Annotated in this window: 113 protein-coding genes (2 of these 113 only partly in view); 82 read left to right on the plus strand and 31 right to left on the minus strand. The window is 50.8% G+C overall.

Annotated elements, in window-relative coordinates; genetic code table 11:
• Positions 1-812 carry the 5' portion of a TIGR01777 family oxidoreductase gene (locus H70357_RS06400; protein ID WP_038587064.1) on the minus strand. It extends 91 nt beyond the left edge of the window, so 812 of the gene's 903 nt are visible here — the first part of the coding sequence; its start codon is at positions 810-812; the stop codon falls past the left edge of the window.
• 72 nt (positions 813-884) lie between these two features.
• On the minus strand, positions 885-1,349 hold the full coding sequence (locus H70357_RS06405) for a DUF2621 domain-containing protein (RefSeq protein ID WP_038598797.1): 465 nt from the start codon (positions 1,347-1,349) through the stop codon (positions 885-887).
• 170 nt (positions 1,350-1,519) lie between these two features.
• Between H70357_RS06405 and H70357_RS06410 the strand changes: the two genes are divergently transcribed.
• From H70357_RS06410 to H70357_RS06475, 14 genes are all read left to right on the plus strand, one after another.
• Positions 1,520-2,647: a deoxyribonuclease IV gene (locus tag H70357_RS06410; RefSeq protein ID WP_038587067.1), complete on the plus strand. Its 1,128-nt coding sequence runs from the start codon at positions 1,520-1,522 to the stop codon at positions 2,645-2,647.
• 47 nt (positions 2,648-2,694) lie between these two features.
• Entirely contained in the window at positions 2,695-3,591 is an 897-nt protein-coding gene (gene purU / locus H70357_RS06415; RefSeq protein ID WP_038587070.1) for a formyltetrahydrofolate deformylase, read from the plus strand.
• Between the two features lie 299 nt (positions 3,592-3,890).
• Positions 3,891-4,682 carry a hypothetical protein gene (locus H70357_RS06420; RefSeq protein ID WP_038587073.1) on the plus strand — a complete coding sequence of 264 codons (792 nt, stop codon included), beginning with the start codon at positions 3,891-3,893 and terminating at the stop codon, positions 4,680-4,682.
• 17 nt (positions 4,683-4,699) lie between these two features.
• Positions 4,700-5,764: a CpaE/TadZ family protein gene (locus H70357_RS06425; RefSeq protein ID WP_038587076.1), complete on the plus strand. Its 1,065-nt coding sequence runs from the start codon at positions 4,700-4,702 to the stop codon at positions 5,762-5,764.
• Entirely contained in the window at positions 5,761-7,344 is a 1,584-nt protein-coding gene (locus H70357_RS06430; RefSeq protein ID WP_038587079.1) for a P-loop NTPase family protein, read from the plus strand. The genes H70357_RS06425 and H70357_RS06430 overlap by 4 nt, the downstream gene beginning before the upstream one ends.
• Positions 7,345-7,357: 13 nt before the next feature.
• Positions 7,358-8,407 carry a hypothetical protein gene (locus H70357_RS06435; RefSeq protein WP_038587082.1) on the plus strand — a complete coding sequence of 350 codons (1,050 nt, stop codon included), beginning with the start codon at positions 7,358-7,360 and terminating at the stop codon, positions 8,405-8,407.
• A gap of 11 nt (positions 8,408-8,418) precedes the next feature.
• Entirely contained in the window at positions 8,419-9,288 is an 870-nt protein-coding gene (locus H70357_RS06440; protein WP_038587084.1) for a hypothetical protein, read from the plus strand.
• 59 nt (positions 9,289-9,347) lie between these two features.
• On the plus strand, positions 9,348-9,557 hold the full coding sequence (locus H70357_RS06445; RefSeq protein WP_038587086.1) for a hypothetical protein: 210 nt from the start codon (positions 9,348-9,350) through the stop codon (positions 9,555-9,557).
• 6 nt (positions 9,558-9,563) lie between these two features.
• Complete coding sequence (locus H70357_RS35710) at positions 9,564-9,707, plus strand: hypothetical protein (RefSeq protein ID WP_156130821.1); 144 nt, start codon at positions 9,564-9,566, stop codon at positions 9,705-9,707.
• Positions 9,708-9,722: 15 nt separating this feature from the next.
• Positions 9,723-10,103, plus strand: a complete 381-nt coding sequence (locus tag H70357_RS06450) for a hypothetical protein (RefSeq protein WP_038587089.1) — start codon at positions 9,723-9,725, stop codon at positions 10,101-10,103.
• Between the two features lie 20 nt (positions 10,104-10,123).
• Positions 10,124-10,621 (plus strand): hypothetical protein, encoded by a 498-nt coding sequence (locus H70357_RS06455; RefSeq protein WP_038587090.1) that lies wholly within the window; start codon positions 10,124-10,126, stop codon positions 10,619-10,621.
• A gap of 529 nt (positions 10,622-11,150) precedes the next feature.
• Positions 11,151-11,750 (plus strand): hypothetical protein, encoded by a 600-nt coding sequence (locus tag H70357_RS06465; RefSeq protein WP_038587094.1) that lies wholly within the window; start codon positions 11,151-11,153, stop codon positions 11,748-11,750.
• 1 nt (position 11,751) lies between these two features.
• Positions 11,752-14,022 carry a hypothetical protein gene (locus H70357_RS06470; protein ID WP_038587097.1) on the plus strand — a complete coding sequence of 757 codons (2,271 nt, stop codon included), beginning with the start codon at positions 11,752-11,754 and terminating at the stop codon, positions 14,020-14,022.
• Positions 14,016-17,822, plus strand: coding sequence for a glycoside hydrolase family 78 protein (locus tag H70357_RS06475; protein WP_038587100.1), 3,807 nt, complete (start codon positions 14,016-14,018; stop codon positions 17,820-17,822). Before H70357_RS06470 ends, H70357_RS06475 begins: the two co-directional genes overlap by 7 nt.
• 31 nt (positions 17,823-17,853) lie before the next feature.
• Here the strand turns inward: H70357_RS06475 and H70357_RS06480 are convergent, their stop codons facing one another.
• A complete protein-coding gene (locus tag H70357_RS06480) occupies positions 17,854-18,498 on the minus strand; it encodes a hypothetical protein (protein ID WP_179091761.1) in 645 nt (214 codons plus the stop codon).
• A gap of 402 nt (positions 18,499-18,900) precedes the next feature.
• Here H70357_RS06480 and tkt point away from each other — a divergent pair, with 402 nt between their 5' ends.
• Together tkt and ppnP are read left to right on the plus strand one after the other, a co-directional pair.
• Complete coding sequence (gene tkt / locus H70357_RS06485; protein ID WP_038587103.1) at positions 18,901-20,949, plus strand: transketolase; 2,049 nt, start codon at positions 18,901-18,903, stop codon at positions 20,947-20,949.
• Between the two features lie 33 nt (positions 20,950-20,982).
• Positions 20,983-21,300 carry a pyrimidine/purine nucleoside phosphorylase gene (gene ppnP, locus H70357_RS06490; protein WP_038587105.1) on the plus strand — a complete coding sequence of 106 codons (318 nt, stop codon included), beginning with the start codon at positions 20,983-20,985 and terminating at the stop codon, positions 21,298-21,300.
• A gap of 121 nt (positions 21,301-21,421) precedes the next feature.
• Here the strand turns inward: ppnP and H70357_RS06495 are convergent, their stop codons facing one another.
• The gene (locus H70357_RS06495; RefSeq protein WP_038587108.1) at positions 21,422-21,907 is read right to left on the minus strand and encodes a GNAT family N-acetyltransferase; all 486 of its coding nucleotides are present in this window, start codon (positions 21,905-21,907) and stop codon (positions 21,422-21,424) included.
• Between the two features lie 199 nt (positions 21,908-22,106).
• Entirely contained in the window at positions 22,107-23,009 is a 903-nt protein-coding gene (locus tag H70357_RS06500; protein ID WP_038587110.1) for an NAD(P)-dependent oxidoreductase, read from the minus strand.
• Between the two features lie 293 nt (positions 23,010-23,302).
• On the opposite strand from H70357_RS06500, the gene H70357_RS06505 reads away from it, so the two are divergent.
• The 3 genes from H70357_RS06505 to H70357_RS06515 all read left to right on the plus strand — a co-directional run bounded on the left by H70357_RS06505 (position 23,303) and on the right by H70357_RS06515 (position 26,001).
• On the plus strand, positions 23,303-24,658 hold the full coding sequence (locus H70357_RS06505; protein WP_038587113.1) for a glucose-6-phosphate isomerase: 1,356 nt from the start codon (positions 23,303-23,305) through the stop codon (positions 24,656-24,658).
• 125 nt (positions 24,659-24,783) lie between these two features.
• Positions 24,784-25,416: a YigZ family protein gene (locus H70357_RS06510; RefSeq protein WP_038587115.1), complete on the plus strand. Its 633-nt coding sequence runs from the start codon at positions 24,784-24,786 to the stop codon at positions 25,414-25,416.
• Positions 25,417-25,419: 3 nt separating this feature from the next.
• A complete protein-coding gene (locus H70357_RS06515; protein WP_038587118.1) occupies positions 25,420-26,001 on the plus strand; it encodes a TetR/AcrR family transcriptional regulator in 582 nt (193 codons plus the stop codon).
• A gap of 160 nt (positions 26,002-26,161) precedes the next feature.
• Here the strand turns inward: H70357_RS06515 and H70357_RS06520 are convergent, their stop codons facing one another.
• Positions 26,162-26,563 (minus strand): secondary thiamine-phosphate synthase enzyme YjbQ, encoded by a 402-nt coding sequence (locus tag H70357_RS06520; protein WP_038587121.1) that lies wholly within the window; start codon positions 26,561-26,563, stop codon positions 26,162-26,164.
• 198 nt (positions 26,564-26,761) lie between these two features.
• Between H70357_RS06520 and cysT the strand changes: the two genes are divergently transcribed.
• The 4 genes from cysT (at position 26,762) to H70357_RS06540 (ending at position 30,877) form a co-directional block, all read left to right on the plus strand.
• Positions 26,762-27,577, plus strand: coding sequence for a sulfate ABC transporter permease subunit CysT (cysT, locus tag H70357_RS06525; protein WP_038587124.1), 816 nt, complete (start codon positions 26,762-26,764; stop codon positions 27,575-27,577).
• On the plus strand, positions 27,574-28,371 hold the full coding sequence (locus tag H70357_RS06530) for a sulfate ABC transporter permease subunit (RefSeq protein ID WP_038587126.1): 798 nt from the start codon (positions 27,574-27,576) through the stop codon (positions 28,369-28,371). The genes cysT and H70357_RS06530 overlap by 4 nt, the downstream gene beginning before the upstream one ends.
• Before the next feature lie 2 nt (positions 28,372-28,373).
• Positions 28,374-29,438 carry a sulfate/molybdate ABC transporter ATP-binding protein gene (locus H70357_RS06535; RefSeq protein WP_038587129.1) on the plus strand — a complete coding sequence of 355 codons (1,065 nt, stop codon included), beginning with the start codon at positions 28,374-28,376 and terminating at the stop codon, positions 29,436-29,438.
• Positions 29,439-29,809: 371 nt separating this feature from the next.
• Positions 29,810-30,877 carry a sulfate ABC transporter substrate-binding protein gene (locus tag H70357_RS06540; RefSeq protein ID WP_038587132.1) on the plus strand — a complete coding sequence of 356 codons (1,068 nt, stop codon included), beginning with the start codon at positions 29,810-29,812 and terminating at the stop codon, positions 30,875-30,877.
• A gap of 114 nt (positions 30,878-30,991) precedes the next feature.
• Here the strand turns inward: H70357_RS06540 and H70357_RS06545 are convergent, their stop codons facing one another.
• Positions 30,992-31,438, minus strand: a complete 447-nt coding sequence (locus H70357_RS06545; protein ID WP_038587134.1) for an HIT family protein — start codon at positions 31,436-31,438, stop codon at positions 30,992-30,994.
• A 183-nt stretch (positions 31,439-31,621) separates the two neighbouring features.
• On the opposite strand from H70357_RS06545, the gene H70357_RS06550 reads away from it, so the two are divergent.
• The 3 genes from H70357_RS06550 (at position 31,622) to H70357_RS35720 (ending at position 32,727) form a co-directional block, all read left to right on the plus strand.
• Positions 31,622-32,401, plus strand: a complete 780-nt coding sequence (locus H70357_RS06550) for an MBL fold metallo-hydrolase (protein WP_038587137.1) — start codon at positions 31,622-31,624, stop codon at positions 32,399-32,401.
• A 76-nt stretch (positions 32,402-32,477) separates the two neighbouring features.
• Complete coding sequence (locus H70357_RS35715) at positions 32,478-32,615, plus strand: hypothetical protein (RefSeq protein ID WP_156130822.1); 138 nt, start codon at positions 32,478-32,480, stop codon at positions 32,613-32,615.
• Positions 32,584-32,727, plus strand: coding sequence for a hypothetical protein (locus tag H70357_RS35720; RefSeq protein WP_156130823.1), 144 nt, complete (start codon positions 32,584-32,586; stop codon positions 32,725-32,727). The genes H70357_RS35715 and H70357_RS35720 overlap by 32 nt, the downstream gene beginning before the upstream one ends.
• Before the next feature lie 615 nt (positions 32,728-33,342).
• Here H70357_RS35720 and H70357_RS06555 read toward each other — a convergent pair.
• Positions 33,343-34,149, minus strand: coding sequence for a Cof-type HAD-IIB family hydrolase (locus tag H70357_RS06555; RefSeq protein ID WP_038587139.1), 807 nt, complete (start codon positions 34,147-34,149; stop codon positions 33,343-33,345).
• A 91-nt stretch (positions 34,150-34,240) separates the two neighbouring features.
• Entirely contained in the window at positions 34,241-35,164 is a 924-nt protein-coding gene (locus H70357_RS06560; protein ID WP_038587142.1) for a DMT family transporter, read from the minus strand.
• A gap of 241 nt (positions 35,165-35,405) precedes the next feature.
• Between H70357_RS06560 and H70357_RS06565 the strand changes: the two genes are divergently transcribed.
• From H70357_RS06565 to H70357_RS06580, 4 genes are all read left to right on the plus strand, one after another.
• Positions 35,406-36,119 carry a metal-dependent hydrolase gene (locus H70357_RS06565; RefSeq protein ID WP_038587143.1) on the plus strand — a complete coding sequence of 238 codons (714 nt, stop codon included), beginning with the start codon at positions 35,406-35,408 and terminating at the stop codon, positions 36,117-36,119.
• Between the two features lie 160 nt (positions 36,120-36,279).
• Positions 36,280-36,855: a TetR/AcrR family transcriptional regulator gene (locus tag H70357_RS06570; protein ID WP_038587146.1), complete on the plus strand. Its 576-nt coding sequence runs from the start codon at positions 36,280-36,282 to the stop codon at positions 36,853-36,855.
• A gap of 21 nt (positions 36,856-36,876) precedes the next feature.
• The gene (locus H70357_RS06575) at positions 36,877-37,824 is read left to right on the plus strand and encodes an ABC transporter ATP-binding protein (RefSeq protein WP_038587149.1); all 948 of its coding nucleotides are present in this window, start codon (positions 36,877-36,879) and stop codon (positions 37,822-37,824) included.
• Positions 37,821-38,963: an ABC transporter permease gene (locus H70357_RS06580; RefSeq protein ID WP_038587152.1), complete on the plus strand. Its 1,143-nt coding sequence runs from the start codon at positions 37,821-37,823 to the stop codon at positions 38,961-38,963. The genes H70357_RS06575 and H70357_RS06580 overlap by 4 nt, the downstream gene beginning before the upstream one ends.
• Before the next feature lie 202 nt (positions 38,964-39,165).
• On the opposite strand, the gene H70357_RS06585 is transcribed toward H70357_RS06580, so the two are convergent.
• On the minus strand, positions 39,166-40,167 hold the full coding sequence (locus H70357_RS06585; RefSeq protein ID WP_038587155.1) for a lipoate--protein ligase: 1,002 nt from the start codon (positions 40,165-40,167) through the stop codon (positions 39,166-39,168).
• A gap of 224 nt (positions 40,168-40,391) precedes the next feature.
• On the opposite strand from H70357_RS06585, the gene cobD reads away from it, so the two are divergent.
• The 13 genes from cobD (at position 40,392) to H70357_RS06650 (ending at position 54,246) form a co-directional block, all read left to right on the plus strand.
• Positions 40,392-41,486, plus strand: coding sequence for a threonine-phosphate decarboxylase CobD (gene cobD / locus H70357_RS06590; protein ID WP_038587157.1), 1,095 nt, complete (start codon positions 40,392-40,394; stop codon positions 41,484-41,486).
• Positions 41,487-42,510: 1,024 nt separating this feature from the next.
• Positions 42,511-43,467 carry an adenosylcobinamide amidohydrolase gene (locus tag H70357_RS06595; protein WP_231578384.1) on the plus strand — a complete coding sequence of 319 codons (957 nt, stop codon included), beginning with the start codon at positions 42,511-42,513 and terminating at the stop codon, positions 43,465-43,467.
• 37 nt (positions 43,468-43,504) lie between these two features.
• A complete protein-coding gene (gene cbiB, locus H70357_RS06600; RefSeq protein WP_038587159.1) occupies positions 43,505-44,464 on the plus strand; it encodes an adenosylcobinamide-phosphate synthase CbiB in 960 nt (319 codons plus the stop codon).
• Between the two features lie 25 nt (positions 44,465-44,489).
• On the plus strand, positions 44,490-44,780 hold the full coding sequence (locus H70357_RS35725) for a hypothetical protein (RefSeq protein WP_063848020.1): 291 nt from the start codon (positions 44,490-44,492) through the stop codon (positions 44,778-44,780).
• 59 nt (positions 44,781-44,839) lie between these two features.
• Positions 44,840-45,550 (plus strand): histidine phosphatase family protein, encoded by a 711-nt coding sequence (locus H70357_RS06610; RefSeq protein WP_052091867.1) that lies wholly within the window; start codon positions 44,840-44,842, stop codon positions 45,548-45,550.
• 285 nt (positions 45,551-45,835) lie between these two features.
• Positions 45,836-47,290 carry an aminotransferase-like domain-containing protein gene (locus tag H70357_RS06615; RefSeq protein ID WP_038587161.1) on the plus strand — a complete coding sequence of 485 codons (1,455 nt, stop codon included), beginning with the start codon at positions 45,836-45,838 and terminating at the stop codon, positions 47,288-47,290.
• A gap of 15 nt (positions 47,291-47,305) precedes the next feature.
• Complete coding sequence (locus H70357_RS06620) at positions 47,306-48,295, plus strand: D-alanine--D-alanine ligase (RefSeq protein WP_063848021.1); 990 nt, start codon at positions 47,306-47,308, stop codon at positions 48,293-48,295.
• Positions 48,288-49,472, plus strand: a complete 1,185-nt coding sequence (locus H70357_RS06625) for an aminotransferase class I/II-fold pyridoxal phosphate-dependent enzyme (RefSeq protein ID WP_038587163.1) — start codon at positions 48,288-48,290, stop codon at positions 49,470-49,472. Before H70357_RS06620 ends, H70357_RS06625 begins: the two co-directional genes overlap by 8 nt.
• A gap of 324 nt (positions 49,473-49,796) precedes the next feature.
• Entirely contained in the window at positions 49,797-50,858 is a 1,062-nt protein-coding gene (cobT, locus tag H70357_RS06630; protein WP_038587165.1) for a nicotinate-nucleotide--dimethylbenzimidazole phosphoribosyltransferase, read from the plus strand.
• Positions 50,855-51,403 carry a bifunctional adenosylcobinamide kinase/adenosylcobinamide-phosphate guanylyltransferase gene (gene cobU, locus H70357_RS06635; protein ID WP_038587167.1) on the plus strand — a complete coding sequence of 183 codons (549 nt, stop codon included), beginning with the start codon at positions 50,855-50,857 and terminating at the stop codon, positions 51,401-51,403. The genes cobT and cobU overlap by 4 nt, the downstream gene beginning before the upstream one ends.
• Complete coding sequence (cobS, locus tag H70357_RS06640) at positions 51,400-52,212, plus strand: adenosylcobinamide-GDP ribazoletransferase (RefSeq protein ID WP_038587170.1); 813 nt, start codon at positions 51,400-51,402, stop codon at positions 52,210-52,212. Before cobU ends, cobS begins: the two co-directional genes overlap by 4 nt.
• Before the next feature lie 100 nt (positions 52,213-52,312).
• Positions 52,313-53,917 carry a cobyric acid synthase gene (locus H70357_RS06645; RefSeq protein ID WP_038587172.1) on the plus strand — a complete coding sequence of 535 codons (1,605 nt, stop codon included), beginning with the start codon at positions 52,313-52,315 and terminating at the stop codon, positions 53,915-53,917.
• A gap of 2 nt (positions 53,918-53,919) precedes the next feature.
• Positions 53,920-54,246, plus strand: coding sequence for a YnfA family protein (locus H70357_RS06650; RefSeq protein ID WP_038587174.1), 327 nt, complete (start codon positions 53,920-53,922; stop codon positions 54,244-54,246).
• Positions 54,247-54,358: 112 nt separating this feature from the next.
• Here the strand turns inward: H70357_RS06650 and H70357_RS06655 are convergent, their stop codons facing one another.
• Positions 54,359-56,047, minus strand: a complete 1,689-nt coding sequence (locus H70357_RS06655; RefSeq protein WP_038587176.1) for a methyl-accepting chemotaxis protein — start codon at positions 56,045-56,047, stop codon at positions 54,359-54,361.
• A 388-nt stretch (positions 56,048-56,435) separates the two neighbouring features.
• On the opposite strand from H70357_RS06655, the gene H70357_RS06660 reads away from it, so the two are divergent.
• Entirely contained in the window at positions 56,436-57,161 is a 726-nt protein-coding gene (locus H70357_RS06660) for a queuosine precursor transporter (RefSeq protein ID WP_038587178.1), read from the plus strand.
• An 88-nt stretch (positions 57,162-57,249) separates the two neighbouring features.
• Here the strand turns inward: H70357_RS06660 and H70357_RS06665 are convergent, their stop codons facing one another.
• The gene (locus H70357_RS06665) at positions 57,250-58,344 is read right to left on the minus strand and encodes a M24 family metallopeptidase (protein ID WP_038587179.1); all 1,095 of its coding nucleotides are present in this window, start codon (positions 58,342-58,344) and stop codon (positions 57,250-57,252) included.
• Positions 58,345-58,554: 210 nt separating this feature from the next.
• On the opposite strand from H70357_RS06665, the gene H70357_RS06670 reads away from it, so the two are divergent.
• A complete protein-coding gene (locus tag H70357_RS06670; RefSeq protein WP_231578385.1) occupies positions 58,555-59,904 on the plus strand; it encodes a PQQ-dependent sugar dehydrogenase in 1,350 nt (449 codons plus the stop codon).
• A gap of 114 nt (positions 59,905-60,018) precedes the next feature.
• Here the strand turns inward: H70357_RS06670 and H70357_RS06675 are convergent, their stop codons facing one another.
• Positions 60,019-60,747 carry an MBL fold metallo-hydrolase gene (locus tag H70357_RS06675; RefSeq protein ID WP_038587181.1) on the minus strand — a complete coding sequence of 243 codons (729 nt, stop codon included), beginning with the start codon at positions 60,745-60,747 and terminating at the stop codon, positions 60,019-60,021.
• Between the two features lie 625 nt (positions 60,748-61,372).
• Between H70357_RS06675 and H70357_RS06680 the strand changes: the two genes are divergently transcribed.
• Both H70357_RS06680 and H70357_RS06685 read left to right on the plus strand, forming a co-directional pair.
• Entirely contained in the window at positions 61,373-62,233 is an 861-nt protein-coding gene (locus H70357_RS06680; protein ID WP_038587183.1) for an SDR family oxidoreductase, read from the plus strand.
• 13 nt (positions 62,234-62,246) lie between these two features.
• On the plus strand, positions 62,247-62,750 hold the full coding sequence (locus tag H70357_RS06685) for a GNAT family N-acetyltransferase (RefSeq protein WP_038587185.1): 504 nt from the start codon (positions 62,247-62,249) through the stop codon (positions 62,748-62,750).
• Between the two features lie 43 nt (positions 62,751-62,793).
• Here H70357_RS06685 and H70357_RS06690 read toward each other — a convergent pair whose 3' ends face one another.
• Positions 62,794-63,138, minus strand: a complete 345-nt coding sequence (locus H70357_RS06690; protein WP_038587187.1) for a winged helix-turn-helix transcriptional regulator — start codon at positions 63,136-63,138, stop codon at positions 62,794-62,796.
• A gap of 90 nt (positions 63,139-63,228) precedes the next feature.
• On the opposite strand from H70357_RS06690, the gene H70357_RS06695 reads away from it, so the two are divergent.
• The 8 genes from H70357_RS06695 (at position 63,229) to H70357_RS06730 (ending at position 70,732) form a co-directional block, all read left to right on the plus strand.
• The gene (locus H70357_RS06695) at positions 63,229-63,489 is read left to right on the plus strand and encodes a YqkE family protein (RefSeq protein ID WP_038587188.1); all 261 of its coding nucleotides are present in this window, start codon (positions 63,229-63,231) and stop codon (positions 63,487-63,489) included.
• 531 nt (positions 63,490-64,020) lie between these two features.
• The gene (locus tag H70357_RS06700) at positions 64,021-65,472 is read left to right on the plus strand and encodes an RtcB family protein (RefSeq protein WP_038587190.1); all 1,452 of its coding nucleotides are present in this window, start codon (positions 64,021-64,023) and stop codon (positions 65,470-65,472) included.
• Position 65,473: 1 nt separating this feature from the next.
• Positions 65,474-66,760, plus strand: a complete 1,287-nt coding sequence (locus tag H70357_RS06705; RefSeq protein WP_038587192.1) for an AAA family ATPase — start codon at positions 65,474-65,476, stop codon at positions 66,758-66,760.
• A 269-nt stretch (positions 66,761-67,029) separates the two neighbouring features.
• Positions 67,030-67,533, plus strand: coding sequence for a sigma-70 family RNA polymerase sigma factor (locus H70357_RS06710; RefSeq protein ID WP_038587195.1), 504 nt, complete (start codon positions 67,030-67,032; stop codon positions 67,531-67,533).
• A complete protein-coding gene (locus H70357_RS06715) occupies positions 67,526-68,734 on the plus strand; it encodes an anti-sigma factor (protein ID WP_038587198.1) in 1,209 nt (402 codons plus the stop codon). Before H70357_RS06710 ends, H70357_RS06715 begins: the two co-directional genes overlap by 8 nt.
• A 167-nt stretch (positions 68,735-68,901) precedes the next feature.
• Entirely contained in the window at positions 68,902-69,408 is a 507-nt protein-coding gene (locus tag H70357_RS06720) for a metallophosphoesterase family protein (protein WP_038587201.1), read from the plus strand.
• 116 nt (positions 69,409-69,524) lie between these two features.
• Positions 69,525-70,007 carry a GNAT family N-acetyltransferase gene (locus H70357_RS06725; RefSeq protein ID WP_231578386.1) on the plus strand — a complete coding sequence of 161 codons (483 nt, stop codon included), beginning with the start codon at positions 69,525-69,527 and terminating at the stop codon, positions 70,005-70,007.
• Between the two features lie 14 nt (positions 70,008-70,021).
• On the plus strand, positions 70,022-70,732 hold the full coding sequence (locus tag H70357_RS06730) for an HAD family hydrolase (RefSeq protein ID WP_038587204.1): 711 nt from the start codon (positions 70,022-70,024) through the stop codon (positions 70,730-70,732).
• 129 nt (positions 70,733-70,861) lie between these two features.
• Here H70357_RS06730 and H70357_RS06735 read toward each other — a convergent pair whose 3' ends face one another.
• Entirely contained in the window at positions 70,862-71,980 is a 1,119-nt protein-coding gene (locus H70357_RS06735; RefSeq protein WP_038587207.1) for an FAD:protein FMN transferase, read from the minus strand.
• A gap of 205 nt (positions 71,981-72,185) precedes the next feature.
• On the minus strand, positions 72,186-73,118 hold the full coding sequence (locus tag H70357_RS06740; RefSeq protein WP_038587210.1) for a glycosyltransferase family 2 protein: 933 nt from the start codon (positions 73,116-73,118) through the stop codon (positions 72,186-72,188).
• Positions 73,119-73,355: 237 nt separating this feature from the next.
• Here H70357_RS06740 and H70357_RS06745 point away from each other — a divergent pair, with 237 nt between their 5' ends.
• A complete protein-coding gene (locus H70357_RS06745; protein ID WP_038587213.1) occupies positions 73,356-74,078 on the plus strand; it encodes a DsbA family oxidoreductase in 723 nt (240 codons plus the stop codon).
• A gap of 103 nt (positions 74,079-74,181) precedes the next feature.
• Here H70357_RS06745 and H70357_RS06750 read toward each other — a convergent pair whose 3' ends face one another.
• Positions 74,182-75,762 (minus strand): oleate hydratase, encoded by a 1,581-nt coding sequence (locus H70357_RS06750; RefSeq protein WP_038587216.1) that lies wholly within the window; start codon positions 75,760-75,762, stop codon positions 74,182-74,184.
• Between the two features lie 142 nt (positions 75,763-75,904).
• Positions 75,905-76,261: an HIT domain-containing protein gene (locus H70357_RS06755; RefSeq protein WP_038587218.1), complete on the minus strand. Its 357-nt coding sequence runs from the start codon at positions 76,259-76,261 to the stop codon at positions 75,905-75,907.
• A 306-nt stretch (positions 76,262-76,567) separates the two neighbouring features.
• Between H70357_RS06755 and H70357_RS06760 the strand changes: the two genes are divergently transcribed.
• Positions 76,568-77,941, plus strand: a complete 1,374-nt coding sequence (locus H70357_RS06760; RefSeq protein WP_038584560.1) for an IS110 family RNA-guided transposase — start codon at positions 76,568-76,570, stop codon at positions 77,939-77,941.
• A gap of 335 nt (positions 77,942-78,276) precedes the next feature.
• On the opposite strand, the gene dhaS is transcribed toward H70357_RS06760, so the two are convergent.
• The 3 genes from dhaS to H70357_RS06775 form a co-directional block, all read right to left on the minus strand.
• Positions 78,277-78,852, minus strand: coding sequence for a dihydroxyacetone kinase transcriptional activator DhaS (dhaS, locus tag H70357_RS06765; RefSeq protein ID WP_038587220.1), 576 nt, complete (start codon positions 78,850-78,852; stop codon positions 78,277-78,279).
• 62 nt (positions 78,853-78,914) lie between these two features.
• Complete coding sequence (locus H70357_RS06770; protein WP_038587222.1) at positions 78,915-79,313, minus strand: hypothetical protein; 399 nt, start codon at positions 79,311-79,313, stop codon at positions 78,915-78,917.
• Between the two features lie 20 nt (positions 79,314-79,333).
• A complete protein-coding gene (locus H70357_RS06775) occupies positions 79,334-79,849 on the minus strand; it encodes a hypothetical protein (RefSeq protein ID WP_038587224.1) in 516 nt (171 codons plus the stop codon).
• A 284-nt stretch (positions 79,850-80,133) separates the two neighbouring features.
• Here H70357_RS06775 and H70357_RS06780 point away from each other — a divergent pair, with 284 nt between their 5' ends.
• From H70357_RS06780 to H70357_RS06795, 4 genes are read left to right on the plus strand one after another with little or no spacing between them, the layout of a single operon-like run.
• On the plus strand, positions 80,134-80,799 hold the full coding sequence (locus H70357_RS06780; RefSeq protein WP_038587225.1) for an amino acid ABC transporter permease: 666 nt from the start codon (positions 80,134-80,136) through the stop codon (positions 80,797-80,799).
• Positions 80,780-81,457, plus strand: coding sequence for an amino acid ABC transporter permease (locus tag H70357_RS06785; RefSeq protein ID WP_038587228.1), 678 nt, complete (start codon positions 80,780-80,782; stop codon positions 81,455-81,457). The genes H70357_RS06780 and H70357_RS06785 overlap by 20 nt, the downstream gene beginning before the upstream one ends.
• A gap of 22 nt (positions 81,458-81,479) precedes the next feature.
• Positions 81,480-82,226: an amino acid ABC transporter ATP-binding protein gene (locus H70357_RS06790; RefSeq protein WP_038587230.1), complete on the plus strand. Its 747-nt coding sequence runs from the start codon at positions 81,480-81,482 to the stop codon at positions 82,224-82,226.
• Positions 82,227-82,257: 31 nt separating this feature from the next.
• Positions 82,258-83,130, plus strand: a complete 873-nt coding sequence (locus H70357_RS06795) for a cysteine ABC transporter substrate-binding protein (RefSeq protein ID WP_038587232.1) — start codon at positions 82,258-82,260, stop codon at positions 83,128-83,130.
• 104 nt (positions 83,131-83,234) lie between these two features.
• Here H70357_RS06795 and H70357_RS06800 read toward each other — a convergent pair whose 3' ends face one another.
• Positions 83,235-84,260, minus strand: coding sequence for an RluA family pseudouridine synthase (locus tag H70357_RS06800; RefSeq protein WP_081965708.1), 1,026 nt, complete (start codon positions 84,258-84,260; stop codon positions 83,235-83,237).
• 315 nt (positions 84,261-84,575) lie between these two features.
• Between H70357_RS06800 and recQ the strand changes: the two genes are divergently transcribed.
• Genes recQ through H70357_RS06815 form a run of 3 tightly spaced genes read left to right on the plus strand, consistent with a single transcriptional unit; the run spans position 84,576 to position 88,896 of the window.
• Positions 84,576-86,411: a DNA helicase RecQ gene (gene recQ / locus H70357_RS06805; RefSeq protein WP_038587234.1), complete on the plus strand. Its 1,836-nt coding sequence runs from the start codon at positions 84,576-84,578 to the stop codon at positions 86,409-86,411.
• A gap of 15 nt (positions 86,412-86,426) precedes the next feature.
• On the plus strand, positions 86,427-88,328 hold the full coding sequence (locus H70357_RS06810) for a B12-binding domain-containing radical SAM protein (protein ID WP_038587236.1): 1,902 nt from the start codon (positions 86,427-86,429) through the stop codon (positions 88,326-88,328).
• A gap of 19 nt (positions 88,329-88,347) precedes the next feature.
• Positions 88,348-88,896 carry a GNAT family N-acetyltransferase gene (locus tag H70357_RS06815; protein ID WP_063848022.1) on the plus strand — a complete coding sequence of 183 codons (549 nt, stop codon included), beginning with the start codon at positions 88,348-88,350 and terminating at the stop codon, positions 88,894-88,896.
• Positions 88,897-89,056: 160 nt separating this feature from the next.
• On the opposite strand, the gene H70357_RS06820 is transcribed toward H70357_RS06815, so the two are convergent.
• The 4 genes from H70357_RS06820 to H70357_RS06835 all read right to left on the minus strand — a co-directional run bounded on the left by H70357_RS06820 (position 89,057) and on the right by H70357_RS06835 (position 92,938).
• Positions 89,057-90,016: a serine aminopeptidase domain-containing protein gene (locus H70357_RS06820; protein WP_038587238.1), complete on the minus strand. Its 960-nt coding sequence runs from the start codon at positions 90,014-90,016 to the stop codon at positions 89,057-89,059.
• 289 nt (positions 90,017-90,305) lie between these two features.
• Positions 90,306-91,274: a type I phosphomannose isomerase catalytic subunit gene (locus H70357_RS06825; RefSeq protein ID WP_038587240.1), complete on the minus strand. Its 969-nt coding sequence runs from the start codon at positions 91,272-91,274 to the stop codon at positions 90,306-90,308.
• 105 nt (positions 91,275-91,379) lie between these two features.
• Entirely contained in the window at positions 91,380-91,985 is a 606-nt protein-coding gene (locus tag H70357_RS06830) for a tRNA 5-(aminomethyl)-2-thiouridylate-methyltransferase MnmM (protein WP_038587242.1), read from the minus strand.
• Complete coding sequence (locus H70357_RS06835; protein WP_038587243.1) at positions 91,985-92,938, minus strand: tRNA modification radical SAM protein MnmL/YtqA; 954 nt, start codon at positions 92,936-92,938, stop codon at positions 91,985-91,987. Before H70357_RS06835 ends, H70357_RS06830 begins: the two co-directional genes overlap by 1 nt.
• A 353-nt stretch (positions 92,939-93,291) precedes the next feature.
• On the opposite strand from H70357_RS06835, the gene H70357_RS06840 reads away from it, so the two are divergent.
• Both H70357_RS06840 and trmB read left to right on the plus strand, forming a co-directional pair.
• Positions 93,292-93,474 (plus strand): hypothetical protein, encoded by a 183-nt coding sequence (locus H70357_RS06840; RefSeq protein WP_038587245.1) that lies wholly within the window; start codon positions 93,292-93,294, stop codon positions 93,472-93,474.
• 229 nt (positions 93,475-93,703) lie between these two features.
• Positions 93,704-94,420 (plus strand): tRNA (guanosine(46)-N7)-methyltransferase TrmB, encoded by a 717-nt coding sequence (trmB, locus tag H70357_RS06845; protein WP_038587248.1) that lies wholly within the window; start codon positions 93,704-93,706, stop codon positions 94,418-94,420.
• A 111-nt stretch (positions 94,421-94,531) separates the two neighbouring features.
• Here trmB and H70357_RS06850 read toward each other — a convergent pair whose 3' ends face one another.
• Positions 94,532-95,647, minus strand: coding sequence for a UDP-N-acetylglucosamine--LPS N-acetylglucosamine transferase (locus H70357_RS06850; protein WP_038598825.1), 1,116 nt, complete (start codon positions 95,645-95,647; stop codon positions 94,532-94,534).
• Between the two features lie 56 nt (positions 95,648-95,703).
• Positions 95,704-96,231: a phosphatase PAP2 family protein gene (locus H70357_RS06855; protein ID WP_038587250.1), complete on the minus strand. Its 528-nt coding sequence runs from the start codon at positions 96,229-96,231 to the stop codon at positions 95,704-95,706.
• 415 nt (positions 96,232-96,646) lie between these two features.
• Here H70357_RS06855 and H70357_RS06860 point away from each other — a divergent pair, with 415 nt between their 5' ends.
• The 4 genes from H70357_RS06860 to rplT all read left to right on the plus strand — a co-directional run bounded on the left by H70357_RS06860 (position 96,647) and on the right by rplT (position 99,313).
• Entirely contained in the window at positions 96,647-97,885 is a 1,239-nt protein-coding gene (locus tag H70357_RS06860) for a glycosyltransferase family 2 protein (RefSeq protein ID WP_038587252.1), read from the plus strand.
• A 281-nt stretch (positions 97,886-98,166) separates the two neighbouring features.
• Complete coding sequence (gene infC / locus H70357_RS06865; protein WP_038587254.1) at positions 98,167-98,664, plus strand: translation initiation factor IF-3; 498 nt, start codon at positions 98,167-98,169, stop codon at positions 98,662-98,664.
• Positions 98,665-98,720: 56 nt separating this feature from the next.
• Positions 98,721-98,921 (plus strand): 50S ribosomal protein L35, encoded by a 201-nt coding sequence (rpmI, locus tag H70357_RS06870; RefSeq protein WP_036696104.1) that lies wholly within the window; start codon positions 98,721-98,723, stop codon positions 98,919-98,921.
• 32 nt (positions 98,922-98,953) lie between these two features.
• Entirely contained in the window at positions 98,954-99,313 is a 360-nt protein-coding gene (gene rplT, locus H70357_RS06875) for a 50S ribosomal protein L20 (RefSeq protein WP_038587257.1), read from the plus strand.
• Positions 99,314-99,430: 117 nt separating this feature from the next.
• Here rplT and H70357_RS06880 read toward each other — a convergent pair whose 3' ends face one another.
• Positions 99,431-99,973 carry an acyl-CoA thioesterase gene (locus H70357_RS06880; protein WP_038587259.1) on the minus strand — a complete coding sequence of 181 codons (543 nt, stop codon included), beginning with the start codon at positions 99,971-99,973 and terminating at the stop codon, positions 99,431-99,433.
• Positions 99,974-100,282: 309 nt separating this feature from the next.
• On the opposite strand from H70357_RS06880, the gene H70357_RS06885 reads away from it, so the two are divergent.
• The 5 genes from H70357_RS06885 (at position 100,283) to H70357_RS06905 (ending at position 105,715) form a co-directional block, all read left to right on the plus strand.
• On the plus strand, positions 100,283-101,284 hold the full coding sequence (locus H70357_RS06885; protein WP_038587261.1) for a BMP family lipoprotein: 1,002 nt from the start codon (positions 100,283-100,285) through the stop codon (positions 101,282-101,284).
• Between the two features lie 172 nt (positions 101,285-101,456).
• Entirely contained in the window at positions 101,457-102,995 is a 1,539-nt protein-coding gene (locus H70357_RS06890) for an ABC transporter ATP-binding protein (protein WP_038587263.1), read from the plus strand.
• Positions 102,988-104,061 (plus strand): ABC transporter permease, encoded by a 1,074-nt coding sequence (locus H70357_RS06895; RefSeq protein WP_038587265.1) that lies wholly within the window; start codon positions 102,988-102,990, stop codon positions 104,059-104,061. Before H70357_RS06890 ends, H70357_RS06895 begins: the two co-directional genes overlap by 8 nt.
• Complete coding sequence (locus H70357_RS06900) at positions 104,062-105,018, plus strand: ABC transporter permease (protein ID WP_038587267.1); 957 nt, start codon at positions 104,062-104,064, stop codon at positions 105,016-105,018.
• A 346-nt stretch (positions 105,019-105,364) separates the two neighbouring features.
• A complete protein-coding gene (locus H70357_RS06905; protein WP_038587269.1) occupies positions 105,365-105,715 on the plus strand; it encodes a hypothetical protein in 351 nt (116 codons plus the stop codon).
• 20 nt (positions 105,716-105,735) lie between these two features.
• Here the strand turns inward: H70357_RS06905 and H70357_RS06910 are convergent, their stop codons facing one another.
• The gene (locus H70357_RS06910; RefSeq protein ID WP_038587271.1) at positions 105,736-106,182 is read right to left on the minus strand and encodes a GNAT family N-acetyltransferase; all 447 of its coding nucleotides are present in this window, start codon (positions 106,180-106,182) and stop codon (positions 105,736-105,738) included.
• Between the two features lie 645 nt (positions 106,183-106,827).
• On the opposite strand from H70357_RS06910, the gene ilvB reads away from it, so the two are divergent.
• The 4 genes from ilvB (at position 106,828) to H70357_RS06930 (ending at position 111,896) form a co-directional block, all read left to right on the plus strand.
• A complete protein-coding gene (gene ilvB / locus H70357_RS06915) occupies positions 106,828-108,576 on the plus strand; it encodes a biosynthetic-type acetolactate synthase large subunit (protein ID WP_038587272.1) in 1,749 nt (582 codons plus the stop codon).
• Positions 108,573-109,061: an acetolactate synthase small subunit gene (gene ilvN / locus H70357_RS06920; protein WP_038587274.1), complete on the plus strand. Its 489-nt coding sequence runs from the start codon at positions 108,573-108,575 to the stop codon at positions 109,059-109,061. Before ilvB ends, ilvN begins: the two co-directional genes overlap by 4 nt.
• Before the next feature lie 192 nt (positions 109,062-109,253).
• Positions 109,254-110,246, plus strand: coding sequence for a ketol-acid reductoisomerase (gene ilvC, locus H70357_RS06925; RefSeq protein ID WP_038587276.1), 993 nt, complete (start codon positions 109,254-109,256; stop codon positions 110,244-110,246).
• A 108-nt stretch (positions 110,247-110,354) separates the two neighbouring features.
• On the plus strand, positions 110,355-111,896 hold the full coding sequence (locus H70357_RS06930) for a 2-isopropylmalate synthase (protein ID WP_038587278.1): 1,542 nt from the start codon (positions 110,355-110,357) through the stop codon (positions 111,894-111,896).
• Between the two features lie 113 nt (positions 111,897-112,009).
• On the opposite strand, the gene H70357_RS06935 is transcribed toward H70357_RS06930, so the two are convergent.
• Positions 112,010-113,143, minus strand: a complete 1,134-nt coding sequence (locus H70357_RS06935; protein WP_081965709.1) for a response regulator — start codon at positions 113,141-113,143, stop codon at positions 112,010-112,012.
• Between the two features lie 225 nt (positions 113,144-113,368).
• On the opposite strand from H70357_RS06935, the gene H70357_RS06940 reads away from it, so the two are divergent.
• The 3 genes in view from H70357_RS06940 to H70357_RS06950 are tightly spaced (at most 28 nt apart) and all read left to right on the plus strand, a layout consistent with a single transcriptional unit that may run on beyond the window.
• Complete coding sequence (locus H70357_RS06940) at positions 113,369-113,935, plus strand: RNA polymerase sigma factor (RefSeq protein ID WP_052091868.1); 567 nt, start codon at positions 113,369-113,371, stop codon at positions 113,933-113,935.
• Positions 113,932-114,387 (plus strand): anti-sigma factor family protein, encoded by a 456-nt coding sequence (locus tag H70357_RS06945; protein ID WP_038587280.1) that lies wholly within the window; start codon positions 113,932-113,934, stop codon positions 114,385-114,387. The genes H70357_RS06940 and H70357_RS06945 overlap by 4 nt, the downstream gene beginning before the upstream one ends.
• A 28-nt stretch (positions 114,388-114,415) precedes the next feature.
• Positions 114,416-114,856, plus strand: partial view of a hypothetical protein gene (locus H70357_RS06950; protein ID WP_038587282.1) — the 5' portion only. It continues 57 nt past the right edge of the window; the window shows 441 of its 498 coding nt (coding positions 1-441); the start codon lies at positions 114,416-114,418; its stop codon lies off the right edge, out of view.

Consider the following 114,856-nt stretch of genomic DNA (forward strand, 5'->3'; position numbering starts at 1 on the left):
TGGCCTTCCAGCAAAATTTCCGACAGTTCACCTACTGCTGCTTTTAATAGAAACGCGGGAAGCGGGAACCAATGCGGACGATGATATACTTTGCCGATCATTTTGCCGAAAGCCTCATTTGTAACGGGATTCGGGGCAGTCGCGTTGACAGGGCCTTCTATTCCGGGAGTCTGGATGCAGAAATCGATCAGCCGGGACATATCGGCAAGGTGAATCCAGGACAGCCACTGCTTGCCGCTGCCCATTCTGCCGCCGAAGCCCAGAGCATAGGGCAGCTTCATTTTGGGAAATGCTCCGCTCTTGTTGCCGAGCACAACCCCGGTCCGCAGTTTCACCAGCCTAACCCCTGTATAAGCTTCATCTGCTGCTGCTTCCCAGGTCTTGACAACCTCAGACGGAAAGTCCATTACATGGGCCGGTGAGGCTTCGTTAAAAGTATCGGCCAGCGATGTTCCGTAAATGGCAACAGCGGAGGACTGGATCACTACCGGGGGCTTATGCTGCAGCATATTCAGCAGCTTGGCGGCTGCGGCAACGGTTTCAAGACGGGACTCCATAATAACTTTCTTTCCGCTTGGACTCCAGCGCTGGCTGAGCGAAGCTCCGGCCAGATTGACCAGTGCATCTGCACCTTCAGCAGAACCCGGATTCTCTGAAAGGCTGTCCCAGGTAAGGTAACTGAGTCCCGGATGTATCATTTGGGTTTTGGGCAGCTTGCGTCCGACGATGATGATTTGATGTCCGGCCTGCAGCCAGTATTCTGTAAGCTCTCTTCCGATAAAGCCGCTGCCGCCGCAAATTACGTATTTCATATGGCAATCTCCGTTTCAGGACGTCCTGAAGAGACGTTAGTGGTATATCTACAGCAGGAGATAAGCGGATTGTTACTTGATTAAATGCCGGTAAGGTGAGTAGTCGATGCCGTTCTTTTCAAGGAAGGTGATAAGAAACCGGTTATCACGCCGCGGGGTGGCGACAATGTAGCCTTTGATGCAGTGCTCGCGGGTGACTGCCGGAGCATTGCTCTCTACTGCGATTTTACCGATCTCTGCAGCTATGGAATGTTTGGCAATATCGCGGAAAGGTCCGGGCACCGGCTGCACAAGCTGATCCAGGAAAGCCTTCGTCTCGTCGCTCCATAGCGGACGGCTGCGCTCCACCCAGTAATTCTGCCAGTCCAGCTTGGACTTGCCGTCGGCTTTGGGCAGCACCTTCAAAAACTTGCGGAACATGAAATAGCCGCCGATGCACATGCAGCCCAGCAGCAGAAAAGTCCAGAATGCGATGGAGTTCATAAACCAATTGCTTGGTATTGCGGATAATAAGCTCAAGTCTGATTTAAAAGACATGTATACACCGCCTTTGACAATGATGATTGTCACAATCCTTAATCTCTTCTAAAGTATAGCGTATTTCCACAGTTTTGCGAAGCGAAAGACATCCGCGGGAGCTTGCCTAGATTTATTTTCCCGATCACGGTAGAATAAGGGTTAATTCGTGAAGGAAAGAGGGAAAAGGCATGCTGAAAATAGGTTCACATGTGTCCTGCGCGGACAAGGGTCTCCTGAGCGCGGCCAATGAAGCAAATGAGTACGGTTCAAGCTCGTTTATGATATATACGGGAGCTCCGCAGAATACACGCCGTAAGCCGATCGAAGCGATGTACCCTGCTGAAGGGAAGCTCGCTATGCAGACTAACGGAGTCGAGGAAATCGTCGTTCACGCTCCATATATTATTAATTTGGGCTCCTACAAGGAAAACACCTATCAATTGGCGGTTGATTTCCTGCAGGAAGAAATCCGCCGTACCCATGCACTTGAGGTCAAGCACATTGTATTACATCCCGGAGCGTATACCGACAAGGATGCCGAGTACGGAATTCAGCGTATTGCCGATGGCCTGAACGAGGTGCTTGGCGGTACGAACGAGACAGAAGTACACATTGCTCTTGAGACGATGGCCGGCAAAGGAACAGAGATCGGCCGCAGCTTCGAGGAGATTGCCTCGATCATTGACAAGGTCGTACATAATGAGCGGCTGTCCATTTGTCTGGATACCTGTCACATTCATGATGCCGGATACGATATCGTTGGCGATCTTGATGGTGTACTGCGGAAGTTCGATGAGGTGATTGGCCTGAAACGGCTTGGCGTAGTCCACATTAACGACAGCAAAAATCCGCGCGGAGCGGGAAAAGACCGCCATACCCCGATTGGGTCTGGCTGGATTGGCTTCGAAACGATCAACAATGTGGTTCACCATGAAGCTCTGGCAGGTTTGCCGTTCATTCTGGAGACCCCTTGGATCGGGAAGGACGCCAAGACACTTCGCCCGATGTACGAGGTGGAGATTGCTCTGCTGCGCGGCAATGTGGCTGAACGGTTCGGAGCAGAATTCCTGCAGGAGGTAGAAGAGCTGCATGCTTTCTTTGCCAAGCAGGAGCTGGATTCCCGCAAGTATGTGCTTGATGTGTGGGAGCTGCTGAAGAATGATGCCAAAGCCAAAAAGGCTGATCCGCGTGAACCGCTGGAACGTTTATATGATAATATCGCTTCTGCCGGATTGTTCCCGCAGCTTAGCGAGGAAGCCATCAATCAGCGTTTGATCGCCTGGCTGGCCGGCAGACAAGTTCTCGTGAACGCTTAAGCTAAACTACAGATTGCGCAAGTAGATGAGAGGATGGACAGGGGATTATGGAATTACATGTGAAAAGAGATCATTCATCAGGCGGACAATACCCGAACCGGGCGCGCATGCTCATTTCTTGTCCCGACGGACCTGGGATTGTTGCGGCTGTATCGCATTTTCTATACCAGCACGGAGCTAATATCGTGCAATCCGATCAATATACAATGGACCCTGATGGCGGAATGTTCTTTATGAGAGTGGAGTTTGACTTGCCAAAGCTGGAAGAACGTCTGGAAGAGGTACGGTCCATCTTCGGAGGGGTCGCCGAGCGGTTCAAGATGGACTGGCAAATTTTCAATGTAAGCCATAAGAAGAAACTGGCGATTTTCGTCTCCAAAGAAGATCATTGTCTGGTAGAGCTGCTCTGGCAGTGGCAGGCAGGCGATCTGGATGCCGATATTGCGCTTGTTGTCAGCAACCATACCGATATGCAGTCGTACGTTGAATCTTTCGGTATTCCGTTCCATCATATTCCGGTTACGGCGGATACCAAGATGCAAGCAGAGAAACGCCAGCTGGAAGTCATCGGTGATGATATTGACGTCATCATTCTGGCCCGCTACATGCAGATTATCTCTCCTTCATTTATTGAGCATTACCGGCACCGGATCATCAATATCCACCATTCCTTCCTGCCGGCATTTGTGGGTGGCAAACCCTATGCCCAGGCTTATCAGCGTGGGGTGAAGATCATCGGCGCTACTGCCCACTATGTGACCGAAGAGCTTGACGGAGGTCCGATTATCGAGCAGGATGTGCAGCGGGTCAGCCATAGCGATGATGTGAATGAACTGAAACGTATTGGACGCACCATTGAGCGGGTTGTTCTGGCCCGTGCGGTCAAATGGCATATTGAGGATAGAATCCTTGTTCATCACAATAAGACAGTAGTATTTAACTAATTGAATTCATCCGGTGAAAGCCAGAGTGTAATATCGCTGCCAAGCCTGTCCCAATGGGAATACCAACTGTATTGCTAGTGTCATTGACGGCAGTATTGGCCTGGCTTTTACCGGAATCCTTTCTCCAGCCGGGATACTTTATCCCGCAGTTGCCTCTAGATTTGCTACCTCATATGTATAATCTAATAATCTTCTTATTCTCAATCAGGTAAAAAAGCATTTTACCAGCATTTTGGCTACGTATGCCAAAGTGCATTTTGTCATGCGCAAATAACCGTATTTCAAAGGAGGTAAATCGCTTGGGATCACAGCGGGGGCATCTGTTAAAACGAAATTATTTCTTCGCCTTTCTTATACTGATCATTGGCTTAGGCGGTCTGCTTGGCTATGATCTCTATTTTAAGCCGTATGTGCTGTCGCAGACAGTAGTTAAGGTGAAGGTGGCTGAGGGCGGTTTTTTACCTAAAAATTATGAGCTGAAAGTGGGAGATCTCTACCTGGATTCTGTCCAGACCAAGGATATTCCCTCAGGGGTCATTACGGAAGTCAGCCAGGTGGAACACAAGATAACTAATGTGAATTTGATGGACGGCAGTATCCTGACGGAATCGCTGGTCGATGTCAGTGATTTGGAGCCGCAGCAGGATGAGGGGATTTTCCCTATTCCGAAGGAAGCCATCTTTGCAATCAACGGATCGCTCCGCAGCAGAGACAAGGTGGATATCTATTTGGTGGAAGGGGATCCGCCGGATAAATCCGAAGCCGCCCCTCCTACTGCTGCCAATGCATCCAGAACTCCGGCGTCCACCACAGGAGTCAAGCCTGATCCATCGGCAAGCAACTCAGCAAATGAGGCCGCCCAGCCGGCTGAGCCTGCCCGTCAGGTTTTCCTCAGCGGTGTCACCGTAAACTATGTCCGTACAGAGGATAACAATGATGTGCTGGATACAGAGAACGGCAACATTAACAACCGCTTTACTTCCACGGGCAAGGTTGCAGCGCCGGAACTGAAGCTGAAGAAAAGCGACGGTGAGCTGCTGGGACAATATTTGGAGCAAGGCAAGAAGCTATGGATTGTACGAGTTGAGTAGAAAGGAGGAAGGCAGTCTTGAAAATTTTCAGTCTCGGTATGGATCAGCTAACCATTAACGAAATCAAGCTTGCCGGGTTCACCGTCATCACACAAAGTGTATTGCCCGAAGTCCAACATGCCGAAGGGCACATGCTGATGGTAACAAGCGAGCAGGTACCTGTTGCAGCCTTAAGCGGACTTCGCCAAGGATACCCGGGTTCAACTATTTTATATATGTATCTGCAAAAGGGAGTCCGCGGCTATCAGTCTATACATATGCTGTGTGAGAGCCTTGGCATATTCTTCATTCCGCCCCGCTCAACATCATCGGCGGTGGTAGAGAAGCTGCGGTACATTCTGGAGGAGGAACACGAGGAGCGTGGAAATCTGGTCGGCTTTTTTGGATCCGGTCCGGGCATTGGCTGTACAAGTGTAGCCAAGCTGTTCGCCAGGAGGATTGCGGCAGCAGGACTGCGTGTGATTTTGCTCGGTTTGGATTTGTATGATCCAGGCTATGATCCCAAAACGGCCGTAAGTCTGGACAGGCTGCGTCCGCGCATTACCGGCAAGATGCTCCACCCCGAGGATTTCGCAGGGTTGGTTAAGCAGGATGGATATAGTTATTTGCCGGGCAACTTCGATTACTTAAGCGCACAGGATTATCAGGAGGAGGAGATTGAATATTTGCTCACGGAAGCTAGGGCGAACGCAGACCTGGTGGTTGCCGATTTTGGCTCCATTCCTGAAAGTGCCGCGTGGTACGCAGGAATGCAGAAATCAGTGCTCCGGATGATCGTAACCCATCCCAAACACGAATATCGCCTTCAGCCCCTGATGGAACTGGCCGGACACATGGATCTCTATCCGCAGGACTTCCAGTGGATTATAAACCGCAGCAATGTCGAAGAGCTGACCTCGCCTAAGAATCTGGCGCTGCGGTTCGGCAGTGAGATTTTGCTTGAGCTGCCGTATTATCAGCCTTTTCTGGAATCACTGCCGCTTGGCAAAAAGGAGCTTCAGCAGGTAGACGACAAGGTCCACTCCCTGTTGGTTAGTCTTGGACTGGCGCAGGAAGCCCGAAAGAGAGGGATTTTTCAATGATCGAATACCGGGAAGAGATGTGGCAAGCAGAACAGAAGCCGGGCCAGAAGCAAGATCACAGGAAGCAGCAAGGTAGCCTGTACCCTCGTCCGTATACGGGGGGCAATAGTCCGTCTGGTCTTCAGCCGAATAACCGGCACAGTTATCTGGACTCCCATCGGCCCTTCTCGCTAAAGCAGAGTTTGCTTCGCACCAGCAAGCCGGGCAAGGAGGACTTTTATAGCTTCCTGCAAAAGATGAAAAACGATATGAACGCCGGACTGGAGCGGGAGGATGACAGCTATTTTGAGCTGAATGGAAAGGCGCTGATCGGTGATCCGCAGGCGGTTAGCTTTTTTATGAACGGGATTGAGAAATACTTGCGCAAAACACCGTTCACCGGCAAGCTGCCGGAGGCATACCGGACGGCGGCAGAGGCGCTTTTTCACGAATGGAAGGGCTTTGGGCCAGCCTACCGCTGGTTCACGGACCGGGCTTACAGCGAATCTACCGGGCTGCAGATGATCGGGAAGCAAATTTTTTATAACCATCGCGGGAAATTTGTGCCTTATCCGTATGAAATGCCTTCACTTGACCGGGTCGAGCAACTGAAGCGCTCCCTGCTGAAAAGTGATCCCAACAAAAAGCTGAACAAGGACAATCCTTCGGTAGAGTTCAAAATGGATGATCCGCTCTGGCCCGGACGGTTCATCCGGCTCGCGATCTGGGTGTCGCCAAGGGTGTGGGACGGCTTTACGACCATCTCGCTGCGCCGCCAGGTTGTGGAGTTTCTGGATCTGGAGGATCAGGCCGGTACGGAATGTATTCCTGCCGAAGCAATTGAACTGATCCGGGCGTTAGCGGGCACGTTCCGCAACACGATTATTGCCGGGGCAGTGGGTTCGGGCAAAACCACTTTTGCCAACACGATTGTCGGGGAGCAGCTGCTCGGTTCCACCTCCTGCATGGGAGTGGTGATGATCGAGAAACATCCGGAGTCGATTTTGCCGTACCAGATTAAAGGTCACCGGATCATTCCGATCCAGGCTGCCAACGAAGAGCTGATGGAAGTCGGGGTGGAGTCGCTGCGGCATGATCCCAATATCCTCTATATGACGGAGATGCGCTATAACGAATGGGAGTTTTACCTATGGAGCGGAGAAAAGGGCTATGACGGCATCACGGGAACTTTTCATACGGTGGATTCGGAGGATATTCCTTATCAGGGCGCTTTTGCCGTGTCCACACGGATCGGAGGCAGTCTGAAGGGACATTTAATCTCTGCGCTGAAGTCCTGTGAGCTGGTGTTTATTCTGGAAAGCGTTCCGGACGGGAAAAAGCGGCTGGCGCGGATTTCCGAGGTTTTTTATGAAGAAGGCAGCAATTCGGTGTTTGCCAATGATCTGATGCGCTGGGAGGATGAGAAATCCGCCTGGAGTTATAATGACAAGCTGACAACAGGCCTGATGACCAAGATGAAAAAGAAAAATCCGCAGGCAACACGTCTGCTTCTCCATGAACTGGGGCATCTGGCCGCTATGAAACCGATGGAAGGGCCGCTGAAGGAAAGCCTGAAATCGAGGATTGTGTTAAACGAATGAGGGGGCGGAGAGTGTGGAGCTAATCTTTTATATAATCCGCTTTGCTCTTCATGTGCTGGTTGTCTGGGGCATCTGGCTATTGGTGAAGCCGCTTGTGGATCGGCATTTGCGGGAGTTCGGACAAAAAATAGACTATCGGATGAACCTGAGGGTCAGTCTTTTCGGCAAAAAGGTCAGCGGGATCAAAAAAAGAATGTGGCTGTACCGGCATCTGGATGATCTGCTGTATTTCTCACACCGGAAATATGAGCCTGGCCTCAGTGTCATGCGTTTCTCCATGCGGACGGTCTTTCTGTTCACAGCGGTTTTCTTGTCCGGTTTGTTGACGTTAAAAGAGCTGCCGGGACAGATGAGCTTCAGCAATCCTTTTTTGGAGGGGATCAGCTTCAATGAACGGCTGCCGGTTAAAGGTGCTTGGCGCCTTCCGTTATTTGTGGCAGCAATCTCAGCGAGCGTTCCCTATTTGCGGATGAGATACACCTATGCCCAGAGAAAAGTGCGCGGAAGCTACGATTTGCTCGATGTTATCAAAATTGCTACCAAATTCACGCATTTATCGGTAGATGCTATTTTGTCCAGAACGTCTGATTTCCTGACTGAAGATAATGTGCTGAAGACTCCCCTACGGTTACTGGGTGCGGCGTTCGCTAATTACAGCAATGAAAGTGAGCTGAATGAGGAAGCGGCCAGATTCTCCGGGGCGATCGGGACAACCTTCGCTGTAGAATACGTGTCGGACCTGCTGTATTGCGAGAAGGAAGGCACCCGTTATTTAAAAAGCTCGCTCATGATGCTGAATCGGTCCATGGAGCAGCAGCGGGAGACGATTCTGACGGTAAAAGCCGGGAGCAGGGATGCAATCAGCCTGGGGCTGTACGGCAACCTGATAGTGCTCGTATCCTCTGTCGGAACTTTTATTTACATGCTGAAGCCTGATGTTTATTTTAAGCTGCAGTTTGAAACTTCAGTCGGCATTATTTTTCTGACGATCATTATCTCCGGGCTTTTTATTTCTTTCATCATTAGTACCATTCTCGCCAGACCCAAACTGGACTACCACTAAGGTGATGAACTATGGATAGATTATTGCTATTAATCTCAATACTTGGTGTCGTATATCTCTCGCTGTTGGTCTTTGTGAGCAGCAGCAGCAGGCAGGAACGATATGTTCACCGGTTAGGCGTGAAGTGGAAGGAGCTGGGGGAACGTGTGCAAAATGAGCGGCTGCAGCAATTACTGCATGGTAGCGGCCTCTCGATATCTGCAAGCAAAATCACACTGTTTCGTTATTCGGCGGCATTGATTTATTTAGCAGTTCAGGTGACGGGTGATTTCATCCGCTCAGTTCCCTTTTCCATCTATGATTTGCTGGTTGCTTTACTGATTCTGCTCATCACCAGTCCGCTGCGTTATCTGCCGTTTGGCTGGCTGCTCGCTTGGCTGCATCAGAAAGCGCTGATTCAAAAAGACGGTGAACTGATCTCCTTCATCCGCCTCTACGAGAACAACCGGCTGCGTAAGCGGGGGTACATGCAGTTTGGTGCCTTCTGTGCAGGAACGGCCAGCCATTTCCAATACATCCGCCAGGATTTATATGAGCTGTCCGAACGGGCAGTCGATGAGGGGAACGAGCGGGCAATCGAATGGTTCTGCGGTAAATTCCCAGACGGTCATGCTTTTATCAACGATATCCGCTCAATCCTGCTGGCCACGGAGGGGATGGATGATGACACGGAAGCGGCGAACTATTTGCGGGAACAAGGCAAGATCATCACTAAAATCTCCAGCGATCAATATCTCAAAAAATGGTCGTTTATCGGCGACGTTTCCACCATTATCAACGTGATCCCGTCGCTTGCCACTTTCCTGATGATCGTCTCGCTGGCCATGCAGTACATCATGCTGATTAAGGGCAATTTTAACGGTGTGGGGATGTTTCAGTGAGGTTTTTGTTATATTCAAGCATCACTATAAAATATACAATTAAAAGGGAGATATTAACAATGAAAAAAGACGCTATTTCTACTGGACTGTTCATCGCTATCGGATTTCTCTGTGTTGCCATTGTAATTGCCATTTTGGTTCCTTTGGTACGTGATGTGGTCTCTAAGGCGGATGATAACAGACCCGATATCCCCGGTGTAACTATGCTTCAACCTGCCCAGCCGGGGCAAATGGCTCTGGGTGATATTTCACTCCATCAAGTGGGTTAAGACGAAATGAAAAAAGACTCCATTTCAGTCGCTATGTTTCTGGCTATCGGTTTTGTGATTGCGGGGATCTTTATTGCGGCAGCAACAGACATCATTGGCGGAAGCCAGGACGATATCATTACACATACCAAGCAAGTGGAGCAGTATTAAAAGGGGGCGTAAAGTTTGAAGGCAACCGTCCTCCGCGCTTTGTTTATGTGGCTTGTCTTGTTCATCATCCTGCAGCCGATCTTTACGTACATCGATTATTTGCTGGATTTGCAGGTCAAAGCCAACACCTCCTATATTACGCAAAAAGCGGCAACAGAAGGCATGGTTACGGCTTCGTTGCGAAGTGAGGTCATTGCGAATCTGAAGGCAGTTGGATTTCCTGAAGCTTCAATTGCAATCACAAGCAGCACGACGAGTGTGCAGGAGCGCAAACAGCGGCTTGATGTGTATGTGACCGCACCTCGGATGAACCTGTTTCCCTATAATTTCTCAGGCATGTCTCAACCGACACGTTATTATGGCCATGGATCGATCATGAGTGAGTATCTTGACTGATTAAGGGATGAATCTAATTTATGGATTATATTATTAAGCTGGCCTTTGTTCTGCTGATTTTTATTTATTCCTGGTTTTTTCAGATCCAGAATCAGGAGTGGGACATGCTGCGCAGTATGCTGAAGGATGCCAACAATATGGCTGTCCACGATGCATCACAGGAACTGAATGAAGCCGCACGGGCACAAGGCCGTCTGATCATCGACCCGGCTGAAGCATACGCCACCTTCCGGCAGTCGCTTCAGATTAATCTGGGCCTGGATGGCGGCCTCTCCCCCCTGGCAGGCAGCAGGCTCCAGACGCAGGTGAGAATTGTAAAGTTCGACATTGTGGATGAATCCACCGGAGTGAATTTTCCGTTCCTTTACGAAGACAGCGCTCATGGCATCGCCAAATACATACAAGGCCCCTCGGTCATCGCTGTTATCGAGACCAAACATCCGGTGCTGGTCACCAGAGCTAAAGTTCAGGAGGCCATTATTGTACCGGCGGTGCAGGAGTATAAGCTGAATGAGTGATTTTGTCAGATACAAGATATCTGCTATATCAGTTGAACTAAAGGACTGGCTAGAGACTAAAGCAGTGGGAGAGTGGAACTGTAAGAGCGATAGCGACCGCCTTTGTCTCCGGATTTCAACCGCAAAAAGCGGTATAAATCAAGAAATCCGGAGACAACAGCGTAATCGGTAAGTAACAAGATCAACGAACAGGCTGAGGAGAAACTAACCAAGTTCAATTAGAGGAGACGGTAATCTTGAAAAAAGATCCTATCTCAACAGGATTGTTTATCGCGATCGTTTTCTGTGAGGGATCGTAATCTTTATCCTTCTTCCCGTCGTTCGTGACGTTATTAATGATGCGGATTATAACAGACCCACAATACCCGCTGCTATGCATTTTGAGATGATAGATTCGTTTGATAGGGAAGGCCATTTGATAGCTTAACTGAATAAGACTATTGATGTCTTATCCAGGTCTCTCACAGGTATGATTATCGATCCTGTTAATGGATGCATTACTAAATATGAATATAAGGGGAAATTCAAAATGAAAAAGACAATGATTAAAGCAGCTTTAGCAGGATCGATGTTGTTTAGTTTGGTGTTGGGGCAGGTTGCGGTTACAAACGCAGCAGCACCAAAACCGGCAGCTACAGCTGCTCCAGTTGTAAGGGACAACCTTTCAAGTTATGGTTTGAAAAAGGATATTGAGTTGCCGGTGACTGTCACGGCCGGGGGTTTTAGTTATACGCTGGAGAAGATCATGATCATGGAAACAAAGTCTGCTGCGGCTCAGGCGTTGATTAAAAAATACGGTTATTGGGTTGATGGGAAATACTTTATCTGGACAAAGATTACCATAGCAAATAAAAGTGGGAATATCGTTGAGCAAAATGCTAATAACCTAAGTGACAAGTGGAGAATATCCTTTGGTGACTCTAGTCATTTAATGTTACCTATAACACCAGTGAATACTCTTGGTATTTCTAATAGCAAAGAGGCTCTTGCGGACTGGGGTTTAAAATCGGGTGAAAAACTTAGTACTTATCAAGGATTCTCTTATGATGGTGAATTAAAATATCTATATATAGGAGCTAAATATAAAAATTTCAGTGAATATAAAGATATCGTTCTTAAGGTGAAGTGAAATGAGGAAAATTATTATTACAATTCTTTGTATTATGATATTATCACCGTTTGCAACATTTACTGCACAGGCTGCTGACACGAAGTCCACATCAATTGCAATTCCAATAACAACTGGGTTGACGGGAGCAGCTAATAGCACGAAGTCTTTCACTCTGGATCTTCCCAGTGGAGTAGCCAGCACCTCTATTAAAACAGGAACCTTGAAATACAATGGAAATAATGCTGTGGTCGGAAATATTTCCGTTGTGAACGGAAAATTACACCTCACGCTAAAGGGGAATGAAAGAACAGAATCATTCCCTGTATATGGGTATGAAGATAGATGGGAGAATAATTTTATTTCTAATGTAGGTAATTCAATTTGGCGTTATTCGGACGGTAAGAGATGGCAAATAAATAATTATATACCTGAAAGTAGAACTCAACACACCTTTAATGTAAATGCTGCTGATTCAGCGGTTCCGTCTAATTTCCCCCCAACAACACCTGTAAAAACTTTCTCTGAGCCTGTAAATCCGAATACAGCAACTTGGTTTAGTGCAAGCGAAGAAAAGGTTTCGTTCAGTAGCGTATTACAGTCAAGTATTCAAATTAAACATTTAGATCTACAGGGTGGCTCAGGTACAATCTCTCCGTTAGGCGATAGATATATTGTAGCTTATACAGTACCGACAGCTTTCATTAAGGAAGAGAAGGTTTCAGATGATTTTGATAAAGGCGCATGGGTAGTAGGACGCTTATATCATCTTAAGTTACCATATTATTTCAAAGGAGAAGTCAAACAAACCACATACAGCTACGCCGGTAACGTTTCCTTTGATTATGCTCTTCAAGAGGGACCATCCCTTACCGGGTTAGTCGTCGTTAACAAACCCGATCCCAATCCGTTCAAATATGCTAATGCGGATGTGCCGGTCAATTTGACTCTAAAAGGGATACTTTCGGGATATGAAAATTCCTCTAACATCGCAGAATGGGTGTTTTATGCGCAGGAAAAAGAAAGCCCCAGTACGTTAGACACCAAGAAAAGTTTTGAGAAAAGTAAAACAAGCAGCCAGGCATTTAGTAAATTTAAGATCCCAAAGATGAAAGTTGAAAACAGTAAAGATAATTATCAGCAGGTTTATGAATTACGGGTTACGGTACGCTTCAGCAAGCCGATTGAAACGAAAGAGGGGAAGATTGATCAGCTCTCCGAAAAGTTAGAGGCTACCGTGGAAGTTTATAAGGGCGAACCCACCGTTAGCTTCCCTCCTAATATCGAAGAACCGCCAACTCCAAAGGGTAGGCCTCCTGTAGCTTCCATTTTTGCTAACCCTATCGTTAAAGCCGGGGATGAACTTGTTGCTAATGGTTCGGGATCTTATGATCCGGATGGAGATATCATCGGTTATTATTTCGCATCAGAGGGAGCCAATTTCGTGTCCTACTCTCAAAAAGGAGATTTGGCCACCCTGTGGTATCCCTCCGAACGAGTGGGGCAAAATTCCATTGGGCTTACGGTAGTGGACAAGGACATGATGATCGACAGTGCGGGTACCTTCGTCCGGGTCATTGAGCCGATTCCGGAGGCGCTCCTGGAGATCGGCGGGACGAAGAAGCAGAATCGCAAGGTGACGCTGATCGACAAGAGTACCAGCCCGAAACATTATCCAATCAAAACCGATAAAACGAAAATCACCATTTCTGCGGTGGCTGGGGCCGGAGGCAGTAATGCAGCAATCAAGTATAGCGGCAGCTTAAATGGTATATATCAAAAAGATGTTCTATTTAGGGAGCCGGGGCTTTATAAGGCTACCATTTATGTAGAGAACACGTTAGGGTATAGCGCAACAAACGAAGTTACCTTTGAAATTGTGCCGGACGATCCTCCGGTCATGTATTTCTCCACACCGGGGAGAGTTTACCGCGATCCGCAAAAGGGGAACAAAGCGATAGTCACTCTGGATGATCTGTCCTATTCCCCTGACGGCGATATCATCAGCCGTAGAGTGTGGGAGTACCGTTTTGATTCAGACAACGATAAGAGTTTTGCTGACGAATCGTGGGTGGTATTCAGCGATGCAAATGAGCACCGGCTAAATTTGGAACTTTCGCATGTGGGCAGATATGAGATCCGGCACACTGCATATGAAAGCTTCAATCAACCGACCATTGATGAATTTGTGACTGCAGCAGATCGGAGACATGCCGATTCATCGGATCAGCATATTGATGAGAAAATTGTGGAGGTAGTGAATCTTGGACCCGAAGGGGATTGGACATGGTAAAACGGATCGTAACTGTACTGCTCTGCTGGTTGATGGTCCTTTCAGTGTTCCCGGAAGCTTTTCCGGGAACAGCTAAAGTGAACGCCCTGGATACAAATATTATCCAATATGCAGATGTAATCATACCCGCATGGAGTGATACTTTATCTTATTCCGACGATGAATACGGAATTATAAGAAACGGTACTTTGATATTAGATGCATCTGAGACCACGATTACAAATATAACGTTTAATAAAATAACTAAAGAATTTAATTATAAAATTCTTCCCGCCCAGTATCGGGCAAGGAGAACAAATATTTCTAGAGATATGTATATAGGAAATAAGGTTCAGTTCGGTATGTATATGGGGATTAGAGATGATCTACCGGATTACCCTTGGTACAATCCAGTGGATGAAATGCATTTTAGAACCAGTCAAGATTATCTCCCGGAAAAAAACCCACCAGAGCAAAATGAACGAGAAGTAGATACGATGGTGGATATTCTACATGATAGTCATGATACTTTCAAAGAATATGAAGCCGAATATCCGGGGGTCCAAAAGCGCATCGTCAATCCACCAAAACAAATGGAAGTTACGGTTATCTTGCAGAATGATGTAGTTGATTACAATCATTCGACAACTTTTAAAATAGATAAAATTATGAATTTTGATCTGGTAGAGAACTCAACCCCTACCTTGTCACTCACAACACCAAGCGGCCAAACGCTGCAAAATGATGCAGGTAAAAGCCTTCTTAATGTGGAGGGCTATGTACAGGATGCGGATAATAATGATGTTACCATTAGTGTAGAAATCCCTAATGTGTTGTACAAGAAAATTATCGTGCCCAAAGCACATAATACCAAAGCATTTTCGATCCCTATTGATGTCCTGGAGGATGCGATACCTCCAGGAGACTACACGGTAATTGTGAAGGCGGTCGATCCCTCGAATGCTTCGGCCTCTGCTTCGATGTCCTTTAAAGTGAGGCAACGGTTAAAGCGTAGTGCATTCGTGCTTATTAATAGCCAAATCCAGAACAGCACATCATACAGCGATTATGAGGGAGATGCCAAATACGCGGAGCGCTTTAAGTACCAGCATAATCCCGATTATTTTGACAACAGTATGGGACTGCTTGCTGATTCCGGAGCCTGGCGGAATTCGCCGTATGATTCCTTTCCATACACTGGTTACTATGTCGTTACCTATCAGCCCAAGGATACACCAACAGCAGATAACCGATTCAGTGAATACCGGATGTGGGGCAGTGACAATTTTACGAAGCTTTCCTTCCAGGTACACCGCAAGCCGATTGCCTTATTCACTGCTAAATTAGTCGGAGGAGCCTTGCAGATCACCGACAGTTCCTATGACTCCGATCATATCTCCAGAGTGGATAAGGGGCTGACGCAGCGGCAGTGGCAATATAAAAAAGGCGACGAAGAGCTATGGAAAGATGGTACTCCTTCAGGGACTTTATCATCTACCGAAAACTATGTTATCCGTCTGCGGGTGAGAGACATTGACGGAGAAAATGCTTTAGGTGTGTGGAGTGACTGGTGCGTACGCACGGTTGGCACAGCGGCGGGGAACCTGCCTCCGGTAGCTCTGTTTACCGTAGAGCCGAGCACCGTTTCCTACCGGAAGGCAACCACGGTCACCGACAAATCCTTTGATCCCGACAATGACCCACTGGATACCTATCAATGGTCCGTCGTGAAAAATGGTTCACAGACGGTATGGTCCTATACCGGTGGAGCCAACACACCGCCGAATATCGCCAGCTATGGAGTAGGAAGTTATCAACTGACCTTAAAAGTACGCGATAACCGCGGATTATGGTCTGAGCCTTACAGCCAGAGCGTGACGGTAATGAATCATCCCCCGATTGCTGACTTCAATATGCCTTCGGAGGTATACCGGGATACCGTTATTGCCCTAGAAAACTTGACTCCAGATCCGGACAAGGATGGTGACAGCTTGTCCTATGTTTGGAAAACAGCTAACCGTGAAGGTCCATATTATGCTGTAGGGACCAATCGAAATCAGACCGTGGTCATGCAAAATCTAATTAACGCGAACAGTCTTTCGCCCAAACAATCCATCTCGGATCGATGGGAGATGAAGCTAACCGCATCTGACGGATCGTTGAGTTCAACAGTTTCCCGGGCGTTCACCGTGCTGAATCATATTCCAACAGCGAAGATTATCGAGAAGGCACAAGTTTATCAGGATGACACACTTACATTCAATTCAGCGGACGTAGACGAAGATAAAGCGGATCAGCACACACTTCGGTATTACTGGAATGTTACGGACAGCAGCGGCCAAATGAAGAGCTATACTACTCCGAATATAGAGGTGAGCTTTCCAGAGACGGGTACCTATCGTTTTGAGCACTGGGCGATTGATCAGATTGGAGCGAAGTCCAATATCGCCACCTTGGAGGTTAGTGTTATTCCAAACCTGCCGCCATCGCTGACACTCACCACTCCGGTAGGAACGGCAGCGAGTCCTTCCGTCATTGATGCGCAGCTGCTGGGAGATCCGCTAGTGAAGTGGACATACAGTGATCCGGAGAACGACGCGCAAGAGAAGTATTTATTAGAGTTTTATGACAAGGATGGATCATTAGTTAAAACCATTCAGAACAATGATCCCACCGGCACGCTGCGGCAGTATCAGATTCCGAACCCGACTTTTGAGCGGTTCGTATACTTTTATCTGTACGGCCGAGCATACTCCAAAGGTTCCTGGTCGGAAATTTCGAATGAGAAAGCCTTCATCATCGACAATCCGCCGCAGCCGGGTTTCACCTTACTGACGGATACGGGACGTAATGCAACTCAAGTGCCGATCTACCGGACGGATATCGTGAACATACAGGATAAGGCCACAGATCCGGATATCGTGAAAGGCGACAGCATTAGTCATAAGTATTATCTGAAGCCGGCAGGCGGAACGGAGAGCTTAGCCAGCGCCCAGGGCAATTTCAGTAAGCAGTTCACCACTAACGGGACCTTTACGCTGCGGCAAGTAGTCACAGACTCCCTGGGGCTGTACCGGGAATTGTCGCAGTCCATCACTGTGGCCAATCGGCTGCCTACGGTTAACATTACGTACCCGACCAGCAGCAGTCAGGCGAGTCCAACGGTAGTCAATACGCTAACGCCGATTATGAAGTGGGAGTACCAGGACGAGGATGGTGATCTGCAGCAGCGGTATAAAGTGCGAATCATTAATCTTACAACCGGGGCTGTGACTGTACAGTCGGGGGAACAGACTACAAGTGCGAAGCAGTGGCAGATCCCGGCAGGAAGCCTGGCGGAAAATCAGAAGTATGCAGTGGAGGTAGAGGCGTTTGATGGCTTCGGCTGGAGTAGCGTTTCCCCACGTAAATATTTTATGGTCAATCTGCTGACGGTGAAGGGCGGAGTGCAGCACACAGGGGAGTGGAACAAGAATAGGCAAGCTTATAATTTAAAAAAGAGCGGGAATGCGGAGAGTCCGCGAGGCTATAACATCTTTTGGGCGGGGGAGAGTTTTGTACTTGAGGCAAAAGCTACGGGTATGCCAGATACGGTTGATGTGACCATGACGGGTGGCTACACGGTTCAACTGAATCCGGTGAACAGTGACAGAACGCTGTGGACTGGCGAACTGTATGATCCCGCTTTTGAAAAGCTGCCGGATTGTCTGGTTGCGTTCACTTTTACCGCTAAAAATGAGTTTAATACCAAAACGGATACTGTGAGAGTAACTATCATGGGGGAATGGACCGAATATTTTCAGAGTCACCGGATAAAATAAAAGCAAAACCGGACGGGCGGAGGGATAATCGTTAGACGATTCCCTCGGCTCGTTCTTCTGTTGCTCTTAACATTCTTGAACCAAGTGAGGCAGTTGAAGCAGCAGATCCTGTTTTCATTCCCTGGGTTATGTAAGCCGTTCTTTGAGTTCTGCGCATATAGTAGGACAGTTTGCCGCTGTAAATTTTATGAGCGCACAGCGATGAGGCGAAATCTTCAGGCGTCACGAAGCAAGAGGGCTTATCTACAGGCTGAAACGTAATCTCTTCAAACAAGGAGGCGACAAAATGGGAACAAAAATAAGCGTCCTCCCTGTCTATTTTTATGTTCAGCAGGACTCCAATCAGGCCCAGGAGATGGTATTTATAGCGCTCTTGATGCTGCATCATGCCCTGCACATGGTTGTACATCGTCTCGTATTCCGTATTGCTGACTCTGAGCTGATAGATTGCGCAATTCGCACTGCTGTAAAAGGGGTCGATAAAGTTCTCGTGAATGAGCCCCGCAACAAACGGGTTGTACATTTTTTTTCTTCCAAAGCTGTATACCTCGCGCAATTCACTGTCAAAGGCGATCGAAGCATGATTCAGCTCAGCTTTCGTGAACCATTTGATTAATCCGCTGAAGGCGGTACCCGTCCCGGTAAGCACAATATAGATATCTCTATTTGCGGTCATGTTCGAAATTCCTTTCTTCTGGAAGTATTATATCATCCGGTTAAACCGTTAATTGAAGTATCTTCATCTTACTGTATAATCCAGCTTTGTAAAACAAACTTTAGTCTTAACTCAAAACTGGACCAAAGGCTAAGTTGACATAAGTTAAACTTCACCTTAAACGCTTATAAAATTGCTCCCGCCAGTTAGCACAGCATTTATTTAACGGAAGAGCCGCTAGGGGTTCATGCTTCAAGATGCAAGTTTTATTTGATGTAGGTGAAATCAGGTATAGGATGTTTGGGAGATACAAAATATAAGCTGTTGAAACCTAGAGTTTACAAAAACAATTGGAATTGCTTCCACATTAGTGATACAATAATAGTCAAAATGACATTCTTGATTTAGAGGAGGATTATTGTAATGACAGAACAGGCAAAAGAACAAGCGATCCACAAAGAAGAAAATTCAACGGTGGATAACCTGGCCATCACAACCATCCGTACTTTGGCAATCGATGCAATTGAAAAAGCCAATTCCGGACATCCAGGAATGCCGATGGGTTCAGCCCCAATGGGCTACCAGCTGTTCGCGAAAACAATGAACCACAACCCGGATCACCCGACTTGGGTAAACCGTGACCGTTTTGTACTGTCTGCAGGACACGGCTCCATGCTGCTATACAGCTTGCTGCACCTCAGCGGATATGATCTGCCAATGGAAGAATTGAAGCAGTTCCGTCAATGGGGCAGCTTGACACCAGGCCATCCGGAATTCGGACACACTGCCGGTGTTGACGCTACTACGGGTCCGCTTGGACAAGGTATCGGTATGGCGGTAGGTATGGCTATGGCTGAAGCTCAGCTTGGCGCTACTTATAATAAAGATGAACATAATGTAATTGACCACTATACGTATGCAATCTGTGGCGACGGTGATTTGATGGAAGGGATTTCTTCCGAATCCGCATCGCTTGCAGGACATCTCAAGCTGGGCAAATTGATTGTAATGTATGATTCAAATGATATCTCCCTTGACGGCAAGCTGAATCTTGCGTTCTCCGAAAATGTAGCTAAACGTTTTGAAGCGTATGGCTGGCAGGTTCTGCGTGTAGAAGACGGCAACGATCTTCCGGCGCTGGGTAAAGCACTTGCCGAAGCGCAAGCGGACAGCAGTAAACCGACACTGATTGAAGTCAAGACTGTTATCGGCTACGGAAGCCCGAACAAACAGGGTAAAGGCGGCCATGGCGGTACTCACGGTTCCCCGCTAGGTGCAGACGAAGCGAAACTTACAAAAGACTTCTACAAATGGGTATATGAAGAAGATTTCTATGTACCTGACGAAGTGCGCGCCCGTTTTGCTGAAGTGAAGGAAAATGGCATCGCGGCTAACAAAGCTTGGGATGAAAAATTTGCTGCCTACAAAAAGGCTTACCCTGAGCTTGCAGCACAGTTCGAAACTGCAATCAGCGGCGAGCTGCCTGAAGGCTGGGATGCCAAGCTTCCATTCTTCAAAGCAGAAGACAAAGCGGTATCCACCCGCGTAGCTTCCGGGAATGCACTGAACGCCCTTGCTGCCGGTGTTCCTCAATTGGTGGGCGGTTCCGCTGACCTTGAGAGCTCGACAATGACACATTTGAATGGTCTGACACAGTTTACTTCCGATTCCTATGACGGCCGCAACATCTACTTCGGCGTACGCGAGTTCGGTATGGCTGCAGCGATGAACGGAATTGCCCTGCACAGCGGTCTCAAAGTATTCGGCGGTACCTTCTTCGTATTCACCGATTACCTGCGTCCTGCGGTTCGTCTGGCTTCGATCATGAAGCTGCCGGTAACCTATGTGCTGACACATGACAGTATCGCTGTCGGCGAAGACGGCCCTACCCATGAGCCGATTGAACAACTGGCTTCCCTGCGCATTATTCCAGGTCTTACTGTGATTCGTCCGGCGGATGCCAACGAAACTTCCGCGGCTTGGGCCTACGCAGTGGAGAACACCTCGAATCCGGTAGCGCTGGTGCTTACCCGCCAGAACCTGCCAATCCTGCCTGGTACAGTTGAAGGAGTGCGCGATAATATCAAACGCGGCGGATATGTTGTCTCCGACTCCAAGAATGGCACACCGCAAGCACAAATCATTGCTACCGGTTCTGAAGTGCAGCTGGCTGTAAAAGCACAAGCAGCGCTTGCTGAAGAAGGTATTGATGTACGTGTTATCAGCTTGCCGAGCTGGGACCTGTTCGAGAAACAGGATAAAGCCTACCGTGATTCCGTCATTCTGCCTGAAGTAAAAGCTCGTCTGGCGATCGAAATGGCGCAAACCTTCGGCTGGGAACGTTACACAGGTGACCAAGGCGACATTCTGGGCATCACAACCTTCGGAGCTTCTGCACCTGGCGATACTGTAATTAAAGAATATGGCTTCACTGTGGAAAATGTAGTCAGCCGCGTAAAAGCCCTGCTATAATATACGCATTAAGGACAAGGGGGAAATGAGCACATGAGTCAGTTCACCAACGCGACAATTCAAAAAGCAGCCAATATTTATTACGATGGAAAAGTTACCAGCCGTACAGTCATTTTGGAGGACGGAACTAAGGTGACACTCGGCATTATGCTCCCTGGTGTGTATGAATTCGGCACGGATGGTCCCGAGACCATGGAAATTTTGTCCGGTGATCTAAAAGTGCTGCTTCCCGGCACAGAGGTGTGGAAGGAAATTAAAGGAGCGGAGACGTTCCACGTTCCCGGAAACTCCAAGTTTGCACTGGAAGTATTCGGCTTAACTGATTATTGCTGTTCTTACCCGATTCTGTAACAATAAGTGTTTCAACCTGGAAGTCCCGCGTTTATGGCGGGGCTTCTTTTTTTGTCTTCACTGGAAAAATGATAGGGACCCTCATGCCGCTTTTGCCATATTGGATCGTTCAAGGGATGATTTATGCTGTTACATTGGAGCTGATCCGCTCGTACTCAAAAAATGCGTCTTGACTGTCAGGGTCCCCGATTACTCCGGTCTGGACGAATCCCATTTTCTTATAGAAGTGATGATTTCTGACGGCCCAGGAAGGGGTGTCAAGTGACCATCTCCTTGCGCTTGGGTAGCTGGCAAAGAGGAAATGAAATGCTTCCTGTCCGAATCCGTGATTCTGCTGGAGGGGGTCAATAAAGATCCGGAGGAGAAGGAATTCGTCTTCCCCTGAAGCAGGGAACACGATCATTCCGCCGATAATAACGCCGTCAGCAAGAAGCTTATAATAATGGCCTTTCTTCATCATTTCTGCCTGCCAAGCAATGGAATCATAACCTGGCGGTCCGTCTTCCGCTTTATTCCGATACTTCCGTGCATCTTCGTCAAACGTTTCTTTCTGTATTTCAGCTAATACCGGAGCATCCGAAGGGTCAGCGGGATGAATGTTCAGCATGGGGTTCCTCCTTGAAATGATATGTACTTAATTTCACAATCAATATTCGTCAATGGACAGGCAGAATCCTGCATGGATGCTCTTTACAATAGGTTAATAACGGCTTCACAGAGAGCGGTGCGACAACCCCGGTTATACAGCAAAAATAGACGCAGCCTTTACTTCCGGCTGCGTCTGAAAATTCAGCTAAATTAAATTTCTACTCCTGGCTAGCGCCAGCGCCAATCTTCTGGCCGATCCACTCTTCATAACATTTGACGACAGCAGAGAGATCTTCATCACCGTACCCTTGGGTATATCCGGCTTGGAACATACTTTTGGCAAGGCCGAGCATTGGTGAAGGCACACCTGTGGAATCGCTGAGCGAGGAGGCGAGCTTCAGGTCCTTCAGCATTAGTGCGAGTGAGAATTGGTTGCTGAAGTCATTTTCGATAATTTTGCGGCCTTTGAGCTCTGCCTGCTTGCTGCCGGCTGAACCGTTCTGGACGAGCTCAAGGAATTTGTCCGCAGGAACGCCTGACTTCACGGCGATAGAGAAGCCTTCAGCGAGGGCGACATTATGAATCCCGACCATAGCATTATGAGCAAGCTTGGCAACGGCTCCGCTGCCGTTGTCACCCATGTGCAGCAGCAGTCTGCCCATAGAGTCGAAAATATCGCGGTGTTCTTCGATCACCTCTGCGCTGCCGCCAACCATAAATACCAGCGTACCTTCGACAGCCGCTGGTTTGCTGCCGGTGACAGGCGCATCGAGGAATTTTCCGCCGCGTTCTTCCACCGCTGCTGCGATTTCCCGCACCAGTCCGGGTGAGATCGTACTGGAATCGATGATAACGGCTCCCGGTTTAAGAGCCTCCAGGATGCCGCCCTGACCGTAGAATACTTCCCGGATCGAATCATCATTGCTGATCATGGTCATAATAATATCCTTACCCTCTGCCGCGTCCTGCGGTGTAGATGCACTCAACGCGCCTTCTGCAACGAGAGGCTCGCATTTAGCGGCTGTACGGTTATATACCGTAACCTGAAAACCGCCGCGCAGAAGGTTGGAAGCCATGGGGGCTCCCATTGTACCGAGTCCAATAAAGCCGATCTGTTTCATTCCATTTCCACCTTCGCTCTTTGAGATTACTATAGAAATTGAACCTGTAGTTCCCGGCTCAGATTCTTTAGCCATGTTTTTCTACATTCTATCACGGCACCCGGGCTTGTTCCACAGGAGAGGCTACCATGATTACACGGCAAACGCTTCCATGAAACTTCCAAAAACATGGTTCTAAAGCCGGGGATGTGCCTTAAGACCTTGCCAGTCAAGGCGATTTAAAGTATCCTAATTATAAAGTTGTAACAAACGGTGTCAAATCTAAAGAGATAAACAGGAGGTTACCATTACCGATGTCCAAGAAGATTAATTTTGACTACACCAAAGCTCTTTCCTTCTTCAGCCAGCAAGAGATCGATTATTTTGCTGCTCCCGTGAAATTGGCTCATGAACAGCTTCACAACAAGAGTGGCGCAGGTTCCGACTACCTTGGCTGGATTGATCTGCCTACAGCCTATGACAAGGAAGAGTTCGCACGTATTCAACAAGCTGCCAAGAAAATTCAAAATGATTCCGATGTACTCATCGTTATCGGTATCGGCGGTTCGTATCTGGGCGCACGTGCTGCCATTGAAGCACTTTCGCATTCCTTCTACAATAACCTTTCGAAGGACCAACGCAAGACGCCGGAAGTTTATTTTGCCGGTAACAATATCAGCTCTACATACATCACGCACCTGCTTGATCTTGTAGAAGGCAAAGACTTCTCCGTGAACGTCATTTCCAAATCCGGAACAACCACTGAACCGGCTATTGCCTTCCGCATTTTCCGCGCAGCGCTGGAGAAGAAATACGGCAAGGAAGAAGCACGCAAACGCATCTACGCTACTACTGATAAGGAGAAAGGCGCGCTCAAGAAGCTGGCGAATGAAGAAGGCTATGAGTCGTTTATTATTCCTGATGATGTAGGCGGCCGTTATTCCGTGCTGACGCCGGTAGGCTTGCTGCCAATCGCCGTAGCAGGAATCAACATCGAAGAAATGATGCAAGGGGCCGCAGCCGCAGCAGATGAGTTCAACAACCCTGACGTGGCTACTAACCAGAGCTATCAATATGCTGCAGTACGTAACGCTCTATACCGCAAAGGCAAAACAACGGAAATTCTCGTAAACTACGAGCCGTCCCTGCATTTTGTATCGGAGTGGTGGAAACAGCTTTACGGCGAAAGCGAAGGCAAGGATTTCAAAGGAATCTATCCTTCTTCTGTAGACTTCTCCACAGATTTGCACTCGATGGGCCAATTCATTCAGGAGGGTAACCGCAACATCTTTGAAACAGTTATCCAAGTGGAGAAGGTGGAGCATCATGTAACGATCGAGAACGATCCGGATGATCTGGACGGTCTGAACTTCCTGACCGGCAAGACAATGGATTTCGTTAACAAGAAGGCTTTCCAGGGAACCATGCTGGCGCACACGGACGGACAAGTGCCGAACCTGATCGTTACCATCCCTGATCAAACGCCATATACTTTCGGTTATCTGGTGTATTTCTTTGAAAAAGCCTGCGGTATCAGCGGATATCTGCTGGGTGTTAACCCGTTCGATCAACCGGGCGTAGAAGCATACAAGAAAAATATGTTCGCGCTGCTGGGCAAACCGGGTTACGAGAAAGAAAAGGCTGAGCTCGAAGCCAGACTTACTGAGTAGTACCACTGCCTAACACAGAACATTCATACTAAGTAATCATCAGGGAGCAGTCCATAGGTAATCCATACCGGGGCTGCTCCTAAACTATATCAAGTTATCATACGTAGGTAAGGACTGGAATAAGGATGCTGGAACAATATCGGACGGTGCGTTCTCCCGGTTTCCGGGAAGTCGTAATCCGTAAATCACGCTTCATCGGCCATGTAATGCCGGTGGAGAATGAAGAAGAAGCGGTGCAATTTATCGAGAATATCAAGAAGCAGCATTGGAATGCTACACATAATTGCTCTGCTTATACGATTGGTGAGAGGGACGAGATTCAGAGGCAATCGGATGACGGGGAACCGAGTGGAACGGCCGGTAAACCGATTTTGGAGGTAATCCGCAACCAAGGTGTTAAAAATGTCGCAATTGTTGTTACCCGTTATTTTGGAGGCATCATGCTGGGAGCAGGAGGACTTATCCGGGCGTATACGGATGGGGCAGTGCTGGCACTCGAAGCTGGAGAAGTGATCACCCGTGTGCTGAGGCGGGAAGTATTCGTGGAAATCGAGTACACCTGGCTGGGCAAGGTCGAAAATGAGCTGAGAAATAAAGGCATTAAGACCGGAGAAACTTCGTTCACAGATAAAGTCAAGCTGCTGTGTCTCCCGCGAAATGATGAAGGCGACGCATTTAAGGCATGGATAACAGATCTTACCGAGGGGCAATCCCTGGTAACTGAAGGGCGGCGGCTTTACTACAGCGAAGGGGAATAAGATATGGCAAGAAGAGCAGTGGAGAGAGAGTTGTCGAGGGAAAGAATATTGGAGGCGGCAAGGCATCTGTTTATCACCAAAGGATACCGGGCGATTTCCATGCGCAGCATCGGTCAGCATTTGGGGTATAGCCACGGCTCTCTTTATTATCATTTCAAGGAAAAGGCGGAGTTGTTCTACGCCATTGTAGTAGAGGATTTCAATCATGTGGCAATACTGCTTAATGAAGCAATGAACAAACCGCCTGAACCGGGAATGACCCGGGTGGAACAGCTTATTATGGAGTTTATCCGCTTCGGACTGGATCATCCTTACCAATATGAGATTATGTTCATGATCCGGGATGAAGAGCTGCTTGCTTATTGTCGAGCGGAACAGGGACGATGTTTTGAGTTATTCTCAAGTATTGTACGCAGCCATATGAAGGAAGAGGGTTATGTTTCGGAGGATTGGCAGAGCGTACCATTAACCTTGTTTTTATCCGCTCACGGATTCATTTCTTATTACATTCAGGATAAAGTTTCTTTCGATGATGTCAAAGAGGCCGCATTGACACATGTCAAAGTACTAAGCCGCAGTTTGTAAAAATACCGTTTTTCTAGCCCTTCACACTTTAGAACGTTGCATTGGTATAACTTTGCATGGCGAAAGTATTATAGAGGCTATGCATTGTATAGAAAGCGGATCCCCGAAACTGGCGGAGCCGCTTTTTCTATACAATAATAGCTATAACTTTCGGGTCTGCCTACCCCTCGACAATTTTCAGATAACACTGCCGCCGTCTCGGTCCGTCCAACTCGCAGAAGTAGATGCCCTGCCAGCGTCCAAGCAGTAGCGCGCCTTCGTGGATAATAATGCTCTGTGAGGGACCGGCCGTAATTGATTTCAGATGAGCGGCGGTATTTCCTTCCGCATGACGGTAGTTGGGATGCTCCCAGGGAAAAACTTCGTCAAGTCTCATCAGCACATCATGCTTCACGTCGGGATCGGCATTTTCGTTGATCGCAATTCCTGCGGTGGTATGCGGACAATACACGACGATAATCCCGTTCTGTACACCGCTCTTTTTAACATAGGAAATAACTTCGCGGGTAATATCCCGCAATTCGTCCCGCTTGCTGGTTGTGATCTCCATGGTATGAAGCATTAGTAAGTATCTCCTTTCGGTGCTGCAGAAGTTGGAATGATAATATATTTTACCCCAAAAGTCTGCGAAAGTAATTGACGATACCAGAGGCATTTGGTAAAGTAGTGATAATATTAAACCAAGTATATTAATAGGAATAATTATGGGTATAAAGGCAAGTAAACCGACCGGTAAGCCGGAGGTGGGGGGACTTATAACTTGAATTCGCTGCTTAGACACAAGGGTTGGACTTGGGGATTTCGCTCAACTATACTGTTGTATTTCGTAATTCTTATCGTTTTGCCTATACTGGGCGTCTATTACAATTCATTTTCGCTAGGGTTCGGCAGTTTTGCTGAAGCCATAAGCGACCCAATTGCCTGGAAGTCAGTCTTCTTGACCTTAAAACTGGCCGTTATTGCCACGGTTATTAATGTTGTACTCGGCACGATGATTGCCTGGGTCCTTATACGTTATCAATTCCCCGGCAAGTCATTGCTGAACAGTCTTGTTGATCTGCCTTTTGCCCTGCCAACAGCAGTAGGTGGACTGATGATTCTCCTGCTGCTGGGTCCAGGCAGCCTGATTGGCGGGCTCGCGGAGGCGCTGGGCTTTGAAATTGTGTTTCATCAGCCGGCGATTGTAATCGCAATGGTTTTTGTAACATTTCCCTTCGTAATCCGCGCGGTTCAGCCGCTGCTGGAGGAGCTTGACCCTTCCGAGGAAGAAGCGGCTTATACGATGGGAGCCAAGAGTAGCCGCGTATTCAGGCAGGTGATTCTGCCCTCTATGGCACCGGGGATGATCAGCGGCGGGATGCTGGCCTTCTCGCGTGCGCTCGCAGAGTTCGGAGCGGTTGTATTGGTAGCAGGCAATATTCCGGGCCGTACACTCGTCTCTTCCGTTTTTATTTTCGGGGAAGTGGAGAGTGATAATCCGGTGGGGGCTGCTGCGGTTTCCATCATTCTGCTGACGTTGTCCTTTCTTATTCTCTGGATGATCAATCTGCTGCAGATGCGGGGGAGACGGTCATGAGAAAATTATGGATTGGACTAACTTATCTAGTATTTTTCCTGCTGATTGCTGCACCGCTGGGCAAAATGGCAATGGGGGCTTTCAGTGAAGGCTTCGGCGGTTTCTGGGCCGCCCTGAGCAGACCGGAGGCGCTGCATGCGCTGATGATGACCGGGTTTGTCGTAGTTGTCGTTACGCTGCTGAACACGCTGTTTGGCATTATGATGGCTCTTTATCTGGTGCGGGCAAACTGGCTGGGGAAACGGGTAAAAGGGCTGCTAAACAGCATTGTAGATTTGCCCTATGCGGTATCTCCGGTTATCGGCGGGCTGATGATTGTGCTGCTGCTGGGCCCGGACAGCGCTTTGGGGTCAATCTTTGAACAAATCGGACTGAAGATTGTGTACGCTTTTCCCGGGATGGTCATTGCTACGCTCTTTGTAACCTTCCCTTTAATGGTGCGTGAAGTGATGCCGGTGCTCCAGGAGATCGGTTCACAGCAGGAAGAGGCGGCTTCAACGCTTGGAGCCTATGGCTGGACAACATTCTGGAAGGTGACCTGGCCGTCGATCCGCTGGGCGGTAATCTATGGTGTAATTCTAACGGTTGCGCGCTCGCTTGGTGAATTTGGTGCGGTGCTTGTCGTTTCCGGCAACATCATGAACAAGACCCAGACCGCGACCACCCTGGTCTACCAGGATGTCGAGAATTTCAATGTAACGGCTGCGGGCGGGATAGCGCTGGTGCTGGCCGCATTTTCCGCGGGTCTGCTGCTGCTGATGGAATGGAGCAAGAGAAGAAAGGGAGTGCATTAGGTATGCATGTCGAGGTTCGGGGTCTGAATAAACATTTTGGAGATTTTCATGCCGTCAAGGACGTTGATTTCGGGATTACCAAAGGTCATCTGATCGGGCTGCTCGGGCCCAGCGGAGGCGGCAAAACCTCGATTCTGCGCATGCTGGCAGGACTGGAGACGCCAGACAGCGGTGAAATCATTTTTCACGGCCGGGCGGTGAACAATCTTCCGCCGCAGGAGCGGGAAATCGGCTTTGTTTTCCAGAACTATGCACTGTTCAAGCACATGACCGTTTATGAGAATATTGCTTTTGGTCTTAAGGTGAAAAAAGTTAACAAAAATACGATCCAGAACCGTGTTATGGAACTGGTGGAGCTCACAGGACTGAAGGGGTTCGAGAAACGGTATCCACATCAGCTCTCCGGCGGCCAGCGCCAGCGGGTGGCTTTTGCCCGGGCGCTTGCGCCTGAGCCGCAGCTGCTGCTGCTGGATGAGCCGTTCGCGGCAATTGACGCGAAGATCCGCCAGGAACTGCGTTCCTGGCTGCGCGAGCTGATTGAGCGTGTCGGGATCACCTCCATCTTCGTTACACATGACCAGGACGAAGCGATAGAAGTGGCTGATGAGATCATGATCATCAACCAGGGCCGCCTGGAGCAGAAAGGCACGCCTTGGGATATTTATAAGGAGCCGAAGACGCCGTTTGTGGCGACCTTTATCGGCGAGTCCACACTGATCGAAAGCGCCTCCGAGCTGAAGGGCTTTAAGAATGCGGGCGGCGGCAAGCCGACCAAAGCCTTGATCCGCCCCGAGTATATCGAAGTGGGCCATCTGAATGAATTTAAAATGGCTTCGGCCACGGAGCAGGGTGTCGTGAAGCATCTGCATTTCCGCGGCAGCGAATGGCTGGTAGAGGTGGAAGTGAACGGCCACAAGCTGGTGACCTACCGTTCACTGGAGAAGGAAACCTTGCAGCCGGGCCAGGAGATCGCTGTGCTTGTCCACCGCGCCTATTTATTTAATGATGAGCGGAGCTGGATTCAGGAGAACGGGCTGAAGGAAGACCCAATGCCTGTATTCATTTAATCACTCACTAGATTTCATATCGTTAACCGTCCGCAGCAGGACGGTGCAGTTTTTAATAAATACAAACAGGGTTTAACAATCTGTTGTCAAAGCGGCAAGAGGCGAGTTGAAGCTGGAGCAAGCGATAGCGGACTTTAGAAGAGGTACTATATAAAGCGGATAGGGCTGAGAAGCAACGGAGGAGAATTTTGGAACTGTAGGAGCGACAGCGTTCGGAAGTCCAAATATTCACCGCAGTTGTGAGCGAGCCTTTGAGCAGTGCTTGAAGTACAGCTTATATCCGCTGTTTGTTGCACGATAGGCGAATTCTCCCGAGCCAAGCGTCAACACGGATTTTTCAAACCCAACACCCCGAAGGATGTGGAGCCGGTATGAGGCTTTTCAAAAGGAGCAGACAACTGCACGGATGGCTAGCTGCCTTAATGCTGGTATTGCTCGCGCTGGCCCTTGCCGGCTGCGCGAAGGAACAGGACACCGCAGCGGAGGAAACTCCCCAGCAAGGAGACCTGACGCTTGTGGTCGGTGCCTATAGTGTGGCTAAAGACGCGATGGGCGATATTCTGCCGTTGTTCGCAGCGAAGTGGAAGGCGGAGACCGGCCAGACTATCACCTTTCAGGAATCCTATGAGGCTTCGGGGACCCAAGCCCGGGCAATTGCCGGCGGGTTCGAAGCCGATGTGACGCTGCTGGCCATGGAAGGCGATGTCGACAAGCTGGTGAAGGCAGGGCTGGTAGAGAAAACTTGGAAGGAGCGGGGAGAAGCCGGGATGGTGACCCGCTCGGTTGTCGCTCTAGGGACACGCGAAGGCAACCCGAAGGGAATTCACGACTTTGCTGATTTGGCGAAGCCCGGCGTTAAGGTGTTGTATCCCAATCCAAAGACCTCTGGCGGAGCACAGTGGGATATCAACGCCATCTATGGGGCGGGTCTCAAGCTGTCTGAGGCGCAAGAAGGGGTGAAAGACCCTGCTGCCGCCAAAGCTTTTTTGGAGAGCATACACGCGAACGTAGAATCTCTGGACAAAAGCGGGCGGGCTTCGATGGCTGCCTTTGAATACGGCGTGGGCGATGTTATCGTCACCTATGAGAATGAGCTGCTGGCGCGGATTGCCCAGGGTGTAAATTATGAGGTTATTATTCCACAGAATACGATCCTGATCGAGAATCCTGCGGCGGTCGTGGACAAATACGCGGATGAGCATGGAACCCGCGAGGCGGCGGAGGCGCTGGTGGACTTCCTGACAACCCGGGAGGCCCAGGAGGTCTTCGCCGAATACGGCTTCCGTCCGGTGAATGAGCAGGTGTATGCGGAGAATGCGGACCATTATCCTGTCCCGGCTGGGCTTTTTGATATTCAGTATCTTGGCGGCTGGGATGAAGTGCGCAGCACACTCTACGCCAAACGTGGAGTCTGGTATCAGGTACTGGCCGGAATATAACCCATATGGATAGGATTGCGCTGCCTAAGCTGCAGCAAATAAGACCGTACCTCAACGCAGAGGGCGGTCTTTGCTCTGTTTTTATATGTAATCTTTAAGCCTATACTTGTCAGCCTACAACTTCTCCAACGCTCCCCGCAGTTTATGCTTCAATTCTTCCAATGCCTCATGACTCGGTCTGACACTTTCGGAATACATCGTCTCTCTAGGTGTCCACCAAACTGGATGAGTAGGATTCGGTTCTGTTAATCTTCTAGGGAAGATATGCCAGTGTATATGTGAATCACCGTTGCCAAGCAGTTCATAGTTCAGCTTATCCGGTTCAAAAGCTATGTTGACCGCCTCAGCGACTTTACTCATTTCCATAAGAAACTTCTGCTTGAAGCCGCTGTCCAGTTCGTGAAGCTCCCGTTTATGTTCCTTGCAGAGAAAAAGAGTGTAGCCTTCAAAATACTGATGGTCGCCAATGACCACATAGCCGGTTTCGAGCTCAGCTACGAAGTAGGGATTGGTGTCTTCTTTAATCATGTCAATCCGTCTGCAGATCAAACAGTCTTCCATGAAAATAACCTCCTGTATGCGTTCTTGAAATCCACATTTTACATTAACAGCTACCCCCTTTCACCGCTGTGCTAAATATGCTTGTTGCATGGAGAGCTTTAATAATAATGAGATGAAGAGGGAGATGTACTATAATGGGGGTTACTTAAACTTCCGCACCGGGAACTGAAGGAGAGATTAGAGATGGATAACTTGGTGTTTTTGGGGACAGGCGACGCAATGGGCGTTCCCCGGGTATATTGCAGCTGTGAGACCTGCATGGAGGCTAGAGCGGGCGGGCTGAATGTGCGGCTTCGCTCCTCCGTGCTTATAGATAACGGCAGTGATTTTTTGGCGATTGACTGTGGTCCGGACTGGCGGCGGCAGATGGAATCGCTTGGGCAACGTACCATGCGCAGGCTGCTGGTGACCCATGCCCATTTTGACCATATTGGCGGATTGCCCGAATGGGCAGATGCCTGCCGCTGGATGGGATATAAAGGGGAGCTGTACGCGCCTGCGGAGGTGATTCCGGTGATTCTGCGGCAATATCCATGGCTGGACCGCAATATAGAGATGATACCGTGCGATGACGGGATCGAGCTGGACGGCTGGCAGATCGACACATGGAAAGTGAATCACGGCAAAAACGGATACTCCTACGCCTTCCGCTTGGAAAAGGAGGGGTATAAGTGGGTATATTGTCCGGATTCCATCTCCCTTACACCGCAGGAAACGGAGCGCATGCATGGCCTGGATCTGCTGGTACTGGGTACAAGCTTTTATTATGAGGCGGCGGAGCTGTCGACCCGCTCTGTGTACGATATGACGGAAGCAGCAGATCTGCTGCGGACAGTTCAGCCGGCACGCGCCGTGTACACACATATGTCGCATGATGTGGATCTGAGAAAAGCTTATATTTTGCCGGAAAATGTGACGCTGGCGGTTACGGGCCTAAGACTCCCGCTCACACGTTCGGAGTAAGGAATAGGGACCTCATCCAGTGCTGTACAGCACTGGATGAGGTCCCTATTTGTGTCCGGCAGGCATAGGAAAGCTGATGAACAACAAAACAACAATCGTCATCGCCCACCGGCTCTCGACGGTCCAGAACGCCGATGTCATCCTGGTGATGGAGAACGGAAAAATTGTGGAGCGCGGCAGTCATGATGAGCTGCTTGCGGCTGAGGGGCGTTAGTTATCATGGACTCTACCACTCCCAGCTAGAGCTGGAAGAGGGAGATGGTCTGGAGGACTGGAGCGCAGCGCAGGAGCTCACTGGCGGCGGGGAGCGGGAGCTGACGGGGTAGAGGCCATATGACAGGTCGGAGCGTAGGTGTGCTGGTGAGGTAAAAGCGATGATGACAGGCGCGGAGCCAATAGATTTCCCGGCATGCTGCTAGCTGTGCCACGCTAGACAACAAAAGGGTGCTTAGTCACGGTCTACAGACCCGGGACTAAGCACCCTTTTGCATAATGGCCAGGGCGGAGAATTAATATGCGATATACAGTAGCGTCAATGCGGCCCTGAGCAACAGAACGCGTACTATTAATTAGTTGAGTAATCAGCAGTCAGGTAATGAGCGGTTCATCATACAGACTGAGTGATCTGCTTAATCGCAATTGCGGTTAACTGTATTTCATACAACTATATCTTTACTCTTCGGTAGCAATTGGGGAATAGTTGCACTTTGTACATTTAAATAGGCGGGTTCCGGCTGAAAAGCAGGTTTTCGTCTTTTTTAATTGCAAGGAATACAACTATTTCTCAAAATCAATCGTTTTTGCCCCAAATAGTTGCAGCAAATACATTTAAGCAGGGGGTTACTTATGCGATCTTCAATCGCACACTTCAAAATCCCAGTTCCCGCCGAATCATCCGCATTCCCCATCATTACAGCACACCACCAAAGGTTTACCTCAGCTTAAGCTTCTACGTTATTCAGAATAAATTTATCGATAGCGAACTTTACACCGTCTTCGTTATTGCTGAGTGTAATGAAATCAGCGATTTCCTTCAGCGCAGGAATGGAATTGGCCATAGCGACGCCGAGTCCGGCAGCTTCCAGCATTTCGTGGTCGTTCCAGGAATCTCCCACAGCAATGGTTTCGGACAGCTCGCAGCCGAAGTGGGCCGCAAGGAACTCAAGCGCCAGGCCTTTGGTGCCTTCATGATGCATGATTTCCAGGAAATGCGGCTTCGACTTCGTGATGTGGACGGAATCGCCCAGCAGCTCACGCAGAATTGGCGACAGTTCGTCCAGGAATGCGGGATCGTCGATGATGAGCATTTTTGGCGTTTTTTGCGGAACGAGCTTTTCCCAATCCGGCTCAATATAGTATTGAGTTCCGTTCAGCGCGGAGTAATCAATCAGCTTCTGGTTCTCTTCGCGGGCATACAGCTTGTCGTCAATATAAGTCTGCAGGTGCAGGTCATGCTCCACACAGTAGGTGAACAGCTTGCGTACGGCATCCTGCGGGACATAACGCTCGTACAGTACTTTTTCATCCATCAGGTTCTTCACCAATGCGCCTTGATAGGTGATGATTGGCACATTCAGTCCCGTTTGACGGGCGATGGCTTGTGCTGAAGCATAAGCGCGACCGGTAGCCAGAGTTACGACAACGCCTGCGGCAACGGCCTGTTCCAGTGCGGTTTGTGTTGCGGGAGTTACTTCTTTCTCATCATTGATCAGGGTGTCGTCAATATCGATAGCAATCAATTTGTACATGTGTGTGGTTCTCTCCTTAGTTTTATCTATTTGTATTTGTATTTCCGGCTTGTGGCGGTGGTTTGTACTGCTGTTCAGTCCTGCTTCAGGCTCAGTTTCTATCCTGCTGCAGAACTCCGTTCCTGGCCGGTTCAGGGCTGAGCTCCGCCATTAGCATGGCCGCAAGGATGCAGAGGCAGCCGAAACCAGCGGAGATGCCTAGCGTCTCACCGCCGAAGGCAAGGCCGGTCAAGACGGCGAATACCGGCTCCGTAGCGTAAATGATGGCTACCCGTGACGGGGTGGTGTACTTTTGGCAGGCGGTCTGAATCCAGAAGGCAAACGCGCTCGTCGGGCCAATGGATATCAGCAGTGCCCACAGCACATCCGGTTTCAGGATCAGCGCTCCGCTGTGAGCCAGCGGTGCGGTTCCGTCCACAAGGAGCGAAGCCACAATGCTGAACAGTCCGACAAAAGCGAGCTGCAGCGTCGCCAGCGGCAGCGCCGGATAACGCGGAGCATACACGCCAGTATAGGCAACCTGCAGCGCAAAGGCGACAGCACAGAGCAGAATCAGGCCGTCGCCTTTATTCAGGGAGAATGCCGAGCCGGTAAAGGTCAGCAGATAAAGTCCCGCCACCGCCAGGATTGCACTAAACCAGGTGTAACGGGATATAGCGTGTTTCAGCAGCGCCAAGGACAGGAAGGGGACAAGCACCACCGACAGACCGGTAATGAATCCGGTGTTGGAAGTGGTCGTGTACAGCAGGCCCATCGTCTGGAAGCCATAGCCCATAAACAAAAAAAGGCCGAGCAGCAGGGAGTGGCCCACCATGCGCCAGCTTAGCTTTTTCCATTCATGGCGGTAAAAAACAGCGGTAATCAGCGCCAGCAGCAGAGCGGCACCCGTAAACCGGATACTGTTAAAAGCGAGAGGCGGCAGCACTCTGACGGCATGCTGTACAATCAGAAACGTTGAGCCCCACATCAACGCTACCAGCAGCAGACTGAGATCGGCGATTCGGGAGCGGGTCACAGTGGTCATCCTTTCCTGGAATATAAGAAGGGTTAGATAGAGTTCAGCTGCTGTATCAAGTTGTCCAAATTGTATCCTAAAACAGGGGGAAGGACAAGCCGAAACTGCGCAAAAGGCCAGCTGGTATAAGGAGTGAAGCTCAATCATTCAGGCCAGGCTGGACAAAAAATCCAGACCTTGGTATACTTCGATAACCGCACACTTGTTCTTATTTCGACAACTTAGAAAGGAGCGGTTCTCTATGATGGGCAAATCCCATTTAGTAATCAGCACCGGGGTTACCCTCTCTGTTATGAATCTGCTCGGCTATGAAATCACCATTCCGGCGATCGCCGTGGCGGCAGTTAGCGCACTGCTCCCCGATATCGATGAGCCGAATTCATTGCTGGTGCGCAAGGCGATTCCCGAATTCCTGCTGCGCATCCTGCAGGTGGCTCTGATCGGAGCAGCGGTGTATCTCTATTTTGCCGAGGTTGCAGCTCCGCCTTGGAATATCGCCCTGGCGCTGCTGGTGGGCAGCGTGTCCTTCCTGCCGGGCAGGAGGCTGCGGCATCTCGTCATGCTGCTGATTGCGCTGGCACTGTTCGCGTTCGCGGACGATTACGACCCGTGGAACTACATTGCCGCCTGCGTGCTGGTCGTGTCCTCCGTGGTCCCGCACCGCGGGCTGACACATACGCTCTACGCAGTGGCCGGGTGGGGAGCGCTGCTCTATTTTGCCTCCCTGGAAATGAATGACGGCGGCAGCCTGTGGATTGCCGGCGGCCTGTCCTATGCGCTGCATCTGCTGGCGGATTCGTTGACTCAGCGCGGAATTACCCCGCTGCCTCCGATCCCCTTCAAGCTTCGGCTTAAGCTGATGAGCACCGGCACGAAGAAGGGCGATGCAGTAGAGAATCTCTGTATCGTGTTTACGCTTGTACTGGTCATTTATGCATTTGTACTCACCCCTTGAGACGGGCGAAGCCCCTCCTGGGGCACTGAAGGCTTTCCGCTGCAAGCAGCGGGGAGCCTTTTTTCTCGTCCTTCTTGAGCAAGATGTTAATTAATTCACAGATATCACCAATAGTCCTTGTTATATTGAACATACCGACGGTCGGAATGGAGAACGGAATATGACAAAAAAACAGTTAAAGGAACATAGAGTGGAGTCTCTGCTCATGGCAGCCGTAGAAGAGTTTCTCGAAAAGGGCTATGATGGCGCATCTGTAGATGCTATAGCCAAGCGGGCCGGTGTCAGCAAAGGCGGCTTCTATCATCATTTTCCCAATAAGGAAGTCCTCCTGATGGAGGCGAATCAGAAGCTTTCGGAGCCAATCATGGAAATGGCAGAAAAGGCTTACTCGAATAGCAGTGTTATGGATGGATTAAGACAATATATTAAAGAATATCTGAACTATTGGGCAAGCAGGCCACGAGAATTGAGCTTTTTTTTCTTATCGATGTCAAAGGCTTTGCAAGCTCCGGCCCTTATGGAGTATTACAGAGAATATGTAAATCAAAGCACCGCGTTCTTTGTAGGGATGTTTCAAAAAGCAGTGGAATCCGGAGAGACTGATCTTAGGGACCCTGAAGCCTATGGGATCTCCTTGATGGGGGCACTCGATGGGGTTGTTTCTTATGCGATGATTCATCCTGAGGAGGATATTGAGCTTCTGGTTGAACGGTTTGAACAGGTCTGGCTGAAATAAACGAAAGGAGTAATCCAATGTATGGAGCATGAGAACTTTCTTTCTGTAGAAGGATTAAGCAAAACATATGGTGAACTGCCCGCAGTAGACAATGTAAGCTTTTCGGTTCGTAAGGGAGAGGTATTCGGGTTGCTTGGACCCAATGGTGCCGGTAAGACGACTACCATAAGAATGCTGTGCGGTCTTCTCAAAGTGGATTCAGGCCGTATTACTGTAAATGGAATCTCCATGTCTTCCGGCTATGAGCGTGTAAAAGGGATGATTGGGCTGTGTCCGCAGGAAATCGTCATCTGGGAGCTGCTTACCTGCCTTGAACAATTGAAATTTGCCGGTATGGCCTACGGGCTAAGTTCCAGAGCAGCCGGTAATAAGGCAGAAAGCCTGCTGCAATCGCTTGGACTTTGGGAGAAAAGAAATAAGCTTGCCAAGACGCTGTCAGGCGGAATGCAAAGAAGACTCAATATCGCGCTGGCACTTGTCCATGACCCGAAGCTGATTATTTTGGATGAACCTCAGGCAGGGCTTGATCCCCAGAGCAGAATACTCGTACGTGACTTCATCAGACAGCTGGCACAAGAAAAAACGGTGATCCTCACTACACATGACATGGATGAAGCCGACAGACTTTCAGACAGGGTGGCCATCATGGACCATGGGAAGGTGCTTTTGATAGACACTCCTGAGAAGCTCAAGGCAAAATCCGGGGAGGGAGAACTTCTGCAGATACGGGTAAATGGGGTAAGCGCAGATTTGGCCCATCAAGTCCTGAAGTCAATGCCGGATGAATGTACAGAGCGAACCTATTCGGATGGATTATTTTTGCTGGGGGCGGGTGGAGTTCTTGAGCTTATTCCGAAGGTGAACCAGAGATTGCAAGCTTTTAACATACATATAGAGGATATGACGATCCGGAAGCGGACGCTTGAGGATGCATTTATTGCTGTGACTGGAAGGGGGCTGCGGGAATGAGACTGGCGGCTTCGGTTACCAAATCCTTTAAGGAAAACATAAGGGATTGGAAAGTTCTCGCGATGGTTTTGATGTTCTCTCCGTTCTTTTTAGTACTGATGAACCTTTTTTACGGGGGAGGGCCTACCACCTATCATTTAGGCGTTCTGAATTTGGATTCAGGCCACGCGTCCATCGAATTAATCAGCAATCTGGAGAATATGAAGGGGCAGGGCAACTCGCAACTATTTAATGTAACCGGTTTCGGTGGCGAGGAGCCATTAAGGGCAAAGATTAAGGAAAAGGCCGTAGATATAGGAATCGTGATCCCTGAAGATTATTCTGACAAATTAGCCGGCAAGGCTGCCGGGAACAATGCAGACCCTGCTCAAATAAACTTTTATGGAAGTATGGGAAATATGCGATATCCGGTTGCGGCGGTATGGGTGGCAGATGCTGTAAGCAAACAGGGGATGGATGCAGCGAAAATAATATTGCCCGCAAGTATAAATGAAACTTTTCTGGAGAAAAAACAGCCGTTGAACGAATTTGAAGGTTATGTTCCGGGTTTAATCTCTTTGGCTGTTTTAATGATCCTGTTTACAGCCACAGCTTCCATTGTAAAGGAAAATGATAAGAAGACACTTATAAGGTTGAAGCTCAGCCGTCTTGGAGCCTTCAATTTCCTTGCCGGTATATGTATTACGCAAGCCATCGTAGCAGCAGGGGCCATTGTTCTGTCCTACTGGACGGCGCTTGGGTTAGGCTACAGACCGGCAGGAGGATTTGGCGCCATCCTTGTCGTTGGGATCCTGTCGAGCTTCTCCATGGTTGCTATAAGCTTAGTGGTAGCAAGCTTCCTGAATACTGTTTTTGATGTTTTAACTGTCGGCTGTTTTCCTTTCTTTATTCTAATGTTTTTTTCAGGGAGCATGTTCCCCCTGCCGAAGATGAGTATATTTACAATTCACGGGCATTCCTTTGGGATCACAGATTTATTGCCGCTTACGCATACCGCCAATGCTTTTAATCACATTTTGAACGATGGAGCAGGCTTACATGAGGTATGGTTTGATTTCATAATGATTGCGCTGCTCACCGTAATATATTTTGTAACAGGACTTTTGCTGTACCAGAAGCGCAAGCTTTCCAAAGCATAGCTGAATGTGAAGAGAGGAAGGAACGGCGCTGGAAACCGCTGTTTCATTAAAAAACCAGTCAGACTCCGGTTAATGGAGATTGGCTGGTTCTTGTTCAAATATAAGAATTTATATGTTTCACACGATAACTTATCCTTCTATTTCTCGCTGAAACGGTACCGTCCTTAAAAAGGACGGCAAAGCCGTTTCCACTTGCGAAAAGCTATTCTTCCAGGAAAATAAGCCCGATAAAGTCCTCCGGCTCAATGCGGCCGAAATAATGCTTCAGATCGAGCCCGGACAGAGCGTCTCTGACCTCAGCTTGTTCATAACGTTTGCCGCGCAGCGCGTTCTCTACGTCTGCCACATCGCCGACGCCGAAGAAGTCACCGTAAATTTTGATCTCTTGAATAATGGAGTCTTCAATATCCATGCGGATATCGACAAGTCCTGCCGGGAATTTGCGGGTATGCTTCACATTGCTTTTCGGCGACAGGCCGTAGTTCCAATCCCAGTTCTGGTAATGCTCCTTGGAAATTTCATTGATCCGCACCCAGTCGTCCATGGTCAGCTTGTACTGTGGAACCTCGGAAGGCTCCATGCCAAAGATGGAACGCAGCAGGCCTTCGCGGAATTCCTCAATCGTCATTTCAGTGCCGAGCAGCTCCTTAATGTTGGCCACACGGCTGCGCACGGATTTGGTGCTCTTGGATTTGAATTTCTCCGGATTGACATTGAGCGAAGCCTGCACATCATCCAAATTGAGGTTGAACATCAAGGTTCCATGGCTGAACATACGTCCGCGTGTGGAGAATTGGGCATTTCCGGAAATTTTTTGCTCGCCGACCTGAAGGTCATTGCGCCCGCTAAGCTCGGCATTTACACCCATGGACTGCAGATAGTCGATGACCGGCTGGGTGAATTTAAGAAAGTTATGGAACGACTGTCCGTCGTCTTTGGTAATGAAGCTGAAGTTGAGATTGCCGAGGTCATGATAGACAGCCCCGCCGCCGGACAACCGCCGCACGACCTGGATGTTGTTGTCTTTTACATACTCCTGGTTGATCTCTTCAATCGTATTCTGGTGTTTGCCGATGATGATGGACGGACTGTTGATATAAAAGAGCAGATAGCTTTCGTCCATCGGCAGGTTTTTAAGTGCAAACTCTTCAATCGCCAGATTAATCGATGCGTCTGTGATTCCTGTGTTATCGATAAAAAGCATAGTGTATTCCTCCGCTTAGGCATGATTAACTACTGCATTTATTCTAAACTAAAAGCTTGCATTTCACAAAATAGAAAACATTCTTCATATAAGCAGCGGTGTGTGCTGAAGAGCCCAACTGTGCATTCACTGGTGCCGGGGCATTGACGTACTCTTGGCAAAGGGGCAATAATTGGGTCAATGAAGAACATACCCGCGAGGAAGATCAGAGGGAGTGCAGAACTATGCTTGAAAAATATGGCCACGGCGGTGATTTGCTGACAGCGGCGGAACTCTATGGTGTGGGGGACGGCCTGTTTCTTGATTTCAGCGCCAATATTAACCCGCTGGGCCCGCCGCCCGGCGTGCTTGAACTGCTGCGTGATTCCAGGCAAGCCGTGACGGCTTATCCCGATCCCGGACACCGCCGATTAAAGTCGCTGCTGGCGGAGAGTCTTGAAGTGGACAGCAGCTGGATTACGGTGGGCAACGGGGCAGCAGAGTCAATGGCGCTGCTACTGCTGGCTGCAGCACCACGCAAGGTGGGGATCATTGAGCCTTGCTTCTCCGAGTACCGCCAGCTTGCGGAGCAATTCGGTGCGGAGGTCTTGTCCGTTCAGGGAACGAAGGAGCAGGAATACCGGGCCGGTGTGCAGAGCATCGCCGGACTGCTGGAGCAGGTCGATCTGCTGTTCCTCGGCCAGCCGAACAATCCAAACGGCGTCCAGTATTCGCTGGACGACCTCCGGCTGCTGGCACGCAAGGCGGAGCGCTGCGGGGCCATTCTTGCGGTCGATGAAGCGTTCATCGACTTCATTCCCGGGGAGCGGCGGCAATCTTTGCTGCCGGAGCTGGCGGAGTACCGTCAGACGGTGCTGATCCGCTCGATGACGAAGTTTTATGCCATCCCGGGGCTGCGCCTGGGATTCACGGTCGCGCATCCCGAGCTTGCGGCGGCAATGACCTCCAAGCAGGTGACGTGGAGCGTGAACGGCCTGGCGCTGCTGGCCGGGGAAGCTTGCCTGCGCAGCGGGCAAGCCTATGAAGCGAACACCCGCGAGTTAATCGCGGAGGAGCGGGAGGTGCTGCGGCAGGGGCTGCTGCACCTCGGCTGTGCTGTGCCGCCGGGCGAGGCCAACTTCCTGCTCGCCGGCCTGCCTGCGCCATGGAGCGCGCAGGAAATGCAGGCCAGGCTGGGCCGCAGCGGCATCCTGGTGCGCAGCTGCGCCATGTATGCCGGCCTGGGGCCTGGCCATATCCGCGTCGCGGTCCGGGGGCGCGACGACAATGCCCGGCTGCTCCGGCAGATGGCGGAGATTATGCAGGGGGAATTTTTATGATCGGCTGGGCTGCATGCTGGATATTAGGCGCGTCGCCGGATTTGATTTGATGCACCAGTATTCTATTGTATTTTGTACAGTAGAATGGACGTTGAATTGGGCGGAAATTGATTCTATTGTATTCTCTGCAACAGAATTCCCCAAAAAGGTCCATTTACGAGCGATGTGGCGAATTCTACTGTATAGAATGCAATAGAAAGCTTTTCTGGAGTCAAAAGAGTTGGATCTGTTGTACTTTTTGCATTAGAAGTTGAAGGGATTGTTTGATATTTATTCTCTGGATTGGGCGATTGATCAGAGTAAGCTCACCCATCTGCCACGTAGTGAAAAGGGTCATTTGGTGGGATATAATGGAATGAAAAGTCCGTGAAAATGATTGGTTACGAGAGCCCGAATAGAATAAATGTAATTTCTGCAACTATCAGGTGCGGCAGCAGGGCGCTTTGAGAGATACCTGTATTTTGTGCAATTAAAAGTAGCCGAAAAGGACATTTCTGCTGAAACCGGGCTGTTTAGATGTACGGAGTGCAACTAAATCAAATTTCCTCCTGAAATGGGGGCTTTTAGTTGTACAGAATGCAATTAGCCCAGTAGATGAAAAGTAGTAAGTTAGCTGAGATGGGGGAGGCTAGCTGAGAAGAGGTAAGCTAGAGGTGAAGAAGTATGTTGCTAAGAAGAGGTATGTCAGCTGAACTGTTGTTTGTTCGTAGAGAAAAAGTTTGTTAGATAGGCAAGGTTATTTCTATAAAAAGTCATAGTGATCCGGCTGCCCTTCTATACTTAGCAAGAATCCAACGTTGATGAAAGTTTTATGTTATTCACTCCTTGTGCGGCAATGTTTAGGGAGAACGGCTGGATGGCACGCTTCTTCTTACCTGTTTTTTGAGTACAATTACAGTAGGAGTTACGGAGACGCAGTAAGCTGCGAACACGGAGCTGCAATACGAACGAGGTTGAAACTGCGAACAAGGCTGATGCTGTGCATAGAGTTTGGAATAGAACTGTGAGGGGAGACGGATAGAAGATGGATGAAGTGAAAATCCCTTTTAATCTTACCGGCGGGGAAACTGTGTACCTGAGCAGGGTATGGCCGGGGCTTGTGCTGGAATGGAAGGAAGGACATCTGCTGCTGGAGTTCCCGGCTGAGGCGGATGGGATTTCGAGTGCGGTGTACGGCGGGGGAATGGGGCGTCTACAGCGGGCCGTCAATCAATTTGTCAGTCGTGATTACGAGTGTAGCGATCCTGTGCGGGATATGGAGCTTAAATTACGCGAATGGGGCTACCCGCAAGAAGGCTGTGCGGGCCTTATGACTGCTGTGCCGCTGGAGCACGCAGCTGTGATAGAGGAAGATACCGGCTCGGCAGGCATCTTCTGCTGTGTGACGGCCGCTTCGGGCAATGCCGCGCGTGCCGGGGTGGATCGCCCCGTGCTGGCGGCTTACCGCCCCGGCACGATCAATATTATGCTCGGCATTGACGGACGGCTGACTCCGGCGGCGATGGTCAATGCCGTAATGACGGCAGCCGAAGCCAAAGCTGCCGCCCTGGCCGATCTCGGCGTCACTGATCCCGAGAACGGCCTGATTGCAACCGGCACAACCACGGATGCGATTGTGCTTGCGGTGAGCCAAAGCGGGCGCTACGGCGCGGAGCATGTCTATGCAGGAACAGCGACTGATCTTGGCGGCGCCATTGGCCGGCTGGTGTATGCCGCTGTTACCGGCAGCCTGCAGTCGGTGAAATCCGTGCAGCCGGCGCATTCTGTGCAGCCAGCCAAGGTGGAACAATTGGCTGAACCAGTAATATCGGCTCAAACAGATCAAGTTGTGCAGGACGATTCCAAGGCGCAAGCCATCCAAAGCGCCCCCATGGCTCAAGCTGTGCCACCTGCTCCACTGGCTCAAACTGTGTCATCCGCTCGACAGACCCAAGCTGTGCCATCTGCTCAACAGGAGCAGGCTAGGACGAGTGGGCAATGAGCAGTCAATTCCTGATAACCCGGCGGGGTGAGCGCTTGTGAGTCTTGCGTTAATATTGCTGGCAGCCTATGTGCTGGACCTGATCGTAGGCGATCCAAGGAGTCTTCCCCATCCCGTAGTGTATATGGGGAAGGCGATTTCTGCGATCGAGCGGCTGATCCGCCGCTTTGTCTCGCAGCCGCGGAGTCTGAAGCGGGCCGGGATCCTGCTGCCGCTGCTGGTGGCGGGCGGAGCCTGGGGGTTGACAGCACTCCTCGTCGGACTGCTGTCCTGGGTATCTCCCTGGCTCGGCTGGGCAGCCGGGGCTTGGCTGCTCTCCACAACGGTTGCCGCCAAAGGATTGAAGGAGGCAGGGCTTGCCGTATATGTCGAGCTGCGCAAGGGTGATCATCCCGCAGCGCGCAGGGCGCTGGGGATGATCGTCGGCCGCGATACGGCTGGGCTGGACAGCCCGGAGATTGTCCGCGGCACTGTGGAAACCGTAGCGGAGAATATCGTCGATGCGATTATTTCCCCTCTGTTCTTCGCCCTGCTGGGCGGTGCACCGCTGGCCATGGCTTACCGTGCAGTGAACACGCTGGATTCCATGGTCGGCTACAAGAACGACAAATACCGCGACCTCGGCTGGGCATCCGCCCGGCTCGATGATGTGGTCAATTACATACCGGCGCGAATCACTGCGCTGTTGTTAACCTTATGCGCCTGGCTGCTGCGGCTGGATTGGCGGGGCTGCTGGCGCACCGTACTTCGCGATGCCCGCCTTCATCCCAGTCCGAACAGCGGCTACCCGGAGTCGGCAGTTGCCGGAGCACTGGGCATTCGGCTGGGAGGCGAAAATGTCTATCACGGCATCACTTCGTTCCGGGCTTACATGGGGGACCCGCTGCGTGCTATGGAACCGGAGGATATTATTGTGACCTCCCGGCTGATGCTACTCTCTTCGGCAATATTCGTCTGCTTCTGCGCAGCATTGGCATGGATTTGGATCGGAGGCTGAGCGGCGAGCATGACAGATCTAACACATGGACAAGGACATGGACAAGAGCATGAGCATGAGCATGAGCATGAGCATGTGCGCGAACAAGAGCAAGGGCAAGAACAAAGGCAAGGGCAAGAACAAAGGCAAGGGCAAGAACAAAGGCAAGGGCAAGAACAAAGGCAAGAGCAAGAACAAAGGCAAGAGCAAGAACAAAGGCAAGAGCAAGAACAAAGGCAAGAGCAAGAACAAAGGCAAGGGCAAGAACAAAGGCAAGAGCAAGAGCAAAAGCAAGAACAACAGCAAAGGCAAAAGCACGGAAAAGAGTCAAAACTAAAACAAGTGCTAGAGCAGGAGATAAGGAAAGAGCCAAGGCCGAGGGATGAGAAAGCACTGGTGCTGGCTCCAAAACTGGATCAAGTACTGCCCAAAGTACTCAAGCTCCAGTTAGTTCTTCTCCGCCATGGCCATACACAGTGGAATAAGGAATGCCGTTATCTGGGGAGCACAGATCTTCCTCTGCTGCCCGGAGCACAGGAGGAGTTGACTGCGCTCAAGGAGCAGCCTGAACTGCGCGGAGATTTCTGGCGGGTATATTGCAGCGATTTGCGCAGATGCCGGGAGACATTGGCTTGCATCGCACCAGGTCTTGAGGCGTCGGCCCTTTATGATTCCCGTTTGCGTGAGATGAGCTTCGGCGCGTGGGAGGGCTGTACTTATGAGCAGCTGCAGAATAATCTCGATTATCGAAGCTGGATTGATGATCCTGCCGAAGTCACGCCGCCTGACGGGGAATCCTGGGAGGCGTTCGAAGCGCGGCTGGACTCGTTTTTAAAGGAACTAAGGCAGTCAGCCGAAGCAAGCGGGGATGAGGCTGAATTAAGCCTGCTCCCTGAAGACAGTACCGTCCAAACTGCCGCTCCGGACCACCACCCTAGTGAAGAGCCGCTGCATTTGCGTGTGCTGCTGGTGACCCACGGCGGTGTAATCCGCCAGCTGCTGGCACGGGCTTTGGAGGACGTGACTTTTCGTACTGCCGCCGCTCCGCCGCCTGGAACGGTGGCAGTACTTACACTGGTACGGAGCGGAGGCAAGTGGCAGTGGTAATCCTTTTTCAATAGACCGTTCAGCCTAAGACAAGTGTAAGCACTAGAAGGAATCCCATAATGCAGGCGTTGATTAGTCCGTGTGCCGTGTATACAGCTGGGAAGCTGTGGGTCTGCAGAGACTCGGTGCCCAGAAAAGTACCCACATTATGTAATTAAAAAGCTATATCACCGCGGGACGCATGGGTTATCCCGTCATAGAACCACACCGGAAGAAAATCCCGGGGTTGTGGTTCTTTTTTTACGCTGGCGACTGTGCCATGATAGCTATGGGGGCGATTGAAGCATGTTTAAGGATTTCAAGCTCATTGCCGGACGTCCGGTATATATTCAGGTGAAGGATTATTTGAAGCATCTCATTCTAAAAGGCGCCCTCCAAGGCGGCCAGAAGCTTCCGTCGACACGCGAGCTCAGCACACTGCTGAAAGTCAGCCGCAATTCGATTATTTCCGCTTATGCGGGGCTTACGGATGACGGCTTTGCGTATACGGTGCAGGGTCAAGGAAGTTATGTTTCGCTTGCTGCCTCTACTGAGAGTGCAGCGGCCCCCTACTGGACCGTGGACTGGAAAGAGCGGATGAACAGCCGCGCGCTGCTGGCGGAGGAACTGGATATAATGAAGCGCGGAATCCGCGCGGAGAAGGGCACGATTTCTTTTACCAGTATTGCGCCCGATGAGAGCCTGTTTGATCTGGATAATGTAAAGCGGGCCTTTCTGGACCGCATGTCCGTAGAGGGCAACGTTCTGCTGAACTATGGCTATGCCAAGGGGTATAAGCCTTTAATAGACTATTTGCGGCAATATATGGAGCATAAGGGCGTGGATATGCGCGGCAAGGATATGCTGATTACGAATGGTTTTACGGAAGGCTTCGATTTGGTGCTGTCCGCACTTGGCCAGAAGCACGGGCAGGTGCTATGCGAGAATCCGACCCATCATACGGCGATCAAAAATATGCGGCTGAATGGATTTGAAATCACTGGAGTAACCATGGAGCGGGACGGCATCCACCTCGGTGAACTGAAACGGGCGCTGGAGGAGCGGGAGTATGACTGCGCGTATTTTGTGCCTTCCTATCACAATCCCACCGGCATCGTCATGTCCCCCGAAAAAAGACAAGGGCTGATGAAGCTGATGGCGGAGTACAAGGTGCCGGTCATCGAGGACGGCTTCAACGAAGAGCTGCGCTATTCGGGCTCACATGTAGCCCCGTTAATCGCGGCCGCGGGCGGCGGGAACAGCGTCGTCTATCTTGGCAGCTTCTCCAAGGTGTTGTTTCCCGGACTGCGTGTAGGCTGGGTGCTGGCTGATCAGGAGCTGATCTATTATCTGGAAAGTGTCAAAAGAGCCCGAAGTATTCATACTTCAACGCTGGATCAATCCATTCTGTATCAATATCTGCTCGGCGGCCATCTGGAAAAATACCTCAAACGTGCGCGAACGGAATATAGACGGAAATACGAGCTGACGCTGGAATGCTGCAAGGAGTATTTGCCGTATGTTGGGCTAAGCGGAGACGGCGGACTGCATCTTTTTGTAACATTTCCCGAAGGCTTTAGTACAAGAGAGCTGCTGGATGCCTGCCGTGAGCGGGGGGTTATTTTTACAGCGGGGGATATCTTCTTCACGAATGGAACAGGACAAAACACGCTGCGCCTGGGCTTCTCCAGGGTGGCTGACGGGGATATCCGCAGGGGAATTGAGATTATCGGCAGGGCAGCACGGCAACTACTGGGATGAAAAGGGGTTATGGGGATGATAAAAGTAGGCGTAATAATGGGCGGAGTTTCCTCTGAATATGAAGTGTCGCTGAATACCGGCAGAGAAATGCTGAAGCACCTGGACCGGAGCAAATATGAGGTTGTCCCGGTGGTTATTACAGAGCGTGAACAGCTGATCGGACAGGTAAAAGGTCTGGATTTTGCGCTGCTTGCCCTTCATGGAACCTATGGTGAGGATGGAACGGTTCAGGGGACGCTGGAGACGCTTGGCATCCCATATTCCGGGAGTGGCATGCTGTCCAGCAGCCTGTGCATGGATAAACATCTGTCCAAAACAATTCTCCGCAGCAAAGGTGTTCCTACGCCTGACTGGCTGTGCTGGGACCGGACGGAGGATGTTGCGCCGGAAGCCGTGGAACGGCTCGGTTACCCGGTGATGGTGAAGCCGAACTCAGGCGGTTCCAGCATCGGGATGACCAAAGTGAATAGCTCGCAGGAGCTGCGGAGCGCGGTGGAGAAAGCTTTTGCCGCAGACCAGTCGGTACTCGTCGAATCGTATACCGAAGGTCAGGAGATTACCTGCCCGATCCTCGGCGGAACTCTTCTGCCCGTTATCGGCATCCATGCGCTGGGCGCGGACTGGTTCGATTACAGCTCCAAATATGAGCAGGGCGGAGCCGACGAACGGGTAATTCAGCTGCCTGCCGAGATCCTGGAGCGGGTGCAAACGGCAGCGCTGGCCTGTTATCATGCGCTGAAATGCTCGGTATATGCACGGGTGGATATGCTGCTGAAGAATGGGATTCCCTACGTACTTGAGGTCAATACACTGCCGGGCATGACCGAAACGAGCCTGCTGCCCAAAAGCGCACTTGCGGCCGGATTCACCTTCAGCAGTCTGCTGGATGAGATTATCGCGGGTTCTCTGAAGGAACGGCGAGCGAATCAGGCAGTCCAAGTAACGCAAGAGGTAACGGAGACGAAGATGGAAGAAGAAAGGCAAGAGGTAGCAGGTCATGCTTAAGGAGAACCGCAAGATGGCAGAGGATTGGATAGCTCCCCGTGTGCGGGAGATTGCGCCTTCGGGCATCCGGGCTTTTTTTGATCTCACTGCCGGTAACAACGATATTATATCACTGGGCGTAGGTGAACCGGATTTCGCTACACCTGAGCATGTAAGAGCTGCCTGCGTCCGCGCTTTGAACCGCGGGGAAACGATGTACACCCCGAATGCCGGACTGCTGGAGCTTAGAGAAGAGATCGCCCAATATCTGGGGAGCAGCTTTGGACTGCAGTATCATCCGGCGGACGAGATCATGGTTACGGTGGGCAGCAGTGAAGCCCTTGATCTGGCACTGCGCGCTTTCACGGCTCCGGGTGATGAGATCATCATCCCTTCTCCCAGCTATATTGCCTATTCGCCGATTGCCCACTTAAACGGAGGGGCGCTGGTTGAGGTGGAAGCTACGGCAGAGCAGGGCTTCAAGCTTACAGCGGAAGCGCTGCGTAAGGCCATCACCCCACGCTCGAAGCTGCTGGTAGTGAATTTCCCGAATAATCCTACGGGAGCAGTCATGTCCTATGAGGACTGGCTGCCGATTGCAGAAGTTGTAAAAGAGCATAATCTGCTCGTGCTTTCGGATGAAATCTATGCGGAGCTTACCTATGACAGCACTCATGTTAGTATCGCTTCGCTCCCCGGCATGCAGGAGCGGACGATAGTGATCAGCGGCTTCTCGAAGGCATTCGCCATGACCGGCTGGCGTGTCGGTTATGTCTGCGGGAATCATGAGCTGCTGGCAGCGATGCTGAAGATTCATCAGTATACCGCGATGTGTGCGCCGGTGCTGGGCCAGATTGCCGCGATCGAATCCCTGCGTAGCGGGCTGCCCGACAAAGACCGGATGAAGGCATGCTTCCGGCAGCGCAGAACCCTGTTTGTGGAGGGCCTCAGAACCATCGGACTTCACTGCCATCAGCCGCAGGGTGCGTTCTATGCCTTCCCGTCCATCGCTCATACCGGACTGAAATCGGAGGAATTTGCTTTGCGCCTCCTGCGGGAGGCTGGAGTCGCCGCAGTTCCGGGACATGTGTTCGGAAGCGGCGGCGAGGGGCATATTCGCTGCTCCTATTCGACATCCACAGAGAGGCTGACCGAAGCGCTGGAGCGGATGGAAGGGTTTATGAAAGTAAGAATATGAATGTAAACGAAAATGCAAGTGTGAATGAATGTGTAAATGCAAATGATCATACGTGTGAAGAAATTCTCCACAAGACAGTATTAAAGCTCTGCAACCGGAAGCAGCGGTATAGACAGCTTTCCAAGTGCATGAAGGTAAAAATGTAATTGTATGATCCTGCTATATCACCTATAATCCTTAAGGAAGAAATAGGGGTATGCACTAAAATAGTTCGCGGCAGCAGCAGTGGCAGCACAAAGCCCCCTTCTTTGGAGAGGGGGCTTTGTGCCGTGGAGCTACGGTTATTTAAATAGAGTTGTAATAGAAGAAACAGGAGGAGTAACTATGATTTCAGCTTTGGAAGAAGTGATTGGGCGGATTGTCCCCGCCGATGAACAAGCGATACTGCGCGCCGAGGACCGGCTGAACAGCCTGACCAAGCCGCCGGGAAGCCTTGGCCGGCTGGAGGCATTAGCCGTCCGGCTGGCGGGAATCTCCGGTGTGGAACAGCCAAGCTACGGCAAACGCACCGTAGTGGTCATGGCTGCAGACCACGGTGTCTGCAGTGAGGGAGTCAGCGCATTTCCGCAGGAGGTTACGGTGCAGATGGCCCATAATTTCCTCAGCGGCGGCGCAGCGGTGAATGTGCTGGCCCGCCAAGGCGGGGCAGAGGTGAAGCTGGTGGATATCGGGATAGGCGGTGACCTGAGCCATCCGGAGCTGATTGACCGCAAGGTGCGGCGTGGAACCTGCAATATGGCGCAGGGACCGGCGATGAGCCGGGAGGAAGCGCTGAGAGCCATTTTGGCCGGAGTGAGCGTGGCGGAGGAAGCGGTGAAGAGTGGAACGGAGATACTTATCACCGGCGAAATGGGCATCGGCAATACGACAGCCAGCGCTGCGGTGCTGTGTGCACTGGAAGGTATCCCGGCAGAGACCGCTGTAGGCCGGGGGACTGGCATTGACGATGAGCGGCTGCGCCATAAAATCGCAGTGGTGGAACGGGCGCTGCAGATCAATGCACCGGATACGGACGATGCTATCGACGTGTTAGCTAAGGTAGGTGGTCTTGAAATCGCCGGTCTGGCCGGGCTTATTCTGGGTGCAGCCGCTGCACGGGTTCCCGTTGTGCTTGACGGCTTCATCTCCGGCGCCGCAGCGCTTGCGGCCAAAGCACTTGCACCGGAGTCCATCCATTATATGATTGCCTCGCATGTCTCAGGGGAGCAGGGGCATAAGCTGATGCTGGAGCGGCTGGGGCTGGAAGCGCTGCTCGACCTTGGGCTGCGTCTTGGCGAAGGAACAGGGGGCGCCCTCTGCCTTCATCTGATTGAGGCGGTGTGCCGGATTATGCGCGAAATGGCCACCTTCGAAAGCGCAGGGGTATCCGGGGCGGAGAACCGATGAGCATCCTTGTAACAGGCGGCGCGCGCAGCGGCAAAAGCAGCTTTGCCGAACGCCTGACACTGTCGCTGGCCGGTCAGGCTTTCTATGTGGCGACCGGGCAAGCGTTCGATGAAGAGATGAAGGCGCGGATTGCCCTGCACCGGCAGCAGCGCGAAGAAAGCGGCGGCCAGTGGGAGACGCTGGAGGAGCCGCTGGATTTGCCGGCTCTGCTGGAGCGTCTCTCCGGGGGAAAGGCGGTGCTTGTAGACTGCCTGACCCTGTGGCTCTCCAATGTACTGCTGGCCGTGGAAGGGCAGGCGGACAGACAAGAGCGGATGGAGCAGGAAATCGCCAGGCTGGAGCACAGTGTGGCGTCTTTCCAGGGGACGCTCGTTCTGGTTACGAACGAGGTTGGTGACGGCATCGTGCCGGAATATGCACTGGGACGGCTGTACCGTGATCTCGCCGGACGGATGAATGCGCTGCTGGCCCGGCAGTGCCAGCAGGTCTTTCTCGTCACTGCCGGTATACCGGTTGAGCTGAAGAGCAGGGAGTATCTGCTATGAGTGCGCGGGAGGATGCCGCCGCCGCTTTTCAGTTCCTGTCGCGTTTTCCGGTAAAGGGCGGCGGTGACTTTTCCCGTGATTTGCTGCGGCGCAGCGTGGTCTATTATCCGCTCGTCGGTGCGGCGATCGGGGGGAGTGCTGCGCTATGCGCCGCTGGAGCGGCTTGGCTGCTGCCGGCATGGCCTGCCGCTGTAATCACCCTCATCCTGTGGGTAGGGCTGACCGGCGGGCTGCACCTGGACGGCTGGATGGACAGCGCCGACGCACTGCTCAGCTACCGCTCGCGGGAGCGGATGCTGGAGATCATGAAGGACAGCCGCGTAGGAGCGATGGGCGTCCTGGCCTGCGTGCTGCTATTGCTGCTGAAGGCCGCCTTGCTGGCGGCATTTATTGAAGGCGGCACCTATTACGAGCTGCCGCTGCTGTTATTGCCGCCGGTCTGGAGCCGCTGGTATATGGTGCGGGCGATGGCCCGCTATCCTGTTGCCCGCGGCAATGAGGGGTTGGCAGCCAGCTTCGCAGAGCTGCAGCCCCGGCAGGAGCGGCGCGCGCTGCTCACCGCCGCGCTGCTCTCACTGGCCGCTGCCGCTGCGCCACTTGCGCTCGGCGCGGCAAGCGGCACCTGGCCGCAGCATCTGGCGGCGGCCTGCCTTGCCCCGGTGGCCGCAGTGCTCTGCGGCCATCTCGCGGCGCGGCGGATCAGCAGCCGGCTCGGCGGGCTCACCGGCGATGTATACGGCGCGCTGAACGAGCTGCTGGAGGTAGCGCTGCTGCTCCTGCTGGTGCTGCTGCAGCACAACCTGATGTAGCCGGAAGGTTCTGCGGAGAGCTACATTTCCGGCGTATGCTAGAACAAGAACAACTGCTTCGCCAGTACTCCGGCAGCAGGAAGAAAGCGGGGAGAAGAGCATGAAGAACCAAGCGGACACACAAGAGAAGAAACAGCGGGCGGCCGTGCTGATGATGCAGGGAACGGCTTCGGATGTCGGCAAGAGCCTCGTTACTGCAGCCATCGGGCGGATTATGACACAGGACGGCTACCGGACGGCGCCCTTCAAGTCGCAGAATATGGCGCTGAATTCCTATGTCACCGTGGACGGAAAAGAAATCGGGCGTGCCCAGGGCATGCAGGCCGAAGCATTCGGCATTACGGCTACCAGCGACATGAATCCGATTCTGCTGAAGCCATCGGGCGAGATGAGCGCGCAAATCGTCGTCCATGGCGTACCGCACACGGCGCTGAGCGCGCGGGAATACCGCGAGAAGTTTCTGCCGGAAGCCAAAGGGACGGTGCTGGACGCGCTGGATCGTCTGCGGGCGGCTTATGATATCGTGCTGATGGAAGGGGCGGGAAGTCCGGCCGAGATCAACCTGAAGGCACGGGATATCGTCAATATGAATCTCGCAGGCTGGGCGGATGCGCCGGTGCTGCTGATCGCAGACATTGACAGAGGCGGCGTATTCGCCTTTCTGGTGGGTACACTCGAACTCTTGGAGCCGCATGAGCGGGCGCGTGTCAAAGGCTTCATTATCAATAAATTCCGCGGCGATCTCTCCTTGCTGCAGCCCGGTCTGGATTGGCTGGAGCAGCGCACCGGGATCCCGGTGCTTGGTGTGCTGCCGTTTCTGCCGCAGCTGCGGATAGAGGCGGAGGATTCCGTAGTACTGGAAGGGACTTCGGGCCGTATGCAGCCCGGCAGCGCGAAGGAGCTGGATATTGCAGTCATCCGCTACCCGAGAATATCGAACTTCACCGACTTCGATCCGTTGGAGGATGAGCCGGATACCGCTGTGCGTTATGTGACCTCCGTAGAGGAGCTGGGCACACCGGATGCCATCATTCTGCCGGGTACGAAGAATACGGCGGCAGACCTGAATTATTTGCGGGAGCAGGGCTTCCCTGAAGCAATAACGAATGCGCTGGAGTACGGAACATCGCAGCTTACCGGCATTTGCGGAGGTTACCAGATGCTGGGGCGGAGGCTGCTCGATCCGCATGCTGTTGAAAATGCGGAGCCGGGGGATAGTGACGGGCTGGGCTATCTGCCCCTGTCCACGGAATTTCTGCCGCATAAGACGACGGTGCGTGTAAGCGGCACGCTGGCTGAGGATCATCCGCTGCAATTATGCGGCCTTGACCCCGGAGCGGCTGAGGAAATTCCCGTTGCCGGATATGAGATTCATATGGGTACCACGACAAAACATGAAGGTGCAGGCGTCAGAAGCCTGTTCCACCTGACGGGACCGGATGGGGAGACGTTGCCTGAAGGTTGGGGTACGCCAGACGGCAAGATATGGGGAACTTATCTGCATGGTTTGTTTCATAATGATAGCCTGCGCAGAGCCTGGCTTGACGGAATACGGCAGGCCAAAGGTCTTGCCCCGCTGGCCAGGACCTTCTCGTCGGCAGCGCTCCGCGAGCAGGAATTCGACCGCCTGGCAGATGCCGTAAGAGCCAGCCTTGATATGGAGGCAGTTTACAGAATAATGGGTCTTCCCGGAGAAGAGGGGTAAGGATGGTGCTGGCGGTTCTGCTGTTTATTGTTGCCGGTCTGGCTGAAATCGGCGGCGGTTATTTGATCTGGCTGTGGCTGCGGGAGTCGCGGCCGCTCTGGTACGGCCTCGTTGGTGCACTAATTCTGATTGTGTACGGCATCATCCCCACCTTGCAGAAGTTCCCTTCTTTCGGCAGGGTGTACGCCGCCTATGGCGGTGTGTTCATCGTGCTTGCCGTTCTTTGGGGCTGGCTGGTGGACAAGAAGACACCGGATCTGTATGACTGGATCGGTGCAGGTATTTGTGTGATTGGGGTATCGGTTATCCTGTGGGCACCGAGACACTGATCTGGAGGGGAAGAGCGTTATTAAATTGCAGCGCAATCTAACAAAAAGGCAGTCCAAGCTTTGATAAGCTGTGGACTGCCTTTTGATATGGTTCGAAAGAAGCGGGTTCTCTTTAAATCTTGAACTGTTTCACAGCTTCCTGCAGCTTCACCGCTTGTTCATGCAGATGCTCCACAGTCAGGGAGTGGCCATCCAGCTCCTCATGCTGCCGTGAGGAGTTCTCCGCAAGCAATTCTGCACTGGCTTGCGATTTGCCGGTGATTTGTGCGGTTTCCTCCACCGAGGCGCTTACTTCTTCGGTGCCGGCCGAAATCTGCTGGGTGGCGGCAGATACGGACTGAATGCTGTGATTGATGCTTTGAATAAGAATAAGCAGTTGATTAAAGGCATTGCCGGCTTCCACCGCTTTGCCTACGCCCGAGGCTACTTCCGAGTTCACATGATTCATTTCTTCCACCGAACGGTTCATATCCTCCTGCAGGCTAAGCAGGAAGTCGCGGATCTGCTCATTGGATTCCTTGGACTGCTCGGACAACTTGCGGACTTCTCCGGCTACAACAGCAAAACCGCGGCCATGCTCGCCTGCGCGTGCCGCTTCAATGGAAGCATTCAGCGAAAGCATCTGAATCTGCTTGGTTATTTCGGTGATGCCCTGGACAACCCCGCCAATCATCAGGGAACGTTCATTCATGATGCGGAACTGCTCCAGCGACTTCTGAGAGGCATGCTCCACCTGACGCATTTGCTGTACGGCACTCTGGGCAACCTCATTGCCGCCCATGGCTTCCGCTGCAGCTTCACTGATCTGCTCGGTGACTTCACCGGCTGCGGATGCGATATGCTGAATGCCGAAATTGATTTCTTCCATGGCTCTGGAGTTCTCCAGTGCGCTGCTGGCAATAGTTGTACTGCCTTTGCCGATCTCCGTAACGGATAGCGCCGAACGCTCGGCCATTTCGCCCAGCACTTCAACACGCGCTTTCAGATCATTGGCATCGGCGACGACACTGCCTGAAGTATCGAGCACCTGCCCGATCATTTCCTTAAGCCGTTGTCCCATACTTTGGAAGCTCACCGACAACTGGCCGACCTCATCGTTGCCCTTGATAACCAGATTCTGCGTGAAATCACCGGCAGCGAGCTTATTGCTATAAGCGGTAAGCTGAGAGAGCGGCCGTGTGATTTTCCGGCTCATAAAGGTCGCGGCGGCGGTTCCAATGATCAGCGACAGCAGTGTAATTCCTATACTTGCCCAAACGATGCTGTTTATCTTGTCTTCAACAAAACCAACGTCAGAACTTACTCCGATGACCATCTTGCTGCCAGGAACACTGACATAGGCGGTCTTATGTATACCGTGACTGTCACTATAGATTTCACTAAGCCCCGTTTTTCCTTTAGCGGCTTGTTCCATAGCGGGCAATACCTTAAGGCTTTCTTCAGCCTTCAGCTTTGAGCCGTGATCTGCGGCCAGTACGGTGGCCTTTCCATCTTTCATTTCGATGAGGAAAATGGTCTCCACATCATGCAGCTTTCTTTTTTCCTGGAAATAGTATTCGACATTCGTGGTGGCCTGTGCACTCTTACTCAGGGTCTGCTGGGCGTGGGTTGCGTTCAAATTCTTGTAGACATCCTGAGCGGCCCCGGTCAGAAGCTTGTTAATTTGCGGCATTACGTAGCCGTCGATGGTACTCATTGATATAAAGTAGAAGCTGATACTTAACACAAGAGATGTGAGCAATAGGACGACAAACAACAAAAGTGTAAATTTGCGGCTGATTGAATTCTTAAAGCGTGACATATCCATTCTCTCCTTTTCTATTTGAATGCATCGATCCCATGCCAACGCTTATAAGCGGGCACACAGCTATATACTCCATTGATGTTGGTCATATATCAGGCTATCGTTCCGGGGATATGATTGATAACTATTCTATAGAATTAACCTCCGGTTGAATAGTGAAAAAATTGAATTATAACGCATATTTTCAGAAAAATATGAATAATTGTCGAATGAACCATTTATTTACCGAAAATAAGTGACAACATTCTTCTTTTCTGAAAATTTAAAATTCTCATAGAATGTTAGCTTTTTATATGGTAGAGTATTAATGTTTTGTTCCAATAAACAAAATATCCGCGGTTCGTAACCATCCCGCGTAACCAAAACTAGGAGGAAGTATAGAAAAATGTTTAATTTGTTGTGGGGAATTTTGTTCGTTATTGTCAACTTCGGCCTATTTCTGCTCTGTTACCGTCTCTTTGGTAAAAAGGGGCTGTATGCCTGGGTTGGAGTTGCTACGGTCATCGCCAATATTCAAGTGGCCAAGACGATTGCCATGCCGCTGGACATCGTGATGACGCTGGGCAATACGATGTATGTAACGCTGTATATGACCAGCGATTTGCTTAATGAACGGTACGGGCGGAAGGAAGCGCGCAATGCCGTATGGTTCGGCTTTTTCACCCTGCTGATGACTACGGTGATTATGCAGATGGCGCTGGTGTTCAAACCGCAGGGAGATCCCATTTTCCAGACCTCGCTGGAAACGATCTTTGGACTGATGCCGCGTCTGGCGCTGGGAAGCCTTGCTGCCTATTTCATCAGCCAGTTCCTCGACGTGCGCCTGTATTCGTGGATCCGCAAATACTACAGCACCTCGCGCCAGCTTTGGATCCGCTCCAACGGCAGTACGATGATCAGCTCATTTGTTGATACGCTGATTTTTTGCACCATTGCGTTTGCCGGCAGATTCGATATACAGGTGTGGATCGAAATTTTGCTGACTACCTACGTAGTGAAATTCCTGCTGACCGGTGCAGGCACGCCAATCCTTTACATTGCCCGCTCCTTTAAGTTTGCTGAAGAGGAAGAGCCGGCCCTGAAGGATGCGGAAAGCCGCAGCATTTCATAGATTGTGACCATAAAAAAAGCAGTGAGTCTCCCGTTATGGGGTCGGCTCACTGCTTTTTTTGATGGACATATCTTATATTGGAATGCTGTTACAAATGGAGGATAGTCAGCTCTTTCGGGAAGCTGGTCAGCGTTACGGGACCTTCTGCTGTAATAAAGACATCATCTTCAATACGTACACCGCCTACGCCCGGCACATAGATGCCCGGTTCCACGGTGAATACGTTGCCGTTCTCGATAATATCCGTATTTAAACCGTGAAGGGAAGGATACTCATGGGTATCCATGCCAAGTCCATGGCCGACACGGTGCATGAAATATTCCCCGTACCCCGCATTTTCGATCACTTCACGCGCTGCCCGGTCCACTGAGCCGAAGGTAGCTCCTGCTCGGGAAGCGGCAATGCCTGCCAGGTTAGCGGCCAGCACCGTGTTGTAGATTTCGGTCAGCTTGCTGTCCGCTTCCTCCACGGCAAAGGTCCGTGTGATGTCGGAAGCATACCCGGCGGCATATACGCCAAGGTCGAACATCAGGAAATCACCCGGCTGGATGATGCGGTCTCCCGGCACACCATGCGGAAGGGCAGTGTTAGAACCACTGAGGACCATAGTGTCGAAGGAAGGACCGGAGGCGCCGACCTTTTTCATCAGATATTCCAGCTCGGCTACCAGCTCAATTTCGCTGACTCCGCTTTTCACATGTTTTAGACCGCGGCGCAGAACCTCCTCCACCAGCTCGGCGGCATGTTTCATCCGGCTGACTTCCTCCGGTGTCTTCTTGGCGCGCATCGCCCGGAGCAGGGGACCGATATCGCTAAATTGCGCTGCAGGCACAGAATCGGCGAGCAGCTCATACCGGCTTACGGAGAAATGCTCTTTCTCTATACCGAGTGTTCCAGGTGTTTTGCCGCCAAATTGCGACTTTAGCAGCTCATACGGATTATCGGTATCGCTGTGTGTCAGGATCGTCGTGACGGAGGAAGCCGCATGAGCTGCTTCGGCATCCAGTGCCGGAACAATCAGGACGGGCTCCTCTCCGCGAATCAGCAGCAGGCCAAGAAAACGTTCATGCGGATTGCTGGCAAACCCGGTCAAGTAGTAGACATGTTTGGGATCGGTGACGAGCAGAGCGTCCAGCCCTTCTCCCGCCATTCCCCCAGCCAAACTTTGTAGAGCCTCATTCATTTCAGGTGTTCCCCTTTCGTGATCACGATAAAAAAAAGCAATGTTTTCATTATAGATCATTAGCCGGCAGGGTGCACGTCTCTGTAGATTTGCTTGACCAAAGGGTTTAGCGAACCGCAAGGCCGGGTAATAGTTGCCCAAATTGATTGCAGACTGAACATAACAAGCTTTGAAGCCAGTGTTCATATATTCTTTCAGGAGGTGACAGCCATGTCCGGCAAAAGAAAAGTCCACCACAGCCTTCTAGGGTGCTGTATGTTGATCCTGCTGACAGAAGGGTTGTCAGCCTGCACAGCTTCTTCCGAAACCAGTAATGCGGGGGAAACGCTGAAGAGTGCAGGGCCGCACCTCTCGGAAAACCCTGCAGAGAGCGCAGATCCATCCCTGGTTTCTCCGTCAAATAATACTGCGGATGGAAAATCGGGTCAGCAGGCAGAGGCGCAGGTCTCACCGGGTCCCGCTCCCTCTGCAGAACCAACCCCATTTACAGTATCCGAGGATCCTGCAACAACAGCTTCTGTAAAGTCCAAAGCATCCTTCCCCTATACAGCTCAAACAGTAGCAACGGGGCTGAATGTCCCTTGGGAAATGGCATTTGCTCCGGATGGGCGGATTTTTTTTACTGAACGGCCCGGCAGCCTGCGGGTGATTGAGAATGGTAAACTGAGAAAGGCTCCGCTGCTGGAGCTTCTTGCGCCGTTTGTCAGCAAGGGGGAGGGCGGTCTCTTGGGACTTGCGCTGGATCCGGCGTTTGAAAAAAGCGGGTATGCCTACGTCTACCATTCCTATCTCCATACAGACGGCGGAGTGCAGAACCGTGTACTGCGGCTCAAGATCAGCAGCGGCAAAGCGGAGATTAACAAGGTGATGCTGGATGGCATCCCTGGAGACATCAATCATAACGGCGGCAGGATTAAAGTAGGACCGGACGGATATCTGTACGTCACTGCCGGTGAACGATATAAGCCGGAGCTGGCACAGGATAAAGACAGTCTGGGCGGAAAAATCCTGCGAATCTCCCTTGACGGGTCCATCCCGCAGGATAACCCTTGGCCGGATTCTCCCGTCTACAGCTGGGGCCACCGCAACCCGCAAGGGTTGGCCTGGCAGCCGGACACTGGAGTGCTTTACAGCTCGGAGCATGGCCAGTCCAGCCATGATGAAATCAATATCATTGAGGCAGGCGCCAATTACGGCTGGCCGCTTATTGAGGGCGATGAAACCGCAGGCAAAGGTGAGGTGAGTCTGAGGCTTCCGCTCCTGCATAGCGGCAGCCAAACCTGGGCTCCGTCGGGAATGGCTTTTATTACACAGGGTCCATGGAGCGGCGAACTGCTGGTTGCCGGGCTGGCCGGAGAACAGCTGCTGTGGATTTCCCCGTCGTCCAGAGGGGGGAAGACTAAGGCAACAGCATTATTCCAGGAGAAATGGGGACGGCTCCGCAATGTGGCCGAGGGTCCGGATGGTACCTTATATGTAATGACGAATAACCGGGATGGCAGGGGCGAGCCCGGAAACAATGACGACAAGCTGATTGCCCTGAAGCCAAACTGGAAATGAGCCTAGTGCCGCTCCTCGTTTGATATCCCATCATGATAAAAAATCAGGCCCGCTCGTAGATTACTCTACTTGCGGGCCTGATTTATGTCTGGACTATAAGCCGGACATGCTCTGTTAGAGCGCATCCGTCAATTGGTTGATAAGCTCCTGCGGACTGCCGTCGTAGAGTCCGCCGTGGTAACAGAGGACGGACTGGATTAACCGTCCTTCCAGCTTGTGCAGGCTGCGCAGCGCCTGTGGCATGTCCGGTGTGGCCGACTCTGCCGGTCCGGTCAGCTGTCCGTCTACGACGAGCAGCTCATCGACTGCCAGCAGCAGCGCTTGTTCCTGCACATAAAGGCAGATATGCCCCGGCGTATGGCCGGGGGTATGAATAATTTCGATGCCGCCGCCCCACGGCAGCCGCTGGCCGTCATGCAGCTCCGTGAAGCTGCCGAGCTGTGCCAGCTGCTCCAGAAACGCATGGAACTGCTCCTGAAATGCCTGCGGCATCTGCGCGACCCGCTGCGGATTCATTTTCAGCATCGGCTGGCTGTTCGTGATTGCCGGAATATCGCCCGGATGGGCGAATAGCTCAACGCCGGGGAGCTTCTGCACGAGCAAAGGGAGATTGCCGATATGATCAATATCCTGATGAGTAAGGATGATGCGTTTAATGCTGGAAAGCTGTTCGCCCGCTTGCTCTATAGCTTGCAGCAGAGCATCATATTGGCCGAACATGCCGGTGTCTATGAGGGTCAAGTCCTCCCCATCTTTCAGCAGCACCGGATAAATCTTGGTAGGGCCCATTACGGGTGAGATCATGGGGACAGTCAGTACGATAACATTTGGGCCAATATTCATAGTTCAGCTCCGGGAATAGGATTCCCGGAATTCACCTCCATATAAGTTTTCTCAGTTAGCAATCGGCGTTCCGTTCGGGACCTTGCGGTCCGGAGCCAGCAGGATGACCTCGCCTTTCTCCGCATGCGTTGCGTAACCCGCCAATCGTATATCCATGAGCATGGTTTTGGTGCTGTTTCTGCTCGGCGGACTGTATGTTCTTTATTTGGCTCAAATCCCATGACCAGCACTGTACGCGGACTGCATAGCCCTTATTTGCCTGGAAAACAGGCTAACCCACCCATTTTCAATGAGATAGCGGCGCTGGTGTCCGTTCGAAGAGTCAGGAGTTCTTTTTGTACAAAATAACGTCTCCTGAGTCCGCGAGACAGTCTGAGCCGCTAGATGCTGATTGCTGGCTGACTTATGCTTTACTCCATTCGATTGACGCCGTATCCTATTCAAATAAGGATACAATTACAGGACTGCAGCAATCTGGACGAGCGATTCACACAGCTGAATAGCCATATGTACTGAAAGGCTTTTCTTGTACACCTGATTTGATGTAACATAATCTTAAAACATATGCTGTGGAAAGGCCAGGCTGGCAGTTGTAATTGGCAGGTTGCTAGAGAGGGGATTGGCCATGAATGGAAAGACGGTGCTTGTAACCGGAGGCAACTCCGGGATGGGATTGGCAACGACGATTGAAATGGCCCGCCAGGGAGCAACGGTGGTGATGGCCTGCCGCAGCCGCAAGCGCGGGGAAGAGGCGCTGGCGGAAGCCAAGCGGGAAAGCGGATCTGACCATATCACGCTGATGTTATGCGATTTGGCTTCGTTTCAGAGCATCCGCGGGTTTGCAGCGGAATTCAAGGCGAGCCACCTCATACTCGACGTATTGATTAACAATGCCGGTGTAGTGGCCGTTAGACGTGAGCTTACGGCGGACGGCTTCGAGCAGGACTTCGGGGTGAACCATTTGGGACACTTCTTGCTGACCCGTCTGCTGCTGGATCAGCTAAAGGCGGCAGAGCAAGGCAGGATCGTGGTCGTTGCTTCCGGGGCCTACAAGATCGGAAAGCTGTATTTGAATGATCATACTCTGTCGCGCGGTTTCAATCCGGCCAAGGCTTACGCGCGTTCCAAGCTGGCCAATATCCTTTTTACGAGAGAGCTGTCCAAGCGCCTGCAGGGCACGGAAGTTACGGTCAATGCTGTACATCCGGGTGCTGTGGGGACCAGTATCGGGGTTAACCGGGAGACAGGCTTTGGCCGCTCGGTGCTGAAGCTGTTATCCTATTTCTTCCTGACACCCGAGCAGGGGGCGGACACGGCAATCTATCTCGCGACGGCGCCGGAGCTGCTGGGAGTGACCGGACAATATTATTACCGCCGAAAGATCAAAGAGCTGTCACCGAGGGCACTGAATCAGGAAGATGCCGAACGTTTGTGGCAGTGGAGCCTGGAACAGACCGGAGCAGACAAGGGCTTACACAACTTTTAGGAGGATCTGAAGAATGGCTTGGCACAATTACAGCATTGAAGATGCAACACTAGAGAATTTAGGGGCAATTGTGGAGATTTATAATTCGACGGTAGCCGGACGGATGGTTACTGCTGACCTGGAGCCGGTTCGGGTGGAGGACCGCTTGCACTGGTTCCATGAGCATAACAGCCATCATCGCCCGCTGTGGGTACTGAAGCAGGACGGCGAGGTTGCCGCCTGGTTCAGCTTCCAGTCGTTCTATGGCCGTCCCGCCTATAATGGAACCGCAGAAGTCAGTGTATATGTAAGCGGGAAGTTCCGCGGCAGCGGTGCCGGGAGTATCCTGCTGACCAAGGCACTGGAAGAATGCCCGCGCCTTGGTCTTCAGAATTTAGTTGGTTTTGTATTCGGCCACAACGAGCCAAGCCTGGCTCTGCTGCGGAAATTTGGTTTTGAACAATGGGGACTGCTGCCTGGAGTTGCTGAAATGGACGGCATTCAACGTGATCTGGTCATTATCGGCCGCAAGCTGTAAGGAGCAGCGCACCATTGTTTGTGCAGTATGTGAAGGCTAACCTTTACTCTGGAGGAATTCCTTCAGGCCCGCAGCCTTCCGATTCAATCCAGGATTCCGACCATTCCTGCAGATCACGGATGACCGATTCCAGCGCCCGCCCTTTATCCGTCAAGGAGTATTGAATTCTTACGGGTGTCTCGGGAAATACTTCGCGGAGGACAATGCCTTCCAGCTCCAGTTCCTTAAGCCGTTCGGACAAGAGTCTGCCGCTGACGGGCAGAGAAGACTCGATAACACTGAAGCGCTGTGGTCCCTGAAGGAGCTGATAGATGATTAAGCCTGTCCAACGTCTGCCGATGATTTCCATGCTTTTCTGTAACTTTGGACACAAATCTAGGGATTTCATAAGGCTCACCTCTTACTGAACATTATAAACGAAAAGACCTATAACTAAAACAAATTTGAACTACATGCAATGCCCGAAAGGATGAGCTACATGGCCAAAAAAAAGAAAATAACCCCTGCTCCACGTCCCGCTGCATCGGATGCTCCGGCAACACTCCGGGATCTCCTCAGCAGTGATGTGCTTGACAAGCTGAAGGCGCAGTCCGATGCGCTCAAAGCCGAGGAGAATGACAAGAAAGAGGCAGCCCGCAAAGCGGTAGAGGATCAGCGGAAAGCCGAGCAGAAGCGGCTGGAGAATGATTTTGCCCATTTGCTGGAGAACAGCAAACAGGATTGGCATAAATTCAAGTAAACAAATAACCTATGAAGAGGGCGCCTGGGAGGGTGTCTTCTTTTTTTGCGTGCAGGGGAAATAGTCCTTTTGATGTATTTTTTACACAGGTGAGCCGCAGAATTCAGTAGATTCTGCGGTTTTTTTGCAGCCTGGCGGACAGGACTTCCAATATTAGGGTTGACAATCTGCAGCAGAGCCATATATTATTGGGTTTATCATTTAGAGAAGGGAGGCCGATGGGCCATGATTGGAACTATTGTACTGGAATTGTTGCCTTGCCACATTACAACCGCATATGAACCATCTGATCTCATCGCCTTCGTCCGGGAGACATGATGTGCCCTTGGCTCATCCTGTCGCATTCTTGCACACATGGGTAAGCTTTAAATTATGTTAGGTAATTTTGAAGCAATGATTAGCTCTTCAGGAGCCGTGGATCAGAACTGATCTGCGGCTTTTTTTGCGTACCTGAAACACTAAAGATTTCACGAACGGAAAGATAATTTAATTTAACTTATTAACGAACTTGAGAGGAATTGAAAATAACTTATGAATAGTAATTCACAACAAGCGGGCTTCGATGAGCCGCAATATAAACACCGGGTGGCTCTTCCGGGAGGCGACCTGAAGGTCTATGCCAGCGGGCAATTATTTGCCACACTGGACTATAAGGTTATGGAAATGGCGAACAACAACCTGCAAATCCCGAATATTGAATATATGAGCTATACACCGGATGTGCATGTAGGCGTCGGCACCTGCATCGGCACAACTGCGGTATGGGATGCGGCAGGAGGATATGTGTCGCCCTCTATCGTGGGCAGCGACATCGGCTGCGGAATGCGCGTGCATCTCACCAATCTGCACAAGGATGATCTGCGTGAGGTTAAGCTGCGGAGAAAGCTGGTCCGCGCCATCGAGAAATATTTGCCGATGGAGGCGCAGCAGCGGGGCCATTACAGCGATATCCGGCTGGAGAATGTGGTCCGCAAGGGGCTGCACGGGCTGCCGAACAAATATGTGCCCGACAGCTACACTCCGAAGAAATCAAGCGCGCTTTCCCATGTGGAGATCAGCAAGCTGGCGTTTGACGAGGAGATCCTGAATGAGCTGCCCGATATGGCCTGGCACCGCGGACACCGCCAGCTGGGTACCCTTGGAGGAGGCAATCATTTCGTCGAGATTCAGGCGATTGAGATTGCGGAGGAACAGCGGGAGGTGGCGGAAGCCTGGGGGCTGCAGGACGGGCAGGTTGCCGTGATGATCCATTCCGGCTCACGGGCCTGGGGCGGCATGGTCAACCAGTTCTGCACCCCGGCCTTCGCCAAGGTGATGGGGCAGCTAGGACTTGGCAGCGCCGATCCGCGCCTGATCTTTGCCCCGCTGGAACATCCGCAAGGCCAGCGTTATGTTAATCTGATGTACTCCGCCTTGAACTACGCTGTCGTGAACCGGCATCTGATCGCCTACGGTGTCCGCGAAGCGTTCCGTGAGGTGTTCGGCACGAAATGTGAGCTGCGCACCCTGTATGACCTGATGCACAATTATGCCTGGAAGGAAGAGACCTCTTCGGGGACCAAATTTGTGCACCGCAAGGGGGCTACCCGTGCCTTGCCGGCTCAGCATCCGGACAATCCGCGGCCTTATGCCGCGACCGGTCACCCGGCGCTGATTCCCGGCTCAATGGGCACCGCCTCTTATATCATGGTCGGCCAGCCCGGCGGAGAAGAGAACTTTTATTCCATCTGCCACGGTGCAGGGCGGATCCGTTCACGCACGGCAACGAAACGGCTGGTGTCTGTTCATGAATTTTCCCAGTCGCTAAAGGTAGGCAAAGAAGATGAGATTGTAGTAAACCAGCATTCCCTGGAATCTATCATTGACGAATCTCCCCAAGCCTATAAGAATGTAGATGAGATCATAGAAAGCGTTACGGGCGCCGGCCTGGCTGCCGTTGTGGCCAAGTGCAAGCCGCTCGCAGCGATAAAGGGGACCAAATAGGATGGAGCAGGAGTGCAAGAAACAGGCTGTGATTTACGAATACGATGGAGGCACGAGTGGCATGATCAAAGGGTACGACGTCTACGCCCGCCTAGTAGACGGTATCCTTGAAGCTCTTTATGCCCGCTATGGTGTCCGCTATGAGCTGTACGCCAGCGACGACCCCAACAGTGAGTATTGGAAGCTGCTGGAGAATGATGTGCAGTCCGGCAACCCCGGAGTAGAGCATGTGGCGCGGATATTTGACCGGCTGGAGGACCGTACCTTTGTCTACGACGATGACAAGGAGCAGCCGGAATATAATATTCACCTGTCGATCCGCAACAATGTGCTGGCTTATCCTGCAATGGGCGTGGCGCTGGCACGCGTGCCCGTATTTCAGGAGAACGGCATTAACTTTCAGGATTTTGTATTTGCCGCCTCCGACGCGCAGCTGCAGGCTTTCCTGAGCAATGTGCGCACGCGGCAGCGGGAGCAGAATATCAATAAGGTGACGGTGTTCACCGATCGGCGCAACGGTATTTTCCGGGAAGATGAGCCAATCACCCGTTCTGTCGGACGGGAGGAAGTGGTGCTGGATGTCGCGATCAAAAAGGAAATCTACCGCTCGCTCGACCAGTTTTTCGATTCTGACCGCAGCTTCTATGTGACCTATGACATCCCTTATAAACGGGGGATTCTGCTCTACGGGCATCCGGGAAACGGCAAGACGACGCTCGTCAAGTCCATCGCCGGAAGTGTGCCCGGACCGGTGATCTATTGGCAGATCACCGAATATACAAGCAGCGAGTCGGTAGGCGAGGTGTTTGAAGCCGCAGCCCGGCTGGCACCGATGGTGCTGGTGATTGAGGATATCGACTCTATGCCGCAGGAGGTCAGATCCTTTTTCCTGAATACTTTGGACGGGGCGACCTCTAAGGAAGGTATCTTTCTGATCGGCACGACCAACTATCCGGAAAAGATAGATCCCGGACTGATGAACCGCGCCGGACGTTTTGACCGGGCCTATGAGATCAAAATGCCGAATGAGGAGCTAAGGCTGGAGTATTTGCGGCTGCGCGGCTTCTCCACCTTTGCCGGTGATGAGGGAGTTGACCTGGCCGCACGCTTGACCGGAGATTTCTCCCTGACCCAGCTTGGCGAGCTGTATGTCAGTGCGGCACTGGAATGGCATGAGAACGGCAGAGCCGATGTGGAGGCGCTTGTCCGCGGAATGCGCGGGGAGCTGGACAAAGGACGCAAGCGCGAATGGATGAAGGACGGCTCGTCCACGATTGGATTTTACTGATTTTATTTGGCAAAGAAGCCCGGGTCCTGGAGACACCGGGCTATCTTTTTGTATTTGCGTTTCATTATCTTGGTTAGGGCACCCGTCTGCCTACCGAAAGATTGTACGCGGTATTTTTTGCATCGATGGACCGGGTTATCGTGATTGATTCATCTTGGATGAATATCTGATTGGCCTTTTGCTCCTCACCTGTTTAATCAGCAAAAATTATTATCCTGACCATGTAACTTTTTCCAATCTTATACGTGGTTAGAGTAAGGGGGGAGGGAATGAAGCCAAATTCGCTGGATGATCTTTATGAGAGTTATGTTCAGGATATTTACCGCTATTTGCGCTCCCTCTGTCATGATCACCATGTGGCCGAAGATTTAATGCAGGAGACTTTTTACCGGGCTTATCTGTACCTGGAGAATTGCCGTGAAGACACCATCAAGCCGTGGCTGTTCCGCGTTGCCTATAATGCTTTTGTGGATTACAAGCGGAAAGAGAGCCGGAGTGTCACCAAAGAAGCGGGTTATTTCAATGAGCTGGCCCATCCGGATACGACCGAAGGCACCCTGCTGCGGCAGGAACGTCTGGAAGAGATGGCCCTGTCTGTAGACAGCCTGCCGGAGGGGCAGCGCCACGCGCTGCTGTTGTACGATTTTCACGGAATGTCTTACAAGGAAGCGGCGGAGATCATGGATGTGGGGCTGTCTCAATATAAAATATTGTTATTCCGCGCCAGACAGCGGCTGCGGGAGGCAGAGCGGAGGAGGAGCAGGCATGAGTGAGGAGTTCAAGGAGAAGCTGCGGAAGTACAGCGAGGGGACGCTGCCGGAAGAGGAACGGACTGAACTGGAGCAAGAGCTGGAGAAGCTGGAGGCCTATCAGGTCTATGTGGATGAGCTGATGGAACGGGAAGACCACATGTCTGAACATCAGGAGGTAGATCTCTCCGACGGCAAGAGCAAGGGTAAGGGAAAAAGAAAGAGGAAATCTGCGTCCGGCAGGGAAAAGGGCATTATACGCCGCGGCAAATGGAGGGCGCGAATAGCCAATACGTTTACTGTACTGGCGGCATTTCTGGCATTTTGGATCATCAGCGGTATCATCACTGCAGTGTTCTATAGTACCGGTGGCCGGGGGGAGACTTACAGTGATGTAGTATCTTCAGCGGTAGCTGTCTCCCGCCCGAATACGATTGTCCATTTGAGCAGCAACACGAAGTTCTTTTTCAGAATGGAAATGTCAGGTAAGCTGCTGAAGCAAATCGGCGGGGAAACGGTGGATGTGGGAAGCTACTCCACTCCGTTTCTGCTGGGGCTGGGCGGTGTAGGCAAGTTCTCCTGGACGGATGAACGGAGTGGCGGGAATTATTACTTTCAATACCCGGAAACAGGGAAGAACTCAGGCAGTCTGCGCAGCGACGGGGTGGAGTGGCGGATGCTGGAGAAGCTTCACGAGGGCACCGTGGCTGAAGCTTATCTGTCTTTAGACCGGTTATACACAACGGATGAGCTGCTGAAGAAGCTGGAGCCATTGAATCTGCTGCCTGTGTGGTTCGCTGCAGATGCCGGTCAATTCTCGCGTGAACGCTTTGCCGGCACTCCCCTTGGATTTCCTTATACACCGCTGTGGCATGCCGATGACATGAAGGTAACAAAGATCTCGGAAGAGAAATCGGGCTGGTTCAGCAAGGTGACTTCAAGCAGTTCGGTCTCTCCACCTGTTGAATCCTACGGGGACGGCGCTTTGCGTGAGGAGAACTTCATGGATACCTTGCGGCTAATGCAGCAGCATAAAAAAATATCAAACAACGTAGCCCCATTCATTAATCTGGATGAATCCATAAGTTATCTCGGGGAGCACGGCGTTAAGCTGTATGGAGTTGTTGTTACGGGTCCGGTAAAGGAGCTCCTGAAGCTCCGGGAGGATACATGGATCAGCAATATCCGGATTGGGGAAGTTCGGCTGTGGAACTGGCGGGAATAGGGAACTGAACTATAGAGGTAATCATGCATTTTGGACTCGATCGCTTAAGGGAAACAACCGGTTTACTTGCTTCTCCCACGCGCAAATCGTACAATTAGCAGAATATTAATGATTATGGCTGCTTGCGATACTTGCGCGGGCAATATGGGGATTAGGAGCTGAAGCTGATGAAAATAGGAGTTGTATCGGATACGCATATGTCACGGAATGCGAAGTCGCTGCCGCAGGCGCTTGTGGCGGAATTCCGCCATGTTGACCAGATTCTGCATCTCGGCGATTGGGTGGCGCTGGAGATCTATGAAATGCTGTCGCAGCTCGCGACGGTCGAGGGAATTGCCGGCAATAATGATGGAGCCGAGATTATTCAGCGGTTCGGAGAGCGCAAGATCATTACGCTGGAAGGTGTGCGTATCGGGATGATCCACGGACATGCCCCGTATTCGCGCAAAGGTACGGACGGGAATGCACTGCTCGCTTTTGAAGGCGATGAGGTGGACTGCATTCTATTCGGTCATTCTCATCAGCCGCTGATGCGCAGGGAAAACGGTATTCTGCTGTTTAATCCCGGATCACCGACCGACAAGCGGCGGGAGAAGCAGTATTCATTCGGGCTGCTGGACATCGAAGACGGCATAATCAGTGCCCGGCATGTCTTCTATGACTCCAGGGACTAAGTAAGGAAATAGGAAGCATTGTCCAAACTAAAATGCATTCTCTCCATGTTCACCTGGCAGCTGAACTTTTAAAATAATGTATACATCTTATTATTGGCTGTTGCCGGAAAGTTGGAATGATGATGCCGGAGTATCGTTTGGAACGTGCTGGCCTTGAAGACCTTGAACAGATTGCTCTGCTGTTTGATGAATATCGCGTGTATTATGGCCAGGTTTCCGATCTTCAAGGAGTCCAGTTTTTCCTGAAAGCCAGACTGGAGGCGGATGAGTCCGCAATTTGGATGGCTGTAACGGGGAACGGCGCTAATAAGGAGGCCGGAGGGTTTGCCCAGCTCTATCCATCCTTCTCCTCGGTGAGCATGCAGCGGCTCTGGATACTGAATGATCTGTATGTGGCCGCGGAGCTGCGCGGACAGGGTTTGGGCTCCTTACTGCTGGACGGTGCCCGGGAGTTCGCTTTGAGCACTGGAAGCAAAGGGCTGACCTTGACTACGATGACAGATAATACTACTGCGCAGCGTCTATACGTTGCGAAAGGCTATGTCCGGGATGATGAGTTCTACACTTATAATCTATTTTTGAATACCAAGCAGGAATAGTAAGGGGCGTTAATGTGGATAACAGCAATAAACTGGCGGTTTTTTTTGATTTGGATGATACTTTGTACGATCATTTGGTGCCTTTCCGGGAAGCGGTACGCGAGGTTTTGGCCCCGGATGAGGACAGTCTGGACTATGCGGAGCTATTTTATAAAGTGAGGCATCACAGTGACCAGCTCTGGCCAAAGTATTTGCGGGGCGAGCTTGAGCTGGAGGAGACACGGGTGCAGCGTCTGGAGCTGGCTTTTGCCGAATACGGGATGGACCTTAGCCGGGAGCAGGCAGCCCAAGTTCAGGCGTCCTACATTGGCCGGCAGTATTCCATTCAGTTCATAGACGGTGTAGAAGAGCAGCTGCGGCGGTTCATCGCTCTTGGGCACAAGGTGGGGATTATCACCAATGGCCCGAAGGCTCACCAGATGAGCAAGCTGCGCGGACTTGGCATCGACAAGCTGATTTCGGAAGAGATGATCTTCATCTCGGATGCCGTTGGGCTGGCCAAGCCGGACCCGGAGATCTTTGCCCATGTTAACCGCGTGAGCGGAACAACAGCGGAGAACTCGCTGTATGTCGGAGATACCTGGAACAATGATGTAGTTGGCGCGCTTGCAGCAGGCTGGAAAGTATGCTGGTACAATCCGCGCGGCAGACAGCCGGGAACCGGTCATAGCCCAAGCTTCACCTTTGCCAGTTACCAAGAATTCAGCGAGCTTCCGCTGATCTGAGGAGTAAGCGATACGGAATACAAAATAAGCGGCGGAGCCTCAGCTCCGCCGCTTATTCGTTCTATGGTTCCGAAAGACAAGGGTATATAGGCTTCGGATTATGAATGCCCCTTATCTTCTTCTTCTTAGTTACTCCGCAAAGCTATACGTTGGATCCGTGAGCTGCAGTCTCTCTCTAATGCCTGAAGTGGCATAGATTTTGTTGTCATCGGTAATGAAGAAGGCTTCCACGTCCTCCGGCAGAGCTTCAAGGTAGGCCATGCCTTCCTCAAGCCCCATCAGGAATACGCCGGTGGACAAGGCATCCGCATCCGTTGCGTTCGGGCTCATAATCGTAATGCTCTTTAAGCCGTTCTGGGAAGGGAATCCTGTACGCGGGTCAAGTATATGGTGATAGCGAATATTATCCTGCATGAAGTAACGCTCATAAACGCCGGAAGCATCGATGACCTCATTGGAAATCTTGATAGTGCCCAGCTGTGTGCCGCGGGTCTTATCGGGGTCCTGCAGGCCGATGTTCCACTGCGATCCATTCGGCTTGTTGCCGAGGGCAATGATGCTGCTGCCGCCGAGGTTGATCATCGCACTGTCCAGACCTTGCTCCTTCAAATAATCGGCGATCCGGTCAGCGGCATAACCTTTGCCGATTCCGCCCATATCGAGCACCATGCCTTCTTTAGCCAGCTTCACGGTCTTCGCGGCTTCATCAACAATAATGTCCTTGTAATTGGTCAGGCTCTTGGCTTGTTCGATATCTGCTTGCGGAGGAACCTGCTCGCCGCCGTTGCCGATTTTCCACAGATCCACCAGCGGCCCAATCGTCGGATCGAACAGCCCGTCCATCTCTTCGGCATATTTAATCGAAAGCTTGACGATGTCCAGAGTTTCGTCTGAGACAGTAACAGCTTCCTTACCTGCTGCCTGGTTGACCGCGTAGATTTCTCCATTTTCCTTAGTGCGGCTGAACTCTATATCCATCCGTTCCAGCATGGCCTGAATGTCGTCCATATTTTTCTGCTCGGCATGATCGCCGAAGACCTTAATGTTAACGACCGTATCATAAATGTAAAAAGTCTGCTCAAGGGATTTCGTTCCGCCTTGTTCCGAAACTTTTGCACCGCCTGAGGTATCGGAGGTACTGGCAGCGTCTTTATCCTTGTTGCCTGTAAGCATCCAGATGCCGGCAACGGCAACGATAATGATGACGAGAGCGACCAGAATTATCGCCGTTTTTTTGTTTTTAAACATATTCCACCATCCATAAAAGTAGTTTCTTGAACTCATCTTTACTATCATACCCCAGAAAGAATGGCAATGGATACTAATTTCATGACATTTTGCGGATTAAGAAGATCGGAAGAAGCAGTCCGCAGAAACAGCAGAAACACCCGCTTCCCGAAAGGGCAGGCAGGTGTTTCTGCTGTTGTCCATTATGAAGTTTGTGTGGAGAGCGTTAGTCCAGCATATATTCGCTGTATTTATTCTTGCGGGGATTGAGTACAAAGAGGATGCCGCTGATATAGCCTGAAACCGCATTGAAGTTGCGCTTCAGAGTTGATTTGCCGGCCAAATAAGTCAGCGTCCACAGCAGGGCAACGTAGTTCTTCACCGGGGCTTTGCGCAGATTGAGCAGGTAATAATGGTTCACCGCGGTTGCACGGGCGACGCGTCCCGCTTTATCACGGGAGCTTGGGGATTCATGATGGGTAATCTTCATATCCGGGTTGATTACAAGCTTGCCGTATTTGCTGGCCAGATGGCACATATAAATATCATCAGCCACGGCATAGCTGGTCATCCAGGGGTAAGGTTTCATATCCCTCAACGCCTCACGTTTGAAAGACATATTGCAGCCGTGGAAGAAATCCGTTTCAAAGGTATCCTCCGTTTCTCCCCAGAGCAGCAGTGAGCCTGCCAGCGTGCTGGCCGACAGTCTGCCGGGCGAAGCCGACATTTGGCAGGTAAGCACGCCGAGCAGCTTGCCGGATTTGCTGCTGGAGAGGCCTTTGGCGATGCCGCCTACTCCGACAATCGCCGGATCGGCCGCATAGGTGTCCAGCATCCGGCGGATATACAGCGGATCATCCAGCTCGGCGTCATCATCGAAGCTGAGCACAATGTCTCCGTCGATCAGGTTCAGCGCTTCGTAACGGGAGAGCCAGACGCCAGGTTTGGTTTTGCGGTAATAACGCAGCTCAGCACTTGGCATCTGCGCCAGCACCTTGCGCAAATAGTCCAGGACATTCTCCTCAATATCGCCATCATCAACAATCAATAGCTCGATCGAGACGTCTTCCAGCTCTGTCTGCCTGCCGATGGATTCAATACACAGCGTAAGATCGCTGATCCGGTTGCGCGTGGGAATTACTATAGACACATCATGCATGCCGCTGGCTCCTTCTGGGACGCCTATCGTCCGCTAGTAATAGTAGTAATGATGTAAAGCACCGAAAGTACGTGTTGATCTAATTTTACTCCCCCATAAGTAGGGCGTATATACCACTTTCGTTTACTTTTATTTAGCATTTGTGTTTTTTGGTTTTTAACTATATAATTGTAAGTGACGTATTATTTGTTAATGGTAATATCAATGTATTCACAATCCCATTAGGAGGAATTCAATGTGAGAATAGATATATGGTCCGATTACGCCTGTCCGTTCTGTTATATCGGCAAAAGACGGCTTGAACACGCGCTGAGCCAATTTCCTGACCGCGACAAGGTGGAAGTGGTGTACCGCAGCTTTCAGCTGGATCCGAATGCCCGTGCAGATGCAAGCAGGGATATTCATGATCAGCTGGCCGCCAAATACGGCATGACCCGCGAGAAGGCCAAAGCGATGAACGAACAGCTGGCGGAGCAAGCCAGAGGTGTCGGCCTGGAGTTCAACTTCGATACGGTGGTGCATACCAATACCTTCGACAGCCACCGGTTGAGCCATTATGCCGCTGCTCAAGGAAAGGCAGCGGCAATGACCGAGCGGCTGCTGCGCGCTTATTTTACCGATACGGTTAATATTGGAGAGCGCAGTGTTCTGGTTTCGCTGGCCGGCGAGGTTGGACTGGACGCTGCCGAAACCGCAGCGATGCTGGAAAGCGATGCCTACGCGGCTGAAGTGAATGAAGATATTGAAGAAGGGCAACGCCTGAACATTACCGGCGTCCCCTTCTTCGTATTCAACAATAAATATGCGGTATCCGGTGCACAGCCCGGCCCGGTATTTTCCGAGGTGCTGGAGACAGTATGGGCGGAGGAGAAGAGCGCTCCGGTACTGCAGGTTGTCGGCAAACCACAGTCACAAGCACCGGATGCCGAAGGCTGCGATGACGGTTCTTGCAGCATCTGATTGAGCTCGTTAGGGTCCATATAACCCCATAGTTAGTCAATGCACAAAGAAACCTCTCCCTTGCGTGATCAAGGGAGAGGTTTCTTGATTATCTATGATTTTATTATCTTAATGAAGTCACAAGGCTCGAAAGTAATGTCCGAACATCATACTGGTACTGATTGATTGGCTCAACCGGACGGTTGATGCCGAGCAGGGTGTAGACGGCGATTCTGGCCGCTCTGACGGAATATTCCTCGGTGAACACCACATCGTCTGGAATTTCGCAATATTGACCGACGAATGCGAGGTTGGTAGAGCCCTCTGGCACGACCAGTGGTCTGTCGCTGCCGAGTCTCGGCATGAACTGGGAAGTAATATACGGCATCATGCACGGGATACAGTTGGCGGTTGCCATAATCTCAGCTTTATGCTCTTCAAAGTGCAGATGTCCGATCAGCTCTTCCATGATTTCTGCCCCGGTACAGTCGCTCATTTTCTTCTTGACGAAATCGCCTACCTTGTCAGGATACAGCCCATAGCCCCAGAATACCGTAACATGCTCAGGCTGATCGCGGAAATGCGGCTGGAACGCCAGCACTACGGACATGAACCAGCTCGAATCCTTGAAGGTGACGAGTGCGCCGGTGCCGGCCCGGTTGCGTGTGAATTTCTCCATCAGATCAAAGAATTTGGAGTCTTCGAACGTAACGGTGAACGATTCCCACTTGGAGCCGTCGACATGATCGTCGAAGGAAGATGGATTGCCGAGGCCAGGTTTTTTGGCGGCAATGTTCTCCCAGAGCTTCCACGAGCTGCCTTTGCCGTTGAGACGCGGTGCGGTGCTCATCGAACCGAGGCTGGAGCCTTCGGTCATGGAGCCGTTAGTGACGATAACCAGATCGCCATCTTTCACTTCAATGACATCTTCCACGCCTTGACGCAGCACGTTCATCTTCGTGACGGTGATGCCGTCGCCGTCTTTGAACTGTAGGTCAGTTACTGTACATTTCAGCGTAAAGTCTACACCGAACGGCTCCAGATATTTGTGCAGCGGAAGGATGATCGAATCGTATTGATTATAAGGTGTGCGGGTGACACCTTCGAGCGTTTGAATTCTTGGGAATTCGTGAATAAAGCGCAGCATGTATCTTTTGAACTCAATGGCGCTGTGCCAAGGCTGGAAGGCGAAGGTGGTCGCCCACATATACCAGAAATTCGTCTCGAAAAAGTGCGGAGCGAACCAGTCGTTAATCCGGGCCTTGCCCATCTTTTCCTCTGGTGTAATAATCAGCTTGCCCATTGCCAGCCGGTCGGCCATATCGAACCCCATCGACAATACGTCTTCAACTTCACCCTTGCTGTTCACCAGTCTGGCGTTGGAATGGGTAGGGTTGGCGTCGTCGAATTCGGTAATTTCTTCCCGGACGGACTTTCCCGGATGGTCGATCGAAGGGATGGTGTTGAGAAGCTCCCATAAATTCTCATAGGCTTCATCGTTGAGCATCCGTCCGCCGCGAATGACATATCCATGCTCTACACTGCCTGCGCCGTCATTGCTGCCGCCGAGGATCTTCATCTCTTCAATAATGTGGATGTTCTTTCCCGGAAAATCGCAGTCTCTGACGAGGTATGCCGCACCCGCAAGGGATGCAATCCCGCCTCCGACAAAATAAACCTGTTGGTTACCGTACTCTCTTTTCACTGAATACTCGCCTCCATAGGGTTGCTGATTGCTGTTGCTAACCCTAATGTAACCCTAGGCCGGTCCAGAAGGTATAATCAAAACCGCCAGAGTGTATGGATTTTGGTCACTTTAGGCAAAGTGTATAGTTTTTTTACAGTAATTAACAAGGTTCTACAGGGAAGGAAGGTGATCTGAGCGGGTCGCCAAAGGCAATATGCCAATGCAGGTGCTTGGAATCCTGATAATTGCCTAAGTTCGTGAGAACTCTGCAAGCTCCGTGCTCTTGCGTTACCATGGCGGCGACCTGCTTGATAACGCCAATTAACTCAAGAAATAATTCAGTGTCCTCTTCTTCAAGGGTGAGAAGTGAGGAGATATGCTTTTTGGGGATAGCTACAATATGCACGGGATAAAAAGGTTTCGTATGATAATAGGCTAGCACATTTTCTGTCTCCAGCACTTTATGTACCTGGGTTTTGCCGTTCAATACCTCATCGCAATAAAAGTCCTCTGTCATGGTGGCCTCCTGATTTTTGCATATTTTTCACTTCAAAGTCTTAAATTCCGCATCGTTTCTGCTATTCTTGCCCAATAGATTGCCAACTGGATCCAATTAGCCAAGTGGAAACGGCTTTGCCGTCCTCAAAAGGACGGTATCCGTTTCAGCGAGAAATAGAAGGATAAGTTATCGTGTGAAACATATAAATTCTGGCGTAATATATAATCCTTGTAGAAAAGGAAAATCCCCAGCGACTATCGAAGAAAGAAGCACCTGACAAAGAGCTTCAATCGTACCTACCCTACCACAGGAGGTTGAAGTCGCATGGGGAAATCCCTACACATTCAAGGCTTAAAGGGAACCAAGTTCAGTCAACAACTACGGGGTGTTAACCTGGAGCAGGTCCTCATCGTTGCTATCGATGCGGCCAAACTCCACCAAAAAGCCCTGATCTGCAATTATTTCGGCGACATCCTTGCAAAACCCTTTTTCTTTTCCGTCAATCAATCCGGCATGCAGACTCTATACCATGCCATCGAACAAGCGGTGGCCTCCACTGGGGCCGTACGCCTGTTTTTAGGAATTGAAGCTACTGGCCATTACTATGAAGATATCGTTAGAGAAATGGCCAAGCAAGGCTACCTCGTCCAGATTCTCAACGCGTATACGACTTTCGAAGAGCGGGCAAGTGCGCTGAACTGGTGTAAAACCGATGACCTCGATCTAGTCGCTATCGCTCATGCGCTGAAGAGCAATAAAGCCACCGAGTTTCGTTTGGCCGAGGGCCTTCAACGGCAGTTGCATGTTCTCACCCGGGCCAGACGCTCGGAGATCCGCAAACGCTCCACTCTGCGGATGGAAATCCGAACACTCATGGACATCGTTTGGCGCGAATTTCAGGGCTATGCCGACCATCAGAATGGGCGGGCTCGGAAAATCAAGGTGTTTAGCAACTTTTGGGGAAAGGCCTCCCTTTTCTTCATGGAGCACTATCCACATCCTGCTGCGATTTGTAAGCTGGGGGAAACGGGACTCCGGAGGTTGTCCATCCAGCATAACCTGAAGCTTCGAGTCGCTGCGATTCGCAAGCTCCTTCTGGTGGCTGCGGAGTCGCTCTCATCTGACGAACAAACGCTTCGTCCCGAACTCCTTCTGCTGCGAATGAAGCTGCAGGATCTTCGCGCCTTTGACGCTAAGATCGATACGCTTGAGCAGGAGATCGAAGCCCTTTTGCTTCAGACCGACGGGCGGGTTTTACTTACCGTTCCAGGCCTTGGCGTTTCCACTGCAGCCGAGCTCTACGCTGAGATTGGCGATGTGTCCCATTACACTCATGCCGGACAGTTGATTAAGAAAGCAGGAACGAATCCCGTCGTTAAGCAAACGGGCGGAAGTGCCGGATCTTATGGAAAAATTTCCAAGCAAGGGAACTCTCATTTGCGCTATGTTGCCTACTTAGCCGGTCGAAGCCTCTGCCTGCATAACCCGGATCTCAAACCGTTTTACGAGCGGTTAAAGAGCCGCGGGAAGCATCCTCGCTCCATTTTTGTAGCTATGGGGAATAAGATGCTGAAAATTGCATTTGCGATGCTACGTGACAAGAAGCCCTTTCTCTCCACCAAGCCCTCTTGTCCGTTTGCCAAGGAGATCAATAAGAAGCTCCGTTTTAGCTGTTTCATTACGCTGGATGTTGCCTGAACAAGCCTGAAATGACTGAACCGGTGGGTCTGGGACTGAGGGAAGATCGGATTAAATTCTAGAGGCCCAGACCTCGTAAATAAGCCTTATCCACCTCGTCCTGTTAATGCGAATTGTACGTTAGATCTCGATCTGCACTCAGCCAGATTGCATAACAGGATTGAACACGAGGCTATTTCCTTTCAAGTTCGAGACCTTCCGGTTCTGTCCATCGCTCTTCGTCAGTTGCTAACTATTTTTTGGAAAACAAAGAGTTAGGTGTGTTTGAGTTGCTTTTATAGTCAGTTTTAGCTTGTTGACATAGTACGCTTATATTTCCAAAAAAGCTGCGCACCCTAAGGTAACGACAGCTTCTTCTCGTATTTATGCAGCGCCTTCAGAAAATTCCCTTCAATCAGCACACTGAGCTGCTCAATCATATGCTTCGGCTGATCCTTCATCCCGTCGCGCATCCACTGAATGATGAGTCCGGTAAAGGCGAGAGTGTAGAAGTTGGCGATGAACCGCTTGTCTTCGGCACTAACCTCCATTCCGCTTGACAGCTCCTGAATGACGCCCATAACCAGGCCGTTGGTCACGTCGTACAGATAAGCATCAAGGTGGGATCTGCCGAGAGAATCCAGCGTATTGCAGCAGAAGGTTCTATTGCTCTCAATATAACAAAAGATTCTGTAGAACCCGTCCGTCCATGTGTTGTAGCTCCGGTACTCAGCAATGCTCTCTACCGCCTCTGTCTTGTAAATCCAGCCCAGCAGCTCAAAAATATCCTGAAAATGATAGTAGAACGTCTGCCTGTTCAGCCCGCAATCGTCGACAAGATGCTTTACCGAGATTTTATTGAGCGGGGTGTGCTCCATTAAGTGCTTTAACGACTGGGCCAGCGCTTTTTTGGTCAAATAGGAAGTGGACATGGCAATATCACCTCATCATTTGTTCGGATTATTCAATTGTTTCGCCTGTGGACCCCGTGGATCTAAGGTTTCCGCAGCTTCCTGGTCAGCAGATAACTGCCTTCGACGATAAGACCCAGAACGAAGCCGCCCGCTGTAAACACGATCAAAGACAGAAATCCCGCAAGATCCTCCCAGCCGGACATGTCCTGGTAAGTGTATTGATACATGGTGCCCAGTCCGAAAACAATGCCAATGGTGCTGATCAGCCATACCAGCTTGGCGCCAAACCACCCGAAGCTGTGCAGAATTCCGGAGACTACAAGGGCGAGCGCCGCAAAACGGGCAAAGACCGGAAGGTCGAAGTTTTCCCCGAGCAGCAGAAACCGGTGCAGAGCCAGCAGCAGCCAGAGAATCAAGGTATAAATCAGGTACCAGACGAACCAGCGATTGCTTTTGGCGGGAGGCAGGAACTTTAACATGGCTTCACCTCACTGTGATATTAGACCTTCTCCAGTTCCTCAGCGCTTCTAAGCAGAAACTCGAGCAGCTCCGGCAGATCGTCCATTTGCTCTTCATTAATTTGTCTCTTGAATGCGAGAGAGACGCAGCAGGTGTATAGGCCGCTATTGCTGCCGAAGGGGAAGCTTAGCGATTGCACGGGAGTAAGCTCCGGGCCCCAAATCCCGGTGAGAATCTGTTCGATAGCAGAGCATTGGGTGGGGATATCCCCGATTTCCAAATGAAAACGCAGCAGTAGATTACAGCCGGGAACGGAATCCGGGACTTCCAGTATTTCATCACTGAGATCCTTCACCGACGAGTGGAGAACCAGTTCACTTGTTACCTTGCTGCTGCCGGCCAGCTTGAAGGAGAGGGTGAATTCCCTGGACATCAACGCCAGGTCCAGCAGATCGGAACGGTTCGTGACTACCAGAATTCCATCCAGATTATCATAGTCATAGATCTGATTCTCTAAGGAAACCTTAATATTCTCAAAGACAGTAGGGTGGAACACTGAAAGCACCTTCTTGATTTTCTCTACATTGTACCATGTGGGGAATGAGAGTGAAAATTCACAAAACACAGTTGACAAGTAGGCATTATGAGAATAAGATGATTACCACATTATGTGAGGTTTTTGGTTAAATTTTAAATATTTACAATAAGCTAGAATAGCCATTGAAAGGGCTGCAGTCCTTTGAGTGTCAGCTGATACTCATGGCCGATTATATAGCCGACTATACACATTTATATAGTTGTATATTATGGGTTGATTTTACGACAGAGGGTTGTGCACTTATGAATTTGGATTGGGATTTTATACTGGAGAGCTTGCCGCTTTACGGGGATGCGATGTGGCTGACAGTGAAGCTGGCATTCTGGGCGATTCTGTTCTCCACTGTTCTGGGACTGCTGTTCAGCATTATTTTGTATTACAAGGTGCGGGGGCTCCGGATGGTGATTCATGCCTACGTCGAGCTGTCGAGAAATACGCCTCTGCTGGTCCAGCTGTTCTTTCTCTATTATGGCTTGCCCAAGGTAGGCCTTCGCCTGAGCGAAGTGACCTGTGCCATTGTCGGCCTGACCTTTTTGGGCGGCAGCTATATGACCGAGGCGTTCCGCAGCGGAATTGAAGCGGTAAGCCGAACGCAGCTGGAATCCGGGCTCAGCATCGGGCTATCCAAATTTCAGCTCGCCAGGTATGTGATTTTTCCGCAGGCGTTTGCAATCAGCATTCCTTCTCTGGGAGCCAACGTGATATTTTTGCTGAAGGAAACCTCGATTGTCGGCGCCATTGCTTTAATGGACCTGATGAATGTGGCGAAGGATCTGATCGGCATGCATTACAAAACAGCGGAATCCCTGTCGCTTCTGGTGTTGTCCTATCTTGTCCTTGTGCTTCCACTGTCGCTGGTCCTGACATGGCTGGAAAGGAAGGTAAGATATGCAGAATTCGGGGATTGAGGTGCTGTTTGAAGGATCGAATTTTGAGCGGCTGCTGGGCGGTCTGCTGGTCACGATAGAGATTTCGTTCATTTCCATTGCAATTGCAATGGTGCTTGGCATTGTGATGGGGCTCTTGAGAACCCTGAATTCGAAACCGCTAAGATTTGTCCTGCGGCTCTATCTGGAGGCCTTCAGAATCATTCCGATTCTGGTCTGGCTCTACGTGGTACATTTTAGTTTTACTCCCCTGCTCGATATCGATATCAGCGGAGAGGCTACCTCTATCCTGGTATTTAGTTTATGGGGAGCAGCCGAAATCGGAGATATCGTACGCGGGGCATTGGAATCGATGCCAAAACATCAGGACGAATCCGGCAAAGCGCTGGGCCTCAGCAAAGGGCAGCTGTACCGGTATATTCTGATTCCGCAAGCGGTCCGCAGAATGGTGCCGGGTTCGATCAATCTGGCCACACGCATGGTAAAAACTACCTCGCTTGTTGTGCTGATCGGAGTGATCGAGGTGGTGAAGATCGGACAGCAGATTATTGAGCTTGGCGTGATCAAGGCGCCGAATGCTTCCTTTTGGGTCTACGGCTTTATATTCATTCTTTATTTCGCCGTATGTTTTCCGTTGTCCAGGATTTCCAAGAGAATAGAGCGCAGATGGCAAAATTAGCATTCAGGAAGGAAGAAGGGCGATGGCAGATTCCAGAGAGATTTTGCTGGAGGTAAAAGGGCTGGAGAAAAGCTTTGGAGACCGGAAGGTTCTGAATAATATAGAGCTGCAGGTGGCGAAGGGGGAAGTTACAGTTATTCTGGGCCCGTCGGGCTGCGGGAAGAGTACCTTCCTGCGATGTCTAAACGGCCTGGAGCCGATTCAGGGGGGAGAAATTCGGTACCGGGGGCAGAATCTTGCCGGGAACGCTGTAGATTGGCGTGAAGTAAGGCAGCATATCGGCATGGTTTTTCAAAATTATGAGCTGTTTCCCCACATGACGGTTATAGACAACATTCTGCTCGGCCCGCTTAAGGTACAGAAGAGAGACGGCAAGGAAGCGCTGAAGCAGGCAGAAGAGCTGCTTAGCAGGGTTGGACTGCTGGACCGCAAGGATGCGTATCCCCGTCAATTGTCCGGGGGGCAGAAGCAGAGAATCGCGATTGTCAGAGCGTTATGCATGAATCCGGAAATTATGCTGTTCGATGAAGTGACGGCCTCTCTTGATCCCGAGATGGTGCGGGAAGTGCTGGATGTCATTCTGGGTCTGGCCCAGCAGGGAATGACCATGATCATTGTGACCCATGAAATGGGTTTTGCCAAGTCTGTTGGAGACCGGGTCATATTTATGGACCAAGGTAAAATTTGCGAAACTGCGGCTCCGCAGCAATTTTTCACCAAACCGGCGACAGAGCGTGCCCAGCACTTTCTGGATATATTTCAGTATTAACAAACTATATAGAAATTGGGGATGAAGAGGGATGAAAAAGAGTTTGAAATTTGCAGTATCGGTTATGGCAGCTGGAATGCTTTTGCTGGGTTTGACCGCATGCGGCAATTCGGGGAACAACAAGGAAGGGGCCGCTTCTTCAAAGTTTGCTTCTATTGAAGAGCTTAAGAAAAACGACAAGATCCGGATCGGTGTGTTCGCCGACAAGCCGCCGTTTGGTTATGTGGACTCCGAAGGCAAAAACCAGGGGTTCGACGTTTATATCGCCAAAAGATTTGCCAAGGATTTGCTGGGGGATGAATCCAAGGCAGAGTTTGTGCTTGTGGATGCAGCCAGCCGTGTGGCCTATCTGGAATCCAATAAGGTTGATATCATTATGGCTAACTTCACAGTAACCGATGAACGCAAAGAAAAAGTGGATTTTGCCGCTCCTTACATGAAGTTGTCCTTTGGGATCGTTTCTCCTGACAGCGCGCCGATCACTTCCATTGACCAGCTGAAAGAAAAGGGCCAAAAGCTGATCGTAGCCAAAGGTACAACTGCCGAAACCTACTTCACAAAAGAACATCCGGAAATCGAGCTGCTTAAATTCGACCAGTACACAGAGATTTTTGCGGCACTTAAAGACGGACGCGGCGCAGCTATTGCCAATGATAATACGGAACTGATCGCGTGGGCTAAATCCAACCCCGGCTTTACCGTAAGCATCCCGGCTTTTGGCGGCCAGGATACGATAGCACCGGCAGTTGCCAAGGGCAATACGGAATTGCTGAACTGGATCAACACCGAACTTGAGACGCTGGGGAAAGAGCAGTTTATTCATCAGGCGTATAAAGAAACATTAAATGAAGTATATGGGGAAGGCTACACCGATGATTTGGTCGTTGAAGGCGGAAAGATCTAGTAGCACAGAGAAAGACACCCGGGAGGGTGTCTTTTTGCATCCATGCGGGGCCACCGAAATAACGATAACGGGTCTGAAATACAGGTGCTTGGTGTGATCAGGAATCAGTTGGTTGGCGCAGGGGCTGTGTATTTCAGGAACGTCTTGGGAATGGCGCTTTCAAAGGTCAGCAGTTCTCCTGAAGTCGGATGAACGAAGGAAAGCACGCGGGCATGAAGGCCAAGGCGGCCTACGGCCTTAGTCTCTGCGCCGTATTTTTTGTCACCGGCGATAGGGTGGCCGATGTCAGCCATATGCACACGGATTTGATTTTTGCGTCCGGTTTCCAGTTGTACCTCCAGCAGAGAGAAATGGCGGTTGGCTTGAATAAGCTTGTAATGAGTTATGGCATGAAGCCCGTCGCCTTCATGGGGACTGGAATACATTTTGAGGGTCGAAGTTTCCTTCAGCCAGGAGCTGATAGTCCCTTCGGCCTTTTTGACGGCCCCTTCCACGAGTGCCACGTAGGAACGTTCCTTTACAGTTTCCTTCCACGTATTTTGCAGCTTCTGCTGAATGGCTTCACTCTTGGCAAACATCATCACGCCTGAAGTATCACGGTCCAGCCGGTGAACGACATAAATACGGTTGCGCGGATTGGTGAGGCGGACATGCTCCATCAGCTGGCGGTATGCCGTTAATTCATTGTCTTCCCCGGTGGCGATGGACAGCAGTCCTGCATCCTTCTGGATAATAATCAGATCATCGTCCTCATGAACGATGGTCAGCAGGGTCATCTCTTTGGCCTGTACTTGCTTCTCTTGGTCTATGGTTACAGTCTGACCCGGATGCAGCTGGAAATTGTGCCGGGTTATCGGTTTGCCGTTTACGGAGACCTGTCCGCGGGAGAGCAGTGACTTGACGGAGTTCCGTCCCTTGTTTGTGATTACGCTAAGCAAAAAAGGCAGCAGCTCTGCGGGCTCAGTTATGGAATAGCTTTTGACGGCAGCCTGTCCCTTCGCTTTGGCAGTGATGCCAGGCTTAGCGCCTGATTTATGGTTTCTTGCCCCTGATTTTGGCTGTGATTGGGAGGGGCCTCCGGGCTTGCCGCCCCGTTTGCTTGCCTCTTTGGGATTTCGTCTGGTGTTCATGCCTGCATTCTCCGTCCTCTAATATTGTATTCCTCAATATACCATGGGCCGTGAAGAAATACTATGGAGGGGTCCCTACATAACACTAATCAGCCCGACAATAATGAGGATAGAGAGGGCTCCATAGATCCAGCCAGCACAAAGGCCAATTTTTCTGGAAAGGAAAATTGCGGATATCTATCAAGTGTTGCTTTGAACGGTGATTTTTATGTAATGATTTGAATATGAACCTCCGGTTTTACCACTCCGGTTGTTGCTCATTAGTCTTTTGCCCGGTAAACTAAAGAGAGAAAGTTCTAAGGAGTTTTGAGAGATATGAAGATGCAAGCACCTACTATGGAACAGGCGCAGGCTGAACTGCAAAAATATTACGGCTATCCCGACTTCCGGGAGGGCCAGAAAAAGATTGTCGAGAGCTTGCTGGAGGGTCATGATACGCTGGGCATCATGCCAACCGGAGGCGGAAAATCGATCTGCTATCAGGTTCCGGCGCTGCTGCAGCCGGGGCTGACGCTGGTCATCTCGCCTCTGATCTCGCTGATGAAGGATCAGGTGGATGCACTGACCACTGCGGGGATACCTGCTGCCTATATCAACAGCACCTTAAGCGGCAAGGAAGTGAATGAGCGCATCCGGGCTGCGCGCCGCGGCGAGCTGAAGCTGCTTTATGTTGCACCCGAGCGGCTGGAGCTGGACTGGTTCCGGTTAGAGATGGCCGGGTTATCCATCTCATGCGTGGCTGTGGATGAAGCGCACTGTGTATCCCAGTGGGGCCATGATTTCCGTACAAGCTACCTCGCGGTATCCCCTTTTGTAGAGGAACTGCCGCAGCGGCCGATTCTTGCCGCATTTACCGCGACTGCTACCCCGGAGGTCATGGAGGATATGGTCCGGCTGCTGCGTCTGCGCCAGCCGGGCGTCTTCATGACCGGGCTTGGACGGGATAATCTGGCGATGTCTGTGCTGCGCGGGGAGAACAAACGCGAATTCGTTCTGGATTATACCGCTACTCATTCTCATCAGCCGGGTATTGTATATGCGGCTACCCGCAAAGAGGTTGATGATCTCTATCAAAGACTGCAGGCGTCGGGAATCGCTGCCGGACGCTATCATGCCGGAATGAATGACCAGGAACGGGCAGAGAGCCAGGAAGGTTTCCTGTATGACGACATCCGTGTGATGGTCGCCACCAATGCCTTCGGGATGGGGATCGACAAGTCCAACGTACGTTATGTTATCCATTACAATATGCCGAAGAATATGGAAGCTTATGTTCAGGAAGCCGGACGTGCCGGACGGGATGGTGAGCCGAGTGAGTGTATCCTGCTCTTCAGCGCGCAGGACATTATGACGCAGAAATTTCTGATTGAACAGAATCCGCAGGACCCGGAGCGAAAGGCGAATGAATACCGCAAGCTGCAGCAGATGATCGATTACTGCTACACCACCCGCTGCCTGCGCAGTGCACAGCTGAATTATTTCGGTGAAGATCACGGGGACAAGCCCTGCGGCATCTGCAGCTCCTGTACGGATGAACGGGAACTGGTAGACATGACAGTGGATGCGCAGAAGATTTTCTCCTGCATCCACCGCATGCGTGAACGTTACGGTGTGGCGCTGGTTGCTTCGGTGCTCAAGGGCTCACGCAACCAGAAGGTGCTGCAATACGGCTTCGAGCAGCTGCCGACTCATGGCGCGATGTCGAGCCGTACGGAGAAAGAGATTACCGAGAGCATCAATGTGCTGATCTCGGAGGGATATCTGGCCCTGACAGAAGGCCAATATCCTGTGGTGCGGCTGCAGCCGCTGGCTGCCGAGGTACTGCGCGGCCAGCGTGAGGTGCAGCAGCGTGTGGCCCGTCCTTCACGCACCGGCGGAGCCTCCGGCGGGCGGGACCGCAGCCGGTCGCGGGATCTTTCGCCGTCGGCCGTCAATGAGACGGTCTTCGAGCAGCTGCGCCTGATCCGCCGCGAGCTGGCGGGACGCGAGCATGTCCCGTCCTATATCATTTTTAATGATGCGACCCTGCGTGAGATGAGTGTGGTTTGCCCGCAGACCGAAGCGGAGATGCTGAGGGTGAAGGGTGTCGGGGAAGTGAAGTACCGGAAATACGGCAAGCCGTTTCTGGAGTTTTTTCAAAATGAAATGTAAAGAAGGTTATGAGGCATGAGAATCGTCCTGGCCACATTAAACGCCAAGTATATCCACACCTCGCTTGCCATCCGTCTTCTGAAGGCGTACAGCGAGCATGAATTCGAAGATATCCTTCTGGCGGAATACACTATCAAAGATCCCGTGATGAATATCGTGTCAGACCTATTCCAGAAGAAGCCCGATGTTATCGGCTTTTCCTGTTATATATGGAACATCGAGGAGACCGTCAAGCTGATTGGCATACTCAAACAGGTGATGCCGGAGGTCACTATCGTGCTAGGCGGGCCGGAGGTGTCTTACGAGCCGCTGTACTGGATGAAGCGGGAAGCCGGGATTGATTTTGTTGTAAACGGCGATGGGGAAGAGACCTTCCACCATCTGCTGCAGGAATTGCGGGATGAGCGCAAGTTCCATTTTGTATACGGTGCGGCTTACCGTAAGGGCGAAGAGCTGATTGTCAATCCGCCGCGTCCGAAGACGGATCTGAATACACTGCCGACACCGCACCGGTTTCCGGATGATCTGCCGGATCTCAGCAAGCGGATCGTTTATTTTGAGACCAGCAGGGGCTGTCCCTTCAACTGTCAATTCTGCTTGTCCAGCATTGAGGTAGGCGTACGCTATTATGATATCGAACGGGTCAAATCCGATTTGCTGTATCTGATCGAGAACGGAGCCAAGGTTATCAAGTTTCTTGACCGTACCTTTAATATCAACCGCAGCTATGCCATGGAGATGTTCCAGTTTCTGATTGATAACCACCAGGGCTGCGTGTTCCAGTTCGAGATTACCGCGGACATCATGCGGCCCGAGGTCCTGGATTTTCTGGCCCAGAACGCTCCTCCCGGCGTCTTTAGATTCGAGATTGGCGTGCAGTCAACCAATGACGAGACCAACGAGCTGGTCAAACGCCGCCAGAATTTCACGAAGCTATCGCGTACGGTGATGAAGATTAAGGCCAGCGGCAATATCGATCAGCATCTCGATTTAATTGCCGGACTGCCCATGGAGGATTATTCCACTTTCCGTAAAACCTTCAACGATGTATTTGCCATGGAGCCGGAGGAGCTGCAGCTTGGGTTCCTGAAAATGCTGCGCGGCACCGGTCTGCGTGCCCAGGCAGCCAAATATGACTATACCTATATGGAACATGCCCCGTATGAGATTCTCAGCAGCCATGTGATGCCGTTCTCCGATATTATCCGGCTCAAACGGCTGGAGGATGTGCTGGAGAAATACTGGAACAGCCATCGGCTCGACCATACTGTAAAATACCTGATCCGCCATGTGTTCCAGTCGCCGTTTGATTTCTTTCAGGAATTCGGGGATTACTGGGAAGATCGGGGCTGGCAGAAGATCGGCCACCAGCTGGAGGATTTGTTCACCCGTCTGCATGCCTTCCTTACAGATCGCGGGACAGATGCCATGAATATCATTACCGGGCTGATGAAGCTTGATTATTTCCTGGGGCACAAATATAAGCCGCGCAAAATCTGGTGGGATGTCTTGCTGGATAAAGCGGATTGGTCCAAACATATGAAGGATATCGCTGCTCATCCGGGATTGATATCCCCGCAGCTGGCGGAGGCCGGATACAGTGAACGTGAACTGCAGAAGTTCATGATGCTGGAAGTGCTGCCTTTCCGTTTGGAGACGGTACTGGATTCGATCAGCGGCCTGCGGGCCGATGAAGGATTGGCTGATGCAGAAGCGAATACAGAACCGAATGTGGAGATGAGTGGTGTGTCTGGCAATATCGGTGAAGCGAACGCAGCAGCGGCGGCCGTAGCGGTAAATGACAGGGCCACGGCTGTGGCCGAAGCTGAGGCAGGAGTGGGAGGAAACACGCTGCTGATTGTGCTGTACCAGCAGGACGACAGCCAGCGGGCACAGTATTATACACTGCCTTTGTAGAAGGAGGATTCTTCCGGCTATGAGCAATCAACCACCGGTCAGATTGACTTTGTATGAAGAGAAGCTGCGGGAAGAGCTGCTGGCGTTTCAGCTTCCTGCGGAGCAGGCGGAATTCACTGGCTTGCCTGAGGAGACTATAGATGGTGCCTTGCAGGACGAGGGGAAGGTTCCGGTTGTTATTGTTGCTGGAGAAAAGCCGGTGGGATTCTTCATCCTGCATACCGGAGCGGGTATCGCCGACTTCTACAACCATTGGTCTGAAGCGTTGCTGCTGCGTGCGTTCCTTGTTGACTATGCCAGCCAGGGACAAGGGTTTGCCAAGGCTGCAATGGCTTTGCTGCCGGGTTTTGTCCGTATTCATTTTCCGGCAGTCCGTGAGGTGGTGCTGGCTGTGAATGAGCGCAATCTCCCGGCAGGAAATCTCTATCTGCGTGCTGGTTTTCGGGATTACGGTCTGCGCAGGAGCGGTGCAAAAGGATCGCAGATGATTCTGCAGTATTCGCTTGAGGAATTCAGCGCAGGTTCTGGCGGGGGCATGAACAACGGGGACGGCTGCGGGAGCGGCTAATCAGAGCATGACCCGCAGTCCGCTGTTTGCAACGTTCTCAACGGAGTGTCAGTTACATTATTCTGTTTGTTTATATGCTGGACTTTCGACGGCTTGACTAAAAGTTTGTTCAAAAAAACAGGCATTCCATTATTTCTGGAATGCCTGTTTTTGTTCGCTTTTATATTGCATTCGATTGAAGCAGAGACTCGGCAGGGAGGTGCCGGACCAGCCAGTCTAACACGTCGGCTGTGACCTCGTTATGATTCACTTCGTTCAGCATTTCATGTCTGCCTTCCGGATACAGCCTGTACTCCACATCGCCTAATCCTTGCTCCTTGTAGATGCTGGCCAATCGCAGCACACCTTGTCCCTGCATGCCCACAGGGTCCTTGGCCCCGGAGAACAGATACACTGGCTTATTCTTGCATAATGTCAGCAGTGTTTCGCGGGACTGGATTTCGCGCAGCAGCCGGAAGAAATCCCGGAAGAAGCGGGTGGTGCAGATCGCACCGCAGAAAGGATCGGCGATGTAACGGTCCACCTCCTGCGTGTCACTGCTCAGCCAGTCAAAAGCCGTTCTTACCGGAGAGAAGGAACGGTTGTAAGGGCCGAATACGAGGCCGTTCAGCATTACGCTGCGATGAAGGGCTCCCTGCAGTCTGAACTGCATCCCGGCCAGTGTTTCCCCGGCTCTCAGCATATTGCGCGGACCATTGGTGCCGCTGAGAATAAAGCCGGTGTATATTTCATTGCCATGCTCACACATCAGCTTCTGTGCCAGGAAGGAGCTCATGCTGTGGGCGAGCAGGAAGATCGGCAGACCTTCATGCCGGGAAGAGGCAATCCCGGCAAGCTGGAGCATATCGCGCCGCATCCAGTAGAATCCGTTCTCCCCGGTATCGCCAAGCAGGTTGACCTTCCCGGCAGTTTTGCCGTGCCCACGGTGATCATTGGCATAAACTGCATATCCGGCCCCGGTGAGCGCTAATGCGAAGCGGGTATAACGTGCAGCCGTCTCACACATGCCATGTGCAATTTGCACGATGCCCCTGACCGGAGCTTCTGGCTCCGGCAGCCATTCGTACACATGAATATTCACGCCGAGGGGATCGGTCATTGTAAAGCTGTTTTCCTGCATTATCCTGCCCTCCTAAAAGTTTGTAAAACATCTGCTTCCTTGATCATACGCCGTACCCACTCCGCTCTGAAGCATTAGCTTGTTATGTGAGTGATACATCTGAGTATTGTAGGAATCGCTGATACAGCTCTTTATCGGAAAGAGTAACGAGAGAAAACCCCGCTTTACACTGATTCCCTGCTGCGGGTGTCTTAGTCTAATGGAACAGATGAAAGCGGAACCCACGGCTGATCTTAGTTCTCGACTTCTGGCTTAGGCTTAACCTCTAGTTGCCTTATAAGTATGAATTTTAGGGCAAATAAGAACGTAGCACGGTAGAGTGGCCTTCGATTCCGTAAGAGCCAAGGGTTGCCGGAAGCAGATAACATTCTCCTGCGGCATAAGGCTGGGAACCGCCCTCCCACGTCAGGTGTCCGCTGCCTTCGCAGATGACGAGAATGGTGAAGCTGTCCGGAGTCGTGGCAAGCTCCCATTGTCCGTTTACGAGGCCTTTTTCAACGATGAAATAAGGAGAGGAGGCGATTTGCAGCCATTCCCCGGGAACGGCGCCGTCTGTCTTCATCGAGGTGGCCCCCGCACCTTCATAGGCGGTTACATTCAATGAATCCTCAATATGAAGCTCACGCGGCTTGCCGTCCAGTCCCGGACGGTCATAATCATAAATCCGGTATGTAGTGTCAGAGTTTTGCTGGATTTCGGCAACAACGACTCCTGCGCAGAGAGCGTGAACGGTGCCCGCAGGAATATAGAAGGAATCCCCGGCAGAGACGGTAATCTCCTGAAGACTGTCCATAACGGTTCCATTCTCCAGTGCATCACGCAGTGTTTCCCTGGTGACATTTTCTTTCAGGCCGTAAATGATCTTGGCACCCGGCTTGGCGTCCAGCACGTACCACATTTCTGTCTTGCCCAGTTCACCCTTCGGCAATCCTTCATAGTCATCTGTAGGATGCACTTGCACGGAAAGGTTATCATTGCAGTCCAGCAGCTTGATCAGCAGGGGGAATCTTCCGCCTTCTTCGCTGATGCCTTTGCTGCCGAACCATTCCTGTCCAAACTGCTCACGGATTTGATCGAGCCCCTGTCCGGCGAGTTCGCCGTTTACGACGGAAGAGGTGCCGTTCGGGTGATCGGCGATCATCCAGCCTTCGCCAATATGGCCCTCCGGCAGTTCGAGCCCGAATTTCTCCAGTGCGCGGCCGCCCCAGACGCGTTCTTTAAACTCCGGCTGAAATTTTAAAGGATATGGTTTTGTCATCACAACATCTTCCTTCCAAATTGTAATATTTACTTGCTTCTGTTACTTACAGCGTGTCAATTTTGTGAGCTGAATGCCAAAATGCCCGATTTTACTCATTGCTATTTAGGCTTCAGTTCCTTTTTTCTTCTCTACGGCTACTACGTAGGGAGCAGAAGACCGCTGCAGCTGGCGGTACACAATGCTCTGCGCCTCCTGCTGGGCAAGCCCTGCCGCCCATGACTCTACGGCGGAGGCTTCGCGGTCTCCGCCGTCATGGCCCGGGTAGAGCACCGCCGTGACGATGCCGCCCGGGCGCACCAGCGAGAGCGCGGCCTCCAAGGCGGCCAGCGTGCTCTCCGGCTCGGTGATGATGGTCTTGTCGGCATCGCCGGAAGGCAGGTAGCCGAGGTTGAACATCACCGCCGACACCGTTCCGCGCCACTCCGGCGGAACGGCATCCGCCATCGCTGCATGGCTGCGCTCCAGCAGCGTCACGGGAGAAAGCGCTGACGGCGCTTCCTCCCGGGCCAGCCGCAGGCGCTCTTCCGCAAGCTTCAGCGCCGCAGGCTGAATGTCGAAGCCGTACACCCCGCCTCGCGGCCCGGCCGCCTTGGCGAGGAACAGCGTATCGGCACCGGTGCCCACGGTGGCGTCAATGGCTCTGCCGCCGGACAATAGGCGTTCGGCGGTTAATTTATGAGCAAAGCTAAGGACGGACATAAAGCCCATTAGCTCTTCCTCCAGTACTTACCCTGCCAGGTGTCGCGTGCAACCAGCTCATCATCAATTGCGTTCAGCACTTCCCATTTCTTAAGGCTCCACATAGGCCCGATCAGCAGATCGCGCGGGGCATCCCCGGTCAGACGATGAACAATCATCTCCGGCGGCAGGATTTCCAGCGAGTCGGCGATCAGCTTGACATATTCGTCCTGCTCCAAAAACCGCAGGAGGCCGGCCTCATATTGCTTGACCATCGGCGTTTTGCGCATGAGATGCAGCAGATGGATTTTGATGCCCTGAACACCCATGCGGGCAACAGCCGAAACAGTTTCCAGCATCATTTCATGAGTTTCCTGCGGAAGCCCGTGGATAATATGGGTACAGACGCGGATGCCGTGACGGCGCAGCTTCTCGACAGCCTCGACATAACACTTGGTATCATGGGCGCGGTTGATCAGTTCGGAAGTGGAATCATGAATGGTCTGCAGACCCATCTCCACCCACAGGTACGTACGCTGGTTCAGCTCGGCGAGATATTCGACGACATCATCCGGCAGGCAATCCGGACGTGTGGCGATGGCAAGTCCGACCACACCCGGCTGCTGCAGAATCACTTCATAATATTCTCTCAGCTCCTCGACCGGAGCGTACGTATTGGTGTAGGCCTGGAAATAACCGATATACTTTGCATTCGGCCATTTCAGATGCTGTCTGTCGCGCACATTGTTGAACTGGGTAACCAGATCATCGCGGCGGCTTCCGGCGAAATCGCCTGATCCTCTGGCGCTGCAGAAGGTGCAGCCTCCTTTGGCGATAGAGCCGTCACGGTTAGGGCAGGTAAAACCGGCGTCGAGCATTACTTTGAATACCTTGGTATCCATCTGTTCGCGCATTTCGTAGTTCCAGGTATGAAATCGTTTATCTCCCCACAGCAGTGGAGAAGAGGTCTCTAGAAGACTCAACAGGTGCAGCTCCTCTCTTAAATATAAGAACGTTTATTTTTAGGGCTGAATGACTGCTTCCCCCCCGAAGTTATCCTTATATTGTCGCTAAAATGACGGTGTTCCGGAAAGGCAACGTAGAGCCATTTTATTTTAACCTATCCATTGTATCAAAAAACAGCACCCAGCGTAACATTGGCGCCTGCGGAATCTGTGAAAAAAAGGCTAAAAATAAAGGGTTTTCACTTGTTAATGCTTACACATTATGTTATATTTAAATTGTAAAAAACCTGATACAGCAAGCATAATTTTCATTTATTGAATTCATAATTTCGTGTCGTCCGATCCATAATAAAACCCAAGAGGTGATCACGATGAATTCTCAAACATCATATGCCGAAGGCAAAGGCTCCATTGATGTGCAATTGACTCCTGATGAAGCGCTTGCGCTTACGGGCGTGGAGTTTAATGGCAACCATAAGATTAAGACAGAAGCGCAGCGCAAGATCAGAAATGCGTTCGAGAAGAAATTTGATTTTAATACACCGGCAAGGTAGACTATGAACTGTTGAACTAGTGGACCCCAATTCCAAATACAACATAAAGGGAATTCTCCGGCGGTTTTTTTGCCCCCGTCGGAGAATTCCCTTTTCCTTTTGGCAAATATATGTAGAAAATGACGGAATCAGCATCTCTTCACTGAAATCCCTTTACTTTTGCAGATAAGTTCGGCACAATATTGCAAGTGATAGTTATTGTAATAAGTGAATAAGCGGAGGAATACCTATGCGTTTACGCGGAAGAAAAGGAATACGTGAAAGCCTGGAGGAACAGACCGATCTGGTAATCCTCGATCCACGCAGCCTCAAGGGGCGGTGGTCTGAATTGTTCGGCAACGATCATCCGATTCATGTGGAATTCGGAATGGGCAAAGGACAGTTCATTAGTCAAATGAGCTTCAAATATCCCGATATTAATTTTATCGGCGTTGATATGTACGATGAATTGATCCGCCGCGCGGCTGAGAAAGCCCGTTTGGTGTGGGAGCCGGCAGGACATGAGACGCCGCCTAACCTTAGAGTGGCACTCGCCAATATTAACTACGCGGAGGAAGTGTTTGCTCCAGGAGAGCTGGAACGTATCTATCTGAACTTCAGCGATCCCTGGCCGAAGAGCAAGCATGCCCGCCGCCGCCTGACGCATCCGCGTTTTCTTGACAAATACCGCGGGTTACTCAGTCCGTTGGGGGAAATTCATCTGAAGACGGATTCCCGGAGCCTGTTTGAGTTCTCCCTTAATGCGTTTGCCGACTATGGGCTGCAAATGAAGAATATCTCTCTTGACCTGCATGCGGACGGTGTCATTAATGAGGAGCATGTCATGACGGAATATGAGACCAAATTTTACGGCCGTGGCGTTAATATCCAGCGCTGCGAAGCGATTGTCGGGGCAGAGGCGCTGGAGCGGTATCAGGCCGCCCGGCTGGATAAATACCGGCTGTAGAACAGTTAATGCCGATTTATGTCTCCACCAAAGCAGAAGTATATAAAAATGGCAGTCCAAGGAGAAATTCCCGGACTGCCATTTTTATATGTCCCCTTGTTCTTGTGGGCGTTATTCGAGCATATCAATAATGCTTTGGGCGCTTTGCAGCGGATGAAACCTGGCGATCTCTTCCAGATGGGTTTTTCGTTTGGCCTGCACGTCCTCATAGTTGTAGAGCAGCCGCTCCATCCGTTTGTCGACTACATCCAGCGATGAAATCGGTTCTCCAAGACCTGCAGCCGTGAAGTAGCGGCAGTTCTCCTCTTCCTGACCTGGCAGGGGGTGATGGAAGAGCATGGGGATACCCTTGGCCAGCCCTTCGCTGCAGGTCATTCCTCCTGGCTTGGTAACGAGCAGATCGGATACCTCCATCAGCTTGTCAATCTCGCGGGTAAACCCGATCAGGGAGATATTGGGATGAATGTACCGGTGGTCCTCGTTCATCTCGCTCAGCAGTTTATCATTCGTGCCGAGACAAAAGACAATCTGGACTTTCTCCCGCCAGCTCGCCAGCGCTTCGTTCACGACCTCATCGTTCATCATGCCCCAGCCCCCGCCCATAACCATAACCGTCGGCAAGTCCTGCAGGCCGAATTGCTCCAGAATTTCCGCTCTTCCGGGATGCTCCCAGAAGTTGGGGTGAACCGGCATGCCGGTAACCTGGATTTTGGCGGCGGATACGTTTCGCCGGCGCAGCTTGGCTTTGACCTCCGGAGTGGACACCAGATACCGGTCTACCTCAGGGCTGATCCAGGTGGCATGGGCATCATAATCCGTGATCACCGTAACGAGCGGCGCTTTGAAGGCCGGATCCAGCCGTTTCAGGCGGGACACCACAGCGCTGGGAATAAAGTGGGTGCAGACGATAATATCGGGCTTCAGCTGCTTCACAATATTTTGCGTATGTGTATAAAATAAGCGGTGCAAGGCAAGCGTGGTAAGACGATTAAATGATTTCTGGTGACGGTACACGTACCCCATCAAGCGGGGCTGGGTCGTCACTGTTTTGCGGTATGCCGACACAACAAGAGGCGCCAGCTTTGGATTCAGGAAATTTCCTAGCTCCAGCACCTTCGTTTGCACTTGGGGCGATAACTTGCGCAGGCTGCTCGACAGCGCGTAAGCTGCCTGCGTATGTCCTGCGCCAAAACCTTCCGACAGCAATAAAACTCTTTTTTTGCGCAATGTTGGATTCACCTGTTCCCGGATGGATTTCGCCGATATGACTTGTGATGCAGGCTTCAGATCCATAAAACAACGGTGCCTGCCGCAACGCCAGTGCCGATAACTGCTCCTGCAAGAACGTCAGAAGGGTAATGCAGTCCCAAATAAATGCGGGAGAAACCGACAATAGCGGCCAGCGGCAGCAGGAAAACGGTCAAGGCAGGGTAAGCCGCCATATAAGGTACCGTTGAGGCGAAGATAGCTGTAGTATGACCTGATGGAAAAGAATGATCTTTAAGCGGATTGTGAAACGTATTCGTTCCCGGCAGCGCCAGATAAGGACGCATGCGCGGGTATAACTTTTTAGCAACAGCGACGGGCAGGTGGCTGACAGCCAGAGCCGTGAGAGCCTGGAGTCCCGTTGTTCTCAAAGGCTGGGGTGAGAGCGCCCAGATCAGCACATTGATACCGATGGCGCTTGTTGCTCCGCCCAGGTGGGTAAGATAGAAAAGCCAAAAGTTCAAAAAAGGGTTGTGCAATCGTCCGTTGATCCACTTGAAAACTTGCCGTTCCCAGAGATGTAGTTTCATGAATAAATGTTTCATACTTTGTCCCTCCGATAGTCCGGCTGAGGATAATAAACGCAGCAGCAGCCACTCGATCCAAGACCTGAAAGCTGTCTTTATCATACGTTTTTAAAGCAGTCCATTTCAAGAAAAAGCTCGGTTAAGGTCGGAAAATGCCAGTTTTGACTTAACAACCCCTTACACCTTACAATGATTCAAGTAGGCTAAACATGTTTATAAGGTTACAGAGAATTGAGGAGTCCGCCATTTGGTATCTCTATAACATCTTTATAAACGGGATAGATATAAATTGAAGCCTACTCCACAAAAAAGGGGAAACTCTTGGTCTACTGTAAGGAATGCAACAAAAGGGTCAGAAAGAACGTTTAATAAGACAGAGAGAGAAAAAAAGAAAAAAGCACACCAAGAGTGAAAAAGGGGGCATCAAAAGATCATGACAGACGCATTGTTTGTTACGCTCCAAGTGATCTTGGCGGCAATCGCAGTCTATCAGTTCACATTATCGTTGTTTGGACTGCGCAAGAAAAAGAATAAGGTACAGTTCGGGCCGGAAAAATCATTTGCTGTATTGGTTGCCGCGCACAACGAGGAAGAAGTCGTCGGCGCATTGATGGAGAATTTGAAACAGCTTAATTATCCCCAAGAGTTGTACGATGTATTTGTCATCTGCGACAATTGTACAGACGGCACCGCAAGAATTGTGCGCGAGCACGGAATGAATGCCTGTGTCCGCACCAATACCAACCTTCGGGGCAAGGGTTACGCAATCGAATGGATGCTCAAGGAACTATGGGCGATGCCGAGACAGTATGATGCAGTTGTCATGTTCGACGCCGACAACCTTGCACATACCGAATTCCTCACAGAGATGAATAATGATCTCTGCGCAGGCGGGCGCGTAATTCAAGGCTATATTGATACAAAGAATCCGGAGGATTCATGGATTACTGCTGCATACGGTGTATCTTACTGGTACATCAACCGTTTGTGGCAGCTGTCGCGCCATAATTTGAACATGGCCAACTTCCTGGGCGGAACCGGCATGTGCTTCGAAACCAATCTGCTTAAAGAGATGGGCTGGGGAGCAACAAGCCTTGTCGAGGATTTGGAGTTTACGATGCGCAGCGCATCCAAAGGCGTATTTCCAAAATTCAACTATGACGCCAAGGTATTTGATGAGAAGCCGCTCACGTTCAAAGCATCCTCCAGACAGCGGCTGCGCTGGATGCAGGGACACTTTACAGTGGCCCGCCGCTACTTCTTCCCTTTGCTGTGGCAAGCCATTAAAGAACGCAGCCTGACGAAGCTGGATCTCGCGCTGTATGGGGTGAATGTCTACATCGTGCTGCTGACGTTCCTGATGACTGCTGTAATGTGGGTAGATACTTCGCTGCTTAATGGTCCGCATATTGCCAATATTTATGGTTATTTGCCGTTGTGGCTCAGCTTCTTTGCAGTCGGCGCCAATATTATCACCTTCCTGCTGGCCATGGCGCTGGAGAAGGTCAAGTTCAAAAAAGTGTATCTTTACCTGCTGGTCTTTCCGGTGTATCTGCTTTCCTGGTATCCAATTACGTTCTATGCCTTCTTCACGCAGAACAACAAGCAATGGAGCCATACCAAGCACACGCGTGTCGTGAGGCTTGAGGAAGTTCAGAGCAAGCAAGGATAAGCCCGGATTTTCACAAAAGAACATGTTGACACTCCTTGCGGAGTATTGTATAGTATTCAAGTATGCAAAACATAGGGATTGCAAGCAGAAGCACCGGCTTCTCACCTGACTGGCAAATACGCCAGCTGGTTTTGATCTCAATGCTTTATGAATGGTTATAATTCATGAACGTTGATCAAACGGGGTGTCGGGGAGTTACCGGCATCCCTTTTTTATGGAGAACCGTAAATAAAATAATTGTAAAGTAGATCCGGAGGTGGAGTATTATCAGTAAGGAACATATGATCAATGATGAAATTCGGGCCAAAGAGGTTCGGTTGGTTGGAGCGGAAGGCGAGCAAATCGGAATTAAGCCGATCCGCGAAGCGTTGCAAATGGCGATTGATCTTAATCTTGATTTAGTCAACGTAGCACCGCAGGCGAAACCGCCGGTATGCCGCATCATGGATTACGGCAAGTTCCGTTATGAAACACAGAAGAAAGAGAAGGAAGCACGCAAGAACCAGAAGATCGTGGATCTTAAAGAAGTATGGTTCCGTGCCAACATTGAGGAACATGATTACCAAACCAAGTTCCGCAATGTGATTAAGTTCCTGGGCGAAGGCGATAAAGTGAAGTGCTCCGTTCGTTTCCGCGGACGTGAGATTACCCACGCTAGCATCGGCCAGAAAATCCTGGAACGTGTTAAGACCGAAGTGGAAGATATCTCTGTTGTTGAGCGCCAGCCTAAGCTGGAAGGCCGCAGCATGATTATGATTCTGGCTCCTAAAGCCCAATAATTTGGAGTCACTTGCACAGCAATTTGGCGCCGCATAATATTCAAGGAGGAAACACCATGCCTAAAATGAAAACACATAGCAGCCTGAAAGGCCGCTTCAAAATTACCGGAACTGGTAAAGTACTGCGTTACAAAGCTCACAAGAACCACTTGCTGTCCCACAAATCGAAACGCGCTAAACGCGTATTGAACGGCAATCCAGTAATGGCCCCTGGGGATGTAAGACGTTTGAAACAAGGACTCGCTAACTTGAAATAGTTTTATCACACATTTTTGGGAGGTTTATTAATATGGCAAGAGTTAAAGGCGGATTTGTAGTTCGTCGTAGACATAAAAAAGTGTTGAAATTGGCAAAGGGTTATTTCGGTTCCAAGCACCGCATTTTCAAAACAGCTAACGAGCAAGTAATGAAATCGATGGTTTACGCATACCGTGACCGTCGTCAAACTAAACGTAACTTCCGCAGACTGTGGATCGTTCGTATTAACGCAGCAGCTCGTTTGAACGGCCTGTCCTACAGCAAGCTTGTATTCGGCCTTAAATTGGCTGGCGTAGAAGTGAACCGTAAAATGCTGGCTGACCTGGCAGTAAACGATCTTAACGCATTCAACTCCCTGGCTGTTGTAGCCAAAGAGAAGATTAACGCGTAAGAGGGATAAATAAACCGAAAAGCACCACCTGCGGGTGGTGCTTTTTTTGCGCGGTGACATTCAGAGAAGCCCCCTGCCGGCCAGATTCTGTAAGGGAGGGGGCTTGCAGCTGAAATTTTATTCCCAGTACTTGGTGGTGCTCAATTGTGAAGCCAGCTTTTTGCTGTTTGTCCGTCTTAGTTTGCGCAGCTCTGAACGTTCATTGGCAGATTCGCTGATCAGCTTCTCTTCATCGGTCTCGGGGATAATAGCCGGAACTGGAGCAGGTGTGCCATCCTCGTGCACCGCTACAAAGGTCAGGAATGACGTAGCGGCGACAACACGCTCGCCTGTGTATAAGTTCTCCGAGATAATCTTCACAAACACCTCGATACTTGTGCGTCCTGTCCAGGAGACGAAGGATTCGAAGCACACGGAGTCCGTAGGTCTGATTGGCAGAAGAAAGTCAACGGAGTCAGCAGAGGCGGTTACCACATTCGTGCGGCAATGGCGCATAGCCGAGATAGAGGCAACTTCATCAATGGTGCTCATCAGCTTGCCGCCAAACAGGGTTTTGTGGTTGTTGACATCATTCGGGAAGACGCGGCCGGTTTTGAACACGCGGGATTCACGGCTGTATTTAAAGGCGGGCGCGACTTGTGGGGTGTTTTGTTCATCCATATTTTTCAGTACTCCCTTTTCATGCAAGATATAAACAATCATGATAATAGAAAATACATTTGTGTGCAATAATATTTATAAGGTTTTAGGAATATGTTTAACTATTTCGAGCTTTCCTAACATCAAATAGACATAAATATAACACTTTGTGTCAGGGTAAGCGTTTTCTTGGTGAAAAATGCAAATTATTATTGACCTGAGGTCATTTATAGACTGGATTTTAGGTTTTTTTACAGTTATAATTTGATCTAATGGTATGTCCAAGCAAAACACAGAAGACATCCAATTTCTTAAGGGGGATCACATTCGATGAAAAAGGTTTTCAAATTGTCGCTCGTTATGTTGATGGCAACCAGTGTCATTTTGGCAGGTTGCGGTAACAAAAAAGACGGCGCATCCGACGTTAAGGTAGGGCTGGTTACAGACGTAGGCGGGGTAAACGATAAATCGTTTAACCAATCTGCCTGGGAAGCCCTGGAAGCTCTTAATAAAGAATCCGGTGTGGAAATTAAATATCTGCAAAGTAAAGCCAACGCAGACTATGTGCCAAACCTTAACCAATTCGTAAAAGGCGGCTACGATCTGACTTGGGGGATCGGCTTTGACCTTGGAGACGCTTTGCTGGAAGTAGCTAAAGCCAATCCGGATGCCAAACTGGCAATCATCGATAGCGTTGTAGACGCTCCAAATGTTGAGTCCGTTACTTTCTCTGAGAATGAAGGTTCCTTCCTGGTGGGTGTTGTTGCCGGTTTGACAACTAAAACTAACAAAGTGGCCTTTATAGGCGGTATGGACAGCCCGGTTATCAAACGTTTTGAAGTTGGCTTCACGGCTGGCGTAGAAGCAGTTAATCCTGAAGCAACAGTAACGAATACTTATGCAGGCGCTTATGACAAGCCTGATACAGGTAAATCCCTGGCTGCTACCCTGTACGATGCCGGTAACGACATCATCTTCCCTGCTGCCGGCGCAACTGGCAACGGCGTGTTCAATGAAGCTAAATCCCGCAATGATGCAGGCGGCGATAAAGTATGGGTAATCGGTGTAGACAAAGACCAATCCATAGAATTTGGCGACGATGTAACTTTGACTTCCATGATCAAACGTGTTGACGAAGCAGTTAAGAAGGTTTCCCAACAAGTAGTTGACGGAACATTCAAAGGCGGCACTACAACCGTACTGGGTCTGAAAGACAACGGCGTGGGCCTTCCTGAAACATCAAAAGCCAACGTATCCGAAGAAATTCTGGCTAAAGTTGAGGATTTCAAAAAACAAATCATCGATGGCAAGATTACTGTTCCATCCGAGTAAGCGTTGAGTCATTCTTAAAGCTTTACAATAACGTAATAAGGAACAAGGCCGGTTCTAAAGCTGGCCTTGTTCCCTGTTAAAAGTTATACGTGAACACAGCAGTGCCGCCTCGCAAGGGGCGGTACAGCCGTGTCTGTATGTCTATTATATATTCTGTGATGAGGGTGATTCCATGAGTGCTGCGGCTCCTGTCGTAGAGTTGAAGCAAATTACAAAACGCTTTCCCGGTATTGTAGCGAACGACTCTATAAGTCTGACGCTGGAAAAAGGGGAGATCCATGCGCTGCTCGGTGAGAACGGTGCAGGCAAGTCCACCTTGATGAATATCGTATTCGGACTATACCAGCCCGATGAAGGCAGCATCGAAATCGACGGGAAACCGGTTATTATCGATAGCCCTAATAAAGCTATTGAGCTTGGCATTGGTATGGTCCACCAACATTTCAAGCTTGTAGAGCCTTTTACGGTCACCGAGAACATTGTTCTGGGCATGGAACCGAAAAAAGGACTTAAAATCGACTATAAATCCGCTTCTGAGCAGGTTCGCAAACTATCGGAGCAATATGGCTTGCAGGTCAATCCGAATGCCAAAATTCATGACATTTCGGTCGGCATGCAGCAGCGGGTAGAGATTATGAAAACCCTGTATCGCGGAGCGGATATACTTATATTCGACGAGCCTACCGCTGTATTGACGCCGCAGGAGATTACTGAGCTTATGGCGATCATGAAGCGGCTCGTTGCAGAGGGCAAATCCATTATTCTAATTACACATAAGCTTAAAGAAATCATGCAGATTTCCGATCGGGTTACAATCATCCGTCGTGGTAAGGTGATTGATACCGTTAAGACTGCCGGGACGAATCCGAATGAGCTGGCCGAAAAAATGGTCGGACGCGGCGTGACATTCAAAGTGGACAAGCAGGCTCCGCATGTGGGATCCAGCGTCCTTAAGCTATCCAATGTCAGCAGCAAGAGCAAGGAAGGCGTATCTGTGCTGAATGGCCTCAGCTTTGAAGTGAAGGCCGGTGAAATCCTTGGGATTGCAGGCGTTGACGGCAACGGACAAAGTGAGCTGATCCAGGCCATCACGGGACTCCGCAAAATTGATTCCGGTTCTATTACCGTATCCGGCAAAGAAATTTCCAACCTGTCTCCACGCAAAATCTCGGAAATGAATGTATCCCATATTCCGGAAGACCGTCATAAACACGGGCTTGTGCTCGATTTCAGTGTAAGTGAAAATATGGTATTGGAAACGTACTACAAGAGTCCGTATAACCAGTCTGGCTTCCTGAAGAAAGACGTAATCAATCAGCATGCCGAAGATTTGGTCAAACAGTTTGATGTGCGTACGCCTTCCATTGAGAACAAAGCCCGCTCTTTGTCAGGCGGTAATCAGCAAAAAGCGATTATTGCGCGGGAAATAGACAAAAATCCGACACTCCTGATTGCGGCTCAGCCGACACGTGGTCTTGATGTCGGAGCGATTGAGTTCGTTCAGAAGCAACTGATTGCCCAACGTGATCAGGGCAAAGCTGTGCTGCTGATTTCTTTCGAGCTGGATGAGATTATGAATGTTTCCGACAGAATAGCCGTTATCTATGAAGGGCAAATCGTCGGCGAAGTATTGCCGCAGGATACGAATGACCAGGAACTGGGTCTGATGATGGCGGGCAGCTTGAAGCGGGGGGGGAAAGCGGGTGCATAGACTGAAAAAAATATTTGCGACAGACAGCTATATTGTGCCGATTGTTGCAATAATAATGGGTTTCCTGGTAGGAGCTGTCGTGATGCTGGTCGGCGGATATGACCCTATCCTCGCTTATTCATCCCTGTTCCAGCGTGTATTTGGCAGTGCTTATGATTTCGGTGAGGCAATACGTGAAATGACGCCGCTGATGTTTACCGGGCTTGCCGTAGCATTTGCCTTCCGCTCAGGAATGTTTAACATTGGTGCGGATGGTCAAGTGCTTATCGGTATGACCGCCGCTTCAGTGATCGGTATTAAGCTGGCTGGCCTGCCGCCATTCTTGCTGGTCCCGCTTGCTGTTATCGCTGCAGGGCTCTGCGGCGGTCTGTGGGCCGGAATAGCCGGATTCCTTAAGGCGAAACGCGGCATTAATGAAGTTATCACTACCATTATGCTGAACTGGATCGCGCTCTATCTGGCAAATTACATTGTCAAAACATTTTTGCTCCTTCCAAAGCAAAACCGTTCGGAGGATATTCCCGCTTCGCTTTCCATGAACTTCTTGAATTCTCTGTTTGATAACGCCCGTCTGCACTGGGGTACAGTTATTGCGCTTGCTGCAGCGCTGTTCTTCTACGTGTACTTATGGAAGACCAAACAGGGATATGAAATGCGTGCGGTTGGACTCAATCCGCATGCCGCAGAATATGCCGGGATGAATGTTGGACGCAATGTAGTGAAGGCGATGTTCATCAGTGGCGCCTTCGCCGGGCTGGCGGGAGCAGGTGAGGTGCTGGGCGTATTCCACTATCAATCTGTCTTCGCAGCCTCGCCGGGTTATGGATTTGACGGCATCGCCGTCGCGCTTCTTGGACTGACTCATCCGCTTGGAGTCGTACTGGCCGCTATCCTATATGGAATACTGACGTATGGTTCGGCAGGCATGAGCTTTGGAGCAGATGTTCCACCGGACCTGATCCGTATCGTAATCGGTTCAATTATATTCTTTATTGCGGCACAAGGAATTGTCCGCTGGGTGCTTAAACCGTTTTACTTCAAGCGCAAGAAAGAGAAGGTGTTATAGATGGATCTGCAGACGTTAGGACAACTGCTCAATACAACGCTTGTATTCTCCACAGCGCTCATTTTTGCCGCGCTGGGCGGCATCTTCTCTGAACGCTCCGGGGTAGTTAATATCGGTCTTGAAGGTTTGATGATGTTTGGTGCCTTTGCGGCAGCCGTGGGCGGATATTATGCCCAGGATGCCGGAATGGGGGCATGGGCTCCGTGGGTTGGTGTGATTTGCGCTATGGCTGTGGGTGTGATTGGCTCATTGATTCATGCGGTGGCCGCAATTACCTTTAAAGCCGATCAGACGATCAGCGGTACGGTAATTAACTTCCTTGCTGCCGGCAGCACGCTTTATATAGTTAAGCTGCTTTTTGACGGCGCTGGTGAAACACCGCTGCTGGATGGCTTCAAAAAAATACCGGTGCCAGGTCTTTCGAAGATTCCGGTTATTGGCGAAGGGATTTTTAATTCCTATCCAACAACCTATTTGGCGATTGTGCTGGTTATTGTCATTTACTTTGTGCTGTTTAAGACTCCGTTTGGCCTTCGCTTGCGCGCAGTTGGCGAACATCCGAGTGCTGCAGATACGCTGGGTGTCAATGTAAAGCGGATGAGATATATCGGAGTTATGCTGAGTGGCCTGCTGGCCGGTATCGGCGGAGCGACAATTACGCTGACGACTACAGGTACCTTTGGGCACAATACGATCTCCGGTCAAGGTTTTATCGCCATTGCAGCGATGATCTTCGGCAAATGGAATCCGCTTGGTGCATTTGCAGCCGCAGTATTCTTCGGATTCTCCCAGGCTATCCGCAACTATGTGCAGTTGTTTGAATGGTCCAATAGTATCCCTCAGGAATTTATCTTTATGATTCCTTATGTATTGACGATTATAGTACTGGTAAGTGCTGTCGGCCGCTCTTCGGCGCCAAAAGCGCTCGGTGAGCCATACGATCCCAGCAAACGTTAGACCCGCAGTTGATTTGAATAGCAGTATTATTCAAAAACGCATTTCCGGCTGTTGCTGAAAATGCGTTTTTTTGTGCGAATATAAGAATTTATATGCTTCACGCTATAAATCTCGCTGAAACGGATACCGTCCTTTTGAGGACGGCAAAGCCGTTTCCACTTGGCTTTGAGCCATATCTGCAGAGGATGCAGTGTGGCTAAACCGCAAGTTATTGCTACTCTTTCGCTGGACAGGGCATGTGTACAGGCGAACGGCAGACGCGCCGAATAAACTGTGTTGAAACTTATGCGAATGCATATGAGACAGGTGTGTAAGCAGATGCTTATAAAATTTTAGGAGGGATATTATGGCACAGCCGGTTACAAAGAAACAGGTAATGAAGCTGGTGGGCAGAAATATCGTTGCAGTGAAAAAAGATGGTTCTAAAGTGACGGGCAAGCTGCTCCGCATTTCTGGAAACCGTCTGATCCTACAGCGTGTCAGCGGTAAGAAAGTACAAACCAAAGCATTGATTCCGCTGGTGCTGTTTGATTTGCTTGCCATAGGTACGGCCCCTTATGCTGGCGGATATGGCCCAGGTTATGGAGGCTCCCCGTATGGAGGCAATCCATATGGTGGATACGGTTATAACAAGTATGGAGGATATGCTCCTGGACCTTATGGCGGAGCTCTGGTACCTCCGATTGGCTTTTTCTAAGAAGTTTATAAGCAGCAGAGTCAATTGAACTGCTTTTCAAACTCATAACAGTAGTTTTGCGCCTGATAACGGGCTACTCTGTAGCCCATTTTTTGATAAAAGGAAATACCGGCAGTATTTCCAGTATCAACAGCAACCTTGGCCCGCTGACAACCGCGAGATAATGCAAATCGCTCTGCGCGGTCCATGAGCATATTCCCCCAATGTTTGCGCCTAGCTGCAGGGGCTACGGCTAGCATATCAATATACAGCAGATCACCGTGCAGCATAAAGTGGACAAACCCCAGCGGATCGCTCTCATAGTCTGGGCAGGCTACCAGTGTAACTCCTTGCCCCAAGCGGCGGGGCAGATCTTTTCTTACCTGATTAATTACGGTTTGGGGGAGATGGGATAAAGGGACGAGCTGCTTTTCAATCAGATCCAGAATGACGGTGTCGTCCTGCTTGGGTCTACGGTAACGAATCATAGAGCGCCTCCTTTCCACGCATTGTCGTACATCATATGCCCAGGGTGGTGTGGGCGTTACGGTAGAACAGAACAACAATTTGTGTCAGTTACGGAAATAAGGGTATTGACTTAACCGTGTGAGGAATCATATAATGTGTCTAAACATTTTATCGAACATACATGCATCGGCAATGATGAGGACGAAGTTTTAAGGGCTCTTTTGCTCAGAGAGTGAGAGGAATTGCTGCAACCTCCACCAGAATCCCTTATATACGAGCTCACCTCGGAGCTGTTTTCCTGAAAGGTCCATCGGCAACAGTGGTGGAATTATTAGGGGGAATCGTTTAGTCCGCGTTAGGGACTTCAGGTTACAAAGATTTGGGCCCTGCCTACATCGATGGATTTTTGTTACCTGATAAGGCGTTACATCGCGAGATGTAATGCAAACATGGGTGGTACCACGGAAGATCAACCTTTCGTCCCTCACGCGCTTCTATTTTGCGCGTGGGTGGCGGAAGGTTTTTTTGTTGCCCATAAGATGATGGTTAGCTGCACTGGGTTGGTGAACACTAACTTTCAAGGAGCATAGCCAATTCTTACAGCTGTATAAAAGACGGTCTGTCATTTGCATAATGAATGTTAAATATCGAAGGGAGGAATACTGATGAGCGCGAATATACCGGAAGTGCGGTCTACAGAGCAGTTACGTGAGAAATGGAAGAATCCCGAGGTGATTACGGGATCCGAAGTCCTGCTGCGCAGTCTAGTACTGGAAGGTGTTGATACTGTATTCGGATACCCGGGCGGGGCTGTGCTGTACATCTACGATGCGCTTCATGGCTTCGATGATTTCAAACATATTCTGACCCGGCATGAGCAGGGCGCTATTCACGCGGCTGACGGATATGCCAGAGCGAGCGGCAAAGCGGGAGTATGCATCGCTACCTCCGGACCCGGAGCTACCAACCTTGTAACCGGCATTGCCACCGCCTTTATGGATTCTGTTCCGCTGGTGGTCATCACCGGGAACGTCTTCTCCAGCCTGATTGGAACCGACGCTTTCCAGGAAGCGGATATTACAGGCATCACAATGCCGATTACGAAGCATAGCTATCTGGTACGTGATGTTGAGGATCTGCCGCGAATCATTCATGAGGCGTTCCATATTGCCAATACAGGACGTAAAGGTCCGGTGCTGATTGATATTCCCAAAGATGTCTCGGCAGCCAAAATGTTATTCAATCCGGTGCAGCTGCAAGGCGTTAACCTTCGTGGTTATAACCCGCGGACCGTTCCGAACAAACTTCAACTCGATAAGCTGATCCGGGCCATTGATGCTGCAGAACGTCCGATTATTATTGCAGGCGGCGGTGTCATCTACTCCGGAGCGCATGAAGAGATGTATGAATTCGTAAAACGGACGGAAATTCCGATTACGACAACTCTGCTGGGACTGGGCTGTTTCCCGAGTGCGGATGAGCTATGGATGGGAATGCCGGGCATGCATGGCACATATACCGCAAACAATGCTATTCAACAGTGTGATCTGCTGATTAATATCGGTGCCCGGTTTGACGACCGTGTTACCGGCAAGCTGGACGGCTTCGCGCCAAAAGCCAAGATTGTTCATATTGATATCGATCCGGCAGAAATCGGCAAAAATGTATCGCCTGACATTCCGATCGTTGGCGACGTGAAGACAGTGCTGGAGATGCTGATTCCCGATGTACGCCGGGCAGCAGGTGCCGATGCCTGGAGAACACAAATTGCCCAGTGGAAGCTGGATCAGCCGCTTCGCTACAAGGATTCGGAGACTGAGCTTAAACCGCAATGGGTTATTGAAATGATAAACGACACCACCAAAGGTGAAGCTATCGTTACTACAGATGTAGGGCAGCATCAGATGTGGGCTGCACAATATTATAAATTTAATCATCCCCGCTCATGGATCACCTCCGGGGGACTTGGAACAATGGGCTTCGGATTTCCGTCAGCCATCGGAGCGCAAATGGCGCATCCGGACCGGCTGGTTGTCTCGATCAATGGGGACGGCGGCATGCAGATGTGTTCCCAGGAGCTTGCCATCTGTGCTATCAATAACATTCCGGTCAAGATTGTAGTTATTAACAATCAGGTGCTTGGTATGGTCCGGCAGTGGCAGAATCTGATCTATGAGAAGCGTTACAGCTATACCGACCTCGCTGGCAGCCCGGATTTCGTAAAGCTGGCTGAAGCCTATGGCGTCAAGGGACTGCGGGCCACGAACAAGGAAGAGGCTGGCGCAGCATGGAAGGAAGCTTTGGAAACGCCGGGACCTGTTCTGGTAGAATTCGTTGTTCCCAAAGACGAAAATGTCTACCCGATGGTAACTCAAGGGTCAACCATTGATCAAATGCTGATGGGGGATGAATGACAGTGATGAGACATACGATTGCTGTGCTTGTGAATGACCAGCCAGGTGTGCTGCAGCGGGTTTCAGGGTTGTTCGGCCGCCGGGGGTTCAATATTGAGAGCATTACTGTGGGCCAATCCGAGGAGGTTGGATTATCCCGGATGGTTATTGTTACACTTGGTGACCAGCACACTCTGGAGCAGATTGAGAAGCAGCTCTACAAGCTGATTGATGTTATTAAGGTAGTGGATCTTGGCGCCAAACCGATGGTTGCCCGTGAATTGGCGCTGATTAAGGTCAAAGCTGATCCGGCTGAACGTCCAGAAATTATGGGCGTAGTCGAAACCTTCCGTGCCTCTGTAGTCGATATCGGTACAACAAGCGTGTTGGTGCAGGTTGTGGGAGACACTCAGAAGATTGATGCAATGATTGAACTTCTCAAGCCATACGGCATCAAGGAGCTTTCCCGTACAGGAGTTACAGCGATGATTCGCGGCAATGCCTAATTGTCATAATTTACGGCTTTAACGGATTACTGCTGGTTTGCATTAATTTGATAAGATCATTTTGAATTTCCCCGCTAAAGAGCGGGGACTTGAGGAGCAGCCTGAATCTCAATCCGGATCACCACCGCGAGTTGGCGCTCTTGAAGTACCCGCTCTTTACGATGGGTCCCAAATTAAAGGAGGATATTGACAATGGCAGTGACAACGTACTATGAACAGGATGCAGAACTTAGTGTGTTAAAAGGGAAGACAATTGCAGTAATCGGGTACGGTAGCCAAGGGCATGCCCAGGCGCAAAACCTGCGCGACAGCGGGCTTCAGGTTGTCATCGGCCTGCGCGAAGGTAAATCCTTCGAAACCGCCAAAAATGACGGATTTGAAGTATTGCCGGTAGCTGAAGCAGTATCCCGTGCAGATGTAGTGCAAATTCTCATGCCGGACGAAACACAGGCATCCGTATATAAGAATGAAATTGAACCGAACCTCAAAAGCGGCGCAGCGTTGATGTTCTCCCACGGCTTCAATGTGCATTTCGGCCAAATCGTTGCTCCTAAGGATGCAGATGTGCTGCTGGTAGCACCGAAATCCCCGGGTCACATGGTTCGCCGTACTTATGTTGAAGGCTTCGGCGTTCCTGGCCTGATCGCCATCGAGCAGGATGCAACCGGAAATGCCAAAGCAATCGGCCTTGCTTATGCCAAAGGCATTGGCTGTACCCGTGCAGGGGTTATCGAAACCTCATTCCGTGAAGAAACCGAAACCGATCTGTTCGGCGAGCAGGCTGTACTTTGCGGCGGTGTATCCGCTCTGATCAAAGCCGGCTTCGAAACTCTTACAGAAGCAGGATATGCTCCAGAAATGGCATACTTTGAATGTCTGCATGAACTTAAACTGATCGTTGACCTCGTGTATGAAGGCGGACTTGCCACTATGCGCGATTCCATCAGCAACACTGCTGAATACGGCGACTATGTAACCGGCCCACGCATTGTTACGGATGAAACCAAAAAAGCAATGAAGGCTGTGCTCACCGATATTCAACAAGGTAAATTTGCCCGTGACTTTATCCTTGAGAACCAGTCCGGCCGTGCTTTCCTTACAGCTACCCGCCGCAACGAAGCTGCTCATCCGGTAGAAGTAGTAGGCAGCCAGCTGCGTGAAATGATGCACTGGATTAAGAAATAGGCTCATATACTTAAGATTATTGAAACTATAGTGCAATTCTCAGATGCGGCCGTAACTTTTGCGGGCCGCATTTGAGGGTTTAAGCACAATTTTCAGGAGGTGCTCAGCATGCGGAAAATTTATGTGTTCGACACGACGCTGCGTGACGGAGAGCAGTCGCCGGGTGTGAACCTCAACACACGAGAGAAAGTCGAAATCGCTTACCAGCTGGAAAAGCTGGGCATTGACCGGATGGAGGCGGGATTCCCTGCGGCTTCACCGGGTGATCTGGCAGCGGTAAACGCAGTGGCAAAAGCCGTGAAGAATGTTACACTGATCGGTCTTTCCCGCTCCAGAGAGAGTGACATTGATGCGGTGAAAGAAGCGCTGAAGGGAGCGCAGGACCCCTGCATTCATATTTTTCTTGCCACGTCACCCATCCACCGCCAGCACAAGTTGCGCATGGATAAAGCACAGGTGCTGGAGACCGCGCAGTCCGCTATCCGCTATGCCAAGAAATATTTTTCCAAGCTGGAGTTTTCACTGGAAGATGCGGGGCGTACAGAGCGTGACTTCATGGCTGAGATGGTGGCTATGGCCATCCGTGAGGGTGCCAATGTAGTGAATATTCCTGATACGGTAGGTTATTTGAATCCTTCGGAATACGGGGCTATTTTCAAATTCCTGAAGGACAATGTACCGGACATCGAGCGGGTTCAGCTTAGCGCCCACTGTCATAATGACCTGGGTATGGCTACTGCCAATACGCTTGCTGCGATCCAGAATGGTGCGGATCAAATCGAAGGCACAATCAACGGTATTGGTGAGCGTGCCGGAAATACGGCGATTGAAGAGGTCGCGCTGGCGCTGGAGACGCGCAGTGAGTTTTTTGATGCTAAAACTTCGCTGGTGCTGTCGGAAATTTCACGCACAAGCCGTCTGGTCAGCAAGCTGACCGGGATGGTGGTACCGGGTAACAAGGCGATTGTTGGTGCCAACGCCTTTGCCCATGAATCGGGTATTCATCAGGATGGCATGCTGAAGGAGAAGACTACCTACGAAATCATGACACCTGAGACCATCGGCCTCAAAGAGAGCAAGCTAGTGCTTGGCAAGCACTCTGGACGTCATGCCTTCCGCGATAAGCTTAGCGATCTGGGATACGATGTTTCTGAAGAAGAGTTGAACGTTGCCTTCGCAAGGTTCAAGGATCTTGCGGATAAGAAGAAGGAAGTGTCCGATGAGGACATTATGGCGCTGCTGGAAGAGAGGCTGATTGATACGCCGGAAATTTTCAGCCTGCAGACTATTTACGTTACCTATGGTAATGAAGCTACGCCAACCGCCAAGGTGGTTATTAAAAGCCAGGAGGCGCAGCCGATTGTGGCGGTGGCCGAAGGCAACGGCTCGGTGGATGCGATTTATAATGCCATTGATCAGGCTACGGGTGAGGAAGTGACACTCGGAGATTATTCGATTAAAGCGGTCAGCCGGGGCAAAGACGCGCAGGGCGAGGTGCATGTCGTACTGTCGCAGGGTGAAGTGGCCGCACAGGGCCGCGGACTGAGCACGGATATTCTGGAAGCCAGTGCCAGAGCCTATTTGGATGCGCTCAACAAGCTGCTGGAGAAACGCAAAACCTACACGCAGCGTGATCACGCCCAGCTGTAAAGAAGTCCAGTGTCTCTAAACAAGTTCTTATCGAGCTGTCAGTACAGTGGAATAATGTCTGCTGTACCGGCAGCTTTTTTGATTGCAAAAAAGGAAGGGGCATTCTAGAAGATTCAGTGAATGTGCTGCTTCCAATTATGATACCAGCGCTCAATATTTACGGGCAGCTCAATGCTGAGCTCCCTGTTCAGCAAATCCGTGAGGATGTTGTATTGCTCCTCTACCGCCGAACGTTCTCCTATGCGGTCATAGACCTTCATGAGGCCTAAATGGCCTTGCTCAAAATAAGGCTGCAGCTGTACAATCCGCTGATACACGGTCACCGCCTCCGGGATTTTTCCGCAGCCGATATAGAACTCGGCCATCTCCATCGCATGATGCAGCCAAATGCTTCGCAGGCGCTGGCGTTCACTTTCTGCCCACAAATAATCATAGTCGGCCAAATAATCGCCCGAGTAAAAGCCAAACCAATACTGGTACTGCCCATAGTTGCCAGCATTTATCGGCTCAAGGGAGAGGATTCCTTTTTCCCATTCTGCACTGTCTACCAGCTTGCTTCCTGTTTCCAGCTTATAACCTTCCCCGCCGCTTAGATTGCTGATCCGCAGATCTGTCTTCCCTTGCTTTAGGCATTGACGCACCTGATAAATAGTTGTATACAGATGGTTGGAAGCCTTCTTTAAACTGAAATCAGGCCACAGCAGATCAATCAGCGTGTCTTTACTGATGAAGCGGTTTCGGTGATGAAATAAATAGGCGAATAATTCCTGCCCCTTTGCGGTGCGCCAGCGGATGTCGTGCAGCTGCAGTCCGTTCCGTTCGAACCGGAGACATTGAAAACAACGGATCATTATTTCACTCCCGTTGTTTTCTTGCGGCTCCTGGTGCATTTTTTCCTCTACGCGCGAGAGGGTCTTTATCAGCCGTTCCCTTCGCACAGGCTTCAGAACATAGTCAAGGGCATGAAGCTCAAAGGCATCCACTGCATAGCTGTTATAAGCAGTCACAAAGACAATGCTCGTCCGGGGGCAGTGAATTTGAATGATTTCTGCTGCCTGCAGTCCGTTTAATTCGGGCATATCGATGTCGAGAAAGATAACGTCAGGGTTCAGGTAAGCAGCTTCGCTGACGGCTTTCCTTGAATCTGTGAAGGTAGCTACAATCGCAACAGTCTCCAGCTCCTCCAGTATCATCTTCAAGTTCATGAGAGCAAGCCGCTCATCATCCACAAGCACTGCGCGAATCATTGAATCACCGCCAATTTACTATGAGTTTTTAGTTCGGGTTGTTAAGGCAATCCCTAGAATAAGTTTGCTTTTGCCATAATAATGAGGTGATTTCGACAAGAAAAGGCATTAATCCTTCAAAAAGGAATTTATCCTGTTGTAAGATATACATAATGGGCTTGAATGTCCACGACAAAAAAATTTAAAAACGTTGCAGGGAACTCCGGTTGCCCGGCGTCTAACTTTATGAAGCTGAAGGAGGGGAGAATACTGGAAGAGACGGAGTGGATTTCTGCTGTGCTAAGCGGCGAGCACCAAGCCTTTGGGCATCTGGTCAATCGTTATCAAGGCATGGTGTACAGAGTATGTATCAAAATTACGGGAGAAGCCGAGTCGGCCAAGGATATGGCCCAGGAAGTCTTCATAAAAGCCTACAAGGCACTTCCCTCCTTCAGGGGGCAGTCTTCATTCTCCACCTGGCTGTACCGGATTGCTTACCGGACCTGTCTCGACTGGAAACGGGCAAATGACAGGGAGTGGCGGCACCGCAGTATGGCGGATTACACGGAGAATGACTGGGTAACGACGCAAACACCTGAATCTGCGGTGCTGCGCAAGGAAGCCTCGCAGGAGCTGGACGAGAATTTGAACAACCTCACAGAACCGTACCGGTCGGTCGTGCAGTTGTATTATTTTCAGCGTCACTCCTATCAGGAAATTGCTGATCAAAAAGGGATTTCAGTCAAAACAGTGGAATCGCAGCTCTACAGGGCCAGACAGATGATGCGTAAAAGCGGGGAGGAATGGCGATGAATTGTGCAACAGTAAAAGAATGGATGCCACATTATATCGAAGGCTTGCTATCTCCAGAAGTGGAGCTGAATGTTCGTCTGCACATTGAATCTTGTCCCGACTGCGCGCAATGGCTGGAAGAAGCCAGAGGGCTGGCGGCACTGTGGAGCGAGATGGAGACGGGCGGTGAGCCGGTGGATCTTCCCGAGTATCCCGATTTTACTGCTGATGTGATGTCACGTATTGAACAGCTTGAAACCGGGCGCAGAGAGCGTACCGTTAAATCGACTATGTCCAGACGCCGGACTGCACCGGGAACCTCATGGATGCATTATGGACTTGCTGCTTGCTTAACCTTCCTGCTGCTGCAACTTGGAGTATTTGAGAATCTGGCTTATGGCATCAATGAAATTAACGGGCATATGTCAACTTCAGTCACTTCCTGGTTTAATGCTCAGGGAAGCGCTAAATAGAAAAATTAACACTAAAGGAGCATATTAGATGATTAAAAAAAGACGCTGGCTGACGTTTCTGCTCGCGATGGTTCCAGGGATTGGCCACTTATATCTGGGATTCAAAAAGTTGGGCCTTCAGTATATGATTGGAGCATCGCTCTGCATCATACTTATTCCTTCCATGCCGACGGTATTTCCATTCGCTCTCGCGGCCTTATGGTTCTACCAGCTGTTTGATGCGCTGCAGAAAGCGGCCTGGATGAAAGTATCCGCCGCTGAGCATGAGCGGATGATGTTTCATCCAGATAGTTTCGGAGCGCCGTGGACGATGGGGATGCCTGCGGCTCCAGATTATCCGCATGACGATCTGAATCCGGTCTGGGTGGGGATCGGCTGTGTAGTAGTGGGTTTCTTGCTGCTGTTGATTACTGCTTTCCCATGGCTCTGGCACATTCTCACAGATATGAACATCGGGGCAATTCTGCTG

This window comes from Paenibacillus sp. FSL H7-0357 (assembly GCF_000758525.1).
Lineage (GTDB): Bacteria > Bacillota > Bacilli > Paenibacillales > Paenibacillaceae > Paenibacillus_AQ.

Bases quoted from the DNA above. Each gene is read 5' to 3' on its own strand.
- H70357_RS06405 (WP_038598797.1), bottom strand. From the start codon at position 1,349: ATGTCTTTTAAATCAGACTTGAGCTTATTATCCGCAATACCAAGCAAT.
- H70357_RS06410 (WP_038587067.1), top strand. From the start codon at position 1,520: ATGCTGAAAATAGGTTCACATGTGTCCTGCGCGGACAAGGGTCTCCTG.
- purU (WP_038587070.1), top strand. From the start codon at position 2,695: ATGGAATTACATGTGAAAAGAGATCATTCATCAGGCGGACAATACCCG.
- H70357_RS06430 (WP_038587079.1), top strand. From the start codon at position 5,761: ATGATCGAATACCGGGAAGAGATGTGGCAAGCAGAACAGAAGCCGGGC.
- H70357_RS06440 (WP_038587084.1), top strand. From the start codon at position 8,419: ATGGATAGATTATTGCTATTAATCTCAATACTTGGTGTCGTATATCTC.
- H70357_RS06445 (WP_038587086.1), top strand. From the start codon at position 9,348: ATGAAAAAAGACGCTATTTCTACTGGACTGTTCATCGCTATCGGATTT.
- H70357_RS35710 (WP_156130821.1), top strand. From the start codon at position 9,564: ATGAAAAAAGACTCCATTTCAGTCGCTATGTTTCTGGCTATCGGTTTT.
- H70357_RS06455 (WP_038587090.1), top strand. From the start codon at position 10,124: ATGGATTATATTATTAAGCTGGCCTTTGTTCTGCTGATTTTTATTTAT.
- H70357_RS06465 (WP_038587094.1), top strand. From the start codon at position 11,151: ATGAAAAAGACAATGATTAAAGCAGCTTTAGCAGGATCGATGTTGTTT.
- H70357_RS06470 (WP_038587097.1), top strand. From the start codon at position 11,752: ATGAGGAAAATTATTATTACAATTCTTTGTATTATGATATTATCACCG.
- H70357_RS06475 (WP_038587100.1), top strand. From the start codon at position 14,016: ATGGTAAAACGGATCGTAACTGTACTGCTCTGCTGGTTGATGGTCCTT.
- H70357_RS06480 (WP_179091761.1), bottom strand. From the start codon at position 18,498: ATGACCGCAAATAGAGATATCTATATTGTGCTTACCGGGACGGGTACC.
- tkt (WP_038587103.1), top strand. From the start codon at position 18,901: ATGACAGAACAGGCAAAAGAACAAGCGATCCACAAAGAAGAAAATTCA.
- ppnP (WP_038587105.1), top strand. From the start codon at position 20,983: ATGAGTCAGTTCACCAACGCGACAATTCAAAAAGCAGCCAATATTTAT.
- H70357_RS06495 (WP_038587108.1), bottom strand. From the start codon at position 21,907: ATGCTGAACATTCATCCCGCTGACCCTTCGGATGCTCCGGTATTAGCT.
- H70357_RS06500 (WP_038587110.1), bottom strand. From the start codon at position 23,009: ATGAAACAGATCGGCTTTATTGGACTCGGTACAATGGGAGCCCCCATG.
- H70357_RS06505 (WP_038587113.1), top strand. From the start codon at position 23,303: ATGTCCAAGAAGATTAATTTTGACTACACCAAAGCTCTTTCCTTCTTC.
- H70357_RS06510 (WP_038587115.1), top strand. From the start codon at position 24,784: ATGCTGGAACAATATCGGACGGTGCGTTCTCCCGGTTTCCGGGAAGTC.
- H70357_RS06515 (WP_038587118.1), top strand. From the start codon at position 25,420: ATGGCAAGAAGAGCAGTGGAGAGAGAGTTGTCGAGGGAAAGAATATTG.
- H70357_RS06520 (WP_038587121.1), bottom strand. From the start codon at position 26,563: ATGCTTCATACCATGGAGATCACAACCAGCAAGCGGGACGAATTGCGG.
- H70357_RS06530 (WP_038587126.1), top strand. From the start codon at position 27,574: ATGAGAAAATTATGGATTGGACTAACTTATCTAGTATTTTTCCTGCTG.
- H70357_RS06535 (WP_038587129.1), top strand. From the start codon at position 28,374: ATGCATGTCGAGGTTCGGGGTCTGAATAAACATTTTGGAGATTTTCAT.
- H70357_RS06540 (WP_038587132.1), top strand. From the start codon at position 29,810: ATGAGGCTTTTCAAAAGGAGCAGACAACTGCACGGATGGCTAGCTGCC.
- H70357_RS06545 (WP_038587134.1), bottom strand. From the start codon at position 31,438: ATGGAAGACTGTTTGATCTGCAGACGGATTGACATGATTAAAGAAGAC.
- H70357_RS06550 (WP_038587137.1), top strand. From the start codon at position 31,622: ATGGATAACTTGGTGTTTTTGGGGACAGGCGACGCAATGGGCGTTCCC.
- H70357_RS35715 (WP_156130822.1), top strand. From the start codon at position 32,478: ATGAACAACAAAACAACAATCGTCATCGCCCACCGGCTCTCGACGGTC.
- H70357_RS35720 (WP_156130823.1), top strand. From the start codon at position 32,584: ATGATGAGCTGCTTGCGGCTGAGGGGCGTTAGTTATCATGGACTCTAC.
- H70357_RS06555 (WP_038587139.1), bottom strand. From the start codon at position 34,149: ATGTACAAATTGATTGCTATCGATATTGACGACACCCTGATCAATGAT.
- H70357_RS06565 (WP_038587143.1), top strand. From the start codon at position 35,406: ATGATGGGCAAATCCCATTTAGTAATCAGCACCGGGGTTACCCTCTCT.
- H70357_RS06570 (WP_038587146.1), top strand. From the start codon at position 36,280: ATGACAAAAAAACAGTTAAAGGAACATAGAGTGGAGTCTCTGCTCATG.
- H70357_RS06575 (WP_038587149.1), top strand. From the start codon at position 36,877: ATGGAGCATGAGAACTTTCTTTCTGTAGAAGGATTAAGCAAAACATAT.
- H70357_RS06580 (WP_038587152.1), top strand. From the start codon at position 37,821: ATGAGACTGGCGGCTTCGGTTACCAAATCCTTTAAGGAAAACATAAGG.
- H70357_RS06585 (WP_038587155.1), bottom strand. From the start codon at position 40,167: ATGCTTTTTATCGATAACACAGGAATCACAGACGCATCGATTAATCTG.
- cobD (WP_038587157.1), top strand. From the start codon at position 40,392: ATGCTTGAAAAATATGGCCACGGCGGTGATTTGCTGACAGCGGCGGAA.
- H70357_RS06595 (WP_231578384.1), top strand. From the start codon at position 42,511: ATGGATGAAGTGAAAATCCCTTTTAATCTTACCGGCGGGGAAACTGTG.
- H70357_RS35725 (WP_063848020.1), top strand. From the start codon at position 44,490: ATGGACAAGGACATGGACAAGAGCATGAGCATGAGCATGAGCATGAGC.
- H70357_RS06615 (WP_038587161.1), top strand. From the start codon at position 45,836: ATGTTTAAGGATTTCAAGCTCATTGCCGGACGTCCGGTATATATTCAG.
- H70357_RS06620 (WP_063848021.1), top strand. From the start codon at position 47,306: ATGATAAAAGTAGGCGTAATAATGGGCGGAGTTTCCTCTGAATATGAA.
- H70357_RS06625 (WP_038587163.1), top strand. From the start codon at position 48,288: ATGCTTAAGGAGAACCGCAAGATGGCAGAGGATTGGATAGCTCCCCGT.
- cobT (WP_038587165.1), top strand. From the start codon at position 49,797: ATGATTTCAGCTTTGGAAGAAGTGATTGGGCGGATTGTCCCCGCCGAT.
- cobU (WP_038587167.1), top strand. From the start codon at position 50,855: ATGAGCATCCTTGTAACAGGCGGCGCGCGCAGCGGCAAAAGCAGCTTT.
- cobS (WP_038587170.1), top strand. From the start codon at position 51,400: ATGAGTGCGCGGGAGGATGCCGCCGCCGCTTTTCAGTTCCTGTCGCGT.
- H70357_RS06645 (WP_038587172.1), top strand. From the start codon at position 52,313: ATGAAGAACCAAGCGGACACACAAGAGAAGAAACAGCGGGCGGCCGTG.
- H70357_RS06650 (WP_038587174.1), top strand. From the start codon at position 53,920: ATGGTGCTGGCGGTTCTGCTGTTTATTGTTGCCGGTCTGGCTGAAATC.
- H70357_RS06655 (WP_038587176.1), bottom strand. From the start codon at position 56,047: ATGTCACGCTTTAAGAATTCAATCAGCCGCAAATTTACACTTTTGTTG.
- H70357_RS06660 (WP_038587178.1), top strand. From the start codon at position 56,436: ATGTTTAATTTGTTGTGGGGAATTTTGTTCGTTATTGTCAACTTCGGC.
- H70357_RS06665 (WP_038587179.1), bottom strand. From the start codon at position 58,344: ATGAATGAGGCTCTACAAAGTTTGGCTGGGGGAATGGCGGGAGAAGGG.
- H70357_RS06670 (WP_231578385.1), top strand. From the start codon at position 58,555: ATGTCCGGCAAAAGAAAAGTCCACCACAGCCTTCTAGGGTGCTGTATG.
- H70357_RS06675 (WP_038587181.1), bottom strand. From the start codon at position 60,747: ATGAATATTGGCCCAAATGTTATCGTACTGACTGTCCCCATGATCTCA.
- H70357_RS06680 (WP_038587183.1), top strand. From the start codon at position 61,373: ATGAATGGAAAGACGGTGCTTGTAACCGGAGGCAACTCCGGGATGGGA.
- H70357_RS06685 (WP_038587185.1), top strand. From the start codon at position 62,247: ATGGCTTGGCACAATTACAGCATTGAAGATGCAACACTAGAGAATTTA.
- H70357_RS06690 (WP_038587187.1), bottom strand. From the start codon at position 63,138: ATGAAATCCCTAGATTTGTGTCCAAAGTTACAGAAAAGCATGGAAATC.
- H70357_RS06695 (WP_038587188.1), top strand. From the start codon at position 63,229: ATGGCCAAAAAAAAGAAAATAACCCCTGCTCCACGTCCCGCTGCATCG.
- H70357_RS06700 (WP_038587190.1), top strand. From the start codon at position 64,021: ATGAATAGTAATTCACAACAAGCGGGCTTCGATGAGCCGCAATATAAA.
- H70357_RS06705 (WP_038587192.1), top strand. From the start codon at position 65,474: ATGGAGCAGGAGTGCAAGAAACAGGCTGTGATTTACGAATACGATGGA.
- H70357_RS06710 (WP_038587195.1), top strand. From the start codon at position 67,030: ATGAAGCCAAATTCGCTGGATGATCTTTATGAGAGTTATGTTCAGGAT.
- H70357_RS06715 (WP_038587198.1), top strand. From the start codon at position 67,526: ATGAGTGAGGAGTTCAAGGAGAAGCTGCGGAAGTACAGCGAGGGGACG.
- H70357_RS06720 (WP_038587201.1), top strand. From the start codon at position 68,902: ATGAAAATAGGAGTTGTATCGGATACGCATATGTCACGGAATGCGAAG.
- H70357_RS06725 (WP_231578386.1), top strand. From the start codon at position 69,525: ATGATGATGCCGGAGTATCGTTTGGAACGTGCTGGCCTTGAAGACCTT.
- H70357_RS06735 (WP_038587207.1), bottom strand. From the start codon at position 71,980: ATGTTTAAAAACAAAAAAACGGCGATAATTCTGGTCGCTCTCGTCATC.
- H70357_RS06740 (WP_038587210.1), bottom strand. From the start codon at position 73,118: ATGCATGATGTGTCTATAGTAATTCCCACGCGCAACCGGATCAGCGAT.
- H70357_RS06755 (WP_038587218.1), bottom strand. From the start codon at position 76,261: ATGACAGAGGACTTTTATTGCGATGAGGTATTGAACGGCAAAACCCAG.
- H70357_RS06760 (WP_038584560.1), top strand. From the start codon at position 76,568: ATGGGGAAATCCCTACACATTCAAGGCTTAAAGGGAACCAAGTTCAGT.
- dhaS (WP_038587220.1), bottom strand. From the start codon at position 78,852: ATGTCCACTTCCTATTTGACCAAAAAAGCGCTGGCCCAGTCGTTAAAG.
- H70357_RS06770 (WP_038587222.1), bottom strand. From the start codon at position 79,313: ATGTTAAAGTTCCTGCCTCCCGCCAAAAGCAATCGCTGGTTCGTCTGG.
- H70357_RS06780 (WP_038587225.1), top strand. From the start codon at position 80,134: ATGAATTTGGATTGGGATTTTATACTGGAGAGCTTGCCGCTTTACGGG.
- H70357_RS06785 (WP_038587228.1), top strand. From the start codon at position 80,780: ATGCAGAATTCGGGGATTGAGGTGCTGTTTGAAGGATCGAATTTTGAG.
- H70357_RS06790 (WP_038587230.1), top strand. From the start codon at position 81,480: ATGGCAGATTCCAGAGAGATTTTGCTGGAGGTAAAAGGGCTGGAGAAA.
- H70357_RS06795 (WP_038587232.1), top strand. From the start codon at position 82,258: ATGAAAAAGAGTTTGAAATTTGCAGTATCGGTTATGGCAGCTGGAATG.
- H70357_RS06800 (WP_081965708.1), bottom strand. From the start codon at position 84,260: ATGAACACCAGACGAAATCCCAAAGAGGCAAGCAAACGGGGCGGCAAG.
- recQ (WP_038587234.1), top strand. From the start codon at position 84,576: ATGAAGATGCAAGCACCTACTATGGAACAGGCGCAGGCTGAACTGCAA.
- H70357_RS06810 (WP_038587236.1), top strand. From the start codon at position 86,427: ATGAGAATCGTCCTGGCCACATTAAACGCCAAGTATATCCACACCTCG.
- H70357_RS06815 (WP_063848022.1), top strand. From the start codon at position 88,348: ATGAGCAATCAACCACCGGTCAGATTGACTTTGTATGAAGAGAAGCTG.
- H70357_RS06820 (WP_038587238.1), bottom strand. From the start codon at position 90,016: ATGCAGGAAAACAGCTTTACAATGACCGATCCCCTCGGCGTGAATATT.
- H70357_RS06825 (WP_038587240.1), bottom strand. From the start codon at position 91,274: ATGACAAAACCATATCCTTTAAAATTTCAGCCGGAGTTTAAAGAACGC.
- H70357_RS06830 (WP_038587242.1), bottom strand. From the start codon at position 91,985: ATGGGCTTTATGTCCGTCCTTAGCTTTGCTCATAAATTAACCGCCGAA.
- H70357_RS06840 (WP_038587245.1), top strand. From the start codon at position 93,292: ATGAATTCTCAAACATCATATGCCGAAGGCAAAGGCTCCATTGATGTG.
- trmB (WP_038587248.1), top strand. From the start codon at position 93,704: ATGCGTTTACGCGGAAGAAAAGGAATACGTGAAAGCCTGGAGGAACAG.
- H70357_RS06855 (WP_038587250.1), bottom strand. From the start codon at position 96,231: ATGAAACATTTATTCATGAAACTACATCTCTGGGAACGGCAAGTTTTC.
- H70357_RS06860 (WP_038587252.1), top strand. From the start codon at position 96,647: ATGACAGACGCATTGTTTGTTACGCTCCAAGTGATCTTGGCGGCAATC.
- infC (WP_038587254.1), top strand. From the start codon at position 98,167: ATGATCAATGATGAAATTCGGGCCAAAGAGGTTCGGTTGGTTGGAGCG.
- rpmI (WP_036696104.1), top strand. From the start codon at position 98,721: ATGCCTAAAATGAAAACACATAGCAGCCTGAAAGGCCGCTTCAAAATT.
- rplT (WP_038587257.1), top strand. From the start codon at position 98,954: ATGGCAAGAGTTAAAGGCGGATTTGTAGTTCGTCGTAGACATAAAAAA.
- H70357_RS06880 (WP_038587259.1), bottom strand. From the start codon at position 99,973: ATGGATGAACAAAACACCCCACAAGTCGCGCCCGCCTTTAAATACAGC.
- H70357_RS06885 (WP_038587261.1), top strand. From the start codon at position 100,283: ATGAAAAAGGTTTTCAAATTGTCGCTCGTTATGTTGATGGCAACCAGT.
- H70357_RS06890 (WP_038587263.1), top strand. From the start codon at position 101,457: ATGAGTGCTGCGGCTCCTGTCGTAGAGTTGAAGCAAATTACAAAACGC.
- H70357_RS06900 (WP_038587267.1), top strand. From the start codon at position 104,062: ATGGATCTGCAGACGTTAGGACAACTGCTCAATACAACGCTTGTATTC.
- H70357_RS06905 (WP_038587269.1), top strand. From the start codon at position 105,365: ATGGCACAGCCGGTTACAAAGAAACAGGTAATGAAGCTGGTGGGCAGA.
- H70357_RS06910 (WP_038587271.1), bottom strand. From the start codon at position 106,182: ATGATTCGTTACCGTAGACCCAAGCAGGACGACACCGTCATTCTGGAT.
- ilvB (WP_038587272.1), top strand. From the start codon at position 106,828: ATGAGCGCGAATATACCGGAAGTGCGGTCTACAGAGCAGTTACGTGAG.
- ilvN (WP_038587274.1), top strand. From the start codon at position 108,573: ATGACAGTGATGAGACATACGATTGCTGTGCTTGTGAATGACCAGCCA.
- ilvC (WP_038587276.1), top strand. From the start codon at position 109,254: ATGGCAGTGACAACGTACTATGAACAGGATGCAGAACTTAGTGTGTTA.
- H70357_RS06930 (WP_038587278.1), top strand. From the start codon at position 110,355: ATGCGGAAAATTTATGTGTTCGACACGACGCTGCGTGACGGAGAGCAG.
- H70357_RS06935 (WP_081965709.1), bottom strand. From the start codon at position 113,143: ATGATTCGCGCAGTGCTTGTGGATGATGAGCGGCTTGCTCTCATGAAC.
- H70357_RS06940 (WP_052091868.1), top strand. From the start codon at position 113,369: ATGAAGCTGAAGGAGGGGAGAATACTGGAAGAGACGGAGTGGATTTCT.
- H70357_RS06945 (WP_038587280.1), top strand. From the start codon at position 113,932: ATGAATTGTGCAACAGTAAAAGAATGGATGCCACATTATATCGAAGGC.